The organism is Haloplanus salinarum (assembly GCF_009762275.1).
Lineage (GTDB): Archaea > Halobacteriota > Halobacteria > Halobacteriales > Haloferacaceae > Haloplanus > Haloplanus salinarum.
Map to the genome: position 1 here is coordinate 2,726,979 of NZ_CP034345.1, position 111,146 is coordinate 2,838,124.

Sequence of the window (111,146 nt, forward strand, 5' to 3'; positions counted from 1 at the left end):
CCGACGTCGTCCCGGATCCCCCGGTCCTCGAGCAACTGGAGCGTCAGGATGCGGGTTTTCGTCGCCGAGGGCGCGACCGTCCGTCCCCGGAGCTGTTCGGGTTCGGTGAAGGGTTCGCCGAAGGTGTCCCGGAGGCTGTATATCGTCGCGGGAGTCTTCTGGCTCACGGCGGCGACAGCTAGCGGATCGAGCCCCTGGCTTCGCACCGAGAGGACGGCGCTCCCGCCGGCGAGGCCCAGATCGCTCCGCCCCTTGGCGGTCTGTTCGGCGGCGAACGGCGAGCCGTGCCCCTCGACGAACTCCACGTCGAGCCCCTCGTCCGCGAAGAAGCCCTCACGGCGCGCGAGGAAGTACGGTGCCTGAAAGCCGTTCGGTTCCCAGTTCAGCTGGAAGGTGACTGTCTCGGTCATGGATCGGTCTCGAAGGTTCCTTCGGGGATCTCCTCGACGCCGAGCGCGTCCGCACCCGCGACGGCCTTGAGGTGGTCGAACAGCCGATACATCCCCTCGACGCTCTCCTCGTCCCAGTCGCGGACGACCATGTCGCGCCAGCCGTCACGCACCGCACGCATCACGTCGGGGTCGTCGTAGGTCATCAGCTTCGTGCTGATCTCCTCCCAGATCTCGTCGTCCTCGACGAGTTTGTCGACCGCGTCCCGGTAGGCGTCCGCGAACGCCCGTACGGTCCCGCGTTGCTCGTCGAGGTAGTCACCGCTCGTGAGGAAGGCGGCGATGGGAAGTTTGTTCTCCGTCTCCGAGAGGCGCTGGACCAGCTCCGAGACGGGCAGGACGTTCTCGAACGGTCCCGTTTCGGTGATCTCCGGGACGATCTGCCAGAACTGGAACCCGGCGTCGACCTCGCCCTCGCGGATCATCCGCGTCAGTTCGACCTTCGAGCCGGCCTCGACGGGCGTAGCCGTCTCGTCCGGGTCGAAGTCGTGGAACTCGCGGCAGGCCGCCCGCGTCAGGATCCAGTTCTTGTCGAGGCGACGAACGACGCCGATCCGGTGGCCCGACAGGTCCGTCAGCCCCTCGATGTCGGAGTCCTCGGGGGCGACCAGCCCCCCCACGGTCCGGCCGTAGGGGTGGAAGGCGACGATGTCGGCGCCCGCCGCCCGCTCCCGGGCGATCGAGATGTAGTCGATGTCGATGAGGTCGGCGTGCCCCTCCTGTAGCTGGGCCTCGACCGTCTCGATGCCGTCCTCCAAGGCGTCGGAGACGAGTTCGACGTCGAGGTGGAAGCCGTGGTCGCGGTCGAAGCCGAACCGCTTGATCGTATACAGCAGGTAGCGCGGACTGCCGTTGTGTTCGAACCGGGCGCGCATCGTCGGCAGATCCCCGGGGTCGTCGTGGTACTCGTCGAGGGCGGCCTGCTGTGTGTCGACGTGGCTCCGGGTCATCGTCGACCCGCGGGCGGTGCGGTCCGTGGCGACTCGTCGTCGGGACGTCCGACGCCGGGACGTGTCGGTTCACGGCGGCGTGGCACGCGCGTCTGGTGGATCGGCATACCCGCAAGTACGACCGTATCCTGATAAAATTTCCTCGGAAAGGTTTATGAGTTCTACCGACGGCCCGGGGCGGACCCACACCGTCTATTGTACGTCCGTACCGGTGGGTCGCCGGACCGTCCTGGCGACCCACCTACACAGTTACGATAATCCGTCTCAGGGGTCGGGCTCGAAGGTACCCGCGGGGATCGCCTCGACGCCGAGCGCCTCGGATCCCGCGACGGCCTCCAGGTGATCGAACAGCCGGCACATCCCCTCGACGGTCCCTTCGTCCCAGTCGCGGACGACCATCCCCCGCCAGCCGTCGCGGACCGCCCGGACGACCGCGGGATCGTCGTCGGCCATCAGTCGGTCGCCGATCTCGACCCAGAGGCCGTCGTCCGCGACGAGGCGGTCGACGGCGTCGCGGGAGGCCGCGGCGAACGCCCGTACCGTCTCCCGCCGTTCGTCCAGGTACGACTCGCCGGTGACGAAGGTCGCGACCGGGAGTTTCCGCTCGGTTCCGGAGAGCCGCTGGACTAGGGCCGACACGGACTGGACCTCGGTGTACGGTCCCGTGCGGGTGAGTTCGGGCACGAGCGGCCAGAACTGGAACCCGGCGTCGACCTCGCCCTCGCGGATCATCCGCGTCAGCCCGTCCCGCGATCCGGCCTCGACGAGCGTGGTCGTCTCGTCGGGGTCGAAGCCGTGGAACTCGCGGCAGGCCGCCCGCGTCAGGATCCAGTTCTTGTCCAGCCGCCGGGTGACGCCGATCCGGTGGCCCGACAGGTCCTCGATCCCCCCGAGGTCGGTGTCCTCGGGGGCGACCAGGCCGCCCACGGTCCGGCCGTAGGGGTGGACGGCGACGACGTTCGCGCCCGCCGCCCGCTCCCGTGCCACCGAGATGAAGTCGGTGTCGACCAGGTCGGTCCCGCCCCCGTCCAACCGCTCCCGGATCGTCTCCATCCCGCTTTCGAGGTCGTCCGAGACGAGTTCGACGTCGAGGTGGAAGCCGTAGTCACGGTCGAGGCCGAACCGCTTGATGGTATAGAGGAGATACCGAGGGCTGCCGTTGTGTTCGAACCGGGCACGCATCGTCGGCAGGTCCCCGGGGTCGTCGCCGTGTTCGTCGAACGCCGCCCGCTGGACGTCGATGTGACGGCGGCTCACCGTACCGGGGAGACGATGGCGTCGATGTCGGCGTCGTCGTCGATCAACTGCCGTTGCTTCATCCACGACAGGTGGTAGTCCAGATCCTCGCGGTCGGCGAGTTCCGGCACCTCGTACTCCGGCACCTCGATCGACTCGCGGACGGCCTCGGTATCCACGTCCTCGAAGAGGTCCGGGGCCACCTCGCTGTCCTTCCAGAGCATGTCGAGGTACCGGTCGCGGTAGGCCGACGGGTCGGCGTTGATGGTCTCGACCGCCCGCCGGTAGGCGGCCATGAAGGCGTCGAGGGTCTCGCCTTCCAGGCCGTCTGCGCCGACGACGCCCATGTGGTTCTCGAACTCCAGGACCTTCTCGAAGCCGAGGTGTTCGGCGAGGGTAATGTGGGGATCGAGCAGGGTGACGGCCTCGACGTCGCCGTCGCGGAGCGCGCGCAGGCGGTCGGTCGGCATCCCGTGGCCCTCGATCACCACCTCGTCCTCGTCCATGTGTTCCTCGAGCGCCCGGATCGCGGTGTACTCCTGCCCCGTCCGGCGATTGACGCCGACGGGCGTGTTCGCCAGGTCGGCGGGCGCTTCGATGTCGGAGTCGGGGCGCACGAACACGGCGTAGGGCTGGTCGGCGAAGGTCCCTTTGGCGACGATTCGTCCGTCGTCGAACTCCCAGGTCCGCTTGAGGCTCTCCCACTTACAGATGGGGTAGAGGTCGACGTCGTTGTCGCCGGTCAGCGTCTCCTCGGCCGGGATATACTTGTTCGTCACGCAGGTCCGGTCCCGTTCGATCAACTCGACGTCCAGTCCTTCCTCGGCGAAGTAGCCGCGGTCGGCCGCGACGCGCTGTGGCAGCATGAACGAGAACGGGAGGTGGAACACTCTGATCGTGTCGTCGCCTGGCATACCCGCACGGTACGACCGTATTCATATAAAAGTTCCTCAGGAACCTTTATTACTAACCGATCATATCCCCGTGATAGGAATCAATGAGGCGCATCAGCGACGAGACGGCCGACGGCGACGAGGTCGCCGACGGCGTGTACCTCGCGGACCTCGCGTCGGGGGAGCGCGCGTCGATGAAACACTGGCGGGTCGAACCGGGCGCGACGCTTCCCGTGCATCGACACGACAACGAACAGATCGGCTACATGATTCGGGGGACACTCACGGCCATCACCGAGGACGAGGAGGTGACGCTCCGCCCGGGCGACTCGTATCTCTTCACCAGCGACGAACTCCACGGCGCCGAAAACCGGGGCGACGAACCCGCGGTCGGTATCGGCGTCCTCTCGCCGCCCCGCTCGGAGCCCGACTGGAAGCAGTCCTGATCGGCCGTCAGGCCGTTCGGTCGATCCCGACCCGTCCGTCGCCCGCGTCGAGCGTGAACCCCGCCGCCCGGAGCCACGCCGCCGCCTCGCCGTCGCCGTGGAGCAACACCTCCACCAGGTCCGCCGGTTCGTCGACGTCCGTCGCCAGCCGCATCGAGTCGACGACCCGGGTCGTGGCGCCCACGTCCCGCGCGGCGGTCAGGTGATCGCGCACGGAGACGCCGTGGAAGTCGACCCGGAAGTCGGGGTGGGAGACGACGAGCCCGTTCGTTCCGCCGCCGCGCCCGGGAGCCACGGCCACGTCGGCGTCGCGGCCCGCGTCGACCAGCGACCTCACCGCCGCCGGCGTCACCAGACCGAGGTCGGCGACGAGGACCCCGACCGGCAGGCTCTCGCCGAGTCGGGCGTTCACCGCCGCCGAGAGCGGACGCTCGTCGACCGCGACCGGGACGTCGCCCTCGTCGAGCGCCCGCGTCGCGACGACCGTCGGGTCGTGGCCGGCGGTGCGGAGCGCGTCGAGGACGTCGCGGAGCATCGCCCGCGCGAAGGCCGCCCGTTCGTCGGCGTCGAGCACCGGGTCCAGTCGCGTCTTGGGCCGGGTCGCCTCGAACGGAACGAGAAACCGCATTCAGCCGAGCGGGTCCTCGGGACCCTGCTGGGAGCGCCAGTAGACGACGCCCCCGACCAGCAGACCGAGGACGAGCAGTCCCGCGACGGCGTAGATGATCAACTGCCGAGTCTGCCGGGACTGCTGGGCCTGGTTCGCCTGCTCTGTCGCCCGGTTGGCGAGGTTGGTCGCCACGTCGAAGCTGCCGTCCTCGTAGGCGGCGACGGCGTCCTCGTAGTTGGCCTGGGCGTCCGAGGGGGTGGCGCCGTTCGACCGCGCCGTTTCGATGGCGCCCCCCGCCTCGTCGATGGCCTCCCGGGCCGCGGCGCTCCGCTCGGTGTAGTGATGAGTCGTCCAGCTATCGACCGTGTTGCTGGCGCCGCCCTGCTGGCCGCGGGTCACCTCCATCAGCTGGAACTCCTGGGCCGGGTCGTAGCTGTACGAAGCCACCTCGGGGACCGTGCCGGTGACACGCACCTCGACTTCGGCCGTACCGGTCTCCGCGGCGATGTCGACCCCGGCGAACGACTGGCCGGTGGGTTCGACGAGGTCGACCTGCGAGCCGGTCTGATCGTAGAACACGACCGTCCACGAGACGTCGGTCAGTTCGGTCGACCCCGACAGCTGCCACCGTTCGCTCTCGGGGTTCTGGTACAGTTCGTCGAGCGTGACGGTCGCCGAGACCTGCGTACCGACCTGTGCCTCCTCGGGGACGTCCTCGCCAGTGACGGACACTGCCGCCGCCGGAACGGTCGCGGCGAGCAGAACGACGAGTGTGGCGAGGACGACCCTAGAAGAGCGATTCGAGTTCGTCCTCGTCATCTTCGACTAGATTCTGGAGATTGGCTTCGCTCTCTTCGCGGATTTCGCTGATGTTGTCCTGTGCCTCGATGGCGACCTGCTGGAGCTCCTTGATGCGGGGGACGTTCGTGACCCCGGACAGCAGGATGGCCGAGGCGACGAAGTCGCTGTCGTTGACGGGGTAGTCGCCGCCGCGGACCTCCATACTCCCGGTCTGCTCTTCGAGCCACTTCCGCCCGCGTTCGATGCCTTTCCGGTTGAGGTACGCCGATGGCCCGGCCATCACGAGGAGGGCACGCTCCGTCCCGTCGATCTCACAGGGGAGGGTCAGGCGGCCGAGCGCCGCCTTGCGGACGAGGCTCGTGATGCGGTTGGTTGTGTTCGCCGAGTCGAGTTGGTCCTCGATCGATTCGTCGTTGCCGGTGAGTTTCGAGAGGAGTCCGCCCGAGTTCCCCTTGCGCTCGACCGTCTCCGAGGCGTAGCCGACGGTCGAGACGCCGCCGCCCGAGAGGGTGTTGATGATCTCGGAACTGTCGACGACGGACTCCGCGACCTCCTGGCCTTGCTTGACCTCGCCCGCGCCGAACAGGATGCCGAACCGGCGGACGATCTCGTCGTTGATCTCGTCGTAGCCGCTCTGGACGGACTCGCCCGTCTTCCGCCAGGCGTCGTTGTCGAACACGAGCAGGTTGTCGACCTCGTTGACGAGCGTCTGGAAGGAGCGGGCGGCGTTGAGCGTGTAGATCCCCCCTTCGTCGCTCCCGGGGAGGATACCGAGACCGTAGACGGGTTCCGTGTAGATGCGCTTGAGGTGTTTCGCGAGGACCGGCGCGCCACCACTCCCGGTGCCGCCCCCGAGACCGGCGACGACGAGAAAGGCGTCGACCTCGTGGACCGGGATGCCGTCGATGGCCCCCTGTACCTCGCCGATGTCCTCCTCGGCGATCTCCGCGCCGAGTTCGTTGTCCGCGCCCACGCCGTGTCCCTTCACGCGGGACTGGCCGATGAGCACGCGCTGGTCCTGGGGAATGTGTTCGAGCCCCATCAGGTCGGCCTTGGCCGTGTTGACCGCGACCGCCGCCCGGACGATCTCGCTCCCCGTCCGCTGATCGTACTCGAGGAACTTATCGACGATCTTGCCGCCGGCCTGCCCGAAACCGATCATGGCCAGTTTCATCGTTTCAGACCCCTCTTCATTGGGAATAACGCAGGTGTATTGCGGACATAAACCTTGTGGGCGAGCGGTCCGTCACCCGACGGTTCGACGCGTCGGATCGCCAGACAGCGGCGGTGTCCTCGGCGACCGGCCGCCGTCCGACGTGCGTCTGCCGTCCGTCAGCGATCCGCGAGGTAGTCCCCGAGGGTCCGCAGGCCGCTCTCGCTCACGTCGAACGCCTCCACGTCGTTGTGATCGGTCGTGTTGTCGAACTGGAGCGAGCGGTACTGGTCGGCGCCCATCGGCGCGCCGGGGAGCGATCCGAGCACCGACAGGCCGATCTTGGCCAGGCCCATCGGGACGGGGATCACCGTCGCGGATCGGCCTTCGCTCCCGTGGACAGTCCGCGCGACCTCGGCGAGCGTGAGTCGCTCCGGACCGCCGATCTCGTAGATGCCGCCGTCGTAGGCTTCGTCCTCGAGCCCGTCCGCGAGGATGGGCGCGAGGTCACCGATCCAGACGGGCTGGAAACGCGTCTTCCCGCCGCCCGGCAGGGGGGTGAAATACGGCGGGGCGAGCTTCTTCGTGAAGGGGACGAACTCACCGCCGTCACCGAAGATCACCGACGGCCGGAAGATGACGTAGCGCAGCGACGACGACTTGACGATCTCCTCCGCGGCGCCCTTGGCACGGATGTACGCCGTCGCGCCGTTCGGGTCCGCGCCGAGCGCGCTCATCTGTAGGATCTTCTCGACGCCCGTCTCCTCGGCCGCGCGCACGACGTTCTCGGTCCCCTGGCGGTGGACGCGGTCGTGCATCTCGTCGCCCCCGGAGGGCTTGAACAGCGGCGAGAGCGCGACCAGATTGACGACCGCGTCCATCCCCTCCATGGGTTCGACCAGCGAATCGTACGCGGTGACGTCCCCCATCGCCTTCTCGACGCCGCCGGGCAACTCGCCCTCGCTCGGCCGTCGCGCGAGCGCCGTCACTGAGTGGCCCCGCGATTTCAACTCGCGACACAGGTGTCGGCCCACGAACCCGGTCCCGCCGGTTACAAGAATCTTCATAGCCGATACATATCCGCGAATCGACCTAAAGCTAACGCGCTGTGAACCGTTCGCACGGCGCACATCGCCACCGCGCCGCGATCTTCGGTCATATCAACGACGGAATACGATGGGCGACGGACGCCGCGACGGACCCCGACCGTTAACCACCCTCGCTCCGGTAGCACGGGTATGCTCATCACGCTGGAGGGACTCGACGGGAGCGGCAAGACGACGGCCTGGCGGGCGCTCCGCGACCGTCACCCCGAGGCCGTGTTCACGCGCGAACCGACCGACTCCTGGTACGGGGAGGCCGTCGCCCGCTCCATCGACGACGACGACGCCGATCCGCTGGCCGAACTCTTCCTCTATATGGCCGACCACGCCGACCACCTCGACCGGGTGATCCGCCCCGCGCTCGCCGACGGCTCGCTCGTCGTCTCCGATCGCTACTCGGATTCGCGGGTGGCCTACCAGGCGGCGACGCTCGCCGACTCGTCGATCCCCGACCCCTTCGCGTACGTGCGCTCGATCCACGACCCCGTCTCCCGTCGGCCGGACGCGACGCTCTACCTCGACGTCGACCCCGAGACGGCCGCCGAGCGCAGCGGCCGGACGAACAAGTTCGAACGGGTCGCCCACCTCCGAAAGGTCCGCGACGGCTACGAGCGACTGCTCGACGCGGACCCCGAGCGGTTCGTCCGCATCGATGCCGACCGGCCGCAGGCGGCCGTCCTGGACGACGTGACGGCCGCCGTCGACCGGCTGGTCGACTAGCCTGTCGTGTCGGGCAGTTCGTACTCGTCGGGCGCGGGCACGTACAGCACGTCGATGGTCGCACCGAGGATCGTCGGGAGGCCGACCATCAGGCCGATCACGGCCCCCGCGCTCCCGAGATCGACGCCGACGCCGAGGCTGAACGCGACGATGGTCGTGATCACGAGTGTGACCGGCACCAGCAGGGCCGTGTACACGACCGGCCCCCACCGGGTGCGAAGTTGGATGCGGAAAAAGCGGGTCATGACCGCCGCGACGAGGGTGTTACCCACGAAGACGGCGCCCATCAGGGCGAAATCCAGAAGCGTCGCCATGGCGGACGTGGGGTCTCGACCGGCTTTGCCCTGTCGCTTCTACTGTCCCCGCGCCCGGTCGATCAGTTGCGCCGCCGTACCCGTATACTCGTATCCCGGGATGATCCCTTGGACGTAGGTGCCCTCGACGTAGTTGACGACCGCGGCGGCGTCGTCGACACCCCGTCGCTCGTCGATGTCGGTGAACGTCAGCTCGACGATCACCGCCTCCTCGGTCAGCCGCACCGTCGGGTCGAAGTCGTGCTCCCCCCGAACGACGCCGTCGGCGTCGGCCACCCGCAACTCGAACGTCTCCAGCCACCCCTCCTCGACGACCGCCGCCACGTCCTCCTCGACGGCCGCCGAGAGCGACGGCGCCCGGACCGTCAGGTCGTACTCGATCCGCCCGTCGACCTCGCGTGCCTCCACCACCGCGTCGAAGGGTGTCGTCGTCGCCTCGAACCGCCCATCGTCGACGCGGTCGAAGTCCGCGTGGTCGCGAAACGCCCGCGTCGCCCGGGATGCCTCGGTCATGTCCCGAGGGAGGGCGTGAGCGGCAAAAAGTCCCCCGTGTCGCCCCGGCGGGCGCTTTCGGCTCCCCGCCCGCCCTGCCGCCGGCGGCACGCTTAAGTTTCTCCCCCCGTTTGGTTCAGGTGACGCTTCGTCTGGAGGGCCGAAGCGTCAGCGGGGACCAATTCAGGGCGGCAAGCGATCGTACGGACCCCTCTTTCCCCGTACGTCGCTTTTCGCTTTCGTACGACGCCACGGAGCTACTGCCACCTCGACGCCGAACCACGTCACCCTTTCCGTGTGAGGGAGGGGATTCGAACCACGGTCGTTTCACTCCCTGATTCGAATCCCCTGGACGCACGGCACGCTCCTCACGTTCGGTCGAAGACAGTGAGAGGGGATTCGAACCACGGTCGTTTCACTCCCTGATTCGAATCCCCTGGACGCACGGCACGCTCCTCACGTTCGTTCGGAGCGGCAGTGCGAGGGAGGGGATTCGAACCCCCGAACTCCTTCGAGAGCGGGTCTTAAGCCCGCCGCCTTTGGCCCGGCTCGGCCACCCTCGCCCGGATCCCCGTTCCCCGCACCGCCGCAAGTGGCTTTCGATACCCTACGCCTGCTCCTCGAACTCGACCGACGCACCGAGGATCTCCGCCAGCGACTCGACGGTGTCCTGGAGCTCCTCGATCCGTCGCTCCTGGCGGTCCATCCGGTCGACCATCCCCTCGACCGACCGTTCGAGCGTCGTCAGCTCCTCGTCGAGGTCCTCGGGAACGTCCGACGACAGCGCCTCGACCGCGTCGAGGATCTCCTCGCCCTCCGCGGCCGCCACCAGTCCGTGCTCGGACGGGTTCGTCAACATCCGCCGGTGCGAGAGGATCGCCTCCGAGACGCTCTCGCTCCCGTCGGGCAACGTGATCGTCAGCGGCTCCGCGTCGGCGGTGTCGTCCGCCGCCTCGTCGGCGTCCACCGACTCGCTCCCCGACTCGTCCGCGTCGACGACCGTCGCCGTCGCCTCCGCCTCGTCGGCGTCGAGCGTTCCGTCCGCCTCGGTTCGGCCCGCGTTCATGGGGTCCACGTCCATGGTTCCGATACGGAGCCCGCCGATCATAAACCATCGTCAGACAATAATAACGAAATTGTCACTTATGCCGCGGGAGCGACGTCGGTTCACTCAGCCGGGTAGTGGTCGCGTTCGACCCGGCGGTCGAACGCCGTCGCGAGGCGGTCGGTCACCGGGCCGCCGCCGACGGCCCGCCCGTCGACGGTCGCTACGGGTCGGACCTCCCACGTCGTGTTCGTCAGGAACGCCTCGTCGGCGTCCCTCACCGCGTCGACGCCGTACCGTCCCGTCTCGACGGGGACGTCCAGATCCGCCGCCAGGTCGAGGACGACACGCCGAGTCACCCCGGGCAGGATCGGTCCGGACAGGGACGGCGTCCGTAGGACACCGTCGTCGACGAAGAAGACGTTGCTCGTCGCCCCCTCGGCGACGAACCCGTCGACGTCGCGGACGAGGGCCTCGTCGGCGTCGGTCCCCCGTAGCTCCAGTCGGGCCAGTATCCCGTCGAGGTAGTTGTGGGTCTTGGCGGCCGCGGGCATCGACGCCTCCGGGATCCGCCGGCGTTCGACCGTCCGCACCGTGGCCGGACCGTCCCACACCGGTTCCCCGTCGACGCCGCCCCGGGGGAGCGGTTTGACGACCACGACCACCGTCGGATCCACCTCGGAATCGGGGGTGAGCTTCCCGGTCTGGACCCCCCGCGTTACCGAAACCCGAACGTAGGCGTCCGCGAGCTCGTTCGCGTCGAGCGTCGCCGCGACGCGCTCCCGGAGGTCCTCCGGGACGGCCCCGCCCATCCCGAGGGTCTCGCAGGTGTCGACGAGACGGTCGCGGTGGGCCGCCCACTCGAAGACCGTTCCGCCGTAGGCCCGGCAGGTCTCGAAGCCGGCGTCGCCGTAGCGGAACCCGCGGTCGTCGACCCGAACCGTCGCCTCCGTCGCGGGCACCAGCCGACCGTTCACGTGGTACTGCATCGATCCAGGAAGTTGCGGACGAGTTGCTTGCCGTCGTCGGTCAGGATGCTCTCCGGGTGGAACTGAACGCCGACGTGGGGTTTCGACCGATGGCGGACGCCCATCACGACGCCGTCCTCGTCGTCGGTGTGGGCCGTCGGCTCCAGGGCCGACGGGACGTCTCCGGTGTCGACCGAGAGCGAGTGGTACCGCCCCACCTCGATCCGGTCGGGGAGGCCGGCGAACACCCCTCTGCCGTCGTGGTGGACGGTCGAGCGCTTGCCGTGGACCACCGCCGGGGCGTGGCGGACCTCGGCGCCGTGGACCGCACACAGCGCCTGGTGGCCAAGACAGACGCCGAGCGTGGGGTACTCCAGGTCGGCGAAGATCGGCATCGACACGCCCGCCTCCGCCGGCGTTCCCGGCCCGGGCGAAACGACGACGGCGTCCGGGTCGATCGCCTGGATCCCCGCGAGGTCGACCGCGTCGTTCCGGCGGACGATCACCTCGTCGGCCGCCTCGCCGACGTACTGGACCAGGTTGTACGCGAAGGAGTCGTAGTTGTCGACGACCAGGACCCGCGTCACCGGGCACCCACCTCCACGTCCATCTCGGCGTCGTCACCGATGGCGGTGTCGACGGCGGTGATCAGCGCCCGCGCTTTCGCCAGCGTCTCGTCGTACTCGCGGTCGGGCACCGAGTCGTGGACGACGCCGCCGCCGACCCGCAGGTGGTACTCGTCGCCGTGCCGGACCAGCGTCCGGATGATGATGTTCAGCGTCGCCCGGCCGTCGAACCCCACCGCCGCCATACTCCCCGTGTACGGGCCGCGGCGGTGCCGTTCCACCTCGTCGATGATCTCCATCGTCCGCGGTTTGGGCGCGCCCGTGATCGTCCCGCCGGGGAACGCCGCGCCGATGGCGTCACCCAGGTCACAGTCGTCACGGAGTCGCCCCGACACCGTCGAGACCAGGTGGAACACCTCGGAGTAGCGGTCGATCCGGCGGTACTCGTCGACCGTGACCGATCCGTACTCGCTCACCTTCCCCAGGTCGTTGCGTTCGAGGTCGACCAACATCGCGTGTTCCGCCCGCTCTTTCTCGTCGTTCCGGAGGTCGGCCTGCAGGCGGCGGTCCGCCGCCGCGTCCTCGCCGCGCGGCCGCGTGCCGGCGATGGGTTCGGTCTCCAGGCGGTCGCCCGCCCGATCCAACAGGAGTTCCGGGCTCGCGCTCACCAGGTCGACGCCCGGGAACTCGATCAGTCCCGAGTACGGCGCCGGGTTCACCTCCCTGACCGCGGCGAAGGCCTCGACCGGGTGGACCGCCGCCGGCGCGGTCAGCCGGTGGGAGACGTTCGCCTGGAAGGTGTCGCCGTCGCGGATGTACTCCTTGACCCGCCGCACCCGGTCGCCGTACGCCCCCCGCTCGCAGGAGCTCTCGAACGTGACCGGTCCCGTGGTCGGCGGCGGGGCCACCGACGGGTCGCCCGTCCGCGCCGCCGCCGCGAGGTCGAGCGCGCGGTCCACCCCCGCCTCGTAGGCGGCGTCGGGGTCGTCGTCGACCCGCGGCGTCGCGACGAGCCGCAGCGTCGACTCGCCCGCCCGCCACGCCGCGAGGCAGGTGTACCGGGCGAGCTGGAGGCGTGGCAGCCCCCGGTCGTCGACGGTCGTCGCCGGCAGATCCTCGATCTCTCGGGCGACGTCGTAGGAGAGCCACCCGAAGAAGCCGCCGGGGTACGGCACCGCACAGTCCCCACGCGCCAGCGACTCCGACGCGACCAGGTCCGTGATCGCCGCCAGCGCCCCGTCGTCGCCGACCTCGTGGACGACGTCGGGATCGACGCCGAAGTATCCCCATCCCGGCTGTCCGCCGCCGGTCTCGAAGAACACCGAGGGCGCCTCCCCGCGTGCCCGGCGGTAGGCCATGAAGGGATCGACATCGAGGGTCACCTCGACGGGCACGCGCGTCCCCGCCGTCGCCCCCGCGGCCGCCGCGTGGAAGGCGTCGCGCGACGTCTCGACCGTCGGGCTCACGGGCCCGCCCTCCGGCGCCTCGGCTCGACCGGTCGATCGCTCGCCGTCGTCCCTGCCCGCTCAGTGCTCCACATCCACGGACGTCAGGCGCACGTCTTCGGTCGGCTGGTCGTTCGGATCCGTCCGCACGGCCCCGATCTCCTCGACGACGTCCATCCCGTCGACGACCTCGCCGAAGACGGCGTGGTCGCCGTCCAGGTGCGGTTGGGCGTCCAGCGTGATGAAGAACTGCGAGCCGTTGGTGTCGGGGCCACGGTTCGCCATCGAGAGGACACCCGGGCCGTCGTGACGGAGTTCGTCGTGGAACTCGTCGTCGAACGTGTAGCCGGGACCCCCGCGGCCGGTGCCGGTCGGATCGCCACACTGGAGCATGAACCCGGAGATGATCCGATGGAAGGGAACGTCGCTGTAGAGCGGATCGGTTCGCTTCTCGCCCGTCTCGGGGTCCTCCCAGGCGCCCGTCCCGGCTTCGATCGGCGCGTCCGGATCGTCGGTGCCTTCCGCCAGGCCGACGAAGTTCTCGACGGTTCGCGGCGCCCGATCGGCGAACAGTTCGACCGTGATGTCCCCGTGTGTCGTCCGCAGCGTCGCGGTGGGATCGCTCATACACGTCCCTGGCGGCCCGTCGGGATAACGTTGCTGACCGCGCGACCGGTCATACGGTTATTGTAAGTCATTACCGGTGGTTCGCCCAGCGTCCGGTGAACCACCGGTGAACAGTTACAATAATCCGTATCAGTCCCCGTCGCTCGGCGTGGGTGTCGGCGTCGCCGTCGGCGTGGGGGTCGACGCCGGCGTCTCGGTCGGCGTGGCTGTCGGCGTCGCCGTCGGCGTTCGCCCGGTGTCTCCTTCAGTCCCGCCTGCCGGTTGGTGATCGCCGTCGAGCATGAACTCCACGAGGTAGGCGATGAACGCCTCGTTGTCGGCGACGTTGAACCGATCCCCGCGCAGGAAGGTCTTGTCGCCGAGCAACACCGTGTTCTCCGTGCGCACCGCGACCGGATACTCGCCGGTCACCTCGTCGCTCCCGGACTTGTGGGTGTTCGGGGCGCTCCGCAGGAGGACCGTTCCCCGCTGGGTGGTGACCGACGCCGCCGTGTACATCGTCACCCGCTCGACGCCGTCCACTCCGCCCCCTCCCGTCGGCCGGGCGACGATGTGTTTGAACGTGCCGTCGGCGTGTTCCTGGTTGTAGAGGTACTGCGTGTCGACGCTCATCCCGTACGCGGAGGCGAGCGTCGTGAGGCGGCTCTCCTGGTTCTGGATCGAGGTGCCGAGGAGACTGCTGCTGATCGCGGTCCGGTCCGGTTCGCCGACCATCACCAAATGCCCGCCGTTGCCCGTGAACTGCCGCACGTCGTCGACGTCACCCGGGAGGTACTCCGACCCCGGATCGATCACGAGGAAGACGTCGGCGTCCTCGAGACGGCTCGCCAGGTCACCGTCGCTGTAGAACTCGACGGTGAACCCCTGTCGGATCAGCGCGTCCACGAGCGGTTCGATGTCCGCCCGGGAGAACCGGTTGGCGTGTCCCCGATCGATGAGGACCGTCCCGTTCGTCGTGGGGTCGGCCCCCGACACGTCGATGGTCCCCGTCGCGGGGAGCGGGTCGGGCGCGACGCTTTCGGGCGCGTACTCGGGGTTCTGGAGCGTCTCGTCGCCGCCGTCGTCGGACGAGAGGAGCGTCGGCCCGACGCTGGCGACGGCCACCACGACGGCCACCGTCAGGAGCAGTACGGCCAGCCGCTTGCCCACCTCACGCAACCACATGGGTCCCTCCCGGAGCCGCCGCGGCGGCCGGCCTTGTCCGGTTGTCGACGTCCCGCTCCGTGCCGTTCGTCCGCGGGGCCGGCGAGTCCGCGTCGTCGTTCGCCGTGTCGAGATACGTCGCGGGCACCATCAGGAAGACGGGGCCGCCGGGGTCCTCGCCGTAGAGGTACTCCGCCGAGACCATCTCCTTGTCCGGCGCGGTCGACGCGAGGTAGTTCGACCGCGAGAGGAACCGCGCGGTGCCGTCCGGTCGCATGACACGCACGTCGTAGTTGTCGAGCCCGGCTTCGTCGGCCGCGTGTTCGACCGCCGCCTGCCGCCCGCCGATGGAGTCGGCGAGGCCGTTGCGGACCGCCTGAGTGCCGCTGTAGATGCGGGCCTGTTCGACCTCGGTGCGGGTCAGCTCCAGCCGGTCGCCGCGCTGTTCGAACACGGCGCCGATGAAGGCATTACCCAGGGATTCCAGGATGTAGTTGAACTCGCGCTCGTCGCCGCCGGTCAGCTTGTTCGGCCCCGTGGTGGCGACGAGGTCCGTCGGTTCGAGCGGCTGTGGTGCCGTCGCCAACACCCCCACGCTCCCGACGGTCGAGGCCGGCTTGGTGTAGATGCGGTCGCTCGGCGCGATGGTGTAGTACGCGCCCGAGGCCGCCGCGGCGTCGACGCTGGTCACGAGCGGCATCTCCGCGGCCGTTCGCTTGGTCTGCAGGTACAACTCCTCGCTCGCGGCGGCGCCACCACCCCCGCTGTTTACGAGCAACACGACTGCCTTCACGTCGGGGTCGTTCCGGGCCTGCTGAAGCATCGCCGTGACCGACGCGGAGGTCGATCCGTCGATGGTGCCCGCGACCGGGACGACCGCGACCGTCCCCTCCGAGGACGTGGCGTTCCACGCGACGGGGGCCAGCGCGAGTCCCACGACGACGCCCACGGCCACGAACAGCACGTACGACCGTGCGATCCGTGACAGGAGGGCGCGGGTTCTGTTCGCCATGGGTGGGTGTTGGCTCACCACTACAAAAAACGTCGGCCGACCGGTCAGCGACCGGGAAGTTCGGACAACAGCTGGACGCCGCGGATCGCGCTCGCCTTGGCCGCCGCCCGCCCTCTGAGCGCGCCGACCTTCGCGTAGTAGCCGCTCTTTCGCGCCGTGCCCACCGCGTAGTGGTGTGCCGAGGCCGGGATCGGCTGTCGGCGGCCGCGCATCCGCATCGACCCCTCGCGGACCGCCTTCAGGACCGACTCCCCGTCGAGGTCCGCGCGGTCGACGCCCTCGATGACGAGTTCCGTGTACGCCCGGCCCACGTGGGGCACCGAGTGGGCGTCGCTGGCGGCGAGCGCCGGGTAACCGTTCTCCGTCGCGAACCGCCGCGCCCGTCGGTTCCGGAAGCCGGTGAACAGCCACGAGTTGAACACCTCGATCGCGTCACAGTCGACGAGGTGGCGCCGCGGGATCCCGTGTCGCGAGCGCTGGAACGGGTGGGGAACGACGGCTACGCCACCGTGGTCCCGGACCCAGTCGATCGTCTCGTCGAGCGGTGCGCGTCGGGGCGGCATCTCCGAGACGCCGATGGCCAGCAGGTGGCCCACCGACGTCGACACCTCCACGCCGGGGATACCGAACAGGCCGTACTCCGGGGCGAGTTCGGCCGCCCGGACCGACTCGTGGATCACGTCGTGATCGGTGACGACGATCCCATCCAGGCCGATTTCGGCCGCCTGCTCCAGTAGCAACTCGACGGGGTCGTGGCCGTCGTAGGAGGCCGACGAGTGGACGTGTGGGTCGATCCGGATCGTCGTCTGGCTCACACGCCACGTTCGGCGGGTGGAAGGATAAGCCTCGCGGCTCTACTCGGCGGCGACGCCGCGGGTGGCATCGAGGACGTCACGCACCGCCGCCTTCTGGTCGTCGTCCAGTTCGACCAGCGGCGGTCGCACCGCGTCGTCGTCGATGACGCCCCGTTCGACCAGGATCGTCTTCGTCGTCGGCGCGAAGCCGAACTCGAGGGAGGCGTTGAACAGGGGCGCGATGTGGTCCAACTGGAGGTCGCGCGCACGGTCGAGGTCGTTCGCCGCCGCGTCGATCGTCTCCGCCATCATGCCGGGGAAGTAGTTCGTCACCGCGTTGATCCCGCCGGTGGCGCCCATCGAGATGGCGGGAACGAGCTGGCTGTCCCAGCCCTGGAACAGGTGGAAGTCCTCGCCCGTCCGGCGGACGATCTCCAGAAGGTGTGTCAGGTCGCCGCTGGTGTCTTTCATCCCCGCGAGGTCCGGGTGGTCCGCGACCGCCTCGATCAGATCGGCGTCGATCGTCTGGCCGACACAGGAGGGAATGTTGTAGAGAATCAGGGGCAGTTCCGTCTCCGCGAGGACCGCGCGGACGAACCGTTCGTTGCCGCCCGCACCGTTCTCGCCGTGGAAGTACGGCAGGACGACGAGGACGGCGTCGGCACCGCAGTCGGCCGCGATGTCGATCCGTTCGAGCGTGCCGGCGACGCTGGTGTGACCGGCACCGGGGAGGACCGGCGCGCCGTCGGCGGCGTCGACACTCGCGGAGACGACCGTCTCGTACTCGTCGAGCGAGAGGCTGGCGAACTCGCCGGTCGTCCCACAGGGGATGAGGCCGTCGGCCCCGTTCGACAGGACGAACTCCGAGAGATCCGCCACCGCCTCGGCATCGACCGAGCCGTCCGAGAAGGGCGTGACCGTCGGGACCAGCGTCGTTCCGTACTCCGAATCCGCGGGTGCGGTAGGCATAGGTGTCGGTTCGACACCCGCCCAGTTAGGCGTTCCCCTGTGGCTCGGGATCGGTCCCGCGGCCGCCCAGCAGGGGCGAGAGCCGCTCCGCGAGGCCGTCGAGGACGATCAGCGTCGGCGGGAGCGTCGCCAGCGCGGCCACGAGCGTCAGGAAGATGACGCCGACGGTCAGGTAGCCGAAGTCGGCGAGGATGGGGAACGGCGACAGCGTCAGCGCCGAGAACCCGAACACGGTGGTCATCCCCGAGACGGAGATGGCCTTGCCGACGCGGGTGGCGGCCGTCTCGACGGCGTCGAGTTTGCTCACGCCCACCTGCGTTTTCTCCTCGTAGTACCGCTCCATCACGATGATGGTGTACTCGGCGCCGATCCCGACGGTCATGGCGCCGAGGGAGGCACCCAGCGGCGAGACGGGGATGTCCAGCGCCGCCATGTAGAGGTTCTGCCACCCGATGACGAAGAGCATCGGCACCAGCGGGGCGACCGCTTTCACGAGGTTCCGGTAGTACGCCAGCAGGAGGCCGAAGACGAACAGGACCCCGAGCCCCGTCGTCACGTTCCGGCTCTCGATCTGCTCGACGACCGACGGCGGCGTGATCGCCGCCGTCCCCGTGAGGGTCGCATCGACGCCCGGCGGCGGGTTGCTGAACCGGATCGCGTCCTGGACGTTCGAGATGAACGAGAGCGTCTGGTCGGTCGACATGTCCTGGGCACCGATGACCGTGATGTGGGCTACGCCGTCGTTGTAATACTGGGCCCGCTCGCGTTCGGGCACCGTCGACAGGACCCGCTCGACGCCCGCCTGCGTCTCGGGGATCTCCCCCCCGTTGTGCTCCGCGACGAGCGTCGCCGGCGAGTCGATACCCTCGATCAGTGGCGCGCCAACGGCCACCCGCTCGAAGCGTTGCATCCAGTGTAACACCTCCGGATGGGTGAGTTCGCCCCCCGTGACGAGCACGTCGTACTGCACGGCGGACCCCCCGCCGGTCTGGGAGCGAAACTGCTGGAGGTCGACGTACGCCGGCAGGTCCTGCGGGACGAACTCCTCGGTATCGGCGAGGGTGTCGAGCCCCTGGCCGGCCTGGAAGCCGGCGCCCATCAACAGCAGCGCGACGAGGAGGACGATACCCGGGTTGGCCGCGAGCGTCCGGGAGGTCCGCCCGAGCATCCGGCCGAAGGCACCGACCCGGTCGGAGTCGGTCGGGTCGGTCGTTCCCCCCTCCGGCCCGTCGCCGTCGCCGTCGCCGTCGCCGTCGAAGTCGTGGTGATCGAGTTCGCCGACGCCGCGCCGGCGGAACCGCGCGTACAGCGTCAGGATCGGGAGCAGGACCAGGATGCCCGCGAGGAACGTGAGCAGGACCCCGAACATCGAGGTCTGGGCGAACCAGACGAACGCGGGCGTTCCGACCGTCGAGATCCAGGTCGCCCCGAACCCGAGGGCGGCGGCGAGCATCGCGACGAACACCGGCGGGCCGATACCTGACAGCGCTTGCGGTAGCGCCTCGCGTGGCGGTGCCGACTCCAACTCCTCCTCGTAGCGTTCGTGGAACTGCACGGAGTAGTCGATGCCGAGGCCGATCAGGATGGGGAACACGGAACTCGTCAGCGTCGAGTTGGGGATGCCCGCGTACCCGATGGCGCCGAACGTGTAGAGCACGCCCGTGAACACCGCGACGATGGGGAGAAGCCGCAACCGCACGCCCCGGAAGAGGAAAAAGAGGGCGACGATCATCAGCCCCACCGCCAGGCCGAGCAACTGGTTCGTGCTCTGGCCGATGAGCTCCGATAGTTGGGCCGAGAAGGCCGCGGAACCGGTGATGATCACGTCGACGCCGGCGGGGAAGCGCGCCCACTCCTCGGCGGCCAGCGCCTCCGTGTAGATGGGGCGCTCCTCGGGCTGTGTGAGGCCGGGTTCGAACACCACCCGCACGAACGTGACGTCGGGGGAGCCGAGGACGCGTTCGATCTTCGCCTGCGAGTCGGGGATGCGCCCGTACTTCTCCCTGACGGGGTCCGCCGGACTGGTGACGTAGGCGACGTCCGCCACGCTCGACATCCGGTCGTCGAACCTGGCGACTGCTCTGAGCGTCGCCGGATCGGTCGTCTCACCCCGGAGCAACACCGAGATCGAGCCCCGGTCGAACGCGTCGTTGTACGTCTCCAGGGTGGGGTTGTCGCCGGTGAACGCCTGATCCCCGGTGACGCTCGTGATCTGTGCCGCACCGCCGAGCGCGGCGAACAGCAACACGGCCGCGATCAGGAGCGTGGCGACCGGATGGGCCTGAATCTCGTGACCGATCGTGCGGAACACCGATCGCAGCGCGTCCATCTCAGTCCACCTCCGACCGTCGACGGCCTTCGGTGCTCGCGGTCGCGACCGTCGACGTTCCGTTCATCGTCGGCGGTACCACACGCCGCCGCCGATCACGAGCAGCAGGACCACGCCCAGGGCGATGGGGACGACCGGCGGGCCGCCGGACGGTTCCTCGACGCCGACGCCGATGGCTATGCCGTCCGTGAACTCGGTGTCGCCGTCCGATTCGTCGTACCGGACCTCGATCGACGCGGCGTACTGCTTGGGGAGGGCGTCGCTCGTCGCGCTGATCCGGAACGTGGCCGTGGTGGTGTCGCCCGGCTGCATCGTCCCGAGGTAGGCCCCGTCGTCGGACGACGAGAGCGGGTCGCTCGTGAACAGTTTGGCGTTGACCGCCGAGATGGGGTCGTCACCGACGTAGCGCACGTCCGCGCTGAGGCGTGCCGTCCCGCCTGGGGTCACCGACGTCTCGACGTCCGTCACCTCGAACCGGTCGCGCTCGGCGCCGATGGCCAGCGTCTTGCGGAGCGGGTTCGCGGCCGTCCGCACGTCGCCGTCGGCGTTCTCGTACTCCACCTCGAAGGCAAAGGAGTTCGAGCCGGGTTCGGCTTCGCTGGGGATGGCCGCCGTGAAGTTCACCGGCGCGGACTCGCCGGGGTCGAGCGTCCCGACCGCCGTCTCGCCGTTCGTCGGCGCCACGATACCCTGACCGCTCATCCTGACGACCACGTTCCGCGCGACGGCGGGACCCGTGTTGACGATCCGTCCCGAGATCCGTGCCTCGGACTCGTCGACCCGGAAGTTCCGCGTCTTCAGCCCCTCCATCGAGAAGGTGCGCTCGGGACGGACCCGCACCCCGGCGGTCAGCGTATCCGACTCACGCCCGATGTCGCTCTCGTCACGGTAGGCGACGACGGCGTCGACCGGGTAGTTCCCCGGCGAGAGGTCGTCGGTCGCGCCCACCTGAACCGACACGCGCTCGGTCTCGCCCGGCGCCAGGCTCTCGACGAACACTCCGTTCTCCGCCGACGGAGCGGCGGGACTCCCGAAGTAGAGCCCCGAGGCCCGGGAAAAGAGTCGGATCGTCGCGTTCCGTGCCGTCTGGCTCCCGGTGTTTTCGATCGTGAACGCCATCGAGCCGGTGTCGCCGGCGAACAGCTCGTTCGATCCCTCCGAGACGATGTCGAACGTGGACGTCTCCTCGATCCGGATCGTCAGGTCGACCGTCCGCTCCTTGTCGAGCCAGACGTACTCGGTCTCGCTCGGGGCCGACGTCGGCCCCTCGTAGATCACCGCCCGGGCGTGGCGGTAGGTGACCTCGACCGGGACGGTGTAGCTCCCCGGTTCGGCGTCACCGATCTCCAGGTCGAAGCCGAACTCGGCGGCGCCGCCCGGCCCGATGCTCCCGGCCGTCACCGTCCCCGACTTCACCTCGATCGGCGCGTTTATCCGTCCCTCTTGCACGTCCATCTGGACGCTCCGTGCGGTCTGAACCTGGTCCTCGAAGCGGCCGACGCCGCCGTCCTCGATGTTCCCGTCGTTGGTGGCGACGACGGTGAGCCTGGCCTCCTCGTTCGGCCCGAACGTGTCGTCGGCGACGCTGTAACTCAACTCCGGGTTTCCCGTGACGACGCTCGACGCGGTGCCGGGGACTACCGGTGCGACCACCAGCAGGCCGACGACCGCCAGGATCGTGATCCGTCTCATGGTCGCACCTGCGGTCGGCCGATGATAACGATGACGATTACCAGAATAAAACGAAAACGTAGTTAAACGGAAGCAGGGTTTTTCAGCGTTTGAGACGACGGAGAGCGCCGCTCGTCGCAGTTCGCTCAGTAGGAGAATTTGACCACTCGGTCAGTGTCGCCATCGACGAGCCGCAGCGACTCGTGGTCGTTGTCGAGCACCGGGGTCGTGGCGTCCCAGTACAGGTGGCCCTCCCGGTTCCGTCCGGCGCCGACGTGGAGCACCAGCCGCTCGCCCGGGCGGAGTTCCCGGCCGTCGAAGAAGAAATACCGGTTGCCGTCGTCGTCGGCGAGGTGCCAGTCCGAGAGATCGACCGTCGTCCGACCGGCGTTCTCGACGACGACGTACTCCTCGGCCAGCGAGTCGGCGTCGTCGCCGGGCGGGTTCGGGCGCACCGCGGCGATCCGAACCCCCGTGGCGTTGGGTCCTCGGAGCGGGCGGTCGTTGGTGACGACGCCACACGACCAGAGACCCCGCTTCGCGCTCCGTGCGGCCTCCTCCGCGTCGGCGTACCGGTCGTCGGTCGCCCGTCCGTGACCGCGCTCGACGACCCGGCGGTTGATCGATCGCCCGTCCGCGTGTAGGACCGCGACGGGGCCGGCCGGCCGGTCCGTGACGGCCTCGACGGTCACCGACTCGCCCACGAGCGTCCGCAACGACACCAGCGCCCGCCGCCCGTGGTCGGCGAGACACGTCCGGCCCCGACTTCCGGTCACGACGCCGTCGAACCGCTCGGGAGCGTCGCCCCCGACCCCCGGTGCGTCGACGCCGGCGAGGCGAACCGTCCGGCGACTTCCGGACGCCGTGCGGTAGGTGATCCGGTCGCCCGACGCGGCGGCGACGACGGTGGCTGTCGCCGTCGCGTTCACGCTCCCCGTCGCCGTCAGCGGGTCCGCCGTCCGTCCCTCGACGGTCGTCAACGGATCCCCGCTCGCGTTCGCGCTCGCGTCCGTCCCGTCCGCGGTGCCGGCGCCGGCGCCGGGGGCGGCGGGCACCGCCACCGCGAGCGCACCGCCCACGGCCAGCAGGGCGACGCCGCCGACGAGCGCTCGCCGACCGTCGACGGCGTCGACCCTGGCCACGGCGTACGCGCCCGTGCCGAGGAGGAGTGCGATGCCGAACGCGACGCCGGCGAGAGGGAGCATGGATACGATGCCGGCTGGTGCCGGGATAGCGGGTGTCGGGAACCGATCGACTTAACGATTCGCCTCGGCGGTCGCCCGCCGCTCGCCCACGACCCGCCCGTCGTCGACGATTCGGATCGTGATCGGCCGTCCCTCGGCGGTCGGCGGTAACTCGAACGTCGCCGCGAGGCGTCGGTCGGGGCCGACGCGCGTGGGCCGCTGGAACAGGAACGCGTCCGGCCCCGTCCCGGCCACCTCGACGACCACCTCGGTGGTGGGTGCGAGCGTCGTCTCGGCGCGGACGACCGTCTCGCCGCCCGCGATGGGGGGGTCGTCGGCGCTCGGCGTCACGACCGTCGCCCGCCGTTCCGTGAGTTCGACGCTCGCCGCGGCCGCCCCCGTCTCCGTGGCCAGCGGACTCACACCCCACCGGATCAGGCCGACGCCGTACCGCTCGCCCACCGAGAGCGTCGACGTGTTCACGAGCGCGTACAGGCGACCGTCCGCGTAGTGGTAGTCGACGGCGGCGAGCGGATCGACGACCGTCCGGTCGCCCGCGGCGGTCAGGCCGAGGTCGACCCCGTATCCCAGCGTGCCGCGACCCGCGACACCGTACACCACCTGCCCCTCGCGCTCGACGGTCCCGTCGACCGAGGCGCGGACCTCGTGGGGCCCCGCCCCCGACGGGTTCGTCGCCCGGTACTGCACGAGCAGCGTCTCGTTCGCGGCGAGGGTGGCGTCGGTCGCCAGGTCGATCCGCAGGGCGTTGTCGGTCGTCTCGACCGCCGTGACGGCGGACTCGAGGTCCCTCTCGACGATGCCGTCGCCGTCCACGTCGATCCCGAGGTGACGGATGTGGTCGGTCCCGACGTGATCGAACCCCCGCGGTGCGCCGGTCGCGTACTCGACGGTGACCGTCTCCGGGTCGACCGACCGGTCGGCGTCGATCCCGACGGTGTGGGTCGTCGACGCGCCCGGCGTGCTGTCGGTCGGATAGACGAGGTTCCGCCCGGGTGGTCGGGTCGACGCCAGGACGCCACCGAGGCCGCTGGCGTTGATCGCGACGACGGCGTGATCGCCGACCGCGACACGCCCCGTCTCGACCCGTTCCGTCCCGGGAACGGTGGCGGCGTCGCCGTCGAGTCGGTCCCGCGGCACGGTCGCCGCCGTCGCCGATCCGACCCCGTTCGGCTCCACGACCAGCGTCGCGGACGTGCTGTCGGTCCCCGCGACCGCGACGAGGTTGTACCGGCCCGAGGGCAACGGCCCGTCGAGGCGGTCGGTGCGGCGTCTGACCGACGTGAGGCGGTCCTCGGAGCCGACGGCGTACGCGGCCGACTCGTCCGCCGTCCAGCCGGCCCGGAACGTGTTGAGCGACACCGTCACCCGCCCGTCGCCGTCCGCGTCGGTGGCGCGGACCCGCGTGTCGTACGCCCCGTCGGGGGCGCGCACCATCAGCGTCACCCGGTCGTGGTCACCGATCCGCATCGAGAGTCGAGCCACGTCGCCACGCGGTTCCGTCGTCACCGCGTCGGCGAAGACGGGGCCGTCGGCGCCCTGTGCGGCCGCGCCGCCGCTCCCGACGCCCGCGGTGAACAGGAGGCTACAGACGACGAGTCCGACGACTGCTCGCCGGATCGCCCGTCGTCGTCGTGACTCCCTCCCCATCGTGAAAAGGTATCACATTCCACAGTAAGTATCTTCTGGAGGTCACTCAGCGGTACCGAATCCGGCGGACCGCGAGTTCGAGGTCGTACCGCTCGGTGTCCATCCAGTCCTCGTCCCGCCCGTCGCGTTCGAACCGGACCGTCTCGCGGATCCGGCGGGTTTCGTCGACCTGGAGGCCGACGTCCCCCTCGTCGTCGGTCTCCGCCCGCGGATCGAACACGAACCGGTGGACGTCCGTGGCGACGATCCGGGAGACGTCCTCGTGTTCGTACCGGACGTCGACCCGGAACTCGACGTCCCTGATCGTTCGGCCGCCGACGTTCTCCACGTCGAACCGGTAGTCGACGAACGCGACCGTCTCCAGCGGACTCCGTCGGACGGCGAGCGTGTGGTTCCGCACCTCGATGATGTCGTTCGGCAGGGGGGCGGCGGTCGACGTGGCCCTCGCCGTCGACCCGGCCGTGTCGGCGGCCGTGGGCGTCGGCGTCGGCGTCCCCGTCCGGGTCCGTGTGCCGTCGGGCGTGGTCGTCGTCGTCGGCTCCGGTTCGATGAACAACCCCGAGCAGCCGGCGAGCGACGACAGGAGCCCGACGCCGACGCCGAGGAGCGTCCGCCGTCCGACGCGGTTGTCGACCATCGACGCGGACATCGTGGGCGAACGGATTAAACCCCGCGGCACGCCGCCGGTGAAACGTTTTTCGTCGCCGGCCCCTACGTCGTCGTATGGGTTACGAGGCGGTCCTGTTCGACAACGACGGCGTCCTCGTGGAACCGATCGGTCGTTCGGTCCTCCGGCGGGCCACGTGGGAGGCCTTCGACGCCCTCGGCGTCCCCGACCCCGACCCCGACGACGTCGACCGACTCGCGGTCGGCGTCACGCCCGACCTCCTCGCGACGGTGTGCGAGCAGTACGACCTCGACCCCGAGCGGTTCTGGCGCGCCCGCGACTACCACTCCTCGCACGCCCAGCGGGCGGCGCTCCGCGACGGCCGGGCGACGCTCTACGACGACTTCGATGCCGTCCGCGCCATCGACGCCCCCCGCGGTATCGTCAGCTCGAACCAGCAGGATACCGTCGAGTTCATGCACGACTTCTTCGCCACGCGCGACCTCTTCGAGACGGCCTACGGACGCGCCCCGACGGTCCGCAGTCTGGACCGCAAGAAGCCCGAACCCTACTACCTCCGTCGAGCGCTCGCCGACCTCGACGTCGAGACGGCCCTGTTCGTCGGCGACAGCGAGTCCGACGTGCTCGCGGCGCGGGCCGCCGGCCTCGACGCCGCCTTCGTCCGCCGCCCCCACCGCGAGTCGTACGATCTGTCGGCCGAGCCGACCTACGAACTCGGCGGGCTGACCGACCTGCTCGACGTCGAGGGCGTCCCGACCCGGGGCGGGGCCTGATCGCTACGTCCGGGGGCGCCGAGGCTATGTGTCTGGCTCCCCTAGCGGGTTCCATGACCGATGACGCGACCGATCTGTCCGACGAAGAGTGGCGCGAGCGCCTCGACGAGGACGAATACCACGTCCTGCGCGAGCGTGGAACCGAACCCAAGTTCAGCGGCGACCACCTCGACCGCAAGGCGGACGGCGTCTACGCCTGTGCGGGCTGTGGCGCCACCCTCTTCGATTCGGACACCAAGTTCGGCTCCGGCACCGGCTGGCCGAGCTTCTACGACGCCGTCGAACGCGATTCGACGGGCAACCAGACAACGTCTGGTGACGCCGTCGATCACGGCTCGACGGGCAACCAGACAACGTCTGGTGACGCCGTCGATCACGGCTCGACGGGCAACCAGACAACGTCTGGTGACGCCGCCGCCGGCGGCGTGGAGCTGGAGACGGACACCCGGCACGGGATGCGGCGGACCGAGGTGCTGTGTGCCACCTGTGGCGGCCACCTCGGCCACGTCTTCGAGGACGGCCCCGACCCCACCGGGAAGCGCTACTGCATCAACTCCGTCGCGCTCGACTTCGAGCCCGAGGACTAGGTCCGCTCGCCGATGTTGACGGTGAGCACCGGCACGTCGGACATCGTCACGACCTTCTGTGAGACGCTGCCGAGCATGTTCCGCTGGTAGTCGGCCCCGTGGGTCCCCATCACGACGAGGTCGATCCCCGCCTCGTCGGCGTAGGCGAGCACCTCGTCGGCGGGGTTGCCCTTCCTGATCTCCGTCCGGACCGCGAGGCCGTCGCGCTCCAGTCGGTCCGTGACCGACGTGGTCGCCGTCTCGCCCTCGGCCCGGAGTTCGTCCTCGACGTCCGACTTCATCCCGTCCTGTAGCGTCAGGAACGAGCGGTCGTCGATCACGTACAGCACGTGGACCGTCGCGTCTCGTCGTGCCGCGATGTCGGCGGCGTGTTCGACCACCGCGTCCATCGACTCGCTCCCGTCCGTCGGGACCAGAACATCCTCGTACATCGTTCGACCGATTCAGGCCGTACCCCTTCACGCTTTTCGGTTCCGTCCCGGCTAGTGAGTCAACAGCAACAGCTTCTCGGGCGTCCGCGCGAGACAGAACGGCGCGTCCGGCGGGTTGCCGAAGGTGACCCGGTCGTCCTCGGAGACGAACAGGCGGTCGAACGCGCGGCCACAGGCGGGACAGCCGAGCCCCTCCCGGTTTTCGAGGTACATCGACGATCCGTCCTGGGTGTGGAGTTTCAGCCGCGACCGGTAGTCGTGGACGTCGAACCCGTCCGATAGGTCGAGACGTTCGGCCATGTGCCTCCGGCGTCCCCGGCGGCGAAAGGCGTTACGGCCTACGCGACCGTGTTTCGCAGCGTCCCGACGCCCTCGTAGGTGATCTCGACCGTGTCGCCACGCTCGATCAGCCCCGGGTTGGCGGGACTGCCGAAGGAGATGACGTCGCCCGGGCGGAACGTGTACCGCTCCGAGAGGAAGGCGATGATCTCCGGCGGCGAGAAGAGCATCTCGTCGGTCGTCGCCGACTGCCGTCGCTCCCCCGAGATGACCGTCTCCATCGCCATCCCGTCGAGGTCGACGTCGGTCTCGATCCACGGCCCGAGCGGTGCCGACCCGTCGAACGCCTTCCGGGCCGTCCGCCGGTCCTGCTCGTAGGCGTCGAGGTCGTTCAGGATCGTATACCCCCGCAGGGCGTCGTCGACGTCGCCGACCGAGAGGTCGTGACACCGCTCGTCGATCACGGCCGCCAACTCGCCCGCGTAGGTGAACGAGTCCACCCAGTCGGGATACTCGATCGGCTGCTCCGGCGGGTGGAGCGCGTGGGGCGGCTTGACGAACCAGTCCGGGCGATCCGGCCGGTCGCCCTCGCCCATCTGGTCGATCTTCGCTCCGAAGTTCCGGCCGGTACAGAAGACGGCCGTCGGGTCACAGGGCGCCATCAGGTGTGCGTCCTCGCCGACGGCGTAGCTGTCGCCGTCGGCGTGGACGACGCCGTCCACGTACTCGCCGGTGAGCGTACCGTGCGGGGTGGAGATGCGTGCCAGTCGCATGGGCCGACGACGCCGGCCGCCGGGCTATGCGTTTCGATTCGTGTGAACGTCAGGCCAGCTGCGCGAACGCGAGCGTCCCGCTGATGTTGTCGATGTACGCCTCGACGACCTGTCCCTCCTGGGCGCCGGGGACGAAGATGGTGTACTTGCCGCGTTCGGCCACGCCGTCGCCCTTCCGGCCCGTGCCCGTGATCTGGAGCTGGTAGGTTTTCCCTTCCTCCAGGGTCGGCTGACCCGCGTCGGCGCTCTGTTTCGGCCGCTTGGCGACCGGTCGGAACGCCCCACAGGCCGTACAGCGGAGCATGTCGACGCCGTCCTCGCGGACGAGGTTGGTGTCCGGCAGGCCACACTCCGAGCAGGTGACGTACTCGGTGACGTAGGCGTCGACGGCGGCGTCGAAGTCGTCGACGGTGAAGGAGCCGTTGTACCGCGCCCGGTCGCCGTCGAACTGACCGTTGGTCCCGAGTTCGCGCTGGATCGAGCGGTGGAGGTGTTCCGGCTCGCGACCCAGCGCCGCCGCGATGTCGCCGAGGTTCGTCAGCCGGGTGAAGGCGCCGTCGGTCTGGCCCTCCGGATCCGGCACCTGTAGGCGGTCGCCCGCCTCGCGTGTCCGCTCCGGCAACGTGTCGTAGGCCCGGTCGAGGGCGGTATCGTAGTTCATGGACTCGAAAGGGTCCGGCGTCCTAAATCCGTTCCGTGAGCCGCGCTCACACGTCACGTCACGGATCGAACGCCTCCGCGACGAGCGTCGCGGCCGCGTCGGCGTTCATCGGCCCGCCGTCGGCCAGTAGGCCGAGCAGCCGCTCGACCCGCTCGTCGGTCGGATCGATCCCCGCCTCCGTTAAGAGCGCGCGGGCGCTCCCGCGGCCGCTCCCCGGGCCGAAGACGAGGCGACGCTCGCCGCCGAAGTCGGCGGGATCGAACGGCTCGAAGGTCCCCGGATCCCGCAGCATCGCCGCCGTGTGGATGCCCGACTCGTGGGTCGTCACGTCCGCGCCGAGGACGGGCGTCCGCGGGTCGACCGACTCGCCGAGCGCGTCGAGCACCGCCTCGCACGCGGGGACGAGTTCGGCCCCGTCGACGGCGGCCGCACAGTCGCCGGTGCCGTCCACCTCGTCGGCGATAACCACCTGTTCGAGCGCCGCGTTGCCCGCCCGCTCGCCCAGCGACGCGACGCTCACGTCGGCCGTCGTCGCGCCCGCGCCGATGGCCGCGAGCGTGTTCGCCGTCGCCACCCCGAGGTCGTCGTGGAAGTGGACGCCCAGACGGTCCCCGTCGACCCCGCGGTCCAGGAGGTCGGTCACCACCGCCCGCACCCGGTCCGGCGTCCGCGCGCCCACCGTGTCCGCGACGGTGACCGTCGGCACCGACGGGACGGCGTCGACGGTCGCCGCGAGGTGTTCGGGATCGGTCCGGAAGCCGTCGACGAGCGTGAGGTGGACCGCGGCCCCGCCCTCGCGGGCCCGGTCGAGCGCCTCGCTCGCCATCTCCATCGCCTCGGCGCGGGACGTCCCGAGGACGTGTTCGAGTTGACGTTCGGACGTGGGGACGAACACCTCGATCACGTCGGCCTCGGCGTCGAGGGCGGCCTCGACGTCGGCGACCCTCGCGCGGGCGATACCGACGACGTCGGCCGTCACGTCGCCCGCGGCGGCGAGTCGGCGGATCGCCGCCCGATCCGTCTCGCCGACGGCGGGGAAGCCGGCCTGGACGGCGTCGACGCCCAGCCGGTCGAGCGCCCGCCCGGCGGTCACCCGGTCGTCGACGGCGTACTCCCGGCCGGGCATCTGTGCGCCCTCCCTGATCGTCACGTCGCGGAGCGAGACCGGCATCAGATCACGCCCGCGTCGCGGAGGCGGTCGTACTCCGACTCGTCGAGCCCGAGTTCGGACAGGTACACCTCGTCGTTGTGCTGCCCGTGTCTCGGTCCGGCGTGTTCGACCGTGCCGGGCGTCCGGGTGAACCGCGGGACGGGTGCCGCGGTCTTCAGCGATCCCAGATCCTCGTCCTCGACCTCCACGATGTTCCCCCTAGCCCCGTACTGCTCGTCCTCGAAGATGTCGGCCATGTCGTAGACGGGCCCCACGATGGCGTCCGCGGCCTCCATCTCCGCGATGGCCGCCTCGGTCGAGCGCTCCCGGGTCCAGGACTCGATCACCTCGTCGAGTTCGTCCGCGTGCTCGACGCGGGCCTCGTTGTCGGCAAAGCGCGGGTCGTCGACGAGGTCCGGCCGGTCGATGGCCGCGGCAACGTTCTCGAAGATGGACTGCGCCGACGCCGAGAGGGTCATGTAGCCGTCGGCCGTCTCGTAGACGTTTCGCGGCGCCGCGCTCTCGTGGTGGTTCCCGATCCGTTCCCGGACCTCGCCCAGCCGGTCGTACGCCTCCACCTCCGAGAGGAAGAGCCTGAAGAGGGGCTCGTAGAGGCTCATGTCGATTACCTGCCCCTCGCCGCTACCCCCCGATCGACCCACGTCACGCTCGAAGACCGCGAACATGACGCCTTGGACGGCGCAGTTCGCGGCGGTGAGGTCCGCGAGACTGATCGGCGGCAAGAGTGGCTTGCTGTCCGGGAAGCCGTTGACGTGCGCCCAGTTCGAGATGCCCTCGGCGACGGTCCCGAACCCGGGCTTGTCCGACTTCGGTCCCGTCTGTCCGTACCCCGACTGCCGGACGACGATCAGTCCCGGGTTCTCCTCGTGCAGTCGCTCGGGACCGAGCCCCCACTTCTCCATCGTCCCCGGCCGGAAGTTCTCGAAGAGCACGTCGGCGTCGGCGAGCAAGTCGAGCAGGAGGGCGCTCCCCTCGGCGGTGCTCAGATCCAGCGTCACGCAGCGTTTGTTCCGGCCGATCGACTTCCACCAGAGCGACACGCCCTCGTCGTAAGGTGGCCACTCCCGAAGCGGATCGTTCCCTTCCGGATGTTCCACCTTGATGACGTCGGCGCCGAAGTCCGCGAGCTGTGTCGTGGCGAACCCGCCGGCGATCATGCCCGAGCAGTCGACCACCCGTAGCCCGTCGAGCGGCCCCTGCCGTTCCCGTGCGGTCGTCATGAACGGTCGGTGCTCGCCGGTCGGCATAAGCGGTGCGCTCCTCGTCACCGCTCACGACCACGGCCACCCGCCCCGTCGGACCCGTCGGCCGCCGAGTTCCAGGCCACAGAGGGCCGCGAGGCCCAAAAGCGCGCCCGGAACGACGGCGAGCGTCCAGAGCGCGAGCAGGAAGAAGGCCCCGGCCTCGCCCCCGACCCGCAGGAAGGTGTACGCACAGACCCAGCTCGCCCCGAACAGCCAGGCGACGGGCGTCCACAACCCCCGGCTCGCGTGGAGAAACAGGGGCAGGCCACCCTGGACCGCGAGCGCGAGCGTCGCGCCCCCGACGATCAGGACCGCGACGAGCGGCGAGTCGCGCGGGTCGACCGCGAACCGCCAGAACAGGAGGCGGACCCCCGCCCACAGGAGCAGGAACCCGACCCCGTACGCTACCCCGCCGCGGAGCGCGGCCGCCCGGGCGTCCGCCCGACGCGACCGGCAGGCCACGCCGGTGACGACGGTGGCCACCGCCGTCGCGACCGCTCCCGTCAGGAGCGGATCGCCGAGCGCGTGATGGGGGGTTCCGGCCACGCCCGGACGTCGTCGCCGCTGTCACGTAAAACGTCGCGGCCGGCAGTATATGTGGGTGTGGTACGTACGAGCGTATCATGTCCATCGCCCGACACGGTTCCGGCCCGCGAGCGGCCGTCGGCGCCGTCGCCTCGCAGGTCCACCCCGTGTTCATGGCCCCGCCGCTCGCCGCCTCCGGGTTCGGCGCCGTCTTCGGTGGATTCGAACTCCCCCGACTCGCCCTCCTCCACCTCGCCGTCGCCTTCACCGCGCTCTACACCGCCCACGTCAAGGACGGCCTCGTCGACTTCCACCGCCGCGGCGAGGACGACGACCACCCGCTGACCCGACGCGGCTGTCACCTCGCGATCCTCGGGTCGAGCGCCGCCTTCTTCGCCGGCGTCGCCGCCCTCGTCGTCCGCGTCGACCCCGTCGCCGCCGCCCTCGCCCTGCCCGGGTGGCTGGTCGCCGTCCTCCACGCGCCGCAACTCGACACCAGCCCCCTCGGTGCGACCCTCGGCTACCCGGTCGGCATCGGCTTCGCCCTCCTCGGCGGGTACTACGTCCAGACCCGCACCCTCTCGACGGCCGTCGTCGCCTTCGCCGCCGTCTTCGTCGTCGTCCTCGCCGGGATCAAGGTCGTCGACGACGCGACCGACTACGACTACGACCGCTCGGTCGACAAGCGAACCGTGGCGGTCGTCCTCGGCCGCGACGGGGCGCGGACCGTCGCCGGCACGCTCATGGGTGCGGGGATGGTCGCCGTCCTCGCGCTCTCGGCGACCGGCGTCGTCCCGCGTGGCTCCGCGTTCGCCGTCGTCCCCTTCGTCGCCGTCGCGCTGTTCGCCCGCCGGGCCGACCCCGAAACCGCGACCATGCTGCTCGTGCGGGCCTCCTACCTCTTTTTCGCCCTCCTCGTCGTCGCCGTCTGGCTCCGTCCCCTCGCCGGCCTCGCGGGGCCCGACGTCACGGCGCTCGGCCCCTACACCTACCTCGCGACGGAGGTGCTGTGGGGGGTCGTCGCCGTCGCGCTGGTGGTTCGCGCCGACGCGGTCCGTGCCGCCGCGCGGACCGTCGCCGTGCTCTACCCCGTCGCCTACGTCTGGGACTGGTACACCCTCACCGTCGGCGTCTTCGCCATCCCGATGCGGACGGGGATCGATCTGCTCGGCATCCCGCTGGAGGAACACCTGTTCATGCTGATCGTGCCGACGATGGTCGTCGGGGTCCACGAGACGCTCGCAGACGCGTTCGACGACTAACCCTCGCGAACGGCGACGGAACGCCGGGAGCCGCCGCCGACGCGCCGGAGCGGAGCCGCGAGGCGTCCCACCAGGGGGCTGGCACCACAACCTACAAATACGAGTGGGCCAACTATAGAATTAGACACATCTAATCAATGGATTCGATGATAACCTATGTCACTCGATACACGTAGCGAGCGAGCGGTGACGCGACGGGACGCGCTTCGTGCCGGCGGTGCGGCGGCGCTTGCGGGGATAGCCGGGTGTACGGCGCTGCCGAGCGCTCCGGACCCGTCGGGGGGAGACGGCGACGCCGGGAGCGACGGCCCGGTCGCGGTGGCCTCGTTTTTCACGTTCTTCGATTTCGGCCGGCAGGTCGCCGACGGGACCCCGCTGACGGTGGAGAACCTCGTCCCGACGGGACTGCACGGGCACGGCTGGGAGCCGAACGCCAGTATCACCCAGCGGATCATCGAAGCGGACGCGTTCGTCCACGTCGGGGCGGACTTCCAACCTTGGGCCGACCGAGCAATCGAAACGATCGAGGGCGACGACGTCGAGACGGCACTCATCAACGCCCGGGAGGGCGTCGAACTGGTCGACCTCGCCGCGACGCTCGACCGCGACGAGGAGGGCGTCGGTTCCCAGCGGGGGAAGGACCCGCACTTCTGGCTGGATCCCCAGCGCGCGAAGCGCTCCGTCGACAACATCGCCGAGGGGTTCGCCGAACTGGTGCCGGAGTACGCCGACACCTTCCGCGACAACGCCGGGGCGTACACCGCCGACGTCCTCGACCGCATCGACGCGGACTACGAGGCCATCTTCGACCGCGCCGACCGCGACATCGTCCAGCTGGCCGCGCACAACGCCTTCCAGTACGTCGGCGTGCGCTACGGGGTGCGGATGCGGCCGCTCGTGACGAACCTCGCGGCGAGCGGTGACGTCAAGCCCGCCGACATTCGCGAGGCGGCGCGCGTCATCCGCGAGAACGACATCCGCTACATCGCCAACGGCGTCTTCGAATCCCAGCGCCCGGCCCAGCAACTCGTCCGCGAGACGGCCGTGGAGTCGTACTTCCCCGTGACGCCGTACGCCGGCGTTCGCGAGGAGTGGGTCGCGGAGGACTGGGGATACGAGGAGATCGCGTACAACATCAACATGCCCACGTTCGACATCGTCCTCGGCAACGAGCGTCCCGAGGACGCGGCCCCGTCGGCGGGCTGGGTCGAACGGTGGCGGAACTTCGAGCCGGTATGACCCGGGACGCCGACGCCGTGCCGGTGATCGACCTCGCGGGCGTCACCTTCGGCTACACGGCGACGCCAGTCGTCGAGGCCGTGTCGCTGACCGTCGACCCGGGCGAGTACGTCGCCATCGTGGGGCCGAACGGCTCGGGGAAGTCGACGCTGATGCAGCTGATGGTCGGACTGCTCGAACCGGACACGGGCACGGCCCACCTGTTCGGCGAGCGCGCCGACCGTTTCGACGACGGCGAACGGATCGGCTACGTCGCCCAGCAGGCCAACGCCGCCGAGGGGATGCCGATCACCGTCCGCGAAGTGGTGAAGATGGGCCGCTTCCCGCACGTCGGGGTCGGCCGGCTGTCGAGCGAGGACTGGGCCATCGTCGACGACGCCCTCTCGACCGTCGGCATGAGCGCCTTCGCCGACCGACGCGTCACGCAGCTCTCGGGTGGACAGCGCCAGCGCGCGTTCATCGCACGGGCGCTGGCGGGCGAGGCCGACCTGCTCGTGCTCGACGAGCCGACCGTCGGCGTCGACGCCGAGTCGGTCGACGCCTTCTACGGCCTGCTGGCGGCGCTCAACGGGCGGGGCATCACCGTCCTCCTCATCGAGCACGACCTCGGGGCGGTCGTCGAGCACGCCGACCGCGTCGTCTGCCTGAACCGCGAAGTCTACTTCGACGGGCCGACCGACGAGTTCGTCGACAGCGACGCGCTGGCCCGGGCGTTCGGAACCGAAGCGCGGTTCCTCGCTGAGGTGGACGGATGAGCGCGGACGCGGCGGCCACGCTCGTCGCGAGCCCCCTCGTGACCCTGGATCCGTCGGCCGTGCTCGCGCTGGGGAGCGTGCTGGAGGCCGTCGGCGAGGCCGTCTTCGATGCCCCTCTGTGGGTCCTGGAGCAGTGGTACTGGCTCATGGACTGGGTGTACTACGCCACGGGGCTGGAGATGCTGAACCCCCGTTACCGGTTCATGCACCGGGCGATACTCGTCGGGCTCTGCGTGGGCGTGATGGCGCCGCTCATCGGCACCTTCCTCGTCCACCGACAGCTCGCGCTCATCGGCGACGCGCTGGCCCACACCGGCTTCGCCGGGGTGGCCGTCGGCCTGTTCCTGAACGCCGTCATCGACCTCGGCGTCTCGCCGTATCTCACCGCCGTCGTCGTGGCGATGATCGCCGCGCTGTGCATCGAACTCATCTCCGAAGTCACGGACGCCTACAACGACGTGTCGATGGCCATCGTCCTGTCGACTGGGTTCGCGCTGGGGACGACGCTCATCAGCCTCAATGCGGGCGGACTGGCGGTGGGGGTCAACCAGTTCCTCTTCGGCAACCTCTCGACCGTGTCGCCGGGGAGCGCGGCCATCCTCCTGGTGCTCTTTGCCGTCATCGTGAGCACGGTGGCCGTGACGCGCAACCAGCTGCTGTACGTCACCTTCGACGAGACGGCGGCCGCCGTCTCCGGCATCCCCGTCAACTGGTACAACCGGGTGATGGTGATGCTGACGGCGATGGTCGTCGTCGGTGCGATGCAGATCATGGGCGTCATCCTCGTCGCGGCGATGCTCGTCGTTCCGGTCGCGGGCGCGACGCAGGTGTCCCGGAGCTTCTCCGAGTCGCTCGTCGTCTCGGTCGTCCTCGCGGAACTCGCGGTGTTGCTCGGCATCGCCGCCGCCTACTACGGCGGCGTCACGGCCGGCGGGATCATCGTCCTCTTCGCCGTGGCCATCTACGTCTGTGCCGTCGTCCTCGGAAAACTCCAGTCCGCACGCGGCGAACGGGCGGCGCCCGAGACGGGACACATCGAGGCCGACGGCGTCGACGCCGGCACCGGCGACTGAGCGATTCCCCTCCTTTCGCGCCCGGATCCGTCACCGCGCCAGTTCCACCTTTTACGTCCTCGGGTCGCTCCCGCCGGTCGCGACCGCTCGTCGCAAAAGCTGGAGCAAAACGATCCGCCGGCCCCCGCTAGGCCGTCACTCGTCCTTCGCGCCCGGATCCGTCACCGCGCCAGTTCCACCTTTTACGTCCTCGGGTCGCTCCCGCCGGTCGCGACCGCTCGTCGCAAAAGCTGGAGCAAAACGAGCCGCCGGCCCCCGCTAGGCCGTCACTCGTCCTTCGCGCCCGGATCCGTCACCGCGCCAGTTCCACCTTTTACGTCCTCGGGTCGCTCCCGCCGGTCGCGACCGCTCGTCGCAAAAGCTGGAGCAAAACGAGCCGCCGGCCCCCGCTAGGCCGTCACTCGTCCTTCGCGCCCGGATCCGTCACCGCGCCGTTGGCCGCCGAGCCGAACATCCGGCCGTACTTCGCCAGCACGCCGGACGTGTAGTTCGGTTCGGGGTCGTAGCCGTCGAGCCGTTCCTCGATCTCCTCGTCGCTGAGGTCGACCGAGAGCTCGTGGCTGTCGATGTCGATGGTGATCACGTCGCCGTCCTCCAGGGCGGCGATGGGGCCGCCGACGAACGCCTCGGGGGCGACGTGGCCGATGGAGAAGCCACGGGTCGCGCCGGAGAAGCGGCCGTCGGTGAACAGCGCGACGTCCTCGGCGTGGCCCTGGCCGGCGACGGCGCTCGTGACGCCGAGCATCTCGCGCATCCCGGGGCCGCCGCGGGGCCCCTCGTTGCGGATGCCGATCACGTCGCCGGAGTCGACGTGGCCCTCCTGGACGTACTCCATGGCGTTCTCCTCGTCGTCGAAGATCCGGACGGGCCCCTCGTGGTGGAGGTGGTCCTCGCCGGTGATCTTGATGACCGCGCCTTCGGGGGCGAGGTTGCCCGAGAGGATGCGGATGGCGCCGCGCTCGTGGATCGGGTTGTCGACCGTGTGCAGGAAGTCGGCGTCGAGGTCCGCGACGGCTGGCGGGTCGTAGCGGTCGAGGGCCTCGGCCATCGTCTCGCCCGTGACCGTGAGCGCGTCGCCGTGGAGCAGGTCGGCGTCGAGGAGTTCGCGCAGGACGACCGGCACGCCCCCGACCTCGTGGAGGTCGTTCATCACCCGCTCGCCGCCGGGCTGGAGGTTGGCGATCTTCGGCGTCCGTTCGCTGATGCGGTTGAAGTCCCCGATGTCGAGTTCGATGCCGGCCTCGGCGGCCATCGCCAGCAGGTGGAGGACGGCGTTGGTCGACCCGCCGATGGCGACCTGGAGCGCGATGGCGTTCTCGAAGGACTCCCGCGAGAGGAAATCGGACGGTTTGCGCCGCGACTCGACGACGTCGACGACGAGTTCGCCGGTCTCGCGGGCCACCTCGTAGCGGGCCTCGTCCTCGGCGGGCGGCGAGGCCGATCCGAGCGGCGCGAAGCCGATGGCCTCGCTGATCGAGGCCATGGTGTTGGCCGTGAACATGCCGCCACAGGAGCCCGCGCCGGGACAGGCGTTCCGTTCGAGGTCGTCGAGTTCCTCGTCGGACATCTCGCCCTCGGCGACGGCGCCGACGCCCTCGAAGACGTTCTGGATGGTGACCTCGCGGCCGTCGTGCTCGCCGGGCATGATCGACCCGCCGTAGAGGAACACGGAGGGGAGGTCGGTCCGGATGGAGGCCATCATCATCCCGGGCATGTTCTTGTCACAGCCGCCGATGGTGACGAGGGCGTCCATGCGCTCGCCGAAGGAGACGAGTTCGACGGAGTCGGCGATGACCTCCCGTGAGATCAGCGACGACTTCATCCCCTCGGTCCCCATCGAGATGGCGTCGGAGATGGTGATCGTGCCGAACTCGATCGGCATCCCGCCCGCCTCGTCGATGCCCTCGATGGCCGATTCGGCCAGTTCGTCGAGGTGGACGTTACACGGCGTGATGTCCGCGGCGGGGTTGGGGACGCCGACCATCGGCGACGAGAGGTCCTCGTCGTCGAACCCCATCGCGCGGAACATCGACCGGTGGGGCGCGCGGTCACGGCCCTCGGTGACGTCGGTACTCCGGAGGTCCGGGTCCTTGCCTCCGGGGTAGGGCGCCGACTCGGACTCCGCTTCGGATTCTCGCTCTGGTTCCTGCTGGCTCATGTTCCGACCCTACTCGTCCGGGGGCTTAAAGCATGAGGCCTCGTCGCCCTCAGCTCTCGCGGCTCGCCAACCCCGAGAGGTGGCCGGCCTCGGGCACGATGATCTCCCCGGCCCCGAGCCGTGCCGCGTTCTCGCTCCCCGGCAGGCAGAAGACGGGCGTCCCCTCGACGACCCCCGCGACCGCCCGCGTCCCGACCACCTTCGTCCCGATCTCCTCGTACGAGAGCCGGCGAAAGAGTTCGCCGAATCCGGGCAGGGTCTTCTCGAACAACGGTTGGGCCGCCTCGACGGTCACGTCGTCGGGGGTCACGCCCGTTCCCCCGGTGCTTACGACGGCGTCCACGTCGTCCCGCCCGGCGAGGTTCTTCAGCGTCGCCTGCACGCGGTCGTAGTCGTCCGGGATCAACTCACGGGTGACGATCCCGTGGCCCGCGTCCGTGAACGCCGCCGCGATGGCGTCGCCCGCCGGATCGTCGTCCAGTCCCCGCGTGGAGGTCACCGTCACCACCGCGGCGCCGAGGGTCTCGACGTCGTGGTGGTGGTGGTCGTGTTCGTGATCGTCGCCGTGGCCGTGATCGTGTGCGTGGTCGTCGTCGTGTTCGTGGTCGCCGTCGTGTGCGTGGTCGCCGTCGTGTGCGTGGTCGCCGTCGTGTGCGTGGTCGTCGGTCATGGGCGTGGATTCGGGGGCCGCCACAAAAGCCGTGGCGGGAGCGCCGCGACCGCCCGTCGGACGAGAAACACCTTTGGCCTCTCCCCCCGTAACCGCGCGTATGGTCGACGAATCCACGACGACGGAGGTAACGTGTTTCAAGTGTGGATTCGAGGCGCCGGCCGGCAGCGACGACTGGGACACCGCGACTCACCCGTCGCTCGGGACGCTCCAGCGGTGTCCCGACTGCGGGAGCACGGATACGACGAGCGGCTAGCGGTCCGCGGCGACGGCCAGGCCCTCGCCCGTGCCGAACCACAGCGTTTTGTCCGTCGCGATGGTTCTCACGGGTATGCAACCCCGTTCTTTCGTGACTCACGACGACCCTGGCGAACCGCACGGCAGTCGGTCCGACGCCCGTCACCGACGGTGAGCGCCGACGACCCCCCCGTCGTCCGCCCCGGTGGGGACCCGCCGCGCGGCGGCGATCCGGCGCCCGACGACGACGCGGACCTCGGCTGGGTCGGGTGGGTGCTCGTCGCGGCCGTCGTCGTCGCCGTCCTCGTCATTCCCGGTGCCATCTACCTCTGGCCCGCCGGCGGGACCGTCCTCGGGGCCCACTACCGGACGGCCATGCTCGTCCTCCCGATGGTTCCGGCCGTCCTCCTCGGCGTCGTCGCCGTCTGGTCCATGAAGAACCGACGCTGAGGGCGGTTCGTGATAAATCCCCCCGACAAGACTTATATCGTGACGTATGGTAACGTGTACCGAATCGCATGTTCGAAGAGTTCTCCTCCGGCTACTACCTCGGACGGCTGTACGTCCAGCCCCGCGACGGCGACCACGCCGTCATCCACCGGACGGACCACGAACGGATGAACGAACGCCTCTACGCCACGGGCGAGGGGGTCGAACGCCTCGACGCGCCGCTCGTGATGAAACTCGACGGGCGTCACTTCCCGGTGCTCGGCGAGGAGGGCGTCCCGTCGGGGACGCTCGGACTCCCGCCGACGGTCACCGAGACCGACCTCCCCGACCGGTGTGAGGTGTTCCTCGCCAAACCCGACCGCGCCGCCGAACTCCTCCGGTATTCGGGGTACGACCCCGGCGGCGTCACGGACGAGGCCGTGTAGGCCGGGCGCGGCCGCAGGGTAGAAGGCCCCCGCGCTCGCCCCTCTATCCATGCTCGACTCGTTGCTCGGGCGGGCCGAACTGAAGGCACGCATCGAGGAACTCGAAGAGGAAAAGCGGCACCTCGAGCGTCGGCTCGACGCCGAGAGTGACCGCCGCGCCGAGGCCGTGACCGCCCGTCAGGAGGCCGAGGAGCGGGTCAACCGCCTCGAAGACCGGATCGCCGACCTGGAGGGTCGCCTCGACGCCGAACGCGACGACCGCGAGGTGTCGCTCGCCCCACGCGGCACCGACGACCTGCGGGGCGACCGACTCGACGAGGTGCTCGCCCGCCTCCGGAGCCTCTCGACCGAATCCGAAGGGGCGCTGACCGCGATGGTCGACCCGACCGAGCCCCGCGACGACGGTGGGAACGCGGCGCGACGATCGCCCGACAGCGCGGCGTCCTCCGATCACGATCCCGCTACCGACGCCGTCGCCGACGCCCTCGGCGACCGGGCGGCGATCCTCGACGACGTCGCACCCGCGCTCGTCTGCGTCGACGACGCCGGCCTCGTAAGCGTCGCCCTCGCCCCGCCGCTCGCGCCCGACCCCTTCGTCGAGTGGGGCGATAGCTTCCGTCTCGACCCCGACTGGTTCCGTCCGCCCGACGGGCTCTCCGTCGCGCTGGTGCGCTCGGATCTGTTCGCCGTCGGCCGCTACGACGGCGGGTCGCTCGTCGACGTCGAGACGGTCGAGACGGACGTCAAGGGTCGCCACTCGAAGGGCGGGTTCTCGCAGGCCCGGTTCGAGCGTCGCCGCGAGGAACAGGTCGCCGACCACCTCGACGACTGCCGGGCGGTCCTCGACGCGCGCGATCCGGATCGGCTCGTCCTCCTCGGGGAGCGAACCGTCCTCGACGACCTGGACCGCGAGGCCGTCGCCCGCGCCGCCGTGGACGCGAGCGGCGACCCCGAGGCGGCCCTCGCGGATGCCGCCGACTCCTTTTTCACGACCCGGTTGACGCTGCTGTGAGCGCGGGGTCGCGGTCGGCCGACACCGTGGCGTTCGTCGCTCGGAGGTCGTGTTCCACGACGACACCGTCGCGCGCCGTCTCGGGGACGTATGCCGCCTCGCCGCCACACCGCAGCGCCCGCCGGCAGACCTCGACGTAGGGCGTCAGGGCGCGGGTCCGGTCGCCCTCGGTCGCCGTCGGCAGTTCGAGTCGGTAGCTGAACCCGTTGCCCGCGCCGTAGTCGGCGAAGGCCGTCACCCGCAGTTCGTCGCGGTCGTCGACAGGGACCGTCGCGTTCCCGTCCACCGCCGTCACGCCGCGGAGGCGGGCGCGGCCGTCGCCGACGACCAGCGACGGGGTGGCGAGCGTCGGCGTGCCGTTCGTGACGTAGTAGGCCTGCCCCTCCTCCGATTCGAGGCGGATGGAGACGCGTTCGACGCCCGGCGGCACGCCGAGTCGCAGGTCGAGGACGACCCGCTCGCCGGCGACGTGGTCGACGGGCTGGATCCGCGGGCGCACCGTCTGGCCGGCGGTCGGCGCCCACGTCCCGCGGTAGGTGTAGCGGTACAGCGTCCGCCCGGGGTGGGCGTCGACGACGTCGAACTGTCGTTCCCGGAGCGCGTACACGACGTCGCCGTCGAAGTCGGGATCGTTGCGAAGCGCCTGGAACGGGTGGTTCATCCAGTCGCCGTACGGCGTCGGGAGGAAGACGAGCGATCCGTCCTCGATCCCGTCCACGGGGGCGTACGCGCTCCGGTACGTCTCGGTCACCTCGGCGTTGCGCTCGACGGGGTCGGCGAGCGCCGTCGCCGCCGGCACCGCGAACGCGAGGAGACAGAGCACTGCGACGGCGACCCCGATCCGGCGTCGCCGCGCGGCGCCGGGGACCCGCGCCGCGAGCGTCGCCCGGACCCGCTCGCCGCCGGTCACGGCGCCGTGGGCGGCGAAGGCCGCCGTCGGCACCAGCAGGTCGAAGTGGTAGTACGGCCCGAGGTTCGCCACCAGTCCGTCGTTCGCCTGCCCGAGGTCGCCGAGGACGTTCAGGTTCCCCCAGAAGTAGACGTTGCCGACGGCCACCGAGACGAACAGGCCGGCGAGGACGAGTCGCCGCGGGTCGGCCGACCGGTCGCGGTACAGGCGCCGGAGGAGGCCGGCGACGCCGACGGCCGCCAGAAGCGTTCCGACGGGGCCGGCGGCGACCCACTCGCCGAACAGGATCGCGAGCACCCGGCCGTTGACCCGGAGGGCCAGTTCGGGGGTGTACTGCCGCGAGTACGCGAGGATCTCGCGGTGGCCGAAGCCGAGGCCGTCCCGCGGGGCGAACGCCTCGTAGGGGAACACGAGCGGGTCGCCGGTCGTGAGGGCGTTGTACCCGAGCGCCACGCCGACCCCGACGAGGCCGAGCGCGGCCGTCGCGGCCTGCCGGGCGACGACCGCGCGATCCAGGCCGCGAAGCGTCCACAGCGCGTGGACGATGAAGGGCGTCGCGAAGAGGACGGCCGTGTAGGGGCGGGCGAAGAAGGCCATCCCCACCGCGAGGCCGGCGACGGCGGCGGCCCGGGGGCTCCCGGTCCGCCGGGCGTGGAAGTACGCCACCGCGAACGCGAGGTTGAGGAGCGTCGTCGGCGCGTACGGGAGGAAGACCGACGACTCGATCAGGAAAAGCGGAGAGGTAAGCAGGAAGACGGCCGCGAGCAGGCCTCGGCGCCGGTCGAACACCCCGGCGACGAGGGTGTAGGTGAGCGCGAGGTTGGCCGCCGCGATTCCCGCCAGCGCGAGGCGGTAGCCCCCGAGGAGTTCGCCGACGGCGAACATCACCGCCGGGACGGGGGCGTACTTCGAGTACAGCGCCCCGTCGGGCGTCTCGACGAAGAACCACGGCCGGTAGGCCTCCGCGACGGGCGGTCGCAGGAACACCCGGCCGTCGAGGAGCATCGCCGCCTGCTGGAGGTAGACGCCCTCGTCGTGGTTGAGCGAGTGATACGGAAACAGGCGCGTGGCCACCAGCAGGACGAGCAACCCCCCGCCGACGGCGAGGGCGGCGGCGAGCAGGCGGTAGGTTCGGGGGGTGAGCCGCCCCGATCCGTCGGTCACTCCGCGGGGTACCACGCCAGCGTGTGGTCGGCGACGAGGTCGACCGTGACCCGTTCGCCGAGTTCGTGGTCGGTCGAGTGGTTGTGCTCGCAGTGGACGACGTCGCCCGTGTCGAGTTCGACGGCGTACACGAACGAGGGGCCGGTGTACTGGCGACCGACGAGCGTGCCGTTGCCGGTCCGGCGGTCGCCGTCACACGGCGTCGCCCGCAGGTCGTCCGGGCGGACGAGCACGTCGATCCTGGCGCCGTCGTACTCGGAGCTCAACCCCTGGAGCAGGTCGGCCGAGAGCGTCCCGAGACCGGTGTCGATGTGGTTCTCGGCCAGCCGGCCGGTGAGGAAACTCGCCTGCCCGAGGAAGTCCGCGACGAACCGGGATTTCGGATGCTCGAACACGGACTCCGGTCGGCCCACCTGCTCGATCTGACCGTCGTTCATCACCGCCACCCGGTCGGAGATGGAGAGCGCCTCCTCCTGGTCGTGGGTGACGGAGACGGCGGTGACGTTCGTCTCCTTGATGATGCGGCGGACCTCCTCGCGCATGCGCTCGCGGAGTCGGATGTCGAGGTTGGCGAAGGGCTCGTCGAGCAGGAGGACCTCGGGTTCGGGCGCGAGCGACCGGGCGAGCGCGACGCGCTGTCGTTGTCCGCCCGAGAGGTTCTCGGGCGAGCGGTCCGCGAACTCCGAGAGGCCGACCAGATCGAGCAGGTCGGCCACCCGGCGTTCGCGCTCGTCGGCGTCCCAGTCGTCGAGGCCGAAGCCGACGTTCTCGGCCACGGTCAGGTGCGGGAACAGGGCGAACTCCTGGAACACCATGCCCACGTCCCGCTGTTCGGGGGGGACGCCGTCGCCGTCGGCGGCGACCGCCTCGCCGTCGACGCGGACCTGACCGCTCGTCGGCATCGCCAGGCCGGCGATCATGCGGAGCGTCGTCGTCTTGCCACACCCCGACGGCCCGAGGAGCGTGAGCAGTTCACCGTCGCGGACCGTCAGGTCGATGCCGTCGACCGCCGTCTCGGGACCGTAGCGTTTCGTCACGCCGTCGAGCGTCAGCATCGACGGTGCGTCCGCCGGATCCCCCGTCTCCGTCGTCGACCGACGGGTCATCCCCAGTGTATCTTCAGCCATCGTCTCCCTCCTGTCGCAAGAGCAGGATCATCGAGAGCGCGGAGACGGCGACCAGTACCAGCGCCGGGAGCGCGGCCCGTCCGTAGTAGCCCGCTTCTTGCACACGCCAGATGTAGGTCACTAGGGTTGTAAAGCCCGTCGGATGCAGGATGAGCGTCGCCGGGAGCTCCTTCATCGTCGTCAGGAAGACGAGCGCGGCGCCGGCGACGAGTCCAGGGGCGATCAGCGGCAGGGTCACGCGCCGGAACGCACCCCGGGGCGTCTCCCCGAGGGTGCGGGCCGCGCCGAGTAGTTTCGCGTCCACCTGCATCACCGACGACCGGGTGGACCCGACCGCCTGTGGCAGGAAGCGAACGACGTACGCGAACACCAGCAGGGGGAGCGTCTGGTAGAGCCAGGGGAGGTAGTTCGCCCCGAGGAACACCAGCGCGAGCGCGAGGACGATGCCCGGCACGGCGTAGCCGACGTACGTCGACCGTTCCAGGAGCCGTGCGAGCCGCGAATCCGACCGCGCCGAGACGTAGGCGATGGGGAGCGCCGCGAGCACCGTCCCCGCCGCGGCGAGGACGGACACGTAGACGGAGTTGATGGCGAAGTCCCACTGGAAGCCGATGCCGGCGGACGCGTAGCCGGGGCCGGTCCGCAACAGCCACATGCCGAAGATGGCGACGGGCACCACGAGCGTCAGCGCGGCGACGAGCGCACAGAACGCGAGCGCCGGGACCTTGGCCCACCCGAGCGAGGCGACGGGCGAGTCCGTGCCGACGACGCCGCCGCCGTACCCGTCACCGCCGGCGTCGCCGAGCCGGGATTCGAGAAACAGGACCAGCGCGGTCACCGCCAGCAGCTGGATCGAGAGCAGCGACGCGGTCCCGCGGCCGAAGTTGTTGTACTGGACGTAGATGACCCGCGTGAACGTGTCGAAATGCATGATCGCGGGCGTCCCGAAGTCCGACAGCGCGTAGAAGGCGACGAGGAGCGCGCCGGCGGTCATCCCCGGAGCGATCTGTGGGAGGACGACGCGACGGAACGCCGATCGGAAGCCGTGGTTGAGCGTCTGGGCCGCCTCCAACTGCTCGGTGTCGAACGAGAGCAGGGACGCCCGGGTCGTCAGGAAGACGTACGGATAGACGAACAGGCCGAGGACGAGGGTCGCGCCCTCGAAGCCGTAGACGGTCGGCACCGTGACCCCAAGCGGCGACAGGAGTTCGGCGAGTTCGCCCCGCGGGCCGAACGCCGAGACGAACGCGAACGCGCCGAGGTAGCTCGGCACCACCAGCGGGAGCGACAGCGCCACGGTCCAGAACCGGCGGAAGGGCAGGTCGCTCAACACCGTCAACACCGCCAACGGGACGCCGAGCGCGACCGAGAGGCCGGTGACCGACGCCACGAGCGCGACGCTGTTGACGAACACGTCGACCGTCGATGGTGTCACGAGGATCGACAGCGCCTCCCGTGGCCCGACCGCGGCCGCCCGGAGGAACAGCCAGAGGAGCGGCGAGATAACCGTCACCGCGACCAGGACGGCCACGCCCGCGACGAGCGGGTTGGAGCCCTCGCGCGTCGGCGAGACGGCGGCGTCACGGAGCCAGTCGACCGCCCGCCGAACGCCGGTATCCTCGCGACTCATCCCCTAGAGCACGCCCACGTCCCGCATGAGCTGGAGGGTCGGTTCGACGTTCGCGAGTTCCTGGAGGTCGATCGACGGCGGGTTCAGCTCGTCGATGGTGGGGAGGCCGCCGACCGGCGGCACGCCGGGGATCATCGGGTAGGCGAACGTCCGGGTGGCGAAGAACTCCTGGGCCTCGACCGTGAGGAGGTGTCGGACGAAGTTCTCGGCGAGGTCCGACTGCTCGGTGCCCTGGACGACCGCCGCGCCGGCGATGTTGATCAGCGCGCCCGCGTCGCCGCTGGTAAAGGCCAGATCGAGCGGCGCGTCCGAGCGTGCCGAACGCACCCGCAGCGCGTAGTAGTGGTTGGCGAAGCCGGCGCCGATCTCGCCGTCAGCGACGGCGTTGGAGGTCAGGAACTCGTCGGGGTACTCCGTGACGCCGCTGTCGAGCATGGCCTGGAGCCACTCGCGGGTCGCGGACTCGCCCTCGATGAGCCGCATCGCCGTGACGAACGCCTGGAACGCCCCGTAGGTCGGCGCCCACCCCATCGCCTCCGTCAGCGCCTCCGTCTCGGGGAAGTCCATCACCGTGTCCGGGATGTCGTCGGCCGAGAGCGCGTTCGTGTTGTACGGGACGCTCCGGGCGCGGCCCGCGGTCCCGACCCACCGGTCCGTGGGGTGGAACTCCTCGGGCACCGACTCGACGACGTCGCTCGAGAGGTCCGCCGCCATGTCCGCTTCGTCGACCGCGCCGAGCGAGCCGGCGTCGACCGCCCAGAACACGTCGGCGGGGGTGTTCTCGCCCTCTTCGATGATGGTGTTGGCGAGCTGTGCGGTCCCGCCCTCACGGGGACGGGCGGTGAAGTCGGGGTAGATCTGCGAGAACGTCGCCAGCAGGTCGCGGTACAGCCCTCCCTCGCCGCCGCCGAGGTAGATGGTGAGCTCCCCCGAGAGGTCGGGGAGGTCGGCGATCCGGGTCCCGCTCAGCGACGCCCGGTTCTCGATGAGCGGTCCGGATCCGCGGAACGAACTCAGGCTGACCGTTCCGTCGCCGCCGTCGCCGCCGTCGCCACCTCCGGGCAGTCCGTTACACCCAGCCAGCGCACCGACCGTCGCGGCCGCGCCAGTCGCGAGGAACCGACGCCGTCGGAGGGATCGCGAAGTATCGTCTTCCATAGTTCGTTTAGGCCGCCCTAAAACACTTATACTTGCCGATTCGGCGAGCGGTCAGTCGTCGGCCGGCACCGCGCGCTCGACGGACTGGAGTTCGTCGAGGCAGTCCAGCCAGTCGTGCATGTGTTCGCCGACGTGTGCGAGGAACTCGCCGTTGCGGTAGTCGGCCTCCGCCTCGATCAGCGCGTCGGCCATCGAGGCGAAGATGGTGGCGTACGCCTCGGCGCCCCGACTCTCGACGGCCGGGTCGACGTCGTCGACCAGTTCCCAGAGGTGTTCGTTCAGTTCCAGCCCCGCCACCTCGTTGTGCAGGTCGTCGAACGTCGACCGGGGCGCCTTGTCGTGGCGACAGAGCGGGTCGCCGCTGACGATCCGTTTGTCCAGCAGGTCCGCAGCGCGTTTGAGGAACACGCCGCTCCAGATGTCGTCGAACCGTCCCACCGACCACTCGTTGTCGTCCATGGGCAACTGGTAGAACGCGGGAACGACCTCGCGGCGGAAGGCGAGGTTCATCGAGCAGACGGTGAGATACTGACCGGGTTCGGCGACGAAGTCCGGGCCGAAGTCGTCGGCAGTGAGGCGCGTCTCGGCCTGCCCCTGCAGGTCGCCGTCCATCAGGATGCGCACCGCGTCGAGGTCGGGGACGTTCGTCCACAGGCCCTGCGAGGCGACGACGTCCGTGAGTTCGGCCTCGCCAGTCTCGACCGTCTCGTCCATCGCCGAGTAGGGGTAGCCACGGGGGTAGAGCCCGTGTTCGTCGGCTGCGTGGTACAGCACGTTCACCCAGTTCGTGTCCGACCGCACCGACTCGACGGTCCGCTCCTCGGTCAGGTTGTCGAGGTGGGTGCCGAAGAAATCGACGGTCTCGTGGGGCCGTGTGTCGTCGTCGATGAAGACGGCGTAGGGATGGTCGTTGGCCCACAGGTACAGCAGGCCGAAACTCGTCTGGGCGTGGCTCGCCGCCGGGATCAGGTGGCTGTACTCGCCGACGTCCTGGGCCTCGAACCACTCCTCGCGCCGGCTCCCGTCGAACACCTCGCCCGCGACCCCGAGGTCGTCGAGCATCGCCTCCATCTCCCCCGCCGGGCAGAAGTCCTCGGTCACCAGCACGAACTCCAGTCGGTCGGTGTCGAAGCCGTGACGCTCGGCGTTCGCGACGTAGGACCGCACGCATTCGTACTCCCTGATGGTCGGTACGATGACGCAGACGTCCGTTTCCATGCCCGCCACTCTTTAGGGCCACCTAAAATACCTGTCGATTAGGTCTCCCTAAACCGTCGCAGACGCGACACTCGTGATCGTCCGGCTAGTCGGTCGCCCCGGTCAGCGATTCGAGCAGGTGGACCGCGGGTGCCGGCGCCAGCGGCTCGTTGGCGTTCCCGCAGTGTGGCGACTGGACGCAGGCCGGGCAGCCGCCGGCGCAGTCACAGCCGTCGATCAGCCGTTCGGTCCGCGAGAGCAGGGGTTCGATCCGCTCGTAGCCGCCGCGGGCGAGGCCGACGCCGCCGGGGTAGCCGTCGTAGACGAAGACGGTGCTCGCGCCGGTGTGGGGGTGGTGTGGCGTCGAGAGGCCGCCCACGTCCGCCCGGTCACAGAGGAGATGGAGGGGAAACAGCGAGATGAGGCCGTGTTCGGCGGCGTGGATGCCGCCGGGGAAGTCGCCGAGCGCCCGCATCTCCGCCTCCACGTCGCCCGGAACGGTGAAATACAGCGCCGTCGTCCGCAGCGTCGTCTCCGGCAGGTCGAGCGTTTCGCGGCCGAGCGTCTCGCCCCGGCCCGCATCCCGGCGCTCGAACCCCGTCACCCGCTCGGTGACGGTCACGTCCGCGAGGTGGACCGCGGTGTCCGGGCGGGCCGACAGCGCCGTCGACTCGCGCTCGCGCTCGACCGCGACCGACTTCTCGGTCAGCACCCGAGTGTAGTAGTCCGCCCACGTCGCCTGGAGGGTCGCGACGTCCCGGTCCAGGTCGAGGTCCGTCACCTCGTAGGACTGTCCCTGGTGGTGGTAGATGGCGCCCGGATGGGCGTCCCGGAGGGCGTCGTCGAGTCCCAGGGTGGCGATCACGTCGCCGTCGGCCAGCAGGTCCACCTCGCGGTCGTCCACGCTCCGGAGACTCGTCGCCTGCTGTGGGCTTCCCCCGCCGGCGTGGGTCCAGCGGACGCCCGCGTCGGTCTCCCGGCGCTCCAGTCGCCCGGCGGCCTCCAGGTCCGCCACCACGTCGGGGAAGCCGTCGCCGAAGTGTGACTCGTCCGCCCGGGACAGCCAGTTCTCCGTCGCCGCGGCGGCGACGTGGTCCGGCAGCAGGTGGTCGTTCCCGGGATCGACCGTCGCCCGCTCCGGATCGCCGTCGAAGAGCGTGTCGGGGTGGTCCATCAGGTACTGATCGAGCTGGTCCTCGCCGGCGACGAGGGCGACGAGCGCGGGATCCGACCCCCGCCCCGCGCGCCCCGCCCGCTGGAACGTCGACATCCGCGTCCCGGGGTAGCCGTCGAGGAGGACGGCGTCCAGTCCGCCCACGTCGACGCCGAGTTCGAGCGCGCTGGTCGACCAGACGCCCGCCACTCGGCCGTCGTGGAGGCCGTCCTCGACCTCGCGGCGGCGCTCGTCGCGCAACGAGGCCTGGTAGGCCTCGATCCGTCCCGCGAGGCCGTGTTCGCCCCGGTCGCGCAGGGCGTCGGCGCTCTCGGTCGCGTAGCGTTCGGCGGTCTGTCGCGCGCGGGTGAAGGCGAGCGTCTGGTGGCCCGCCGCCACCAGGTCGGCGAACAGCCGCTTCGTCTCGACGTGACTCGACCGGCGGCGCCCCGAGCCGCCCGTGCCCTCGTACTCGGGGGGGTTCCAGAGCAGCCAGTGCCGTGGCCCCCGGCCGCTCGTGTCCTCGTCGACGAGGGCGAACGACGACGCCTCGCGGCCCGTCAGGCGCGCGGCGTGTTCGACGGGGTTGCCGATGGTGGCCGAACAGCAGACGAACTGGGGGTCGCTCCCGAACCGCTCACAGAGGCGGGCGAGCCGTCGGAGCACGAGCGAGACGTGGCTCCCGAACACGCCGCGGTAGCCGTGGATCTCGTCGATCACGACGAGCGAGAGCGACGAATACAGCCACTCCCACAGCCGGTGGCCGTGCGGGAGCAGGCCGTAGTGGAGCATGTCCGGGTTCGACAGCAGGACGGTCGGTCGGCGGTCCCGGACGTCGCGCTTCTCGGTCCGCGAGAGCCGACCGGTGTAGGTGGCGACCGACACCCGGCTCCCGAACCCCAGGTCCCTCGCGAGGCCCTCCAGACTCGCGGCCTGGTCCGCGATCAGGGCGTTCTGTGGGCCGAGATACAGCGTTCGCTCCCCGTCGGCCATCGCCCGCTCGAACGCCGGCACCGTGTACGCGAGGCTCTTCCCGCTCGCGGTCGGCGTCGCCAACACGACGTCGCGGCCGTCGCGGACGGCCTCGACGGCGTCGACCTGGTGGCGGTACAGGCGGTCGACCCCGCGCTCGTCGAGCGCCCCCGCGAGCCGCGACTCCAGATCGCAGTCGGCGTAGGTCGGGTCGCGTCCCGACACCACTCGGTAGTCCGCGACCGTGCCGTCCCGCTCCCGCAGTCGGTCGACGACATCGTCCACGCCCCCGCTCGGGCCGACGCGAACAAACCGGTTCCGGTCGACCTTTGCCCCTCGACCGCCCGGGTGTGACCATGACCGACGCGGACGGCGGCACCTACACCCTGCTTCTCGAACTGTCCCGTGACGCGGAGCTGGAGGTCGGCGCGCTGGGAACCCACCGCCTCCCCGCCGGCGCCTACGCCTACACCGGCAGCGCCCTCGGGAGCGGGGGGTTCGCCCGCGTGGACCGCCACCGCCGGCTGGCGGCCGGCGCGAGCGACACCCGCCACTGGCACGTGGATTACCTCACCGGCCACCCGGCGACGGATCTGATCACCGTCGTCACGTCGGCGGGCGCGGACGTCGAGTGTGCCGTCGCCGGGCGCTTGCCCGACGGGCCGATCGACGGCTTCGGCGCCTCGGACTGCGACTGCCGGTCCCACCTCGCGGCGGCCCCGTCGCTGTCGGCGTTGACCGAATCCGTCAGGTCGGCACATCGCGACGCGACGAGAGGGTGAATCCCGACCGCTGTCGGGCGACCGGGAGCACCCGACCGTCGACGGATCCGGGCGCATCCGTCGCGGTCCGGCGCCGGATCGAACGGCGGGCCGGGCAACCCGCCACGACCCCGCGTGTCAGAGGCACCCCGGCGTACCGATGTACACCGATCGACGACTTGATGTTGTCGTGCGGCGAACACGTCAACCGCTGAAACGTGATATATAAATGCTGTGCCGGTTGGGGACGGACCCGACGGTTCGGGCCGCAGCCGGGCGTGACGCGATGACCGATCCGTCCCCGGCCGCGGTCGTCGTTCGCCGGTCCGAGACGCTCCGCGCGCTCGACGAGGGGGCGGTTTCGAAGGCGACGCTCGTCGACCGGCTCGGAGTCTCCCGGTCGACGGTCGATCGGGCCGTCCGCGAGCTGTCGACGGTGGGGTTCGTGACGTCGACTCCGTCGGGCTACCGCACCACGGCGTCCGGACGGTTGGCCGCCGAGGTCCACGATCGGTACACCCGGCGGATCGAGACTCTCGGCGAGGCCGCCCCCCTGTTCGCCGGCGTCGAGGTGGTCTTCGACCTCGACCCGGCGGTCGTCGACGGGGCGACGCTGATCGAGACGGCGCCACACGCGCCGAGTCGTCCCGTCGCGGCGGTCGGGGACATCGTCGAGGCGGCGACGCACGTGTCGGTGTACACCGGGCGGTATCTCTCCCGCCACGCGCGACTCTATCACGACCGGGTCATGGAGGCGGGGATGACCGTCTCCTTCGTCACGACCGAGCGGGTGATCGAGCGGCAGGCGGCGACCCGTCCCGGTGACATGCGCGAGGCGGTCGCAAGCGGCCGCGTCGCGATCCGTCACGTCGACCGGGACGACCCCGTGACGCTCGTCCTCGCGGAGACGCCGTCGGGCCCCGAGATGGGGCTGGTCGTCTACGACGACGGGGCCCCACGCGGGTTCCTCGGCAACGACACGCCGGCGGCGACGCGGTGGGCACGGGCGCTCCACGAGCGCCTGTGGACGTCGGCGACGCCCTTCGATCCTACCTGAGCGCGGCGTCGAGTTTCTCCACCGGCGTCGGCGGCTCCGCGTCGTAGTGGTCGCCGAGTTGCGTCCGGCAGGAGGCCCCCGGGGCGACGAGTTCCTCGCCGGGACTGTCGTCCACCTGGTCGAAGAGGATGGACCCGATGGCCTTGCTCATCGAGAAGTGTTCGGCTTCGTAGCCGAAGGACCCGGCCATGCCACAGCACCCGGAGTCCAGCGGGTCGACCGCGTAGCCCGCCCGCCGCAACACGCCGACCGCGTGGTGGTCCTTCCGTGTCGACTTCTGATGACAGTGGCCGTGGTAGGTCAGCGAGCCGTCCGCGTCCGCCTCCAGCGCCTCGTCGAGGCGGAACGTGTCGAGATACTCCATGATCCCGTAGGCGTTGTCCGCGAGGATATCGACGTCCTCGCCGGCTAGTAGGTCGCGGTAGTCGGACTGGAACATCACGGCGTCGGAGGGTTCGACCAACACCACGTCCCAGCCGTCGCGGACGCGGGGCGCGAGGGCGTCGACGTTCGTCGCCGCCTGCTCGCGGGCCCGGTCGAGGAAGCCCTTCGAGAACGGCGGACGGCCGCTCCCGCTCACGTCCCGTGGGATACGGACGTGGACGTTCGCCGCCTCCAGAGTCCGGACGGCGGCCTTCCCCGACTCGGGGTGGTTGTACGTGGTGTACGCGTCGGGGAAGAGCAGGGCGCGCCGGTCGGCCTCGGCCGCCGAAACCCGGCAGCCGCCACGGTCGTCGAACCAGTCGACGAGCGACTCGCGGTGGAAGGTCGGCAGGGTGCGGTCCTTCGCGATGCCGAGGGTCTTCTCCATCACCGTGCGGGCGCCGGGCACCTTCGCCGCCCAGTTCGAGAGCGGCGCCAGCGCCGACCCGAGTTCGTTCAGGCGGTCGACGTTCGCGAACAGCTTATCGCGCAGGCTGGCACCGTGTCGCTGGTGGTGTTCGTGGGTCACCTCCGCTTTCAGCTTCGCGAGGTCCACCTCGCTCGGGCAGTCCTTCGAGCAGCCCTTGCAGCCGATACAGAGGTCGAGCACCTCGTGCATGAACTCCACGTCGGTCGCGTCGGCGTCCAGGTCGCCGCTCATCGCCTGCCGGAGCAGGTTCGCCCGTCCGCGCGTGGCGGTGATCTCCTCCTGGCTGGCGCGGTAGGTCGGACACATCACGCCGCCGGTGGTCTCCTGGGGGCCCCGACAGCCGCCACAGCCGTGACAGAGTTCGACCATGCCCTGCATGCCGTTCTCGTTGTCCCACTCGAGGGTCGACGAGAAGCCGGCGTCGAACTCGTAGTCGGGGTCGAAGCGGAGGTTCTCGGTCATGTCGGCGGCGGCCGCTCGGTCGGACAGCCCGTCGGGGATCGGCTCGTCGTCGGCGTAGCCACAGACCGTCCCTGGGTTCAGCAGCCAGTCGGGGTCGAAGGCACCCTTCAGGTCGCGGAAGACCCCCCAGAGCCGGTCGCCGTACAGCTTCCGGTTCCACTGGGTGCGGGCGCGGCCGTCGCCGTGTTCGCCCGAGACGGAGCCGTCGTATTTCACGACGAGGTCGGTCGCGGCGTCGGCGATGGCCTCCATCTCGTGGACGCCCTCGACGGTCTTGGTGTTGACCAGCGGCCGGATGTGGAGGACGCCCGGCCCCGCGTGGGCGTAGTAGGTGGTGAGGGTGTCGTGTTCGTCGAGTATCGCCTGGAAGTCGGCGACGTAGTCCGGCAGGTTCTCGGCCGGGATGGCCGTGTCCTCGATGAACGCGATGTGTTTCTCGTCGGTGGTCCGCCCCAGCAGGATCGGCAGCCCGGACTTGCGCATCTTCCAGAACTTCGCCCGCGTCTCCTCGTCGTGGGCCTCCATCGCCGCCCGCGCGACCCGTGGAGCGTCCGTGCGGTCGGCTGCCCCCTCGCCCGGGGTCGCCTCGGGGTCGGCGTCGGGGACGCGGTCGGCGACGAGGTCCGCGACCTTCCGGCGACCGTCGTCGTCGCCCGCGGCGTAGAACTCGACGAGCAGCACGGAGCTCGTCCCCTCGGGGAGCATCCCGACCACGTCCGCGAACTCCGCGGTGTCCCGCGCCAGGTCGAGCAACACGTCGTCCATCACCTCGACGGCCGCCGGGTCGTGTTCGAGGATGGGCGCCACGTCCGCCATCGCGTCGAGCAGGTCGTCGTAGGTCAGCAGGGCGACGGACTTCGTCTCCGGGACGGGTTCGAGCGAGACGGTCGCCTCGGTGATGATCGCGAGCGTCCCCTCGCTGCCGGCGAGCAGGCGGCCGAGGTTGATCGACCCCGATTCGGCCTCGTCGACCAGCATGTCCAGGTTGTACCCCGAGACGTTGCGCTTCATGTCGGGGTACCGCTCGCGCACCTCGTCGGCCTCCTCGTCGACGATCCGTTCGACCGCGGCGTAGATTCGTTCCTCGACGGTTCCCTCGGGATCGGCCCCGGCCCGGAGTTCCGCCAGCGACACCTCGCCGAAGGTGGTCACGGTCCCGTCGGACAGCACCACCTCCAGTTCCTCGACGTAGGCGTCGGTCTTGCCGTACTTCAGCGAGTGGGCGCCGGTGGAGTTGTTGCCGATGGCGCCTCCGAGGACGCTCTTGTCGCCCCACGCGGGGTCGGGGGCGAACTTGAGGCCGTGGGGCGCCAGTTCCGCGTTGAGTTCGCCGAGCGTGACGCCCGGCTGTGCGCGCACCCGCCGCTCGTCGGGCTCGGCCTCGACCACGTCGGTCATGTGCCGCGAGAAATCGAGGACGACCGCCTCGTTGACCGTCTGGCCGGCGAGGCTCGTCCCGCCGCCGCGGGGCAGGATCGGCACCTCGCGCTCGGCGCAGTACTCGACGACAGCGGCCACGTCCGCGGTCGACGTGGGGAAGACGACCCCCACGGGGGTCATCTCGTAGGCGCTCGCGTCCGTGGCGTAGAGCTGTCGGGAGTAGTCGTCGAACCGCACGTCGCCCTCGATCAGTTCCTCGAGGTCGTCGACCATCCCCGGGCGATCGACGTCGTCGCTCCGGTAGTCGTACTCCCCCGACGCCGCGGGATCGTCGGCGGAGTCGTCTGTCGTTGCCATCGGCGGCCACTTGGCGTACGGCCGCTTAAATTCCGGGTACTAGAACGTCCCGGGGAACAGCACGTACCCGAACAGCAGCGTCAGGACCCCCGTGGCCGTCGCGTAGTACGCGAGCGGGATGAGCTCGTAGCGGATGACGCGGCCCTCCTCGCCGACGAGGCCGACGACCGCGAGCGCCGCGACGACGTTGTGGACGGCGATGAGGTTGCCGATGGCCCCGCCGACGGCCTGCGCACCGAGGATGATGGTACGCGGGAAGCCGATCTGGTCGGCGACGCCGTACTGGAAGGTGCCAAAGAGGATGTCGGAGACGGTGTTCGACCCCGCGAGGAAGGCCCCGAGGGCACCGACGAGCGACGCGAAGAAGGGGTAGACCCCGCCGGCGAGGTTCGCCATCGCGTCCGAGAGGACGATCAACATCCCGTCGGTGCCGGTGGCGGTGCCGGACTGGAGCATGATCTGGACCGTCGCCACCGCGAACAGCAGGGCGACGACCGCGGGGGTCACCTTCTCGATCGTCTCGCTCCAGGCGCCGACGACCTCCGCCTTCGACATCCCGTGGATGGGGATCGTCAGCAGGTGGACGGCGACGAACACCGCCCCCGGCAGGTACAGCACCGCGAGCGACCCCGACAGCGAGGTGCCGAAGATCGACCCCCACTGCAGGACGAGCGTCGACTGGAGGAACGCCGTCACCGGGTCGACGACGCGCGTGACGACGAGCAGCGCCGCGACGAGGGCGTAGGGCGTCCACGCCTTCCAGAGGGACATCGTCCGGACGACGCCGCCGTCGGCGGCGACGCCCGCCTCGCGGTCGGCGGACTCGCCGGGCTGGATCTCGCCGACCCAGTGGTCGGGCCACGAGGACTGGTCGCCGAAGTCCCACTCGTCGTCGGGGTGGAAGAAGCCGGCCTTGAGCGCGCCGACCGTGACGAATAGGCCGACCATCGCACCCATCAGACCGGGGAACTCCGGTCCCAGGAAGTACGCCGTCGCCCAGTAGGGCACGGCGAAGGAGGCCCACGCGAAGAGGGTGAGCGGCAACACCTCCAGCGCGGGCTTGATCGAACGCTCCTCGCCGAAGAACCGGGTCATCATCGCCACACCGATGAAGGGCAGGACGGCGCCGACGACCACGTGGAACGAGGCCGCCCACACCGCGATGTCGGCCACCCAACCCTCGACGGTCATCCCCTGTGCGGCGACGGCCGAGGAGATGACCTCCACGTCGCCGAAGATGTCGATCATCCCGATGATGAGCGGCGTCCCGACGGCGCCGAAGGTGATGGCCATCAGGTTCCCGGTGAGGGCGACCACGACGGCCGCGAGCGGCGGGAAGCCGAGGCCGACGAGCAGGGGGCCCACGATGGCCGCGGGCGTCCCGAAGCCGGCCGCGCCCTCGATGAACGATCCCATCAGGAACACGAGCAGGACCACCTGGACGCGGCGGTCGTCGCTGATCGAGGCGAACCCCTGGTTGATGGCGTCGAACGCGCCGGTCCGTTTGAGCGTATAGAGCAACAGGATCGCCCCGAAGACGATCCAGAGGATACTCGCGGCGGTGATGAAGCCGTTGACGGTGGCGGCGCCGATCCAGGTCGGCGACATGTTCCACCCGGCGTAGCCGGCGACGATGGCAACGAGCCACGCGACCGGCATCGCCCGCGTCGCGGGCCAGAACCGCCCGACCATCAGGTAGGCGATGATCGCCAGCGGCGTGATGGCGACGGCGATGTCGGTCAGCGCCATCGCACACCTCCGCCGTCGACTCGCCGATCCGTTCCACAACCGTTCGCAGATCGTTCTGGCATCGTTCCCTGCCATCGTTCCCCCCGATATATATCCATCGTTCCTCGCTTTTCGTGATGGATGCGGCGTGGCTCGGGAGCGGTTCACACGCGCCAGTCCGTTCGACTGCACCGGAAAGAAGGCGGTTTCGGGGGGCTGTCGGCGGCGGTCCGCCGTCCCGCACCCGAGCCACGACACACGTGTGTACCCCCTGTTCATTCGTGTGTGCTGTCGTTCACACGAGTGCGAAGGCTTTTGTTTTCGTGTGCACAGGGTTCGACCATGGCCGGGGAGGAACGCCCGCGGAACGACGACGGCCAGTACGCCGACCGCATCCCGCCGGAGGCGGTCCTGGAGGTGTTCGACGAGCGCGACGACTTGGCGCGGCCGCTCACCGCCAGCGACGTGATGGAGGCGGTCGACTGCTCGCGACGGACGGCCCACAACAAACTCGAGGCGCTCGTCGACCGGGGGCGGCTGAAGACCCGGAAGGTCGGCGCGCGGAGTCGCGTGTGGTGGGTGCCGATGGCGCGGGAGTCGTCCCACCCGTCCGCCGACACCGACGACCGACCGCTCGCCGTCGCCAACGCCATTCGCGAGGCGAACCTGCCGGGGAGCGGGCCGACCCTGGAGGCCCGCCGCGAGGCGCTGTCGGCCGCCTACGACTACCTGGCGGCCCACCCCGAGGCGAAGAAGGCCGACTTCCTCCGGGACGTCTATCACGACCACCCCGCAGGCTACGAATCCCCGGAGTCGTGGTGGAACGCCATCCAGCCGGCGCTGAAGGGGTTGCCGGGGGTCGATCCGCCCGCGGAGCGGGGCCACCTCTGGCATTTCCTCGGCGGCGACTGATCGGTTCGTTTTTTTCGGGGGATTCCCGAGTCGCCACCGATGGGAACGCCGACGCCCAGCGACCGCCGGACGTCACGCGGCGGGGGTCGCCGTGGTTGACGACGACGCGGGGGCGACGGAGCCGAGCGACGACGACGCCGAGGCTCCGGTGTACGCCTCCGCGGTCGAGGGCCGCCAGTACCGGGGAACGTGGTACTGCCCGCTCCCCTACGACGACCTGGATCGAGCGCCCGAGACGGTCGACTACCCCGACCGCGGGACCGGCGGTGCCTTCCGCTTGGCCGAACTGCCCCGCGTGCCCCGCGTCCGCCACGTCGTCGGGCCGAGCGCCATCATGCTCGGCGCGTCGCTCGGGAGCGGCGAGACGCTGTTCTGGCCGGGGCTGATCGCTCGCCACGGCTGGGGGCTCTACTGGGCGTTCTGGGTTGGCGTCCTCACGCAGTTTTTCGTCAACACGGAGCTCCAGCGGTGGACGCTCGCCACCGGCGAGAGCGTCTTTCGGTCGTACGTACGCGTCCACCGCGCGTGGCCGTGGGTCTTCCTGGTCGCCGGTCTCCTCAGCCTCGGGTGGCCCGGCTGGGCCGCAGGGGCCGCACAGGTCGCTGCCACCGCGACCGGCCTTGCCGGGTCCACACTCCTCGGCCTCCCCGCCTGGAAGCCCCTGGCCGTCGCGCTCATGCTCCTCGTCTGGGGCTCCTACCAGGCGTCGTCGGTGATGTACAACGCCGTCGAGGCGTTCCAGATCGGACTCCTCGCGCTCGCCATCGCGACGGCGCTCGCCCTCGCCGCCGTCGGCGGCGCAGTCGGCGAACTCGTGGCCCTGCCCGCGTCGCTCGGGAGCGTGGGCACCCTCCCCCCGAACATGGACGTGGCCGTCTTCCTCGGCGGCCTCGCCTTCGCCGGCGCCGGCGGCTACCTCAACCTCTCACAGAGCCTCTGGGCCCGCGAGAAGGGGTACGCCATGGGCAACTACCAGGGCCGGGTCCACAACCCGTTCAGCGGCGACGACCCGGAAGCGATCCACCGGAACGGCTTCACCTTCCGCCCCACCGACCTGAACCTCCGTCGCTGGCGCGGCTGGTGGCGGGTGATCCAGGTCGAACACCTGCTCACGTTCGTCCTCGGCCTCCTGCTCGTGGCGACGGTCCTGATGGCCGTCGCCCACCGCCACGCCCCCGGCGCCGGGGCGAACGCCCTCGATATGTGGCTCGGGCGGATCGCCCCCGCCCTCGGCGGGGTCGGGGCCGCACTCGTCTTCGTCCTGCTCTTTCTCGCGCTCTTTACCACCGAGTACGCCATCGTCGAGTCGTTCGTCCGCAACTCCGCGGACGCCGTCTACGAGGCCTTCGCCCGCGAGGCGGGGTGGGACCTCTCCCGTCTGTTCTGGTGGCTGCTCACCGCCTTCACCGTGTGGGGGGTGGTCGTCATCCTCCTCTTCTCGGCGCCGCTCGGCGACCGCGGCCCCTTCTTCCTGCTCGTCGTCGGCGCCGCCCTCTCCGGGCTGATGATGTGGCCCTACACGCTCCTGACGCTTCTCGTCAACACCGGGCGACTGCCCGAACACCTCCAACCCGGTTGGGGACGGGTGGCCGTGCTCTGGTGGGCCTCGGGCTTTTACGGCTACTTCTCGGTCCTCCTGCTCGGCGAGACGGCGGTTACGGCCGGGGTCGACGCCTTCGGGACGACCGTCGGCGTCGTCGGGAGCGCCCCCGGCGGCTACGCCCTCTGGCTCGGCTACGCGCTCGTGCAGGCGTCCGCGGTGATCCGGTCGATCCGTGCGAAGCGTGCCGCGGCGGGCACCGTCGCGGCCCTCGACAGTCGGCGGGCGTTTCGGTGACGTCGGCGCCGGACCGAAGCTACAAAACGGCCGGACGCCAAACGCGTGCACATGGCTACCACGACCACCAACCCGCTATCGACGTTCGAGGACGCCCTCGACGAACTCGGGGTCGACCTCACCCGGACGACGGCCGATGCGTTCGCATCGACGCTCGCCGACATCGTCCGCGACCCCGCCGTCGGCGTCCCCCTCCCTTTCGACGTCGAGTACCCCGACGCCGTGACCGTCGACCCGACGCCGGCGGCCGTAGAGCGGGCGGCGACCGGCGTCACCCCCGCCTCGTTCGGCGTGGCCAACTACGGGAGCGTCTTCCTCCCCTCGACCGCCGACGGCGCCGAACCCGTCTCCCTCTATCCCGAACTCCACGTCCCCGTGGTCCGTGCGGACGAGGTCCTCCCCGACCTGCCCGAGGCGCTCGACCGCTTCGGCGACATGGCCCGCGAGGACGCCGCGAGCGCCGTCGTCGCCACCGGTCCGAGCGCCACCGCCGACATGGGCAAACTCGTCCTCGGCGCGCACGGCCCCGAGGCCGTCCACGTGGTGATGCTCGATGAGTAAGGGTAGCGGCGACAAGGCCGCCGAGATCAGGCGGCTGATGGCGACCGAGGGCCCCGCCATCGAGGAGAACACCAAGGGGTTCAACCGGAAGCGCCAGGAGGCGGTCGCCGGGTTGGAGAACTACGAGGAACTCCGGACCCGCGCCCGCGAGATCAAGGAGGACGCCATCGAGCGCCTCCCCGAACTGATCGAGGAGTTGCGGGAGTCCGTCGAGGACAACGGGGGTCACCTCTACGTCGCCGACGACGCCGCGGACGCCAACCGCTACATCCGCGACGTGGCCGCCGACGCGGACGCCGAGCGCGTCGTCAAGAGCAAGTCGATGACCACCGAGGAACTCGACGTCAACGACGCCCTGGGGGCCGACGGCGTCGAGGTGGTGGAGACGGACCTCGGCGAGTGGGTCGTCCAGGTCGCCGACGAGACGCCCTCCCACCTCATCGCCCCCGCCATCCACCGCTCCCAGGAGAGCATCGCCGACCTGTTCCGGGAGGTGTTCGACCCCGAGGACCCGCCGGAGACGGCCGACGAACTCACCAGCTTCGCCCGGGAGCGCCTGGGTGAACTCATCCGCGACGCCGACGTGGGCATGACCGGCGCCAACTTCGTCGCCGCCGACTCCGGGACGATGGCCATCGTCACCAGCGAGGGCAACGCCCGGAAGTGTGCCGTCGCGCCCGACACACACGTCGCCGTCACCGGCATCGAGAAAATCGTCCCCTCCACGGACGACCTCTCGCCGTTTCTCGAACTCCTCGCCCGCTCGGGTACGGGCCAGGACCTCACCGCCTACGTCTCGCTTTTCACCCCACCGGTCGACTCGCCGACCCTCGATTTCGACGACGACGAGACGCCCCTCTCCGAGCGGGATTCGAACCGCGACTTCCACCTCGTCCTCATCGATAACGACCGGATGGCGATGCGCGAGGACGAGCAGCTCCGCGAGACGCTGTACTGCATCCGCTGTGGCCAGTGTTCGAACTCCTGTGCCAACTTCCAGCACGTCGGCGGCCACGCCTTCGGCGGCGAGACGTACTCCGGCGGCATCGGTACCGGCTGGGAGGCGGGCATCGAGGGACTGGACACCGCCGCCGAGTTCAACGACTTCTGTACCGGTTGTTCGCGGTGTGTCAACGGCTGTCCCACCAAAATCGATATCCCGTGGATCAACACGGTCGTCCGCGACCGAATCAACCGCGGCGAGGAGCCCGAGGGTGCCGACTTCCTCGTCGAGGGGCTCACCCCCGACGAGGAGCCCGGCGGGCTGGAACTCGATAAGCGCCTCTTCGGCAACTTCGAGACGCTCGCGAAACTCGGGAGCGCGACCGCCCCCGTCTCGAACTGGCTCGCCGACACCGCACCCGCCCGGTGGGCGCTCGAACGTGTCGCGGGCGTCGACGCCCGCCGTGACCTCCCCGAGTTCCAGCGGGAGACCCTCGTCGACTGGTTCGAGCGACGCTCCTCGACGGTGCCCGATCCCTCCCGGGAGGTCGTGCTCTACCCCGACGTCTACACCAACCACGTCCAGGTCGAACGCGGCAAGGCCGCGGTCCGGGCCCTGGAGGCCCTCGGCGTCTCCGTCCGGGTGCCCTCGATGCGCTCCAGCGGCCGCGCGCCCCTCTCCCAGGGGATGATCGCCACCGCCGAGAACCACGCCCACGACGTCTACGGCGCCCTCGCCGAACACCTCGACGCCGGGCGCGACGTGGTCGTCATCGAACCCTCGGACCTCGCGATGTTCGAGCGGGAGTACGAGCGGTTCCTCCCCGAGGCGTCCGCCGAACGGCTCCAGGAGCACAGCTACGAGATCATGGAGTACGTCTATGGCCTGCTGGAGAACGGGGCCGACGCCGGGGGGCTCCGCCCGGGCGACGGCCACGACGTCGCGTACCACGCCCACTGTCAGCAGCGCACGCTGGGCCTCGAAGCCCACACGACGACCGTCCTCGAGGACTTGGGCTACGACGTCGCCACCTCGGACGTGGAGTGCTGTGGCATGGCCGGCTCCTTCGGGTACAAGGACACCTACTACGAGCTGAGCATGGACGTGGGCGAGGACCTGGCCGAGCAGTTCTCGACCCCCGAGACGCGCGACCGGACGGTCGTCGCGAGTGGCACCTCCTGTCTGGAGCAACTCGACGCCCTGCTCTCCCGGCCCTCGCGGCATCCGGTCGAACTGATCGCGCCACGGTAGACCCTCACTCCCGGCCGCGGCGCCACGCGCGCACCGCCGCCGCCCCGACGGCCACCCAGATTCCGATTTCGACGAAAAACGAGGGCGTCCAGAGGTAGTAGACGAAGAAGTCCCCGGGCGGCAGTTTCAGCGGCGTCGCCGGGGTCACGAGCGGCCAGACGAGAAAGACGGCGTCCTCGGGGCGGCCGTTGATCGCGACGTGGAACGCGTCGAGCGCCAGGTGTGATGCCCACCCGACCGCGACAGCCAGCCCCCGTCGCCCGGCGACCGCAGCGGGCACCGCGAGGACGACGAGCAGCGCGGAGTGGCCGACGGTGTGATAGAGGTCGACGAGTCCGACCATCGCCAAGGGTTTGTCGACGACGTCCGGGAGCGCCGCGCCGGCGACGAGCCACGCCGGGGACAGCGTCCACCGTCGGCCGAGGAGGACGGCCGCGACGAGATGGGTCGCGAAGAGCATCACCGCCCTCCCGGTGCGGGGTGGATCGGCGCGACGGGAGTCATTCGTCCGCCAGCACCCCGCCGAGGGGTCGCCCGTCCCGGCGGTCGATCACCCGCCGACCAAGCACCACCGCGGCGCCGCCGATGGCCACCCCGACCACCGTATCGCTCAGGAAGTGGGTCCCGAGGTAGATCCGCGAGAACGCGACGAGGGCGGCGACGGCCGTCACGACCCCGAACGGGAGCGCCTCGGAGCGTCGCGACACCAGCGCGTAGACGGTCACGGCCGCCGCGTGTCCGGACGGGAACGAGTGTGGCACCCCCGATCCGTCGGTCACGCACACCGGCTGTGGCGGGAACGGCCGCTGGACCAGCGCCATCAGCGCGGCGACGACGACGCCGGCGACCGCAAGCGAGACGGTGGCGACCGCGACGTCCCGTCGCCACCCCGCCAGATAGCAGAGGCCGAGCAACACGACCGCGGCCGACGCCGACCCGAGCCCCGTCACCGACGCCATGAGCTTCGTCAGCAGCGGGTGTCTGAGTTCGAGGATCACCCCCACCGCCCACGCGTCGATACCGACGATCCAGTCCAGTAGCCGCCGCGCGCCAGGCCCGGTCCGTGCCGCCGTTCCGGCGGCCGACTCGACCGAGAGCCGGACGGCCTGGCCGACCCACGCCGACTGCGTCGGGACGCCCGGCGTCATCGACCCCCTCCCGTCGACCCCTGGATCCGGCCCTGTGGCCCACGCACCCGTCCGTCCTGACTGCGTTCCGCCATTCACCTCACCCTGGGACCGCTACGGTTTACCTCTTCGCGCCGCCGCGGCGAGGACGCGGTGCAGTCGCCCCCCCACCACGGGCAGAGCGAGCGCTAGGGCGGCGACGAGGCCGACGACCGCCGCCGCCCGCCCCGTCGCCGACAGCCATAGGGGGGAGACGAAGGCCACCGTGTTGCTGACCCGGGTGGGGATGACCGTCCGTCCCGGGCGGGTCGTCGACGGCGAGCCGGCCGCCGGGCTCCGGTTCGCGAGGCCCAGCCGTTCGGCCGAGCGGCCGCCCGCGCTCTCGTCGCCCGTCCCCAGTCGCTCCACGTCGTAACTCGGGAGCCCGTCGACCCGCCAGACCACCGTCCCCGTCTCGTCGATTTCGAGGACACGGCCGCTGTTCGTATCGCCGATCAGGGTGTGGCCGTTCGGCAACCGGTCGGCGTCGCGTGGCCAGGCCATCCCCTCGTCGCGCCACGACCAGGTCCGCACCCACGACCCGTTCTCGCGTCGGTACTCGACGATCCGCCGGTTCTGCGAGTCGGCGACGAGTACCGACGGCTCCGCTCCCGGAAGGTAATCCGGGTTGTGTTGCTCGTACAGGATCCCGTGGGCGTCGTCGCGCCCGAGCGTCCACGACGCGTCGACGCCCCGACCCGGCTCGACGAACACCACGGCGTCCTGGTTGCGGAGGCTCGCCATGTATCGTCCGTCCGGGAGCCGTTCGACGTCGTTGAGATGCGTCCAGTCCCGCGGGAACTGGCCCCCGGATTCCGTGTCGAAGTGGGCCTGTGCCGGCCACTCGTAGGTCCGCTCCCCCGTCGTCGTGTTCACGACGAAGACGGCGTCGTCACGGATGTCCGCCACCAGGAGCCGGTGGGCGTCGAGTCGGTCGACGTCGTGCCACCGGTGTGGGCGGTCGGTGCGGGGGACGGCGTGGCGGTAGACGTCCCGCGTGGCGCCCGTCGTGAGGTTCACCCGCCGGACGAGCAGGTGGGTCGTATCCCCGTCGTATTCGGCACCGACGAACTCGACGGTGTGGGTCCCCTCCGGAACCGGGTCGACGTCGTGGTATCGATCCAGCGAGTTATCGAAGTAGCGGACCCGGCCGTCGGGGGCGAACGCGACGACGAAGTTCCGTCGGAACTTCTGGACCGTGATCACCGTCGTCCCGTTCGCCGGTGGGGCGACGGCTCGCCGCTCCGCGTAGGGCTGTCGGGCCTGCGACGCCGCGGCGTCGCCGGCCGCCGGGTCGCGTGCGTGTGCGACGAACTCCACCGCGACCACGCCGGCCGACAGCACCAGCACCGCGACGAGGGCACGGACGACCCACTGCCGGGTTCCGTCGGCCATGCCCGTTCGGGGGGCTGGAGACGCATAATCCCTCGTACCCACGGGAGCCAGCACGTGATTTTATGCGCGAGCCGCCCCGAGACGTGGTATGAGCACGGCGACGGACACCGGATTCGTCGACTCGGGCGAGTTGGGACCGCTACACTACGCCGGCGTGTTGCTGGCGGTCGTCACCGGACTGATCCACCTGCGACTCGGCGTCGGGTTCGCCCCGAGTCCGCTCGGCCTCTCCTTTCTGTTCGCCGGAGTCGTGTTCCTGGCCGCGGGCGCCGCCGTCGTCGCGAACTACCGCCGTGGGCTCCTCTATCGCCTCGGAATCCCCTTCACCGCCGGACAGATCGTCCTGTGGTACTACGTCAACTTCGCCGCCGGCACGAAGGCCTTCCCCGCCGACGTCGGGACGCTCGGCGCCGTCGACAAGGTCGCACAGGTGGTCTTGCTCGTCGTTCTCGCGCTCCTCCTTCGGGAGTGACTCGCGTCGCCGTCCGGCCGTCGCGGGCGGTCCGCGAACTATTAAGACCCGCCACGAACAGGAAGTGCATATGGACGGCACGCCACAGGAGATCACGACACTCGTCGGGCGCGAGGTGTACTCGAACAACGGAGTCTTCGTCGGGGAGGTCGAGGACGTCCGCCTCGACTTGGGACAGGAGTCGGTCACGGGGCTCGCGCTCGGTGAGTTGAGCCAGGAACTGTTCGCCGGGCGGATCGAGGCCGGCAAGGGCGTGATGATCCCCTACCGCTGGGTCCGTGCGGTCGGCGACGTGATCCTGATCAACGACGTGGTCGAACGCCTCGACGAGGAAGACGAGGACGAGGAAGTCGTCGCTTAACTGCCGTTCGTCGCCTCGCCCGCGGTGCTCTCGACGCCCATCGCGTCGAACAGTTTCTTGCGGACCGCCTCCTCGGCGAGCGACAGGAGCGTGTCGCGGTTGTCCTCGCTGGCCTCGATGCCCGTAAACAGGCCGAGCGGGATTTCGACGCTCCCCTGTGTCGAGTGGCCCCCCGCCTCCCCGACGTTGCCGTAGGCGTCGTCGAGGACGTTCCCGATGTTGATGCGGATGTCCTTCGAGCGGGCGGCGAGGTAGATGGTGTCGTCCGCGATGCCGAAGACAGCCGTCGTCGTGATCCCCTCCAAGTTGAGGAGGTGCTGGGCGGCCTGCGAGAGGGCGTCCCGGTCGCGGATGAACCCCGCGTTCGAGACGAGGTGACTCCCCTGGACCTGCCGGTTCTGGATGGCCTCCGCCAGCACGTCGAGCGTCTCGGGCGACATCGACGGCGATTCGACCTGTTCGAGCGTGTCGTGGTTGGCGAAGGGATAGAGATACGCCGCAGCCGTCAGGTCCGCGGGTGTGGTGTCGCGTTTGAAATCCAGCGTCTCCGCGCGAATGCCGTACAGGAGCGCCGTCGCCACCGCCTCGCTCGGCGAGAGGTCGAACTCCTGGATATACTTCGTGAGGATGGTCGACGTCGAGGAGACGTTCGGCCGTACGTCCATGAACTCGGCGCCGTACTCCGATTCGGGCTCGTAGTGGTCGATGAAGATATCGACGCCGGTGTCGAGGCCGATGTCACCCGACTTCATGTGGTCGACGAGCGCGACCAGGTCGTAGTCGTCGAGCGACTCCGCCTCCGAGAGCGGCAGGAGTTCGATCCCGAGCAGGTTGACGAAGGCCCGGTTCTCCTGGTGGCCGATGTCGCCGTGATAGAGGATGTCGGCCTCGACGTCGTGGGCGTCGGCGATGGCCTGGAGCGCCACGGCGCTGGCGATGGAGTCCGGATCGGGGTTGTCGTGGGTGAGGATGGCGAGGTCGCCCGCCCCCGAGCGGAGGATGTCCGCCAACTGTTTGGCCTTGTACTCCAGTTCGCCCGTCTCCAGCGCCCGCAGCGCCGATTCGGCGATCACCTGCGAGGGGTTGATCACCACGTCCGCGCCCGCCTCGGTGAGTTCGTCCTCCGAGATCGGATCGGAGGCTCGCACGATGATGAACTGGTCGCCGCCACGGTCGCGGATCGTCGACACCGCGGCCTTGTTCGCCTCGACGTCCGAGGCGAGGATCAGGAGGATGTCGCGGTCGGCGACCAACTCCGCCACCTCTTCGTCACGGATGTCGGTCTGCCGTGCGTTGAGGTCCTGGTCGCGAAGCGCTTCGACGCGGCTCTCGTCCCGGTCGAGGATCAGCACGCTCTTGCCCTCCTCCGCGAGGTCTTCCGCGACCGCGTGACCGACGCTCCCACAGCCGAGGATCGCGTACGAAGACATCGTCGACACCGGGGCCGCGTTGCTCATGTGACCGACGTATCCCGGCGTTTCACTTAACCTCGTCCCTTCTTCCCACCGTCTCGAAGGGAAACGCCTTTTAGTGGCCCACGGATAGCGGTTGGCGTAGGGCCGGTAGCTCAGTCAGGTAGAGCGACGGACTCTTAATCCGTCGGTCGGGGGTTCAACTCCCTCCCGGCCCGTGCACCGAACCGCCGAGCGACGGCGAGGCGGTGAGGGAACCGGCAGGAAGGAGTTGAACTGGAGAACGCCGAGCGGTAGCGAGGCGTTCGCGTGGTTCAACTCCCTCCCGGCCCGCTTCCGCTCCGAACGAAAGTGAGGAGCGAAGCGGCTACGGAGGCCCGCCCCGTCGCCGATGGCTCGGTCGTGACCCGGTTCTCTCGCCGGCAGTGTTCGACGTCGACCCGGACACACGACGATACCGCAGCGCCCGTTCGGTCGGGGCGAGGTCGTGCCGACGGACCGACGAAGTGGCGGCGGCCGCGAACGTCCCCCGCGTCGAAAAACGAGGCAGTCGTCGACCGTGGACGCCTGATAATCGTCGCCGCCAGCCTCTTCGCGGATCCGGTCGGGTCGATGGCCAGCGTCTATCCTCGTGATGGCCCGCGGGTTCCTCATGGCGCCGATCGGGTAGGCGGACGGCGTCCCGCCGTCGGCCGACGCCTATCGGGACTCGACCGGCGCCTCAGACCACGTACTCCCCGCTCTCGTCCCGTTCGACGCCGGCCGCGTCCAAGTACGACTCCACCGTCGATCCGTCCTCCATGCACCCGGCGCCGTCGCCGGCGACCGACTGGCAGATCCGATCCCGCTCCGGGAGGACGACGACGCCGAGGACGTCGTCACTCGACGGATCGACCGTCGCCGGGGCGAGTTCGATCGTATGCAGCGTCTCGCCGTCGACGGTCTCGTGTTCGTAGATCCGAACCGGACTCGTGCTGTCGGCCGAATGGTTCGGGGCCACGTCGTCGCCGCCGACCGCCGCACCCGCACCGGCGGCCGTCAACACCAACAGTCCGACCGCCACGACCGTCGCCCCGATCCGTACCGCCATCGTCCCGCGTCTCGATCGTTCGAACATACATCCAGGTTCGACGACAGAAACATAAGAATCTGGCGTAAATATACATATTAGTACTAGTACGCCTAATATATTCACGATATATGTAAACAAACGAATCTCGACGGTGGGTGGGACGTCGGTCACTCGCGCCCGTTCGGCTCGGTACCGGCCGACGACGTCGCACGTCCCCGATGCGAGGTGACAGCGGGTGTCGCGGGAGATTTAAGCTCGTATCGCCCCGATTCGACGTATGACGACGGGCGATCCGGATTCGGGACTCTCGATCCTCCACGTCGACGACGACGCCGCGCTCGGCGAGTTGGTCAAACTCTATCTCGAACGCGAGGAGTCGGTCGACTGTCGGGTTACGACGGTCACGTCGCCGGAAGCGGCGCTGGAGCGACTCCGTGACGGCGACGGCGACGACGACTTCGACTGTATCGTCAGCGACTACCGGATGCCCGGCACGAACGGTATCGACTTCCTCGGGGCGGTTCGGGAGACCCATCCCGAGATCCCCTTCCTCCTCTTCTCGGGCGAGGAGACGGGCGACGTGGCCGCCGAAGTCGTCCGTGCCGGCGTGACCGACTACCTCCGAAAGGGCGTCGGCACCGACCAGTACACGCTGTTGATCCGGCGCGTGGAACACGCGGCCGGGGCGGACGGCCGGTTCGCCCCCGAGGCGGAGACGGCGGTCGACGCGGTCGGTATCGTCGGCCCGGACGAACGGTTCGACCGCGTCGACCCCGGCTACGCCGACGTCTACGACTACGAGCCGGCGGAGGTGACGGGCAAACACTGGACGGAACTCCACCCCGAGGCGGAAGTCGAGCACATCCGAACGCACGTGTTGCCGGTCGTCGAGGAGGGCGGCGAGTGGACCGGTCGCAGCACCGGACTCCGGGCCGACGGCAGCACGTTCACCGAGTCGAAACTGGTCACCGCCCTCGACGACGGCCGTCTCCTCATCGCCGTCTCCGAGATATCGCCACGCGAATCGGACTGAAGCCGTCGGCCGCCGAGCGGTACGATGGACGAACAGGAACTTTTATGAAGGATCGGGAACTCGTTCGGATCGATGCCCCCGCACGTCGTACCCGTACGCAACTGAGTTCTCCACCGACGGGTATCGACGTTCGACCGCCGCCGCCGCCTCGCAGACACGGAATGAGCACACACCAGCAGTCAACGACCGACCGACGCACCGATCCCACACTCACCGACGGCCGATGGACGGCCGGAACGCCCGCGGCGTCGACGCCGCCACGGGCCCGGACCGCACAGCGCCAGTTCGACACCGGCGCCCGCTATCGACTCCCGAACCTCGTCGACGACGAGAACCGGGCGATGTTTTAGTCCAGGAAGTCCGGTCCGATCCGCTTCTCGTCCCGTTCCGCCCGGAGGTGGGCGGCGAAGGCCTCGCGGTCGACGTCCTTGCGCTCCCGTTCCTTTCGGTCCCGGACCGAGACGGTTCCCGCGGACTCCTCGTCGTCGCCGACGATGAGCATGTAGGGGACACGGTCGCTGTGGGCCTGCTGGATCTTGCGGCCGACCGTCCACGACCGGTCCTCGATCTCGACCCGGAAGTCGTCGAGTTCGTTCGCGAGTCGGTGGGCGTAGCCGAGGTTGTCGTCGCTGACGGGGAGGATGCGGACCTGCTCGGGTGCCAGCCACAGGGGGAACTTCCCGTCGAAATGTTCGATGAGCACCATCAGGAACCGCTCGTAACTGCCGTAGAGCGCGCGGTGGATCATCACCGGGCGGTGATCCTCGTTGTCCTCGCCGGTGTAGGTGAGATCGAAGCGCTCGGGCATGTTGAAGTCGAGTTGGACGGTCGGCCCGTCCCAGTCGCGACCGAGGGCGTCCTCGAACGCGAAGTCGATCTTCGGGCCGTAGAACGCCCCGTCGCCCGCCTCGACGTCGTACTCGATGTCGCGGGATTCGAGCACCGCACGGAGCTGTGACTCGGCGCGTTCCCAGATCTCGTCGCTCCCGACGGACTTCTCCGGGCGGGTGGCAAGCGCCACCTCGGCGTCGAGGCCGAACGTCTCGAAGACGCGGACGATGTTGTCCATCACCAGCGTCACCTCGTCCTCGATCTGGTCCGGGCGGACGAACTCGTGGCCGTCGTCGATGGTGAACGCCCACACGCGGGAGAGCCCCGAGAGTTCGCCGCGCTGTTCCTTGCGATACACCTTTCCGTCCTCGAAGTAGCGGACGGGGAGGTCCCGGTAGCTCCAGGACTGCTGGTCGAAGATGGTGGCGTGGCCCGGACAGTTCATCGGCTTCAGGCCGTACTCCTCGTCGTTCACGTCCAGCAGGAACATGTCGTCGACGTAGTTCTCGTAGTGGCCCGACTTCTTCCAGAGCTCCGTCCGGAAGAGGTGCGGCGTCTCGACGGGCTCGTACCCTGCATCGAGGTTCAGGTCGCGGGCGAAGGCCGCGAGTTCGTCGAGGATGCGTTTGCCGTTGGGATGATAGAGCGGCAGTCCCGGTCCCGTCGTCTCGTCGATGGAGAAGATGTCGAGCTCCCGGCCGAGCTTTCGGTGGTCGCGCTCCTCGGCCTCTCGGCGGCGTTCGAGGTAGGCCTCCATCTCCTCGTCGTCTGCGAAGGCCGTCCCGTACACCCGCGTCAGCGTGTCGTTGTCCTCCTCACCCCGCCAGTACGCCGAGGAGATGTTCAGGAGTTTGAACGCGCCGATCTCGCCGGTCGACTCGACGTGTGGCCCCTGACAGAGGTCCGCGAACTCGCCCTGTCGGTAGACGCTCACGGGATCCTCGCCGGCGGCCTCGGTCTCCAGGATATCCCGCTTGTACGGATTGTCGTCGTACGTTTCGAGGACGTCCGCCCGCGGCCGCTCCTCCCGTTCGATCGGCAGGTCCTCGGCGATGATCTCCTCGGCCTCCGCCTCGATGGCCTCCAGGTCCTCGCTGTCGAGGTCGACGTTCGTCACGTCGTAGTAGAAGCCGTCGTCGGTCGGCGGCCCGATGGCGAGTTTGGCCTCGGGGTGGAGCCGTTGCAGGGCCTGTGCGAAGACGTGCGCCGCCGAGTGGCGCAACACTCGGAGATACTCGTCGCTGTCCTCGGTGACGATGACGAGCTCGGCGCCGTCCTCGAGTGGGGTGGCCTTGTCGACGAGGTCCCCGTCGACGACGCCCGCGACCGTGTCGCGTCCGAGGCCCGGCCCGATCTCGTAGGCGACGTCCTCCACCGTCGACCCCTCCGCGACGGAGAGCTCCGACCCGTCGGGAAGCGTCACTACGATTTCGCTCATACCGGTCGAAGTCGGACGAGCGGAATAATACTGTCGAACACGCGGCTCCGGGCGGCCACGCAAGTTATTTTTCGCTTCCCTCAGCACCGAGAACGTGTCCGCGACCCGCCCGCTCGCGCCCTCGCGCTCCCGCTGGGCGCGGGCGTGTTCGCCCTCCCGAGCGGCGTCGAGAACCTCGGCGGCCCGGCCACGCCGCTCGCCGCCCTCGTCCGCGACCCGCTGTCGACGGTGCACCCAGCCGTGGTGGTGGGAATCCCTCGGGGTCGCCGTCCTCGCCGTCGCCGCCGACTACCGCGCCGACCGCGGGATCGAGGCCCCGCCGCTCGATGCGGTCTACGAGGAGTAGAAACGAAACCGGGAAACGGCGGCGGCCCGACCCGCTCGCATGGAACGCGGCACCATCCCGCTCGATTCCCTCGACGGTCCCTTCGACCTGCAGGCGACCGTCGAGAGCGGCCAGAGCTACCTCTGGACCCGCCCGGACGGGGGAATGTACGAGCGGGACGACGCCCACGGCGGCGACGCGTGGTACGAGACGGTCGTCCCGCGGCTCGACGCCGTCGGCAACGAGCCGGCGGTCGTCCGGGTCCGCCAGACAGACGGGCGACTGGAGTGGGAGTCGACGACCGACGCCGTCCCGATCCTCACCCACCTGCTCCGCCTGGACGACGACCTCGACGCCATCCTCGGGGCCACTCCGGACGATCCACTGCTCGCCCGCGCGTACGAGAGGTATCGGGGAATGCGGCTGGTTCGCGACCCGCCCTTTCCCTGTCTGATCTCCTTCATCTGCTCGGCACAGATGCGGGTCTCGCGCATCCACGGTATGCAGCGGGCGCTCGCCCGCGAGTACGGCGACACGCTTGCCGTCGACGGCCGCACGTACCACGCCTTCCCGACGCCGGCCCAGCTGGCCGCCCGTACCGAGGAGGAACTTCGGGAGCTCAAACTCGGCTACCGAGCGCCCTACGTCCGGCGGACGGCGGCGATGGTCGACGACGGCGAGGCCGCGCCGGCGGAGGCCCGCGGTCGCCCCTACGAGGAGGCCCGCGAGTACCTCACGCGCTTCGTCGGCGTCGGCGAGAAGGTGGCCGACTGCGTGTTACTGTTCTCGCTGGGCTATCTGGAGGCGGTGCCGCTCGATACGTGGATCCGCTCGGCCATCGCCGATCACTACCCCGACTGCGACCGCGGCTCCTACGCCGGGACCTCCCGGGCGATCCGCGAGCGCCTCGGCGGCGAGTACGCCGGCTACGCCCAGACGTACCTGTTTTACTACCTCCGGGCCGGCGGGGAGTAATCGGCCGCTACTCGACCTCGTCGAACAGCGCGGCGACGCGGCCCTCGATCTCGTCACGGATCTCGCGCACCCGGTCGAGGTCGGCTCCGCCGGGGTCGGCGAGCGCCCAATCGCGGACGTCGACGTCGTCGCGGATCGCGTCCACGTCGAGCGTCGAACAGCCCATCGTGGCGGCGTAGTCGCAGGTCCGGAGTTCGGCCGTGCCGATCTCGCGCGGTGTCCGGTCCGTGAGGTCGAGCCCCACCTCGGCCATGGCCTCGATCACTCCCTCGTGGACCGATTCGGCGGGACGGGTCCCGCCGCTCAGTATCTCGACGTTCAGGTCCCGTCGGTCGCGCTCCCGTTCGGCGAACGCGGCGGACATCTGCGAGCGGCCGGCGTTCCGGACACAGACGAAGGCGATGCGGGTCGGCTCGGCGGCGTTGGTGTCGGTCATGGTTAATCGTCGGGCGTGGGGTCCGCCGTCGTCATTCCGTCGACGTCCCCGCCCCAGTCGAACCGCCGCTGGAAGTACAGTGCGACGTTCACCAGCGCGAGGAGGACGGGCACCTCGATGAGCGGCCCGACGACGGTGGTGAAGGCGACGCCGGAGCCGACGCCGAAGACGGCGACGGCGACGGCGATGGCGAGTTCGAAGTTGTTGGAGGCGGCGGTGAAGCCGATGGCGGTCGTCGTCGAGTAGTCCGCGCCGATGCCCCGACCCATCCCGAAGCTCACGAGGAACATCACGACGAAGTAGACCGTCAGCGGAACGGCGATCAACAGGACGTCGCCCGGCGCGGCGACGATGTTTCCACCCTGGGTGGCGAACATCACGACGACGGTAAAGAGGAGCGCGACGAGCGTCAGCGGATCGATCCGCGGGACGAACTCCTCGTCGTACCACTCGTCGCCCTTCCGACGGGTGCCGACGTAGCGCGTCAGGACGCCGGCGGCGAAGGGGATGCCGAGGAAGACGGCGATGGCCTCGAACACCTGGGCCGGCGAGACGTCGAAGGCCGTGATTCCCGCGACGAGCGACTCCATGCCCAGTAACGGGGGAACCACGAGGCCGAAAAACCAGACGTAGACGCCGTAGGTGACGATCTGAAACAGGCTGTTGAACGCCACCAGGCCGGTGACGTACTCGGTCGATCCCTCGGCGAGTTCGTTCCAGACCAGTACCATCGCGATACACCGGGCCATCCCGATGAACACGAGGCCGAGGAAATACTCCGGTCGGGCCGGGAGGCCGGGAACGACCCCGCCGAAGAACACCACCGCCAGTCCGAACATCAGGGTCGGGCCGATCAGCCAGTTCTGGACGAGGCTCAAGCCGAGAACGCGCCAGTTGGCGAAGACGGTCCGGAGCTGCGAGTAATCGGCCTTCGCCAGCGGCGGGTACATCATCACGATGAGCCCGATCTCGACGAGGTGGAGGTCCCGAATCGGTCCCGTCACCGACGGCGCGACGAAACCCAGGCCGACGCCGACGGCCATCGCGCCGAAGATCCAGACGGTGAGGTATTTGTCGAGGAAATCCATCGAACGCGGATCGCCACAGCTCTCACAGCCGCAGTTCGGCCCGTGTTCGTGTGCGTTACTCATCGTCGACGCTCCCGTCGAGCAGCGTCACCAGCGCCACGGCGCGGTTGGTCGCCCGGTATTTCTTCCAGCGGCCGTCCTTTCGACCCTCGACCAGGCCGGCGTCGACCAGCGTCGAGAGGGCGTGGCTGAGCCCGCTCTCGCTCACGTCGACGACGGCGTGTAACTCACAGACACAGAGCTCCTCGCCCGCGGCGACGAGCACCCGGACGAGCGTGTAGCGCGTCCCGTTGGCGAGCGCCGAGAGCACGTCGAGTTCGGCGTCGACCCGCGCCGTCCCGAGCGTCGCCTCGAGCGTTCCCAGTTCGTCGAGCCGTCGCTCCACGTCCTCGTCGCGACACTCCCCGAGTTCGTCCGCCAGATATCGTCGGAGCCGTTCCGTCCCGTGGGGCATCGTGTCGACGATCGACTCCGCCGAAGTTAATTGTACTGGTGTTCAACCAAACCAGATCGAAAAGAGTATAGAGCGGTATATAGGGCGATTGGATCGATACCGGAGAAAACATAGTTGAACGCCTATCGAATCGAGTCCCGCCCGGACGGCGGTCCTCCCGTCGGTAGGGGGACGGTCGATGAAGCCGTGCGGCCGAAGCTTCATGACGGTGGGAATACAACTTTGGTGTGGTATGGACTGTCGAGTCGTCGTCGAGGCAGCGGTCCCGGTGTACGACGTAGAGACCCCGGACGAGGCGATCCGGATCGCCATCGCCAAGACCGGCGAGATGCTGAACCCGGACCTCAACTACGTGGAGATCGAGATGGGGTCGCGGACCTCGCCGTCGGGCGAGGAACTCCCCCCGGCGTTCATCGCCGCCGACGAGGCACTCGTCGCCCTCGAACTCGAGATGATGGTGTTCAACGTCGAACAGGAGGAACACGCCTCGCGCATCGCACGCAAGGAGATCGGCCAGCGACTGGAGAACGTCCCGCTGTCGGTCCTGTCGGTCGAGCCGACGGCGGACGACGAGGACGAAAGCGAGAGCGGCGGGGACGAAAGCGAGAGCGAGGCGTCGACCGACGAGGACGACGAGGACCTCATCCCCGAGTTCGAGGAACTCGTCGACGAGTGACCGCCGGCGGCGTCAGCGCCGCCGCTGGTCGGTTCGGGTACACCGGGGACTGCGCCGTACGTGTTCAGTCCGCGTGCGGAGCGACGCGCTCCTCGGACGTGTCCAGGGACGAAGTGATGCCGTTGGCCAGCTTGAAAACGGCCGCCTTGTGGTCGGTCTTCGACTTGTGGATGGATGTGGGTCGTACCCCCATCTCCTCGTACGCCGTCAGGTCGATTTCGCCGTCATGCCACGCCGCACACTGTTTCTCTACCTCGGCCAGAAGGCCGTGCAGGTGAATGAGCTCCTGCTTTTTCATAACAACCATCCATAGCGAGTGGAAGGTTATATTATTATCTTGAGTGGAGTTAACATGCGTCTCGGCGGGGTTCTCCGGTCTGCGGCGCTCGGCGGCCGCCGCCGTCACCCACGGTCGGGGGTACACGCCACACCATGCGCTCGAAGACACGACGACACGGACGCGGAGTCGGGGCGACGACCCGTCTCGATCGATCGAATCCTGCACGTCCTCCGAAACCAGCGGCGGCGACGGGTCCTCGTCTATCTGTCGTCGAACTCGGCGACGACGCGGAGTGACCTCGCCGAACACGTCGCTGCCTTGGAGAACGGCGTGTCGGTCGCGGACCTGACGACCACACAGCGCAAGCGTGTGTACGTCTCCCTCCACCGGTCGCACCACCCGACCTTCGACGAGGCCGGCGCGCTCGTCTACGACTCGGATCGGGGGGCCGTCGAGTCGACGCCACAGACCGCGGTGTTTCTCACCTATCTCGACCGCGTCCGGGCCCCGCTCGACGCGCCGTCCCGTCGCCGCCACCACGTTCCGACCTCCCGCGTGGGTCCTGAAACGTTTTAGTCGTCGGCCCCGCCACATCGAACCATGGACTACGACGACAGTCTCGATCGGGCGCTGACCGAGACGCCGGAAATAACCGACTCAGTCGACCGGTTTCAGGTTCCCGACCCGGAGGTTCGTCCGGAGGGGAACGTGACCATCTACGAGAACTTCGCCGAGACGCACGACCGGCTGAACCGGGAGCGGGACCACCTGCTCAAGTTCTTCCAGTCGGAGCTGGGGACGAGCGCCAGCATCGACGACCGGGGTCGCGCCCGGTTCACCGGCGATTTCAAGCAGTCCCGCGTGAGCGACGCCCTCGACGAGTACGTCGAGACGTTCGTGACCTGTTCCGAGTGTGGCTCGCCCGACACGCGACTGGTCGAGGAACGCGGTGCGACGGTGCTGAAGTGTGACGCCTGCGGTGCGCTCTCCGCCGTCTCGGAGATCTGATCACTCGAACTGTTTGACGAGTTCCAGGTCGCGTTCGGTCCGCATGAACTCCGCGAGCCGACGCGTCGCGTGACACGTCGGACAGCTGAAGTTCTTCCGATGGCCGGGCAGGTCGGTCGGGCCGTCCTCCCAGTCCTTGCCGCACTCCGGACAGAGCAGTCTCACGAACGCTTCGACCATGCCCGCCCCTGTGTCACGGAGTCACATTAAACGTTCGGCGATCACCGTTCCGCGGTCGGATTTCAAAACCCTTAACGCCGGCTCGCCGGTAGGGTTCGGTAGCGGGATGGGATAGCCAGGAGATTCCGCCGGGCTCATAACCCGGAGATCGGTAGTTCAAATCTACCTCCCGCTATTTTCGGCCGGCAACTGCGACCGAGAAACGGAGTGACGAGGGAGCCAGCCGGCCGGAAATTTCCCAGTCGATTTGAACCAGGGAGCGAAGCGACCGTGGTTCAGATCCCTCTCGTGTTCGACGACGACCCGACCGGGGAGAAACGTCCGTCCGGTCACGGCGTCAGGGGCCCCGCCCCACTGGCCGTGATCGACACGCCGACCCGAGGGTATCAGGACGACCCTTGCTCGGTGCGCCCGAGATACGCATAACAGTTCGGGCACTGGAACGGCCGCGCGCCGTGTGGGTCCGGTTCGCCGAGAAACCGGGTGCGCGAGTACCCCCGACCACACTCCTGGCAGGTCACGATGATGACCACACACGGGGGAGTCGCCGCGCGCCCTTGGAGGTGTCCATTTTCGACGCGTCCCCGGTCAGGTCCCGTCGTCGGGGACCGTCGGCCGGACGAGGTTCGCGAGCGTCACCAGGAGGCCGAGGGCCCATCCCACCGGCACTGCGAGCGCACCCCACATGCCGACGTACGCGACCCCGACGAGTTCGAACCGCCGGCGGATCAGGGTGTTCAGCCCGCGGTAATCGAGGAGCGTATCGAGCACCCACACCGCGAGCGTCTCGCTCCGGGGGAAGACGGCCGCGGCGAGCGCCGGCGAGTAGAGCGCCGCCACCACCGGCGGGAGAAAGACCGCGACCACCGCGAACGGGTAGGCCAGCACGACCGTCGTCGTGCGTCCCCCGAAACGCCGGAAGAGCAGCGCCAGGATCGTCGAGACGACGGCGACGGAGCCCGCGGCGGCGACGGCGAGGAACCCCTCCGCCGAGAACCGAACGCGAGCGAGCGCGGTCAACCCACCCCAGACGAGCGTCGCGAGGAGGACGGTCCCGACGGCGCCCAGGCGGGCGGTCGTCCGGTCGACCTGTCCGACGTGAAATCGGACCAGCAACCCCAGGACCGCGAGCGGGTAGCCCACGAGCAGCCCGACGGCGCCAAGAAGCGCCCAGACCCGGTAGCTCACGCGCTCCCGGGTCGTCTCCGGACTCCAGCGGCTGACGACTGGATGGGAATCGCGAAGCTGTGGGAAGGCAAGCGCCATCCAGAGTCCGTGCAGACGACGGAGGTCGTAGGCCACGTCGGCAACGACGTCCGTCAGTAGCGTCCCCATGGTCAGGTCGGTTCGCACCGCCCGAGTTAACGGTTCGGGGTTCGTTCCGACGTGCCGGAGGAACGGCTGTGATGTGAACGGAGCCGACCGTGAAAACGGAGGCGGGCTACGTGATCACCGCTCGATGCTCGGGTGGCATGCCGCTGGGGGGAGTGATCGGATAGACTGTACCATCACCTCGCTATGTCCGTGGTATGTCGTACCATGACATGAATTTTGTGGCCAACGCCCCCGGCCGGGGCGCGAACGCTCGGGGATCGACCGTTCCTCAGTAGAGACGTTCGGTCGCGATTTCGGCGCCCTCGACGAGTGCCTCCAGTTTCGCCCACGCGATTTCGGGATCGACCATGCCGAGGCCGGCCTGCGTGCCGAACCCGCAGTCCGGCGCGGCGACCAGCGGCGTCGAATCGTCGACCGCTTCGGCGACCCGCTCCAAGCGGTCGGCGACGGTCCGTGGGTGATCGACGATGTTCGTCTTCACGTCGACGACGCCCGGCAGGAGCGTCCAGCCGTCCGGCAGCGGGTGTTCGGCGAACGCGCGGTACTCGTGTTGGTGACGCGGGTTGGCCTGTTCGACGCTGAGCCCCGAGATGTCGGCCTCGTAGAGCTCCGGCAGCATCTCGGCCAGATCCGTATCGAGGTGGTGGGGTCCCTCGTAACTCCCCCAGCAGGTGTGGAGCCGAACCTGGTCGCTCGGGACGTTCGACAGCGCCTCGTTGAGCGCCTCGACGTGGAGACGCGTCGCCTCCTTGACCGTCTCGAGGGGTTCGTCGGCGTAGGCTGCGGTGTGGCCGACGGTGAGGAGTTCCGGGGCGTCGATCTGGAGTGTCATGCCGCTCTCGGCGACGAGTTCGTACTCCTCGGCCATCGCGTCCGCGACGGCGAAGAGGAACTCGTCGTAGGAGTCGTAGTACTCGTCGACGTGCGTGGCCGTGACGACGCTGGGTGACGCCGCGGTCATGAACGTCCCCTCGACGTCGGCATCGACGGCCGACAGCGCGTCGCGGAACGCCGCGAGTTCGGCCTCGGCTTCCTCGCGCCCGGTGTACTCGACTGCCCCCGTCACGACCGGATGCATCGACAGGTCGATGACGTCGGTCTCGAACGTCTCCTCGGCGTAGTCCGGGAACTCCTGGAGGTCCGCCCAGAGTTCCTGTTCGCGTTCGCCCTCGATGCCGCTGAGCCGGTCCGCGACGTACCAGTTGAACGAGACGCGGGGCTGTTCGCCGTTGTTGACGACGTCGAGGCCGGCCGCGACCTGGCGCTCGACGACGTCGCGCGTGGCCGACTCGACGGTCGCCGCCCACTCGTCGGAGTCGACCGCCGCGCCGTCCTGGCGCTTCTCGAGCAGGTCGAGCAGTTCCGGCGGACGGGGCAGGCTTCCGATGTGTGTCGTGCGGATTCGCTCGTCGCTCGCCATCGTTGGGTGTTCCCTCGTCGCCGATGCAAATATGCGTCCCGATGCTCCTCCTCCGGGTGTGGCGGAACCTTGGCGTGCGCGTGCGGAGAGGGGTCTGGGTGGTGGGTGAATCGAGATGAAATGGCTGGGGAGTTACGGCCCCAGTTCCCGGCCGGTCGAGGACCGGCCGGGAAGGAGGTGGGCCAACACGGATTTGAACCGCGGACCTCCCGGTTATCAGCCGAGCGCTCAACCTGACTGAGCTATTGGCCCAGGTGAGCGCATCAGTCCCTTGCGCGGTCTTTCGTTTAAGCGTTTCCGTTCGGGGCAGTCACTCGTCGTCGACGCGGTAGGACCCGCGGTCGACGTCGTACACGTCCTCGTCGTCGGGGAAGCCGCCGGTGTAGACGCCGCCGGTGACGAACCCGCCGCTCTTGCGCTCCAGATACGGCCGTACCACGCCCCGTTCGAGGAGGGCACGGATCGGCGCCCGCGTCAGCGGCACGCCGAGCAGGAAGCCGATGGCGTCGGTGACGAGTCCCGGCGTGAGCAGGAACGCGCCCGCGGCGATCAGCAGGCCGCCGTCCATGAGTTCCGTGGTCGGCACCTCGCCGGTAGCGACCCGCTCTTGGAGGCGGCGGACGGTGTGCCGCCCTTCGGCGCGCACCAGCAACATCCCGACGAGACCGGTGAGAACGACCAGCGCGACGGTCGTCGGCGCGCCGACGGCGTCGGCGACGACGACGAGCAACAGGGCGTCGGTGAGGGGGACGAGCAACAGGAGCACGAACACCCAGCGCAGGCGCATACGTCCACTACCGGGCGCCCGCCCATAGCCCTTTTGACGCCGTCGCGTCGGCGGCCGTGAGGAAGTGTACGGATCATCGTGACTGGTCACCGATGGTTCGCCTGACTGTCCTGGCGAACCACCGGTATGACTCACAATGAACAGTATTAGGCCCGCCCGCCACGGAGTGTCGGTATGACCGACGGGACACGCGTCGAGTGGCGCGAGTGGGACGAGGCCGCCTTCGACGAAGCTCGCCGCCGCGGTGCGCCCGTGTTGCTCGCGCTGACGGCGACCTGGTGTGGGGAGTGTCACGAGATGGACGCCCGGACGTACGCCGAACCGCGCATCGCGGCCAACCTGAACGACGGGTTCGTGCCCGTCCGCGTCGACGTGGACCGCCAGCCCCGGGTCCGCGAGCGCTACAACGTCGGCGGCTTCCCGTCGACGGTGTTCTGTACGCCCGACGGCGAGCGGATCGCGAGCGCCGGCTTCCTCGGCCCGGACGGGATGCGCGACGTCCTCGACCGGGTGCGCGAGCGCTGGGACACGAGCGGTGCCGACGCGGGGCGCATCCCCCGGAGCCTGCGCGACGACCGGCCACCGCGGGGGCCCGTGACCGACCGCATCGAGGAACACCTCGCCGGCCAGGTCGACGGCGCCTTCGACGAAGAGTTCGGCGGCTGGGGCGACGCCCCGAAGTTCCCCCTGCCCCGGACCGTCGAGTTCGCCCTCAAGCGTGACCGGGCGAAGGCCCGCCAGACCCTCGACGCCATCACCCGCGGGCTCTTCGACGAGGATGCGGGCGGCTTCTTCCGCTACGCCCGGACCCGGGACTGGGGGGATCCCGACCGGGCGAAACTCCTCGCCGACAACGCCGCGCTGGTGCGGGCGTTCGCCCACGCGTACTGTTACACGGGCGAGGACGCGTACCGACGGCCCGCGGACCGGACCGTCGAGTACCTGATCGACGCTCTGTGGAACGGGTCGGCGTTCGGCGGGAGTCAGGCCCCGACCGAGGCGGGCGACGACACCGGCCCGCGAACGGATCTGACCGCCTTCGCCGACTCGAACGCCCTCGCGGTCGACGCCCTGCTCACCCTCGCCGCGTACACCGACGCCGAGCGTCCCCGGGAGTACGCGCGGCGGACGTTCTCGACGCTCCGGTCGGAGCTGGTCGACGACGGCGTCGTGCGACATTACGCGGCCCCCGACGCGCCGACGCTCGTCCTCGCGGATCAGGCGTGGACCGTCGCCGCGGCTACCCGCGCGGTTCAGGTGCTCGGGGACGAGGGCGCCCTCGATCTGGCCCGCCGGGTCGCCGACCGGGCCATCGAGTCGCTGTTCGACGACGGCGTGTTCCGCGACGGGCCGGCCGAGGGGCCGGGACTGCTCGACCGGGCCTTCCACCCCCTCGACGGCAACGTCGAGATGGCCGACGCGCTCCTGGACCTGGCGACCCTGACCGGCGAGGAGCGATACCGCGAGGTGGCACGCGACGCCGTCGGCGCCTTCGCGGGCGCCTGGGACCGACTGGGCGTCCAGGTCGCCGGCTACGGCGCCGTCGCCGCCCGCCTCGGGCGCGAGGGGCTGTCGATCCGCGTGGCGACCGACCCGGGCAGCGACCTCCACCGGGCGGCCCTGCGGGTCGCCGACCACGAGGCGGTCGTCCGCCCGCGGGCGCCCGATCCGGACCCCGGCACGGCACGCGTGACCGTCGGCGACCGCTCCCGGACGGTCCGAGCCCCGGCCGACCTCGCCGCGGCCGTTGCCGACCTCGCCGCGGAGTAAACGAACGGTTCGTTTTTACTTCTCGCCACGCACGCGGACGTATGGCGACGCTCCGAGATCTCGGCCTCTCCGAGTACGAATCGCGGACCTATCGCGAACTCCTCGATCAGGGGCCGACAACGGCAAAAGAGTTGTCGGCTTCCAGCGACGTGCCGATGGGCCGGATCTACGACGTGTTGAACGATCTGGAGGGTAACGGCCTCGTCCGCAGTCAGGCGGCCAGTCGGCCCAAGAAGTACGTCGCCGTCGAACCCGACGCCGCACTGGACCGCCTGGTCGAGGCCCGGAAGCGGGAACTCGACCAGCAGGCCGAGCGATACGAGGCCGTGGCCGACGACCTGATCGACGACCTCGACGCGGCCGACTCCGTCCAGGGGCAGTTCTGGACCGCGGCGGTCGGCGCCGACGAGACGGTCGAACTGTTCCTCGAACGCCTCTCGGCGGCCGACGAGCAGATCCACTACGTCGTCGGTCTCCCCTCCCCACAGATCGACCTCGGAACGGTCGGCCAGCAGGTCCTCGAGGCGTTCGAGGCGGCGCTCGACCGCGGGGTCACCGTGCAGGTGCTCGTCCACCCGGAGTTGATCGAGACCGTCCCCGAGGAACTCAACGAGCGCTTCGAGACCCGACTCGGCGACTACGACCGCTACGAGATCCGGGGGTCGCCGAGCATCGACGGGACGTTCACGCTGATCGACGGCGAGGAGGTGTGCATCGAGGTGCCGAACCCGCTCGATTCGAGCGAGGTGTTCGCCATGATCGACTTCAAAGACGCCACCTTCGCGGACGACGTGCGGACCGTCTTCGAGGAACAGTGGGCGGAGTCGACCCCGGTGCAGCGGCCGTGATCAGGCGGCGTCGCCGTCGACTTCCGCGCGGAGTGCCTCCAGCGTGAGTTCCCGCTCCGCGTGGGCGTTGTGCTGGTGGATCGACTCGTCGTTCGACTGTTTCATGTGGATCACCGCGTCGTCGGCGAGGTGACCGAACTCCTCGACGACGGATTCGGCCAGCGAGCGCACGCAATCCTCGACGAACTTGGCGTCCGCGTGGGCGTGGTAGGTCATGTGATCCTCGTCCGGCCGCTTCGCGAGGTTGTAGATCCGCGCGCTCATCGCGTCCCGGGCGACGTCGATCACGTCCCGCAGGTCGACGTCGGGCGAGCCGTCGCTCGTGATCGTGAGCGTCGCGTGGCCGCGCTGTGAGTGACCCGGCTGTGGGACCCGATCGAGGAACGTCTCGACCGTTCCCTCGTCGACGCCGAGATCACGCAAGGTGTCGCGGGCCCGCGACTCGGACATTCCCTGCGAGCAGGGACACACCGTCATCCCGGTGACCCGGGCACCGATCTCCTCTCGGGTCCCCTCCTCGGTCGCGACGGCGCCCGCGATGATCGTCGCGGTGTTCTGTGTCGCTAAGTCGGAGGCCGGCGTCCGCTCCCGGGTGACGTAGTCGGCCTCCATCCGGACCTCGGCCGTCGAGGTGTAGTCGTGTTTCTCGAGGAGTCGCTCGGCGACGTCGCCACACACCTCCTCGACGCGGTAGGAGGGCTCCGAGACGGCCGCCTCCAGGATCTCGTCGATCACCTGCATGTTTCGGCTCATGTCGATCCCCTTGCGGCCGCTGGGCAGATCCACGAACACTTCGAACTCCGCCATCAAGACGATCGGTCGCTTGCCGTTCCGGTCGATCGTGACGAGCTTCTCGACCCCGGTGACGCCGACCTGACTGAGCCCGACGGTCACGTCGGGCTTGCTTGCCTGTACGTCAGGCAACTGGTGACTCATCGACTATCGGCAAGGACCCGCCGTGATTATGGCTTTCGATCCACTCGGTCCCGTGTGACGTCCGTCGACCGTTACGCCGCGACTACGGCCAATCGTCCCGGCTTTCCCCCTCGAAGGGGTCCTCCTCGTCCGTCTCGCCGAGCTCCCAGTCGGCGAACTCCGCGGCCTCCTCGACGGAGAGGTACTCCCAGTCGTGGTCCTCGGCGGCGGCGCGGTCCTCGTCGGTCGTGCCGATGAAGACGTGACGGTCGGTGTCGAACTGGTCGGCCACGTTGTCGAGGCTCTCGCGGACGCCCCGCGGCCCCGAGAAGAAGTCCTGACGGATGCGTCGCTTGCGCGTGAAGTTGGTGACGACGTACGTCGGCTGGTCGCTGAGGACGCCCACGTATTCGGTCCACTGTCGAGCGTCGTCGAAGACCGCGTTCGGATCGGCGAGCGCTTCGAGCGCCCCGAGTTCGAACGCGAGCGTCATCGTCCCGCCGCTGTCCATGGACGAGTTACCACACCACCGGGCAAAACGGCTTCGATCCCGCTACTGAACGTGGTAGTAGTCGGTGAACACGACCACGTCGCCCTCGTTCAGCTCCGAGAGGTTGGTCGGGTCCCGGGAAGAGACGCCCTCCGCGACGTGAACGAGATACTGCTGTGCCGAGTCGTCGAGTTCGTCGAAGTGACGCACTCGTGCGCTCTCCGGCACGGTGTCGGTTCGGTTCACGTCGTAGTCGGCGTCGACGGGGCGTGACATGTGACAACAATACACATTTAGGACGATAAAGGTTTCGTCGGGGGGCGTCCCCCGTCGGTCGCTCAGCGGTTCTCCTTGTAGACGTTCACCAGTTCCTGCATCGACGCCTTGGCGTCGCCGAAGAGCATACTCGTGTTGTCCTCGGCGAACAGCGGGTTGGGGATGCCGGAGAACCCGGGGCTGAGGCTCCGCTTGTTGACGACCACCGAGCGGGCCTCGCCCACTTCCAGGACCGGCATGCCCGCGATGGGGCTGGAGTCGTCGGTGTTCGCCATCGGGTTGACCACGTCGTTGGCGCCGGTGACGATCACCACGTCCGTCTGCGAGAACGTCGGGTTCACCTCCTCCAGTTCCCGCATCTTGTCGTAGGGCACGTCGGCCTCGGCCAGCAGCGCGTTCATGTGGCCCGGCATCCGGCCCGCGACCGGGTGGATGCCGAACTCGACGTCGACGCCGTCTTCCTCCAGCAGTTCGGCCAGTTCGGCCACGGCGTGTTGGGCCTGTGCGACGGCCATCCCGTACCCCGGAACGATGACGACGCGGTCGGCCACGTCCAGCAACATCTCGACTTCCTCGGCGGACGTCTCGCTGATCGATCCCTCGTAGATGTCCGGCATGTCCTCCATCTCGTCGTCGCCGCCGAGGCCGCCGAAGAGGACGTTGACCAGCGAGCGGTTCATCGACTCACACATGATGACCGTCAGGATCAGTCCCGACGCCCCGACCAGCGTCCCCGCGACGATGAGGACGGTGTTGCCGAGGACGAACCCCGTGGTGGCGGCGGCCAGCCCGGAGTAGGAGTTCAACAGCGCGATCACCACGGGCATGTCCGCCCCGCCGATGGGGACGACCAGGAAGATTCCGAGGACGGACGCGGCGGCGACCAGGACCCAGTAGGACGACACCGGTGCGCCGCCGACGAAGCCGGGCTGTGCGACGAGCACGACGCCGCTCGCGACGGCGGCCGCCAGGGTCACGACCTTGATCCCGTGGCCGACGGTGCTGCTCACGGGCGAGTCGCCGACCACCCCGTGGAGCTTGCCGGCGGCGACGAGGCTCCCCCAGAACGTCACCGCGCCGATGATACCGGCGATGGCCGCCGTCGCGGTCACGCCGACCGGCAGGCCGCTCCCGGTGACGACGCGGTCGACCAGTTCCGCCCCGGCGACGAGCGCGGAGGCGCCGCCGCCGAAGCCGTTGAACAGACCGACGAGCTGTGGCATCTCGGTCGTCTCGACCGTCACCGCCAGCCACGCGCCGACCGCTCCGCCGACCAGGAGCGCCGCGCCGAGGACCAGCGGGGAGGCGATTTCGAACCAGAGCACCGTCACGACCACCGCGAGGAGCATCCCGAGCGAGGAGATGCCGTTGCCCCGGGTCGCCGTCCGCGGATGCGTCATGTCGCGCAACCCCTGGATGAAGAGGACGCTGGCGATCAGGTATACGAACTGGAGCACCGAGTTCGGGAGCCCGCCGAGTACGCCCGCCATCTCACTTCCCCCGCTGGCTGAACTGGTCGAGCATGAAGTGACTCACGAGATACCCGCCGACGACGTTGATCGTCGCCATGACGACGGCGACGAAGCCGAGCGCCGTCGCGAGCAGGTCGGAGCCGGAGCCGGCGACGACGACCGATCCCAGGAGCGTGATCCCCGAGATGGCGTTGGCCCCCGACATCAGCGGCGTGTGGAGGTTCGTCGGAATCTTCGTGATGATCTCGTAGCCGACGAAGGCCGCCAGCACGAACAGCGTCAGGTTCTGGACGAACGTCATGGCTCACTCCTCATCCGTCCCCGCCTCCTCGTCGGCCGGTTCGTCGTTCTCCTCGTGGGGTCGTCGTATCGTGCCATCGTGTGTCAGTAGCGTCGAGTCGATGATCTCGTCCTCGGTGTCGATGACCAGCTCGCCGTCCGCGAGCAGGTGATCCAGGAAGTTGTACAGGTTGTTGGCGAACAGTTGGCTCGCCGTCTTCGGCACCGTCGCCGGGAGGTTCGTCGGCCCGAACACCGTCACGCCCTCGTAGGTGATCGTCTCGTCGGCGACCGTGGGGTCGCAGTTGCCGCCATCCGCCGCCGCGAGGTCGACGACCACCGACCCGTCGTCCATGTCCGCGATCATCCCCTCGCTCACGAGTTCCGGCGCGGGCGCGCCGGGGATGGCCGCCGTCGTGATGACGACGTCCGACTCGGGGACCACCCGTCCCAGCTCCTTGCGCTGTTGTTCGTAGAACTCCTCGCCCATCTCGACGGCGTACCCCTCGTCGTCGCCCGATCCCTCCGTCTCTAGGTCGAGTTCGACGAAGTCCGCACCCAGGCTCTCGACCTCCTGTTTCACCTCCAGCCGGATGTCGTACCCGCGGACCGACGCGCCGAGACGCTCCGCCGTGGAGATGGCCTTCAGTCCCGCGACGCCCGCGCCGATCACGAACACCTCCGCCGGCTGGACGGTACCGGCGGCGGTCATCTCCAGCGGAAAGAGCTTCGGGAGCCGCTCGGCCGCCACCAGGGTCGCCTTGTACCCCCCGACGCTCGCCATCGACGACAGCACGTCCATGCTCTGTGCCCGGCTGATCCGGGGCATGAACTCCAGGGCGAACGAGCTCAGCCGGCGGTCGCCCAGTTCCTGCCACGTCCCCTCTTCGAGGTCGTAGGGGCCGAGCGTCCCGATCACCACCTGGCCCTCGCGGTACGGGTCCATCGGTTCACTCTCGTTGGCCGCGAGCCCTCTGACCTGACAGAGCACGTCGGCCCGCTCGAACACCGTCTCCCGGTCGTCGACGACCGTACACCCTGCCTCGCGGTACGCCGCGTCCGACCACTCGGACCCGACGCCCGCGCCGCTCTCGACGCAGACGTCCACGTCCCGGTCGACCAGTTTCTCCGTCACCGGGGGGATGAGCGCGACCCGCGTCTCGTCCTCGGCCGTCTCCGACGGCACCCCGACGATCATGACGCGACGCTCCGGTCCACCCGCCCGTCCCGGTGTCGATCCCTTCGCCACACGTTTACACGCTCCGTGAGTTTCGTTGCCACACTACGTACGAATTTCGGACCCCTCACATAAATTCTCGGGACGTTTCGTCTCGGATTCAGGTTCGGCGAGGACGGGCGGCGACGGAGAGGGCGGGGTGGGGTCGTTACTGCTCCTGGGTCGGGGCGAGGTTCTCCAGGTCCACGGACTTCTCGAGGAGGACCTCCTTCTGGTCCGCGACGACGCGTTCCTCCTCCATCAGTTGCTTGTAGGCGCTCTGTGGCGAGAGGTCGCCGATCAGGACGCCGCCGACGATCTTGCCGTCCTTGAACGCCAGGCGACGCCACTCCGTGTCGGAGTACTTGCGTTCGGCCTCGTCGTCGCCGATGGTCGGGTGGCCAAAGGAGAGGAAGGGGAAGTCGAAGTGGGTGATCGAGTACGACGAGACGAAGCGGAACGGTTCCGACTCGGGGTCGAGCATGTTCTTCGCGGCGACCGTCCCCTGCGATTTGGCGCTGTCCCACGACCCGTTCTGGGCGCGTTCGCCGAGGATCGTATCGTGATAGCGCGTGATGTCGCCCGCGGCGTAGATGTCGTCGACGTTCGTCCGCATGTACTCGTCGACGAGGATCCCGTCGTCGCACTCGACGCCCGTCCCCTGCAGGATCTCGGTGTTGAAGTCCAGGCCGATGGCGATGCCGACGAAGTCACCCTCGTAGCGGTCGCCGTTGGGGTCGATCGCGGCCGTGACGTGGCCGTCGTCGTCGGTCTCGAAGCGGTCGACGCTGCTCCCAAAGACCGGCTCGACGCCGCGTTCGCGCATCGCCTCGTGGAGGATCTCCGCGCCCTCCGTCGAGAGCGCGTAGCGCCACCAGCAGTCGCCACGCATGAGGTAGTGGGCGTCGACGTCCTGCTCGCCGCAGATGGCCGCGAGGTCGATGCCGAGCAGCCCCGCGCCGACGACGATGCCCGTCTCCGCTCGCTCGACGTGTTCGCGGATCGCCCGCGCGTCCTGGAACGTCCAGAAGTGGTGGACGCCCTCGGCGTCGCTGTTCTCGACCGGAAGCTGGGCCGGCGTCCCGCCCGTGGCCACCAGGAGCTTGTCGTACTCGATGCGCTCCCCCTCGTGTGTCCGCAGTCGGTGCCCCTCCGGGTCCACGTTCGTGACCAGCGTGTTGAGCCGGAGGTCGATGTCGCGCTCCTCGTACCACGAGGGCTCGTGGATCGAGACGGGCATCTCCGGCAGTTTGCCCTTGGCGAACTCCTTGATGAGAATACGATTGTAGAGAGCCTCACCCTCGTCGGTGATGACGGTGATCTCGGCGTCCGGCGCCCCCTCGCGCAACGTTTCCGCCGCGGAGCTCCCCGCGATCCCGTCGCCGATGATCACATACGACTGGGTCATACCCCGACGTTTGGAGGTACGGGTTAATGTCGATTGCTATCCGCGAAATTCGCCTCGAACCCGGACGGGGCACCGTTGGCTTGAAGGGCGAACGATCCCAACCGACGGCGATGAAGATCAGCCAGAACGTCCGCCATTTCGCGTCCCGGAAGGCGCTCACCCTCCCGGTGGTGGGGTCGATCGTCAACGACAAACTGGTCGACCTGCACACGCGCGTTTTCCTGGAGAAGGCCGACGAAGACGTCCGCGAGGCGCGTCGTGCCCACCTCGACGACTTCTTCGACGCGACCATGGACACCTACCTCGCGGCGCTCAACGAGGGGTACACCGAGGCCGAGGCCCGTGAGATCACCCACATTCAGGCGAACTTCGACTTCTACAACCACGGCTGGGTGGAGATGATGGAGTTCCCCACTGACGAACTGGAGGACCACTACGAGCGCTACGTCGACTTCTTCGAGCGCCACGGGATCACCATCGACGACCCGCTCGGCGACTTCCGGCCCGCCGGCGGGGTCGCCAGTGCCCCCTCGACACCCGAGCAACTCGACGATCCGGAACATCCCCACGCCGAGGGCGGGTTCGCCGACGACGTGTACGTCGACACCGGCGAGGACGTCGTCGCGGGCGGAATCGAGGAACCCGAGGACGTCGACCCGACCGAGGCCCCCGGCGTCACCCCCGACGACGTCCGGGAGTCCGAAGGCGCCTAGTCGGCGATCCGATCAGCACACGTAAAGCCAGCGACGACGCCGCCGTTCAGGCTCCGTTCCGGATACTGCGCCCGGCTCGCCATTCCCGCGTAGTAGACCCCTTCCGCCACCGCGTCGCCGAGGTCGTAGGGGACGACCAGATCGAGATATCCCCGCTCGTAGACCGGCGCCGCCCGCGGGTTGCGCGCCACCCGGAACTCCCGGACCGTCGACCGGTCGAACGTCGGGAACATCTCCCCGACGTGATCCAGCCACGTCGCCTCCAGTTCGTCGTCGTCCATCCGCCAGACGTCCTCCTCCCGGTCCTGGACGTAGCTGGCGATGTAGCACAGGTGGTCGCCGCCGTACCGCGCCGGCGGGACGAAGTTCGTGTGTTCGATCAACGCCCCGAAGGGGGCGTCGTGGGCGACGTTCAGCCAGTACGTCTCCGTGAGTGGTTCGTCCATCGTCATCACGGCGCACACGGCGCCCTGGAAGTCGATCTCGCAGGTGTACCCCGTCAGCGATTCGAGGACGTTCGGCATCGTCGCGACGACCACCCCGTCGGTCGACCGGGTCTCCGTGCCCGACTCGGTCTCGACGGTGATCGACTCGACGGCGCCCCCGGCCGTCGACAGGTCGACCGCTCGCGTCCCCGTCTCGACGTGGTCCCGACCCACCGCGTCGACGAGCGCGTCGATCAGGACGGCGAAGCCACCCTCGAAGTAGCCGAGGATCTCCCCCCGGCGCAGGTCGCGTTCGCCGCGGAACTTGATCCGGCCGAGCAGCCACGCGGCGCTCACGTCCTCCTTCCGGTCGCCGAACTTCGCGTCGAGCAGGGGTTCGAAGAAGTTCTCGTAGACCCCACGGGTGGTGTGTTCGAGCAGGAACTCCTTGATCGGCACGTCCTCGAAGGCCTCCAGGTCGTCGTACGTGTCGAACCGGGGACGCCCGCCGCGCACGTCGATTTCGAGGGTCAGGAGGCCGAGGCGGAACGTATCGTAGAGGCTCAGATGGGGGTAGGCGGCGATCTGTGGCAGGGTGTCGAGCGGGTGGACCACGCCGTCGACGTAGTAGGCGTTCTTCCCGACCAGCCACTCGACCCGGTCGCCGAGCCCCAGCTCCTCGGCCAACTCGACGATGGTCTCCTCGGACTTCGAGAGGTGGTGGTAGAACTTCTCGACGTCGTCGCCGGCGGTCGAGTACGTGGCCGCCAGGCCCCCGAGGTCGTCGCTCGCCTCCAGCACCGTCGCCTCGTGGCCGTGCTGCTGGAGCCGGTAGGCGGCGGACAGTCCGGCGATGCCGCCGCCGACCACGTGGATCATACCCACCTTCCGCCGGGGAGCGATAAGTGGATTGTGGATCGGTTCGGCGGTCGGTGGCCCGTTCGACCGGGATCAAATTCTCAATTGTGAATAGCTAGCGGTGATACATTTATACAAGACTCTCGCAGCTAGCGGTATGGCGACACAGGAGTCCGGTGCCACGAGCGGTGTCGACTTTTCACAGGAGATCACCGGCGGAAAGACCCTCGACCACGACGAACTCCACGATGTCCTCTCGAACAGCATACGCGAGATAATGAACTCGACGGGGGCAGCAATGCGTATTCTGGACACGGAGTTCAATGTCGTCGTCGAAAATGATCTGATGACGGAGCTGGGCGGAGTCGAAGCGGAGGGAAGCGAACTCCTCAACTGCTACGACCAGTTCTGTCACCCGGATGTCTGCGGGACGGACAGTTGCACCCTCAAACAGATCGTCGACAACGGAAAAGAGGAAATCCGCGTCGAAGTCGAGAAGGAAAGCTACGACGGCCGTGTCATCCCGACGGAACTCGTGGTTCGTCCGATCCGCAACGACGACGGCGACGTCGTCGCGATCAGCGAGACGTTCCACGACATCAGCGACCGCAAAGAGGCGACCGGTAGCATCAAAACCGCGATCGACGAGGTGAAAGCGACTGCACGCGAGGTCGCTGACGCCTCCCAAGGGATCAGTACCGACACCTCCGAGCAGCTCCGTTCGATCACCGAGGTCGACAGCGAGGTGTCGAACCTGTCGGCGACCGTGGAGGAGATCGCCGCCACGGCGGACGAGGTGAACGCCATTAGCGATCGAGCCCGGGACAAGGCTCGCGCGGGCGAGGCCGACGCCGAGGCGACAATCGAGATGATGGAGACGATCGAGACGGAAGCACAGACCGCCACCCGCGAGATACAGGACCTCCACGAAAGCATTCAAAAGATCGACGAACTGGTCGACGTCATCAACGACATCGCCGACCAGACGAATCTGCTCGCGCTGAACGCCTCGATCGAGGCCGCCCGCGCCGGCCAAGCCGGCGAGGGCTTCGCTGTCGTCGCCGACGAAGTCAAGTCACTAGCGGAGGAGTCGAAGCGCCGTGCCGGCGAAATCGAGGGGATCGTCGCCGAGGTGCGCACCAATACCGAGGAGACGGTCGAAAGCCTCGAAGAGACTAACGAGGTCGTACAGGACGGGGCGCAGAAGGTTCGAGACTCGGGGGAGAACTTCCAGGAGATCGCGGAAGTCGTCGAGGAGGTGTCCGACGGTATCACCGAAGTCGCGGAGGCTACCGACGACCAAGCCGTCAGCACGGAGGAGATCGCGAGTATGGTCGACGAGACGACGGACGGCTTCGAGAACGTTGCCGACCGGGCGGAAACCATCGCCGCCGCCAACGAAGAACAGACGAGTCGGATCGAGGCGATCAGTACCGAAGTCGATCAGCTGAACGCACTCGACGTCCAGACGGAGCTGTAAGCCAGCGCCGATTTGTCCCGGCGTAGCACTCGTCGCCCGTTCGGGTCGGGGCAGCCACTCAACGCCACGGCGTCGACCGCGGCTGGAGTTCGCCCGCGAGCGACTCCCGCATCGCTGCGGCCGGCTCCGACCGGTTTTCCAGCACCCACATCAGCTTCGCCGTCGCCGTCTCGGGGAGCGTGTCGCCGGCCTCGACGACCCCCGCGTCGAGCAGGTCGCGGCCGGTGTCGTACACCCGGTCACAGACCCGCCCTTCGAGACACTGGCTGGTCATGGCGACGATCGTGCCCCCGTCGACCAGTTCCTCGATCCGGTCGATCCAGTCCGTGGCGACGTGTCCCAGTCCAGTCCCCTCGATGACGACGCCGTCGGCGTCGTCGAGGTGGTCGAGGGCCGCGGGGTTCATCCCCGGCGTGAACTTGACGAGTTCGACGCTCGTCTCCAGGTCGGGGGCGATGGCGAGGTCGGTCTCGCCCCGTTCCGGGCCGTCCCGGCGGAACTCGACGGTCTCCGTGTCGTAGTCGACGCGGCCGATGGGCTCCGCGCCGACCGTCTCGAAGGCGTCGCGCCGCGAGGTGTGGTTCTTGCGGACCCGGGTCGCCCGGTGGAGGGCACAGGCGTCGTCGCTCGACGATCCGTGCATACAGACCAGCACTTCGGCGCGGTCGCTCGTGGCCGCCTCCACGGCACAGACCGCGTTCATCACGTTGTCGCTGGAGGGACGATCCGCGGAGCGCTGGCTCCCGGTGAAGACGACGGGGACCGGCGTCTCCAGCATGAAGGACAGCGCGGACGCGGTGTACTGCATCGTGTCGGTGCCGTGCATGACGACGACCCCGTCGGCGCCCGCCTCGATCTCCTCGTGGACGGCCCGGGCGAGCTCCCGCCACACGTCGGGTGTCATGTTCTCCGAGAGGATGTTGGCGACGACCCGGCCGCGGTAGTTGGCCCGCCCCGCTAGGTCCGGCACCGCCCGGAGGACGTCCTCGGCGTCGAACTGGGCGGTCACCGCGCCCGTCCGGTAGTCGACCGTCGACGCGATGGTGCCGCCGGTCGAGATGAGCGAGACGGTCGGCAGGTCGTCGTCGAACTCGACGGTCGACGCACCCGCACCCTCGCCCGCGCCATCGACGTCGTAGACGTCGCGTTCGAGCACCTCGACCGCCGCCGCCTCGCGGTCGATGCCGACGTTGTACCCGCCCGGCAGTTTCACGACGAGGTGGTCGGCCGTCGTCGAGGGCATGAGGACGCCCTCGTTTGCGACGCTTCCGCGTTCGACGCGGACGCGATCCCCTGGGTTCATACAGCGCGGTACCGCCCGGGCGGACTTGAATCCATTCGTTGGGCGCAAGTCACTTGCCGCTCGACCCCCGAGTCGGCGTATGCGTCGCCCCGAGTTCCGCCGCACCGACGACGCCGAGGCCTCGACCGGCCGCCTCGCCGGCCTCCGCCGTCGACTGGCCAGGATCTTCGCCCTCCGTCCGTTCCTCCTCGCGGTCGTCCTCTCGCTCGTCGGCCTCGTCGCCGGTGGGAGCGTCCCGCTGATCGGCTCGGTCGGGCGTTTCCTCGGCATCGCGCTCGCCGGGTTCGTCCTCGCGTTCGTCGTCTCCGACCACCGATACGTCGAAGCCGGCCTCGCGGGCGCGCTCACGGCCGGAATCGGGTTTGTCGTGTCGGCGTTCGACACCGCCCTCCTGCCCGTCGTCGCGGACTACGGGCTCCAGGTCGCGGGTGTCGGCACGACCGCCGGGCTGATCGCGGCCCTCTTGGGGCACTACTTCGGCCGCGACCTCCGGGCGGGCCTGACCCGGGAGCTATAGGCGGCGGGCGGTGCCCGACGGGGAGACGGCGGGGGCGTCCCACCGCCCGGCTACCGGTCGAGCTGTGGGTCGAAGATGTCCTCTATCCGGCAGTCGAAATGGGCCGCGAGTTCGAACGCGAGTTCCAACGACGGATCGTACCGGTCGCGTTCGATGGCGTTTATCGTCTGGCGGGTGACTGCGATCGCGTCCGCGAGCTCCGCCTGACTGATCCCTGCCTCCTCGCGTCGCCTGGGGAGATCGTTCCGCATGCGCTATGGTCGCCGCTTGACGATTCCAAAGCAGACGCCGTACAGGAGAAAGAGCGCCGACGCGACCAGTATCCCCCCACCGATCGCCCCCGTGAGATCGACGTACCCGCCCGCTTCGAGAACGTACAGGGCCGGAACGATGCCGATGCCGAGTGCCATCGTGATTCCCATTGCCAGACCGCTCGCACGGTTGTGTAACGCATCGTCCCGTTCGTCCTGCAACTGTTGGTCGCTCCATCTCGGAGCCACGACGGCGATCACACCCCCGATCCACGAGCCGAGCAGATAGAGGACCGTTCCGACGAGATGCCGATCGGTCGCCAGCCCGACGAGGAGTCCGAGAATACCGATCCCGACCACGCCGTACACCAGTCCTCTGTACGTTCGACGGGTGATCCCTGCCGTGGTGTGTGTCGCTGCTAGCATGTAAAGCACCCTTTACTGTAAAGGAAACTTTACACTCGATGGTAACTCTTTCGCCTCAGTCGGCGCTGCACGATGTCGCGTGAGGGCCGGATGACCGCCGAGCTACGAGCGCGCGACCTGCCACTCGTCGCTCCGTCGGGCCAGGACCCCCCGGTCGGCGAGCGTGTTGAGCGCGCCCCGGACGGCGTCCGTCGGGGCGTCGACGGCGTCGACGACCTCGTCGGTGGTCCGGGCACCCGTCGCCACGGCCGCCAGCACCTCGGCGTGAAAGCGGTTGTCGGCGTCGACGCCCAGGTGGTCGTCCAGCCGCTCCAACACCTCCGTGATCCGGCCGTACACCCACCGCTGGGCCAGCGAGAGTTCGTTCTCTAGGGTCTGTAACCGCTCGAAGGCGGTCGCGAGTTCCTGCACGTCGTCCTCGGCCTCGCCCGGCGCGTCCAGCGAGACGTGCCGACAGTGGCCGTCCATATCGAGGCTCGGGCTCGCGGGGTACGCGCTCTTGGCGCCGAACCCGTACGGCGAGACGCTCACCTCCAGGCGGAGGTTCCGGGAGATGTGGAAGTATTTCCGCCGCTTGTCGTCGGTGTGGCTCTCGATCAGGCCCGCCTCCTCCAGTTTCCGGAGGTGATCGATGACGGCCTTCGGGCTCACCCCGAGGTATTCGCTGATCTCGGTGACATAGCAGGGCTTCCGCGACAGCAGTCGCAGGATCCGCCGGCGGTTCTCGTTGCCGAGGAGATCGAGTAGTACCGCCGAGTCCATGACGTGAGGTAAACGTCGACAGGTGATAAGGGCTGTGTGTGCGACGCCGGCCGCCGGCCCGTCGTGGCGGCGTCCGATCACGGGCCTGCGTCGGGGTCGCCCCCCTCGACTCGGGGGTGCCGCCCGGTCGGAGGGCTTCCCCGAATATCGGCCGGTTGCGTCGTTCTCTCCGATGATACTCGGGGCCTACATGTTATACTGTCCGATGCGGTAGTCGGCTCATATGACCGAGGAAATATCATCGGGGAAACAAAAAACCGAGGTCGACGTCGACCGATCGTTGGATGGCTTACTGGCGTACATACCGACCGGGAGTACGATCCCGGACGACGTGTGGGCACGTCGCCACAAGTACTTCATCGTCACCGTCTTGGTGCACGTTCCGGTGCTGTTTGGGCTCGGGATGCTCGAAGGGACCGAGCCGGTGACGGGGGCCACGCTCCCGGCGATTCCGCTCGAAACCCTCCTGCTGGAGACCGGGATCATCGTCGCCTTCGCCGGCGCGGCGGCGGTGCCGCAGCTCGGCCGCCGGCTGCGGACGGTGCTCGCGGTGACCGGGCTCGCGTTCTGTTCGGGGACGCTGGTGCACGTGAGCGGCGGCTACATCGAGGCACACTTCCATTTCTTCGTCGCCATCGGGATCGCGGCCATCTACGAGGACTGGCTGCCGTTCGGGGTCGGGATCACGTACGTCGTCGTCACGCACGGTCTCTTCGGCATGATCGACCCGTCGCGGGTCTACAACCACACCGCGGCACAGCTGAACCCGTGGGTGTGGGGCGTGATCCACGGCGGGTTCGTCGCCGTCCTCGCGGGCGCGCTGACGATCCATCTCAGTTCGATCGAGCGGTCCCGGAAGAAGGCACAACGGGAACTGCAACGGGCACGGGAACGGGCGACGCGGATCGACGACCTCGAGGAGCGGCAGGCGGAGATCGAACGCGAGAAAGCCGAGGCGGAGCAACTGAAAACCGAGGCCGAACGGCAACGCGAGGAGGTGGAGGAGCTGAACGCACACCTACAGGAGAAAGCCGAGGAGTACCGCGACGCGATGTCGCGGGCCGCCGACGGTGACCTCACGGTCCGGGTCGACCCCGAGAGCCAGAGCGAGGCGATGGCCGAGATCGGCCACGCGCTCAACGACATGACGGGGGAGATCGAGGGGACGGTCACCCGGATCCAGTCGTTCGCCGCCGCGGTCGAAACCCAGACGTCCGAGGCTGACTCGGCGACCCGGCAGGTCGCGGAGGCCAGCCAGGAGGTGAGCGACTCGATCCAGGAGATCGCGACCGGGACGGACGACCAACGGCGGATGCTCGACGAGGCCTCCGGCGAGGTGTCCGACTTCTCGGCCGCCATCGAGGAGGTCGCCGCGTCGGCACAGGAGGTCGCGCAGGTGTCCGACGAGACGACGACCATCGCCGCCGACGGGCGGGAGCTGGCCGACGAGATGCTCGAGGACGCACGGAGCGTGCAGGCCTCCATCGACACGACGGTCGAGACCGTCGACGAGTTGGAAACCCAGATGGACGCCATCGCCGAGATCACCGACGTCATCTCCGACATCGCCGAGCAGACGAACCTGCTCGCACTGAACGCCAACATCGAGGCCGCGCGCGCCGGCGCCGGCGACGGCGGCAACGGCGGTAGCGGTTCGGCCGAGGGGTTCGACGTCGTCGCCAACGAGGTGAAGCAGCTGGCCGAAGAGACCCAGGACTCCGCGGGCGACATTCGGGATCGCATCGCGGCGACGCAGTCGCGGACGGACGACGTCGTCTCCCAAGTCGAGCGGGCCAGCGACCTGATGGAGCGGGAGATCGAGGCCGTCACCGACGTCGTCGAGGTGTTCGAGCGGGTCGCGTCGAACGCGGAACGCACCGACGACGGGGTTCGGGAGATCAGCGAGACGACCGACAGCCAGGCCGCGAGCATCGAGGAAGTCGTATCGATGATCGACGAGGTCACGGAGATCAGCGACGGATCCGCCGCCGAGGCCGAGAGCGTCTCCGCCGCGGTCGAGGAACAGACCGCGTCGATGGACGAGATCAGCGAGAGCGTGTCCTCGGTCGCCACGCAGGCCGGCGAACTCGAGGACCTCCTCACGACCTTCGTGGTCGACGGCACCGGGACGGACGGCCGTCCCGACGCGTCGGCGACGCCCACCGGCGCCGACCCGTAGTCCGGGGACGTCCCACCCCCGCTCTTGGGCCCGGTCGCCCATCGTCGACGCCCTTGGCCGGCGGTACTTTTGTATCCCTCCCGCGTAGGTCGGGATATGCCATCGCACGTCCTCGTCCCCTTCGACGGGACGCCCCAGTCCGAGGCGACGCTCCGGTTCGTGCTGGACGAGTGGCCCGACGCGGACTACACCCTCCTCTACGTCATCGACCCGGTGACCGCCGGGTTCGGGGGACGGTTCCCCGGGAGTTCGGAGACGTGGTACGAACGGGCGCGCGAACACGCACAGGAACAGCTCGACGCGGCCCGTGAACGCGCCGACGGTCCGCTCGCCACCCGAATCGAGGTCGGCGGTCCCGCCCGCGTCATCGTCGACGTGGCCGGGGAGGACGCCTTCGATCACGTGGCCCTCGGGAGCCACGGCCGCGAGGGCATCTCACGGGTCCTCCTCGGGAGCGTCGCCGAGGCGGTCGTCCGACGGTCGCCGACGCCCGTGACCGTGGTCCGGTAGTGCGGATGTGACCACCCCACACCCGGCGAGTACGGCCGCCTTCCGCCGGTTCATGTCCGTTCGGCCCCTTCGCTCGGTGATGGAGTTCGACGACCTCATTCACACCCGCCGGTCCGTTCACCAGTACGCCGACACGGATATCGACGACGACACGCTCGTCGATCTCTTCGAGGACGTACGGTTCGCCCCCTCCTCGTTCAACCTCCAGCCGTGGGAGTTCCTCGTCGTCCAGGGCGAGGACCTCGAACGCCTGCAGTCGGTCGCCTACGGCCAGGAACACGTCACCGACGCGGCGGCCGCGGTGGTCGTCCTCGGCACCCTCGATCCGAGCGACCACGCCGAGCGCGTCACGGCGGACCTGCTGGAGAAAGGCTACCTCCCGAACGAGGACGCCGCCGAGGCCCGTCTCGACACCGTCGACGGCCTCGCCGACGCCGACGCGGAGACGCGTCGCGTCTGGACCGTCCAGAGCTGTACCCTCGCGGCCATGGCCCTCATGCACGCCGCGTGGGACCGCGGTATCGCGTCCTGTCCGATGGGCGGCTACGACGCCGCGGCCCTCCACGACGAGTTCGACGTCCCCGCCGACTACGAACCCGTCATGCTCGTCACCCTCGGCCACCCCGCCGAGGAGGCCGCCGACCTCGAACGGCCCCGGAAGTTCCGCCGCTCGACCGAGGAGTTCGTCCACTTCGACGGCTTCGACCCCGTCGCCCGCGAGGCGCCCGCGTCCGCCGACGACTAGAAGATGTTCGCCTGCCGGTAGACGCTGAGCCCCTCGTTGGTGATCTCGTAGGGTTTGGTCTCCCGGGAGTGGTTCGCGTCCCGGATCTTCTGGATCTCGACGGCCAGTCGCGTCTCCTGGAAGTCGGACGGGCGGACGTACTGCAGGACGAACACCGCGTCCGCGAGATATTCGATGATCCCGTAGCGGGAGCTGTACGGGTTGTCGCCGCTGGCCTCGCTGGTCACGAGCGTCGTTACCCCCGCCTCCTTGAGCGAGCGGGTGAACTGGTACACCTCGCTCCGGCGGTCGGAGGGGTGGTCGTACATCATCTCCAGCAGCGACACCGAGTCGAGGACGAGGCGGTCCGCGCCGAACGCCTTGACCAGGTCGGGCAGGTCGTTCCGGATGCTCGACAGGCTGTTCGCCATCTCGACCGGGTCGAGGTGAACGATCGCGAGTCGCTCCTCGTCGGCGTACTCGACGAACGACCAGCCCTTCTCCTCGGCGGTGTCGTAGATGCGGTCGGTGCTCTCCTCTAGGGTCACGTAGACCCCGCGCTTCCCGTCGGCCAGTGCCCGGTTGAGAAACTGGAGCCCGAAGGTCGTCTTCCCGGTCCCGGCCGATCCGATGACCGAAATCAGGGACCGCTTCGGCACGCCTCCGAGGATCATGTCGTCGAGCCCGTCGATGCCGAGGTCGATCCGCTCGATGGCCGACTCGAACTCGTTCTCGTCGAAGTCCTCGGCGGAGGCGCCGTCGGGGGCGCCGGGGCCCCCCGAACCACCGCCGAAGTCCGCCTCCGGCCCGGCCTCGCCCGGACCGCCACCCGGCCCCGGACCGCCGCCACCGAACCCACCCTCCGGGTCCGGGGCGTTCTGGAAGGCGCTCGCGAAGTCCTCCTCGAAGGGCGATCCGTCGTCGTCCCCGCTATCGGGGTCGACCGCGGCGCCGGACCCTCCCGACTCGTCCCCGAACCCCTCGAACGCGTCCGGGTCGGGGGTGTCGGGTTCGGCGTCCGGCCGCTCCGAGTCGTCGTCCGACGGGTCGACATCCGGCTCGGTCGTCTCGCGTTCCTCGTCTCCCTCCGCGTCGTCGTCGGCCTCGCCGACGGCCCGTTCGAACCAGTCGTCGTCTCCACTCATGGACGCTCACGTCCACGGCGTCGGCGGTGACGACCCGTCCGCCGGTCCCCGCGGCCGGGCCCGACGGTCGTCGGCACGTACTGCGCCATCGGGATGCACTCCGAACGGAGGTATCATGAATGTTGTCTCCGGTGGGCTTTTTTCTCCCGGGGGCGAGGCCGGGGTATGCACGTCGGTCTCGTCGCACAGAAGGACAACGGCCGGGCGGCCTTTCTCGCCGCCGAATTGCGCCGGCGACTCCGCGAGGCGGACGTGACGGTGGCCGTCGACACTACCACCGCCGAGACGCTCGACGTCGAGGGGACGCCCATCGAGGCGTTCGACGACTGCGACCTCGTGGTCAGCATCGGCGGCGACGGTACCTTCCTCTTTGCCGCCCGCGGGGCCGACGGCACGCCGATCCTCGGCGTCAACCTCGGGGAGGTCGGCTTCCTCAACGCCGTCGGCCCCGAGGAGGCGGTCGACGTCGTCCTCGACGAGGTGGCCGCGTTCCGCGCCGGCGAGTTGACCGTCCACGAGGCGCCGCGACTGGCCGCCAGCGGCGACGGCTGGACCGCGCCCCCCACGACCAACGAGGTGGTCGTCCAGGGGTCGATCCGGGGCCCCGGTGGCGGGGTCGACATCGAGGTCAGCGTCGACGGGAAGCGGTACTCCGACGGGCACGCCGACGGACTCCTCGTCGCCACGCCGACGGGGAGTACCGCCTACAACCTCAGCGAGTCCGGGCCGCTGGTCCACCCCGGCGTCGACGCCATCGTGGTCAACGAGATGTGTGCGAGCGATGGGATGCCGCCCCTGGTGGTCGGCCCGGACAGTACGGTCAGCGTGACCGTCTCCGGGGCCGACCGGGCGGTCGTCGTCGGCGACGGGCGGGTGTTACAGGAGCTCGCGCCGCCCGCGGAGGTCAGCGTCGCGCGGGCCGACTCGCCGATGCGGGTCGCCGGCCCCGCCGCCGATTTCTTCGAGGCGCTCGGGAAACTGGACTGATCGGGTCGGCGCAGGCCGCTACTCGCCGCCCCACTCCGTCCGCCGCTTCGGACGGTCCGAGATTGCCTGCACGTCCATCGGGTCGTCGTGGTGGCGAAGCCCCTCCAGTACGGCCTTCGCGGAGGCGTGCGTCGAGAAGTAGGTCACGTCCTCTTCGACGGCGACTTCGAGGGCCTCGCGGTTCCGCGAGACGATCACGTCCACCTCGCCCGTGCGGATGGCCTTGCGGAGGTCGTCGAACTCCCGCACGTCGAAGAAGTCGCCGAAGCCATCGAGCAGGGCCTGACCGGCCTCGCTGTCGGGGGCGGGGAACTCCTCGGCCGAGAGGTCGACCACGGCGGTCCCCTCGGTCGGGATGGCCTTCCCCGTCGCCGACTGGGCCTTCTCGTAGGCCTTGCCGAAGTGCTGGGCCGTGCCCATGACCTCGCCGGTCGATTTCATCTCCGGCCCCAGGCGGGGGTCGCTCCCCTCCAGGCGGTCGAACGGCAGGACGACCTCCTTGACGCTCACCTGCTCGGGGATCCGTTCCTCGACGTCGAGGTCGGCGAGGTCGTCGCCGGCCATCACCTTCGCCGCGAGCTTGGCGATGGGGACGCCCGTCGCCTTCGAGACGAAGGGGACCGTCCGCGAGGACCGCGGGTTCGCCTCGAGGACGTACACCGTGCCGTCCTTGACCGCGAGCTGGACGTTCAACAGCCCCACGGTGTCGAGTTCGCGGGCGATTTCGAGGGTTACCTCGCGGACCCGATCCATCACGTCGCGGACCTCGTCGGCCTGCGGCGGGATCATACACGCCGAGTCGCCGGAGTGGACGCCCGCCGACTCGACGTGTTCCATCACGCCGCCGATCAACACGTCCTCGCCGTCGGCGACGGCGTCGACGTCGAGTTCGACCGCGTCCTCGAGGAAGTCGTCGATGAGGATCGGCTTGTCGGGCGAGACCCGAACCGCCTCCTCGATGTACTCCTTCAGTTCGTCGTCGCCGTAGACCACGTCCATCGCGCGCCCGCCCAGGACGTAGGAGGGGCGCACCAGCACGGGGTAGCCGATGTCGTTGGCGAGTTCGATCGCCTCGCTCTCGCTGGTGGCGGAGCCCCCCTCCGGCTGGGCGATACCGCGCTCGTCCATCAGGCGGTTGAACCGGTCGCGGTCCTCCGCGAGGTCCATGGCGTCGACGCTCGTCCCGAGGATCTCACAGTCGAGGCTGCGGCGCTCCAGCTCCGCCTCCAGCGGGTGGCCGATGTTGACCGAGGTCTGTCCGCCGAACTGTACCATCACGCCGTCGGCGTCGGCGGCCTCGACCACGTCCGCGACCTCCTCGGCGGTGATGGGTTCGAAGAAGAGGCCGTCGGAGGTGTCGTAGTCCGTCGACACCGTCTCGGGGTTGTTGTTGACGACGTGGGCGTCGATTCCCTCCTCGCGAAGCGCCTGGATGGCGTGGACCGAACAGTAGTCGAACTCCACGCCCTGGCCGATGCGGATGGGGCCCCCACCGACGACGACGACGCTCTCGACGTCGCGGTCGACGCGCAGTTCGCCGGCCGCGGCGTCGCCCTCGAACGGCCCGGTGACGAACTCCGGCTTGCGCGAGGAGTAGTAGTACGGCGTCTGGGCCGCGAACTCGCCGGCGCAGGTGTCGACCTGCTTGTAGGTGCGCCCGGGGACCGACGTCTCGACGCTCCCGACGTCGGTGCCGGCCGTCGAGGCGATTTCGGCGTTGGTGACGCCCTTGACGGCGGCCTCGGTGAAGTCGCCCTCGGCGGCGGCCGCCACCGAGTCGGCGACGCGCTTGAACCGCTCGACGTACCACTCCTTGATGTCGGTCAGGCCGACGACGTCCTCGACGGTGTAGCCGCGGTCGAACGCCTCGAAGATGGCGTAGGGCCGGTCCGGGCTCGGGCGCTCCAGATACTCGCGTTCGAGGGTCTCGTCGTCCACGTCGATCCAGTCGACCGCCGGGTCGTACTCCGAGGAGCGAAGCGCCTTCAACAGCGACTCCTCGAAGGTGCGGCCGATGGACATCGCCTCGCCCGTCGACTTCATCGCCGGGCCGAGCGTAAAGTCCACGTCGTCGAACTTGTCGATCGGCCACCGCGGGACCTTCGTCACCACGTAGTCGATGGCGGGTTCGAACGCCGCCGTCGTCTCGCCGGTGATCTCGTTTTCGATCTCGTGGAGGCGCTTGCCGAGCGCGACCTTCGCGGTGACGCGGGCGATGGGGTAGCCCGTCGCCTTCGAGGCCAGCGCCGAGGAGCGGGAGACGCGGGGGTTCACCTCGACGACGCGGTACTCGCCGCTCGGCGTGCCGTCGTCGTGCCACGCGAACTGGATGTTACAGCCGCCCTGGATGCCGAGTTCGCGGATGACTTCGAGCGCGGCGTCGCGCATCTCCTGGTGGCCCTCGTCGGGGATCACCTGCGAGGGTGTGACGACGACCGACTCGCCCGTGTGGATGCCCATCGGATCGATGTTCTCCATGTTGCAGATGATGATCGTCGAGTCGTCGGCGTCGCGCATCACCTCGTACTCCAGTTCGACCCAGCCCGCGATGGACTCCGTGATGAGCACCTCGTCGTTCCGCGAGAGGCGAAGCCCCTTCCGGACCCGCTCGACGAGCTTGTCCATGTCGTCGACGACGCCCGATCCGGACCCGCCGAGCGTGTAGGTCGTCCGGGCGATGACGGGGAGGCCGCCGACCTCCTCGACGGCGGCCGCGACCCGGTCACGGAGGGCGTCCTCGCTCATCGCCTCGGCCGACTCGTCGTCGTCGAGGACGATGGTCGTCGAGGCCGGCACCGGCTGGCCGATCTTCTCCATGCGCTTGCGGAAGAGGTCGCGGTCCTCGGTCGCGTAGATGGTGTCGAGGGGGGTCCCCATGATATCGACGTCGTGTTCGTCGAGGACGCCCTCCTCGGCGAGTTCGGCGGTGACGTTCAGCCCCGTCTGCCCGCCGAGGCCGGCGATCACGCCGTCCGGCTGCTCCTGCCGGATGATCTCCGCGATGGCCTCGGTCGTGATGGGTTCGATGTAGACCCGGTCGGCCATCTCCGGGTCCGTCATGATCGTCGCGGGGTTCGAGTTGACGAGGACGACCCGAGCGCCCTCCTCCTGCAGGGCTCGGCAGGCCTGCGCGCCGGAGTAGTCGAACTCGGCGGCCTGTCCGATCTGGATCGGACCGCTTCCGATCAACAGTATCGTCCGGTTCTCGGATTCGGTGGCGGAGGTGTCCGCCACGGTGGCCTCGTCGGTCATCATCCGATCGGAGTCCGCACATCGTAATAAGCCCGACGGAACAGTACGAGATACGCAACTGGATTACGGATTTCGAAACTGACGGTCGCGCGGTCCGCCGTCCCACGGTGTCGGTGTGAGCGGCGGTGTGTCCGCCGAACTCGGCCGTCGTCGCGTCGCCCGAGCGGTCGCTCCCGAGGGTCGGTCGCTCGTCAGGTGGGACCCGTTACGTGTTCAGTCGGTACCGATACGGACTGCCCTGGAGGACCTCTACGTCGCCCTCCTCGGCCCACCGGCCGAGAACCGTCGCGACGCGGTGGGCGCTCTCGAACTCCTCGTGCTCCTCCAGGAGCGACAGGATCTCACGGGCGGTCAACGGCTCGTCGGCCTCGGAGAGCACGCCCCGGAGTTTCTCGTACTGCGTCGACTGGGGGCGCATACGTCCTACAACGGCCGGGAACGCCTTAGTGTTCAGTGAGACGACCGTCCGACGACTGTCAGACGGCGTAACTCACACGTATACGTCGTCGGCGTCCAGGTCCCGCTCCGATCGGTACTGCTCGACGAACGTCGAGACGTCGAAATCGAGCATCCGTCGCTCGAACTCCTCGATCGTGGCGTCGTCCTCGGCATGACTGACCGCGTGTTCCATCAGTTCCACCACGAGTTCGACGATGATCTCGTGGAGGCGACGCGCGTCGAAGTCCGTCACCCACAGGAGGGCATAGCCCACGTCGCCCTCCTCGCTCAGGTCCGCCGTCGCCACGCGGGCGGGGAACTCCTCGAGGACGACACCGAGCAGGTGGGGGGTGTCGAACTCCGGCATCTCCTCGCTGGTCGTCTCGACCGTCTCCCGCAACACCTCGACCAGGAACTCCGGCAGGAACCGCTCCGGCGGGTGGACGTCCACCACGACGGCGTGGGCGTCGCCGCAGGCACACTCGAACTCCCGCATCCCGAGGTCGAACTCCGTGACCGGCACGGTCTCCCCACAGGGGAGGTCGATCGTACGTGTGTCGCCGGGGACACCCGGTTTCGTCATACCTCGGGTTGCATCCTCGCCCGGTTAAACGTCGCGCTCCTCACCGCTCGGCCGTCACCCACAGCACCGGCCCGACGACCAGCAGGACGATGCCGAGGAACAGGTAGTGGATCGGCGCCAGCGACTGTGGCGTCATGATGAACACCAGACCGAAGACGGTCACGTTGATGGCCATGATCCGCCTCGATTTCAGCGGCAGCGCCCCGACCGTGGCGAGGATGAAAAACAGCAACAGCGCCTGCCCGACGTTGTAGTTGAGCAGGAAACTGTCGATGACCTGTAACGGGAGCATTCCTACTCACAACTCGCCCGGAATCGGGCATTAAAGTTCCGTTTACCGACGGCCGTCGCCCCCCTACTCCCGTCGGTCGCTCGGCCCGGTGATGTCGAGCGGCCTGAGCCACCCCCACCACAGCAGCGCGACCATCGTCCCGTAGCCGAGCACGAACACGGCCGACCCGAGGACGTCGTACCCCCGTTCGGCGAGCAGTCCGCGGGCGATCCCCGACCCGCCGATGCCGACGACGAGGAGGGCGATCACGAGCAGGGTGTCCCGCGTCAGCAACGTGTCGGTGTCCATACGGGGCGTAGGGTCCCGTCGGTACTGATACTGGCGGTTCCGATCCGTCGCGAAAAAACGGTAGCCGATCGGCGCGTTACTGCGGTGCGGTCGAGCGCGCGATGGTGTTCGTGCTGCCGCCGGAGGGGTTGGTCCAGACGACGCGGATCGTCTCGCCGGAATCGACGTTTTCGTACGTGGCGGTGGTGCTCGCGTTGATGACACCGCTGAATGCGGGGTCTCCAGTCAGAGTGTTCGTTCCATCTCCTTGGACACTGATCTCGCCGGCGTCCAACGTCTCACCGCCCTCGTGGGTGATGTTCACCAGATCGTCGCTGCCTCCGGTGAAATCCCCGTCGGCCCCGCCGTCGAAGTCGAAGCTGAAGCTGGCTTGCGGTGCGTTCTCGCTGACCTGGTCGCCCAGTCCGAGGACGAAGGTGCCGATGACAGCGGCGAGGATGACGGTGATCGCGACCATCAGGATGACGCCGATGACCGGGCTGACCGCCCGATCCTCCGTCAGTAGTTCTTTGAAGTTCATGGGTGTCTTGACACGCCGGGCCGGAGCCGGGGGGATGAAGCTCCCGCGCGGGCACGCCTCGACGTGTGTGAGGCCACAGAGAGGCCGGAGCGTAATAAGCTCGCCCATAAATTATCCCTGATGATATCCAGAGGCAAAACCGTCGGGAACGAGGGTCATGCCGTCGCATCGATACGGGGGGTATCACGGAGATCTACCGCCGACTGGTCGGGTGCGTCGATAAAAACCGAAAAGTCGGGACGGCGTCGATTACTGCGGTGCGGTGGCGCGGGCGATGGTGTTCGTCGAGCCACCGGCGGGGTTGGTCCAGACGACGCGGATCGTCTCGCCGGCATCGATGCTGCCGTACACCGAGGAGTCGCCCGCCGTAATCGTATCACCGGTGAAGTTGTTGGCACCGTTCGGGGCTCCGTTGTCGCCGCTGACGCCGATGTTGCTGTTCTCCAGCGTTTCGCCACCCTCGTGGGTGATCGTGACGCTGCTGTTGTCCGTGACGTTGAAGTCGAAGCTGAAGCTGGCTTGCGGTGCGCTCTCGCTGACCTGGTCGCCCAGTCCGAGGACGAAGGTACCGATGACGGCGGCGAGGATGACGGTGATGGCCACCATCAGGATGACGCCGATGACCGGGCTGACCGCCCGATCCTCCGTCAGTAGTTCTTTGAAGTTCATGGTTGTCTTGACACGCCGGGCCGGAGCCGGGGGGAGAAGCTCCCGCGCGGGCACGCCTCGACGTGTGTCGGTGAAAGAGATGCGGCCGTGAGGGATAAATCAACCGGCCAATTATCGTCTCATGTAATTAGGGAGTTGACACGACGTGGCGGTCCACCGGTCGGACCGACGTCGGGCCGTTCTCAGTAGCTCCGCTCTTTCGGCTCGTAGGCGCCCGCCTCGCCCTCCAGGACGACCGGCTTGTACCAGAGTTCGGGCGAGCCGTCCGACCACGAGACCATCGTGTGTTTGAGCCACTCGTCGTCGCGGCGCTCCTGGTACTGCTTGCGCCAGTGAGCACCACGGAACTCCTCGCGGGCGAGCGCGCCCACGGTGATCATCTCGGCGATATCGAGCAGGTTGCGCGTCTCGATAGTCTGGATCAGGTCCGTGTTGTAGGTGCTCGACGGATCCGCGACGTAGACGTCGCGGTAGCGCTGGCGCGCGGCGTGGATGTCGACCAGCGCCTCCTTCAGCGCGCTCTCCTCGCGGAAGACGTTGACGTTCTCGGTCATCGTCCGCTGGACCGCCGCGCGGATGTCCGCGTGTTGGGTCCCCTCGTCGCGTTCGAGGAGGCGGTCGATCCGCTCGCGCTCGCGTTCGAGCGTCCGTTCGACGACGGCCTCGGCCGCCTCGGCGGCCGCGCCGCCGTCGGCGACGGCGGCCGCGCCCCAGGGCTCGCCGAGTTCGACCGGCGTCTCGACGTCACCCGGTTCGACCTCGCCGGTCCGACCGACGGGGATGCGTGGGTCGCCCAGGTCCTCGCCGCCGGCGTGTCGTCCCGCCCGCTTGCCGAAGACGATCAACTCCGGCAGGGCGTTCCCGCCCAGACGGTTCGACCCGTGGACGCTCGCACAGGCACACTCGCCGACGGCGTAGAGCCCGTCGACGCAGGTCCGCCCGAACTCGTCCGTCTCGATACCGCCCATGGCGTAGTGTTGCCCGGGCTTGACCGGCATCGGTTCCTCCAGCCCGTCGACGCCCTCGAAGTCCTCCGCGAGGTGGAGGATGTTCTCCAGGCGGTCGAGGATGCGCTCCTCGCCGAGGTGGCGCATGTCGAGGTGGACGTACTCGTCCTCGATGCCGCGACCCTCGTTGACCTCGGTCAGCTCGGCGCGGGAGACGACGTCCCGGGAGGCGAGTTCGCCGTCGTTTTTGGCGTACCCGTGTTCGAACATGAACCGCTCGCCCTCGTCGTTGTAGAGGATACCGCCCTCGCCGCGGACGCCCTCCGAAATCAGGACGCCCGTCGAGGGGAGCGTCGTCGGGTGGAACTGGATCATCTCCATGTCCTCGGCAGGGACGCCGGCGCGGTAGGCCATCGCCACTCCGTCGCCGGTGTTGGCCACCGCGTTCGTGGTGTGGTCGTACACCTGGCCCAGGCCGCCGGTGGCGAGGATCACGCCGTCCCGGGCGGTGAAGGCCTCCACGTTCCCCGTCGCCGTCTCGTAGGCCACGACGCCGTGGCAGGTCCGGTCCTCGGGGCGCTCCTCGTCCGAGACGGCGAGGTTCAGCACGTACCACTCGTCGAAGACGTCGATGCCGCGTTTCACCACCTGCTCGTACAGCGTATGCAGGAGGTGATGGCCCGTCTCCGCGCCCGCGTAGGTCGTCCGCGGGAACGACAGGCCGCCGAAGGGACGCTGGGAGACGCGCCCGTCGTCGTCACGGGAGAACGCCATCCCCCAGTGTTCGAGTTGGATGACCTCCTCGGGGCTCTCTTGGGTCAGCGCCTCCGCCGCCGGCGCGTCGGCCAGGTAGTCCGCGCCCTTCATCGTGTCGTAGGCGTGGAGCTCCCAGTCGTCGCCCTCGCGGAGCGCGGCGTTGATCCCGCCTTCCGCTGCGCCCGTGTGACTCCGGACGGGGTGGAGTTTCGTGACCATCGCCACGTCCGCGCCCGCTTCCTGTGCCGCGATGGCCGCGCGCAGGCCCGCCCCGCCCGCGCCGACCACGATGACGTCGTATTCGTACATGGTTACCAAAACTTCAGGTTGCTCTTGACTGCCTCGCGTTTCAGCTCCTGGATGTGTTCGGTCAGGGGGATATCCTTCGGACACACCTCGGTACAGGAGAACTGCGTCTGACACCGCCAGACGCCGTGTTCCTCCTCGACGATCTCCAGCCGACGCTGTTTCATCTCCTCGCCCTCCCGCTCGTCCATGGCAAAGCGGTAGGCCTTGTTGATCGCCGCCGGGCCGAGATACTCGTTGTCGCCCGCCGCGATGTTACAGGAGGACATGCAGGCCCCACACCAGATACACCGGGTCGAGGTCTTGATCTTCTCGCGGTTCTCCCGGCTCTGGCGTTGTTCCTCCAGTTCGCCGTCCGGTCGGTCGGTCGTCTGGAAGTACGGCTCGACCGACTCCATCTGGTCGTAGAAATGTTCCATGTCCACGACCAGATCCTTCACCACCTCTTGGTGGGGGAGCGGTTCGATCCGCACCGGCTGATCGAGATCAGAGAGCTGGGTCTGACAGCCGAGGCGCTGGCGGCCGTTGATGAACAGCGCGTCCGAGCCACAGATCGCCTGGCGACAGGAGTGTCGGAAGGTGAGACTGGCGTCGAACTCGTCGCGGGCGTAGATGAGCGCGTCCAGCACCGTCATTCCCGTCTCGTAGGGGACGTGGAAGTCGTCGAAGCGTGGCTCCTGTTTGCCCGCCACCTCCGGATCGTAGCGGAACACCTTCAGGTGGTATCGCTCCGCGTCGGCCGCGACGCGTTCGGCCTCCTCGACTCGCTTTCGCTCGCGTTCCTCGGCGCGGCGGCGCTTCTCGTCGAGGCGCCGCTCCTTCGGCGTCCCCTCGGCCGCCTCGGCGTCGGTTTCCGCGCTCTCCGTCTCGGTCTCGGTCTCGGGTCGTTGCGTGCTCATAGTATCGGGAGGAGGTCGATGCCCGCCCAGGCGTTCGCGGTTCGGAAGCCCTGTACGAGGAGGAGGAGGCTCGCGACGACGAGGACCCCCTTGACGACCTGCCGTTTGGTCCCCGACAGCCCCACGTTGATCAGGGCGTTGTAGACCCCGTTGACGCCGTGGAACGTCGCGGTCACCAGAAAGAGGACCATCAGCGAGTAGTAGCTCCACGTCTCCATCCGGTTGGCGCTCATCAGGAAGGTCACCTCGTCGGCGTGGTGGACGAAATGGAGGAGGAAGAAATGGAAGGCGAGGACCACGATGAGGAAGGCGGCGGTGATGCGCTGCCAGAGCCACAGGCGGCCGCCCTTCCGGAACGACGAGTAGCGCTCGGCCATCAGAGCGACACCCCCGCGAGGAACGTGGGGACGCTCGCGACGACGATGGCGCCGGTCAGGATCAGCGACGCGTAGAAGCTCCGATCCTGGGACTCCAGACCGATCCCGAGGTCGACCAGGAGGAGGCGCGTCCCGTTCAGGATGTGGAACACCGCCACCGCCAGCAGTCCGACCTCGAGAACGCGGACCACCAGCAGGCTCTCCAGCGTCCGGATCGTCTGCGTGTAGAGGTCCTGGTTCGCCGCGACCGTCGCGGGATCGGCGCTCGCCGACGTAAGGGCCGTACTCAGCACGGCGACGTGGGTGAACAGATACCCGACCAGCACCCACCCGGTGAACTTGTGGAAGATCCAGGCCCACATTCCCG

General features: G+C 69.0%; 115 protein-coding genes and 4 tRNA genes (2 of these 119 cut by a window edge). 38 read left to right on the top strand and 81 right to left on the bottom strand.

What is annotated here, in order from left to right:
* The 4 genes from EI982_RS15430 to EI982_RS15445 form a co-directional block, all read right to left on the bottom strand.
* Positions 1–410: the 5' end (the start) of an ABC transporter substrate-binding protein gene (locus tag EI982_RS15430; protein ID WP_157690533.1), read on the bottom strand. It extends 559 nt beyond the left edge of the window; 410 of the gene's 969 nt are visible here — the first part of the coding sequence; it begins with the start codon at positions 408–410; the stop codon falls past the left edge of the window.
* Positions 407–1,399, bottom strand: a complete 993-nt coding sequence (locus EI982_RS15435; protein WP_157690534.1) for an ABC transporter substrate-binding protein — start codon at positions 1,397–1,399, stop codon at positions 407–409. The genes EI982_RS15430 and EI982_RS15435 overlap by 4 nt, the downstream gene beginning before the upstream one ends.
* Before the next feature lie 264 nt (positions 1,400–1,663).
* Positions 1,664–2,656 (bottom strand): ABC transporter substrate-binding protein, encoded by a 993-nt coding sequence (locus tag EI982_RS15440; RefSeq protein WP_199243662.1) that lies wholly within the window; start codon positions 2,654–2,656, stop codon positions 1,664–1,666.
* Positions 2,653–3,549 carry an ABC transporter substrate-binding protein gene (locus tag EI982_RS15445; protein ID WP_157690535.1) on the bottom strand — a complete coding sequence of 299 codons (897 nt, stop codon included), beginning with the start codon at positions 3,547–3,549 and terminating at the stop codon, positions 2,653–2,655. The genes EI982_RS15440 and EI982_RS15445 overlap by 4 nt, the downstream gene beginning before the upstream one ends.
* Positions 3,550–3,632: 83 nt before the next feature.
* On the opposite strand from EI982_RS15445, the gene EI982_RS15450 reads away from it, so the two are divergent.
* Entirely contained in the window at positions 3,633–3,974 is a 342-nt protein-coding gene (locus tag EI982_RS15450) for a cupin domain-containing protein (protein ID WP_157690536.1), read from the top strand.
* A 7-nt stretch (positions 3,975–3,981) separates the two neighbouring features.
* Here EI982_RS15450 and cofC read toward each other — a convergent pair whose 3' ends face one another.
* The 4 genes from cofC to EI982_RS15470 form a co-directional block, all read right to left on the bottom strand.
* Positions 3,982–4,602 (bottom strand): 2-phospho-L-lactate guanylyltransferase, encoded by a 621-nt coding sequence (gene cofC, locus EI982_RS15455; RefSeq protein ID WP_157690537.1) that lies wholly within the window; start codon positions 4,600–4,602, stop codon positions 3,982–3,984.
* Positions 4,603–5,403: a hypothetical protein gene (locus EI982_RS15460; protein WP_157690538.1), complete on the bottom strand. Its 801-nt coding sequence runs from the start codon at positions 5,401–5,403 to the stop codon at positions 4,603–4,605.
* Positions 5,372–6,559 (bottom strand): tubulin/FtsZ family protein, encoded by a 1,188-nt coding sequence (locus EI982_RS15465; RefSeq protein WP_199243663.1) that lies wholly within the window; start codon positions 6,557–6,559, stop codon positions 5,372–5,374. The genes EI982_RS15460 and EI982_RS15465 overlap by 32 nt, the downstream gene beginning before the upstream one ends.
* 158 nt (positions 6,560–6,717) lie before the next feature.
* Complete coding sequence (locus tag EI982_RS15470; protein WP_157690539.1) at positions 6,718–7,605, bottom strand: complex I NDUFA9 subunit family protein; 888 nt, start codon at positions 7,603–7,605, stop codon at positions 6,718–6,720.
* Positions 7,606–7,776: 171 nt separating this feature from the next.
* Here EI982_RS15470 and tmk point away from each other — a divergent pair, with 171 nt between their 5' ends.
* Positions 7,777–8,361: a dTMP kinase gene (tmk, locus tag EI982_RS15475; RefSeq protein ID WP_157690540.1), complete on the top strand. Its 585-nt coding sequence runs from the start codon at positions 7,777–7,779 to the stop codon at positions 8,359–8,361.
* Here the strand turns inward: tmk and EI982_RS15480 are convergent.
* The 17 genes from EI982_RS15480 to EI982_RS15560 all read right to left on the bottom strand — a co-directional run bounded on the left by EI982_RS15480 (position 8,358) and on the right by EI982_RS15560 (position 25,225).
* Positions 8,358–8,675, bottom strand: a complete 318-nt coding sequence (locus EI982_RS15480) for a DUF7991 family protein (RefSeq protein ID WP_157690541.1) — start codon at positions 8,673–8,675, stop codon at positions 8,358–8,360. The genes tmk and EI982_RS15480 overlap by 4 nt on opposite strands.
* A 39-nt stretch (positions 8,676–8,714) precedes the next feature.
* Positions 8,715–9,188, bottom strand: coding sequence for a DUF5813 family protein (locus tag EI982_RS15485; protein WP_157690542.1), 474 nt, complete (start codon positions 9,186–9,188; stop codon positions 8,715–8,717).
* 457 nt (positions 9,189–9,645) lie between these two features.
* Positions 9,646–9,730 (bottom strand) — tRNA-Leu (locus EI982_RS15490).
* Between the two features lie 44 nt (positions 9,731–9,774).
* Positions 9,775–10,248: a hypothetical protein gene (locus tag EI982_RS15495; protein WP_157690543.1), complete on the bottom strand. Its 474-nt coding sequence runs from the start codon at positions 10,246–10,248 to the stop codon at positions 9,775–9,777.
* An 86-nt stretch (positions 10,249–10,334) separates the two neighbouring features.
* Complete coding sequence (locus EI982_RS15500) at positions 10,335–11,201, bottom strand: aminotransferase class IV (protein WP_157690544.1); 867 nt, start codon at positions 11,199–11,201, stop codon at positions 10,335–10,337.
* The gene (locus EI982_RS15505) at positions 11,186–11,767 is read right to left on the bottom strand and encodes an anthranilate synthase component II (protein WP_157690545.1); all 582 of its coding nucleotides are present in this window, start codon (positions 11,765–11,767) and stop codon (positions 11,186–11,188) included. Before EI982_RS15505 ends, EI982_RS15500 begins: the two co-directional genes overlap by 16 nt.
* Positions 11,764–13,212 (bottom strand): aminodeoxychorismate synthase, component I, encoded by a 1,449-nt coding sequence (pabB, locus tag EI982_RS15510; protein ID WP_157690546.1) that lies wholly within the window; start codon positions 13,210–13,212, stop codon positions 11,764–11,766. The genes EI982_RS15505 and pabB overlap by 4 nt, the downstream gene beginning before the upstream one ends.
* A 60-nt stretch (positions 13,213–13,272) precedes the next feature.
* Positions 13,273–13,818, bottom strand: a complete 546-nt coding sequence (locus EI982_RS15515) for a peptidylprolyl isomerase (protein ID WP_157690547.1) — start codon at positions 13,816–13,818, stop codon at positions 13,273–13,275.
* A 129-nt stretch (positions 13,819–13,947) separates the two neighbouring features.
* Positions 13,948–14,982, bottom strand: coding sequence for a DUF4350 domain-containing protein (locus EI982_RS15520; protein WP_157690548.1), 1,035 nt, complete (start codon positions 14,980–14,982; stop codon positions 13,948–13,950).
* Positions 14,969–15,973, bottom strand: a complete 1,005-nt coding sequence (locus EI982_RS15525) for a S49 family peptidase (protein WP_157690549.1) — start codon at positions 15,971–15,973, stop codon at positions 14,969–14,971. The genes EI982_RS15520 and EI982_RS15525 overlap by 14 nt, the downstream gene beginning before the upstream one ends.
* A gap of 44 nt (positions 15,974–16,017) precedes the next feature.
* Complete coding sequence (locus tag EI982_RS15530; protein ID WP_157690550.1) at positions 16,018–16,788, bottom strand: CehA/McbA family metallohydrolase; 771 nt, start codon at positions 16,786–16,788, stop codon at positions 16,018–16,020.
* A gap of 39 nt (positions 16,789–16,827) precedes the next feature.
* Positions 16,828–17,736, bottom strand: a complete 909-nt coding sequence (locus EI982_RS15535) for a dihydrodipicolinate synthase family protein (RefSeq protein ID WP_157690551.1) — start codon at positions 17,734–17,736, stop codon at positions 16,828–16,830.
* A 25-nt stretch (positions 17,737–17,761) separates the two neighbouring features.
* Complete coding sequence (locus EI982_RS15540; RefSeq protein ID WP_157690552.1) at positions 17,762–20,065, bottom strand: efflux RND transporter permease subunit; 2,304 nt, start codon at positions 20,063–20,065, stop codon at positions 17,762–17,764.
* Positions 20,066–20,128: 63 nt separating this feature from the next.
* Positions 20,129–21,757, bottom strand: a complete 1,629-nt coding sequence (locus tag EI982_RS15545; RefSeq protein ID WP_157690553.1) for a COG1361 S-layer family protein — start codon at positions 21,755–21,757, stop codon at positions 20,129–20,131.
* Between the two features lie 125 nt (positions 21,758–21,882).
* Positions 21,883–22,941 (bottom strand): lamin tail domain-containing protein, encoded by a 1,059-nt coding sequence (locus tag EI982_RS15550; RefSeq protein ID WP_157690554.1) that lies wholly within the window; start codon positions 22,939–22,941, stop codon positions 21,883–21,885.
* Between the two features lie 51 nt (positions 22,942–22,992).
* Positions 22,993–24,588, bottom strand: a complete 1,596-nt coding sequence (locus EI982_RS15555; RefSeq protein WP_157690555.1) for a DUF7827 domain-containing protein — start codon at positions 24,586–24,588, stop codon at positions 22,993–22,995.
* A gap of 46 nt (positions 24,589–24,634) precedes the next feature.
* A complete protein-coding gene (locus EI982_RS15560) occupies positions 24,635–25,225 on the bottom strand; it encodes a hypothetical protein (protein WP_157690556.1) in 591 nt (196 codons plus the stop codon).
* 86 nt (positions 25,226–25,311) lie between these two features.
* On the opposite strand from EI982_RS15560, the gene EI982_RS15565 reads away from it, so the two are divergent.
* Positions 25,312–25,989, top strand: coding sequence for an HAD family hydrolase (locus EI982_RS15565; protein ID WP_157690557.1), 678 nt, complete (start codon positions 25,312–25,314; stop codon positions 25,987–25,989).
* 53 nt (positions 25,990–26,042) lie between these two features.
* Positions 26,043–26,576 (top strand): peptide-methionine (R)-S-oxide reductase, encoded by a 534-nt coding sequence (msrB, locus tag EI982_RS18815; RefSeq protein WP_157690558.1) that lies wholly within the window; start codon positions 26,043–26,045, stop codon positions 26,574–26,576.
* Here the strand turns inward: msrB and EI982_RS15575 are convergent.
* The 7 genes from EI982_RS15575 to EI982_RS15605 are packed head-to-tail and all read right to left on the bottom strand — an operon-like array spanning position 26,573 to position 31,681.
* Positions 26,573–27,007, bottom strand: coding sequence for a universal stress protein (locus EI982_RS15575; RefSeq protein WP_157690559.1), 435 nt, complete (start codon positions 27,005–27,007; stop codon positions 26,573–26,575). The genes msrB and EI982_RS15575 overlap by 4 nt on opposite strands.
* A 51-nt stretch (positions 27,008–27,058) precedes the next feature.
* Positions 27,059–27,307 carry a DUF7385 family protein gene (locus EI982_RS15580; RefSeq protein WP_157690560.1) on the bottom strand — a complete coding sequence of 83 codons (249 nt, stop codon included), beginning with the start codon at positions 27,305–27,307 and terminating at the stop codon, positions 27,059–27,061.
* Between the two features lie 38 nt (positions 27,308–27,345).
* Positions 27,346–28,059, bottom strand: a complete 714-nt coding sequence (locus EI982_RS15585) for a fumarylacetoacetate hydrolase family protein (RefSeq protein WP_157690561.1) — start codon at positions 28,057–28,059, stop codon at positions 27,346–27,348.
* 49 nt (positions 28,060–28,108) lie between these two features.
* Entirely contained in the window at positions 28,109–28,720 is a 612-nt protein-coding gene (locus EI982_RS15590; protein ID WP_157690562.1) for a translation initiation factor IF-2 subunit beta, read from the bottom strand.
* 58 nt (positions 28,721–28,778) lie between these two features.
* Positions 28,779–29,891 carry a LeuA family protein gene (locus EI982_RS15595; protein ID WP_157690563.1) on the bottom strand — a complete coding sequence of 371 codons (1,113 nt, stop codon included), beginning with the start codon at positions 29,889–29,891 and terminating at the stop codon, positions 28,779–28,781.
* Positions 29,891–31,111, bottom strand: a complete 1,221-nt coding sequence (locus EI982_RS15600; protein WP_157690564.1) for a CaiB/BaiF CoA transferase family protein — start codon at positions 31,109–31,111, stop codon at positions 29,891–29,893. Before EI982_RS15600 ends, EI982_RS15595 begins: the two co-directional genes overlap by 1 nt.
* A 51-nt stretch (positions 31,112–31,162) precedes the next feature.
* On the bottom strand, positions 31,163–31,681 hold the full coding sequence (locus EI982_RS15605) for a hypothetical protein (RefSeq protein ID WP_157690565.1): 519 nt from the start codon (positions 31,679–31,681) through the stop codon (positions 31,163–31,165).
* Between the two features lie 77 nt (positions 31,682–31,758).
* On the opposite strand from EI982_RS15605, the gene EI982_RS15610 reads away from it, so the two are divergent.
* From EI982_RS15610 to EI982_RS15625, 4 genes are all read left to right on the top strand, one after another.
* Positions 31,759–32,922 carry a lycopene cyclase domain-containing protein gene (locus EI982_RS15610; protein WP_157690566.1) on the top strand — a complete coding sequence of 388 codons (1,164 nt, stop codon included), beginning with the start codon at positions 31,759–31,761 and terminating at the stop codon, positions 32,920–32,922.
* Positions 32,923–33,108: 186 nt separating this feature from the next.
* On the top strand, positions 33,109–34,161 hold the full coding sequence (locus EI982_RS15615; protein WP_157691257.1) for a metal ABC transporter substrate-binding protein: 1,053 nt from the start codon (positions 33,109–33,111) through the stop codon (positions 34,159–34,161).
* Entirely contained in the window at positions 34,158–34,916 is a 759-nt protein-coding gene (locus EI982_RS15620) for a metal ABC transporter ATP-binding protein (protein WP_157690567.1), read from the top strand. Before EI982_RS15615 ends, EI982_RS15620 begins: the two co-directional genes overlap by 4 nt.
* A complete protein-coding gene (locus EI982_RS15625) occupies positions 34,913–35,989 on the top strand; it encodes a metal ABC transporter permease (protein ID WP_157690568.1) in 1,077 nt (358 codons plus the stop codon). The genes EI982_RS15620 and EI982_RS15625 overlap by 4 nt, the downstream gene beginning before the upstream one ends.
* 397 nt (positions 35,990–36,386) lie before the next feature.
* Here EI982_RS15625 and ilvD read toward each other — a convergent pair whose 3' ends face one another.
* Both ilvD and EI982_RS15635 read right to left on the bottom strand, forming a co-directional pair.
* Positions 36,387–38,147: a dihydroxy-acid dehydratase gene (ilvD, locus tag EI982_RS15630; protein ID WP_157690569.1), complete on the bottom strand. Its 1,761-nt coding sequence runs from the start codon at positions 38,145–38,147 to the stop codon at positions 36,387–36,389.
* 49 nt (positions 38,148–38,196) lie between these two features.
* Positions 38,197–38,817 carry a MogA/MoaB family molybdenum cofactor biosynthesis protein gene (locus EI982_RS15635; protein WP_157690570.1) on the bottom strand — a complete coding sequence of 207 codons (621 nt, stop codon included), beginning with the start codon at positions 38,815–38,817 and terminating at the stop codon, positions 38,197–38,199.
* Positions 38,818–38,917: 100 nt separating this feature from the next.
* Here EI982_RS15635 and EI982_RS18520 point away from each other — a divergent pair, with 100 nt between their 5' ends.
* From EI982_RS18520 to EI982_RS15650, 4 genes are all read left to right on the top strand, one after another.
* Positions 38,918–39,073 (top strand): hypothetical protein, encoded by a 156-nt coding sequence (locus tag EI982_RS18520; protein WP_199243665.1) that lies wholly within the window; start codon positions 38,918–38,920, stop codon positions 39,071–39,073.
* 152 nt (positions 39,074–39,225) lie between these two features.
* Positions 39,226–39,504 (top strand): DUF7977 family protein, encoded by a 279-nt coding sequence (locus tag EI982_RS15640; protein WP_157690571.1) that lies wholly within the window; start codon positions 39,226–39,228, stop codon positions 39,502–39,504.
* A 68-nt stretch (positions 39,505–39,572) separates the two neighbouring features.
* Positions 39,573–39,929, top strand: coding sequence for a DUF5802 family protein (locus tag EI982_RS15645; protein ID WP_157690572.1), 357 nt, complete (start codon positions 39,573–39,575; stop codon positions 39,927–39,929).
* Between the two features lie 49 nt (positions 39,930–39,978).
* Entirely contained in the window at positions 39,979–40,941 is a 963-nt protein-coding gene (locus tag EI982_RS15650) for a Vms1/Ankzf1 family peptidyl-tRNA hydrolase (RefSeq protein WP_157690573.1), read from the top strand.
* On the opposite strand, the gene EI982_RS15655 is transcribed toward EI982_RS15650, so the two are convergent.
* The 6 genes from EI982_RS15655 to EI982_RS15680 all read right to left on the bottom strand — a co-directional run bounded on the left by EI982_RS15655 (position 40,916) and on the right by EI982_RS15680 (position 50,537).
* Positions 40,916–43,030: an ArnT family glycosyltransferase gene (locus tag EI982_RS15655; RefSeq protein WP_199243666.1), complete on the bottom strand. Its 2,115-nt coding sequence runs from the start codon at positions 43,028–43,030 to the stop codon at positions 40,916–40,918. The two genes, EI982_RS15650 and EI982_RS15655, sit on opposite strands and share 26 nt — an antisense overlap.
* On the bottom strand, positions 43,012–44,142 hold the full coding sequence (locus EI982_RS19190; protein WP_157690574.1) for an ABC transporter ATP-binding protein: 1,131 nt from the start codon (positions 44,140–44,142) through the stop codon (positions 43,012–43,014). The genes EI982_RS15655 and EI982_RS19190 overlap by 19 nt, the downstream gene beginning before the upstream one ends.
* Positions 44,135–45,772 carry an ABC transporter permease gene (locus tag EI982_RS15665; RefSeq protein ID WP_157690575.1) on the bottom strand — a complete coding sequence of 546 codons (1,638 nt, stop codon included), beginning with the start codon at positions 45,770–45,772 and terminating at the stop codon, positions 44,135–44,137. Before EI982_RS15665 ends, EI982_RS19190 begins: the two co-directional genes overlap by 8 nt.
* Positions 45,773–45,775: 3 nt before the next feature.
* Positions 45,776–46,930, bottom strand: coding sequence for an extracellular solute-binding protein (locus EI982_RS15670; protein WP_157690576.1), 1,155 nt, complete (start codon positions 46,928–46,930; stop codon positions 45,776–45,778).
* A 51-nt stretch (positions 46,931–46,981) separates the two neighbouring features.
* Positions 46,982–48,148 (bottom strand): alpha-1 4-glucan-protein synthase, encoded by a 1,167-nt coding sequence (locus EI982_RS15675; RefSeq protein WP_157690577.1) that lies wholly within the window; start codon positions 48,146–48,148, stop codon positions 46,982–46,984.
* Positions 48,149–48,233: 85 nt separating this feature from the next.
* Positions 48,234–50,537 (bottom strand): DEAD/DEAH box helicase, encoded by a 2,304-nt coding sequence (locus EI982_RS15680; protein WP_157690578.1) that lies wholly within the window; start codon positions 50,535–50,537, stop codon positions 48,234–48,236.
* A 71-nt stretch (positions 50,538–50,608) separates the two neighbouring features.
* Between EI982_RS15680 and EI982_RS15685 the strand changes: the two genes are divergently transcribed.
* Positions 50,609–51,034, top strand: coding sequence for a GIY-YIG nuclease family protein (locus EI982_RS15685; protein WP_157690579.1), 426 nt, complete (start codon positions 50,609–50,611; stop codon positions 51,032–51,034).
* Between the two features lie 265 nt (positions 51,035–51,299).
* Complete coding sequence (locus EI982_RS15690; RefSeq protein WP_199243667.1) at positions 51,300–52,070, top strand: helix-turn-helix transcriptional regulator; 771 nt, start codon at positions 51,300–51,302, stop codon at positions 52,068–52,070.
* On the opposite strand, the gene EI982_RS15695 is transcribed toward EI982_RS15690, so the two are convergent.
* On the bottom strand, positions 52,063–55,122 hold the full coding sequence (locus tag EI982_RS15695) for an FAD-binding and (Fe-S)-binding domain-containing protein (RefSeq protein WP_157690581.1): 3,060 nt from the start codon (positions 55,120–55,122) through the stop codon (positions 52,063–52,065). The genes EI982_RS15690 and EI982_RS15695 overlap by 8 nt on opposite strands.
* Positions 55,123–55,161: 39 nt before the next feature.
* Positions 55,162–56,871, bottom strand: a complete 1,710-nt coding sequence (locus EI982_RS15700; protein ID WP_157690582.1) for an L-lactate permease — start codon at positions 56,869–56,871, stop codon at positions 55,162–55,164.
* Between the two features lie 321 nt (positions 56,872–57,192).
* Between EI982_RS15700 and EI982_RS15705 the strand changes: the two genes are divergently transcribed.
* From EI982_RS15705 to EI982_RS15720, 4 genes are all read left to right on the top strand, one after another.
* Entirely contained in the window at positions 57,193–57,762 is a 570-nt protein-coding gene (locus tag EI982_RS15705) for an ArsR family transcriptional regulator (RefSeq protein WP_157690583.1), read from the top strand.
* Positions 57,763–57,853: 91 nt separating this feature from the next.
* On the top strand, positions 57,854–59,599 hold the full coding sequence (locus tag EI982_RS15710) for an Nramp family divalent metal transporter (RefSeq protein ID WP_199243668.1): 1,746 nt from the start codon (positions 57,854–57,856) through the stop codon (positions 59,597–59,599).
* Between the two features lie 51 nt (positions 59,600–59,650).
* The gene (locus EI982_RS15715; RefSeq protein ID WP_157690584.1) at positions 59,651–60,160 is read left to right on the top strand and encodes an LUD domain-containing protein; all 510 of its coding nucleotides are present in this window, start codon (positions 59,651–59,653) and stop codon (positions 60,158–60,160) included.
* Complete coding sequence (locus EI982_RS15720; RefSeq protein ID WP_157690585.1) at positions 60,153–62,354, top strand: LUD domain-containing protein; 2,202 nt, start codon at positions 60,153–60,155, stop codon at positions 62,352–62,354. The genes EI982_RS15715 and EI982_RS15720 overlap by 8 nt, the downstream gene beginning before the upstream one ends.
* Positions 62,355–62,358: 4 nt before the next feature.
* On the opposite strand, the gene EI982_RS15725 is transcribed toward EI982_RS15720, so the two are convergent.
* From EI982_RS15725 to EI982_RS15735, 3 genes are all read right to left on the bottom strand, one after another.
* Positions 62,359–62,814, bottom strand: a complete 456-nt coding sequence (locus EI982_RS15725; RefSeq protein WP_157690586.1) for a metal-dependent hydrolase — start codon at positions 62,812–62,814, stop codon at positions 62,359–62,361.
* A 40-nt stretch (positions 62,815–62,854) separates the two neighbouring features.
* On the bottom strand, positions 62,855–63,502 hold the full coding sequence (locus EI982_RS15730) for a phosphatase PAP2 family protein (RefSeq protein WP_157690587.1): 648 nt from the start codon (positions 63,500–63,502) through the stop codon (positions 62,855–62,857).
* Positions 63,503–63,595: 93 nt separating this feature from the next.
* Positions 63,596–64,915 carry an arylsulfotransferase family protein gene (locus EI982_RS15735; protein WP_157690588.1) on the bottom strand — a complete coding sequence of 440 codons (1,320 nt, stop codon included), beginning with the start codon at positions 64,913–64,915 and terminating at the stop codon, positions 63,596–63,598.
* Between the two features lie 88 nt (positions 64,916–65,003).
* Between EI982_RS15735 and EI982_RS15740 the strand changes: the two genes are divergently transcribed.
* On the top strand, positions 65,004–65,387 hold the full coding sequence (locus EI982_RS15740; RefSeq protein WP_157690589.1) for a hypothetical protein: 384 nt from the start codon (positions 65,004–65,006) through the stop codon (positions 65,385–65,387).
* Between the two features lie 70 nt (positions 65,388–65,457).
* On the top strand, positions 65,458–65,748 hold the full coding sequence (locus tag EI982_RS15745) for a PRC-barrel domain-containing protein (RefSeq protein ID WP_157690590.1): 291 nt from the start codon (positions 65,458–65,460) through the stop codon (positions 65,746–65,748).
* Here EI982_RS15745 and EI982_RS15750 read toward each other — a convergent pair.
* Positions 65,745–67,205, bottom strand: a complete 1,461-nt coding sequence (locus EI982_RS15750; protein ID WP_157690591.1) for a DHH family phosphoesterase — start codon at positions 67,203–67,205, stop codon at positions 65,745–65,747. The two genes, EI982_RS15745 and EI982_RS15750, sit on opposite strands and share 4 nt — an antisense overlap.
* 99 nt (positions 67,206–67,304) lie before the next feature.
* Between EI982_RS15750 and EI982_RS15755 the strand changes: the two genes are divergently transcribed.
* Positions 67,305–67,378, top strand: a tRNA-Lys gene (locus tag EI982_RS15755).
* 503 nt (positions 67,379–67,881) lie between these two features.
* Here the strand turns inward: EI982_RS15755 and EI982_RS15760 are convergent.
* On the bottom strand, positions 67,882–68,277 hold the full coding sequence (locus tag EI982_RS15760; protein ID WP_157690592.1) for a hypothetical protein: 396 nt from the start codon (positions 68,275–68,277) through the stop codon (positions 67,882–67,884).
* A gap of 232 nt (positions 68,278–68,509) precedes the next feature.
* On the opposite strand from EI982_RS15760, the gene EI982_RS15765 reads away from it, so the two are divergent.
* Positions 68,510–69,265 carry a response regulator gene (locus tag EI982_RS15765; RefSeq protein ID WP_157690593.1) on the top strand — a complete coding sequence of 252 codons (756 nt, stop codon included), beginning with the start codon at positions 68,510–68,512 and terminating at the stop codon, positions 69,263–69,265.
* Between the two features lie 161 nt (positions 69,266–69,426).
* On the top strand, positions 69,427–69,615 hold the full coding sequence (locus EI982_RS15770) for a hypothetical protein (RefSeq protein WP_157690594.1): 189 nt from the start codon (positions 69,427–69,429) through the stop codon (positions 69,613–69,615).
* On the opposite strand, the gene thrS is transcribed toward EI982_RS15770, so the two are convergent.
* Complete coding sequence (thrS, locus tag EI982_RS15775; protein WP_157690595.1) at positions 69,612–71,534, bottom strand: threonine--tRNA ligase; 1,923 nt, start codon at positions 71,532–71,534, stop codon at positions 69,612–69,614. The genes EI982_RS15770 and thrS overlap by 4 nt on opposite strands.
* Positions 71,535–71,628: 94 nt before the next feature.
* Here thrS and EI982_RS15780 point away from each other — a divergent pair, with 94 nt between their 5' ends.
* Both EI982_RS15780 and EI982_RS15785 read left to right on the top strand, forming a co-directional pair.
* Complete coding sequence (locus EI982_RS15780; RefSeq protein WP_157690596.1) at positions 71,629–71,880, top strand: hypothetical protein; 252 nt, start codon at positions 71,629–71,631, stop codon at positions 71,878–71,880.
* Positions 71,881–71,919: 39 nt separating this feature from the next.
* Complete coding sequence (locus tag EI982_RS15785; protein ID WP_157690597.1) at positions 71,920–72,834, top strand: DNA-3-methyladenine glycosylase family protein; 915 nt, start codon at positions 71,920–71,922, stop codon at positions 72,832–72,834.
* A 7-nt stretch (positions 72,835–72,841) separates the two neighbouring features.
* On the opposite strand, the gene EI982_RS15790 is transcribed toward EI982_RS15785, so the two are convergent.
* The 3 genes from EI982_RS15790 to EI982_RS15800 are packed head-to-tail and all read right to left on the bottom strand — an operon-like array spanning position 72,842 to position 74,812.
* Positions 72,842–73,270, bottom strand: a complete 429-nt coding sequence (locus tag EI982_RS15790; RefSeq protein ID WP_157690598.1) for an arsenate-mycothiol transferase ArsC — start codon at positions 73,268–73,270, stop codon at positions 72,842–72,844.
* A gap of 2 nt (positions 73,271–73,272) precedes the next feature.
* Entirely contained in the window at positions 73,273–74,421 is a 1,149-nt protein-coding gene (gene arsB, locus EI982_RS15795) for an ACR3 family arsenite efflux transporter (RefSeq protein WP_157690599.1), read from the bottom strand.
* Positions 74,414–74,812, bottom strand: coding sequence for an ArsR/SmtB family transcription factor (locus tag EI982_RS15800; RefSeq protein WP_157690600.1), 399 nt, complete (start codon positions 74,810–74,812; stop codon positions 74,414–74,416). The genes arsB and EI982_RS15800 overlap by 8 nt, the downstream gene beginning before the upstream one ends.
* A 232-nt stretch (positions 74,813–75,044) precedes the next feature.
* On the opposite strand from EI982_RS15800, the gene EI982_RS15805 reads away from it, so the two are divergent.
* Entirely contained in the window at positions 75,045–75,488 is a 444-nt protein-coding gene (locus EI982_RS15805; protein ID WP_157690601.1) for a DUF555 domain-containing protein, read from the top strand.
* Between the two features lie 64 nt (positions 75,489–75,552).
* Here the strand turns inward: EI982_RS15805 and EI982_RS15810 are convergent, their stop codons facing one another.
* Positions 75,553–75,786, bottom strand: a complete 234-nt coding sequence (locus EI982_RS15810) for a UPF0058 family protein (protein WP_157690602.1) — start codon at positions 75,784–75,786, stop codon at positions 75,553–75,555.
* Positions 75,787–75,840: 54 nt separating this feature from the next.
* Between EI982_RS15810 and EI982_RS15815 the strand changes: the two genes are divergently transcribed.
* Positions 75,841–76,344, top strand: a complete 504-nt coding sequence (locus tag EI982_RS15815) for a DUF7344 domain-containing protein (protein WP_157690603.1) — start codon at positions 75,841–75,843, stop codon at positions 76,342–76,344.
* A 24-nt stretch (positions 76,345–76,368) separates the two neighbouring features.
* Positions 76,369–76,776: a translation initiation factor IF-2 subunit beta gene (locus EI982_RS15820; protein WP_157690604.1), complete on the top strand. Its 408-nt coding sequence runs from the start codon at positions 76,369–76,371 to the stop codon at positions 76,774–76,776.
* Here the strand turns inward: EI982_RS15820 and EI982_RS15825 are convergent, their stop codons facing one another.
* On the bottom strand, positions 76,777–76,956 hold the full coding sequence (locus EI982_RS15825; RefSeq protein WP_157690605.1) for a DUF7836 family putative zinc-binding protein: 180 nt from the start codon (positions 76,954–76,956) through the stop codon (positions 76,777–76,779).
* 100 nt (positions 76,957–77,056) lie between these two features.
* Here EI982_RS15825 and EI982_RS15830 point away from each other — a divergent pair.
* Positions 77,057–77,131, top strand: a tRNA-Met gene (locus tag EI982_RS15830).
* A gap of 413 nt (positions 77,132–77,544) precedes the next feature.
* Here the strand turns inward: EI982_RS15830 and EI982_RS15835 are convergent.
* The 4 genes from EI982_RS15835 to EI982_RS15850 all read right to left on the bottom strand — a co-directional run bounded on the left by EI982_RS15835 (position 77,545) and on the right by EI982_RS15850 (position 80,498).
* Entirely contained in the window at positions 77,545–78,291 is a 747-nt protein-coding gene (locus EI982_RS15835; RefSeq protein ID WP_157690606.1) for a hypothetical protein, read from the bottom strand.
* A gap of 268 nt (positions 78,292–78,559) precedes the next feature.
* Positions 78,560–79,711: a cobalamin-independent methionine synthase II family protein gene (locus EI982_RS15840; RefSeq protein WP_157690607.1), complete on the bottom strand. Its 1,152-nt coding sequence runs from the start codon at positions 79,709–79,711 to the stop codon at positions 78,560–78,562.
* 178 nt (positions 79,712–79,889) lie between these two features.
* Positions 79,890–79,963, bottom strand: a tRNA-Ile gene (locus EI982_RS15845).
* Positions 79,964–80,021: 58 nt separating this feature from the next.
* Positions 80,022–80,498 carry an FxsA family protein gene (locus EI982_RS15850; RefSeq protein ID WP_157690608.1) on the bottom strand — a complete coding sequence of 159 codons (477 nt, stop codon included), beginning with the start codon at positions 80,496–80,498 and terminating at the stop codon, positions 80,022–80,024.
* A gap of 174 nt (positions 80,499–80,672) precedes the next feature.
* Between EI982_RS15850 and EI982_RS15855 the strand changes: the two genes are divergently transcribed.
* Positions 80,673–82,268 carry a DUF255 domain-containing protein gene (locus tag EI982_RS15855; protein WP_157690609.1) on the top strand — a complete coding sequence of 532 codons (1,596 nt, stop codon included), beginning with the start codon at positions 80,673–80,675 and terminating at the stop codon, positions 82,266–82,268.
* 41 nt (positions 82,269–82,309) lie between these two features.
* Entirely contained in the window at positions 82,310–83,116 is an 807-nt protein-coding gene (locus EI982_RS15860) for a TrmB family transcriptional regulator (protein WP_157690610.1), read from the top strand.
* On the opposite strand, the gene mptA is transcribed toward EI982_RS15860, so the two are convergent.
* The 7 genes from mptA to EI982_RS15895 form a co-directional block, all read right to left on the bottom strand.
* The gene (mptA, locus tag EI982_RS15865; RefSeq protein ID WP_157690611.1) at positions 83,117–84,052 is read right to left on the bottom strand and encodes a GTP cyclohydrolase MptA; all 936 of its coding nucleotides are present in this window, start codon (positions 84,050–84,052) and stop codon (positions 83,117–83,119) included.
* Positions 84,053–84,134: 82 nt separating this feature from the next.
* The gene (locus tag EI982_RS15870) at positions 84,135–84,524 is read right to left on the bottom strand and encodes a DUF7124 domain-containing protein (RefSeq protein WP_394352065.1); all 390 of its coding nucleotides are present in this window, start codon (positions 84,522–84,524) and stop codon (positions 84,135–84,137) included.
* A gap of 60 nt (positions 84,525–84,584) precedes the next feature.
* Positions 84,585–84,797 (bottom strand): DUF7979 domain-containing protein, encoded by a 213-nt coding sequence (locus tag EI982_RS15875; protein WP_233255245.1) that lies wholly within the window; start codon positions 84,795–84,797, stop codon positions 84,585–84,587.
* A gap of 62 nt (positions 84,798–84,859) precedes the next feature.
* Positions 84,860–86,287, bottom strand: a complete 1,428-nt coding sequence (locus EI982_RS15880) for an NAD(P)(+) transhydrogenase (Re/Si-specific) subunit beta (protein ID WP_157690613.1) — start codon at positions 86,285–86,287, stop codon at positions 84,860–84,862.
* 1 nt (position 86,288) lies between these two features.
* Positions 86,289–86,570: an NAD(P) transhydrogenase subunit alpha part 2 gene (locus tag EI982_RS15885; RefSeq protein WP_157690614.1), complete on the bottom strand. Its 282-nt coding sequence runs from the start codon at positions 86,568–86,570 to the stop codon at positions 86,289–86,291.
* Between the two features lie 3 nt (positions 86,571–86,573).
* The gene (locus EI982_RS15890; protein WP_199243669.1) at positions 86,574–87,797 is read right to left on the bottom strand and encodes an NAD(P) transhydrogenase subunit alpha; all 1,224 of its coding nucleotides are present in this window, start codon (positions 87,795–87,797) and stop codon (positions 86,574–86,576) included.
* A 136-nt stretch (positions 87,798–87,933) separates the two neighbouring features.
* A complete protein-coding gene (locus EI982_RS15895; RefSeq protein ID WP_157690616.1) occupies positions 87,934–89,172 on the bottom strand; it encodes an NAD(P)/FAD-dependent oxidoreductase in 1,239 nt (412 codons plus the stop codon).
* A 110-nt stretch (positions 89,173–89,282) separates the two neighbouring features.
* Here EI982_RS15895 and EI982_RS15900 point away from each other — a divergent pair, with 110 nt between their 5' ends.
* Positions 89,283–89,885 (top strand): DUF6149 family protein, encoded by a 603-nt coding sequence (locus EI982_RS15900; RefSeq protein WP_157691260.1) that lies wholly within the window; start codon positions 89,283–89,285, stop codon positions 89,883–89,885.
* Here EI982_RS15900 and EI982_RS15905 read toward each other — a convergent pair.
* Positions 89,882–91,189 carry an NAD(P)/FAD-dependent oxidoreductase gene (locus tag EI982_RS15905; protein ID WP_157690617.1) on the bottom strand — a complete coding sequence of 436 codons (1,308 nt, stop codon included), beginning with the start codon at positions 91,187–91,189 and terminating at the stop codon, positions 89,882–89,884. The two genes, EI982_RS15900 and EI982_RS15905, sit on opposite strands and share 4 nt — an antisense overlap.
* Positions 91,190–91,325: 136 nt before the next feature.
* Here EI982_RS15905 and EI982_RS15910 point away from each other — a divergent pair, with 136 nt between their 5' ends.
* A complete protein-coding gene (locus tag EI982_RS15910) occupies positions 91,326–92,648 on the top strand; it encodes a methyl-accepting chemotaxis protein (protein ID WP_157690618.1) in 1,323 nt (440 codons plus the stop codon).
* Positions 92,649–92,706: 58 nt separating this feature from the next.
* Here EI982_RS15910 and gatD read toward each other — a convergent pair whose 3' ends face one another.
* Entirely contained in the window at positions 92,707–93,951 is a 1,245-nt protein-coding gene (gene gatD, locus EI982_RS15915; protein WP_157690619.1) for a Glu-tRNA(Gln) amidotransferase subunit GatD, read from the bottom strand.
* A 79-nt stretch (positions 93,952–94,030) separates the two neighbouring features.
* On the opposite strand from gatD, the gene EI982_RS15920 reads away from it, so the two are divergent.
* Entirely contained in the window at positions 94,031–94,468 is a 438-nt protein-coding gene (locus tag EI982_RS15920; RefSeq protein ID WP_157690620.1) for a DUF8526 domain-containing protein, read from the top strand.
* A gap of 50 nt (positions 94,469–94,518) precedes the next feature.
* Here EI982_RS15920 and EI982_RS15925 read toward each other — a convergent pair whose 3' ends face one another.
* From EI982_RS15925 to EI982_RS15935, 3 genes are all read right to left on the bottom strand, one after another.
* Positions 94,519–94,719: a helix-turn-helix transcriptional regulator gene (locus EI982_RS15925; RefSeq protein ID WP_157690621.1), complete on the bottom strand. Its 201-nt coding sequence runs from the start codon at positions 94,717–94,719 to the stop codon at positions 94,519–94,521.
* Positions 94,720–94,722: 3 nt separating this feature from the next.
* Positions 94,723–95,088: a DUF2178 domain-containing protein gene (locus EI982_RS15930; RefSeq protein ID WP_233255246.1), complete on the bottom strand. Its 366-nt coding sequence runs from the start codon at positions 95,086–95,088 to the stop codon at positions 94,723–94,725.
* A 159-nt stretch (positions 95,089–95,247) separates the two neighbouring features.
* Entirely contained in the window at positions 95,248–95,907 is a 660-nt protein-coding gene (locus EI982_RS15935) for an ArsR/SmtB family transcription factor (protein WP_157690623.1), read from the bottom strand.
* Positions 95,908–96,130: 223 nt separating this feature from the next.
* Between EI982_RS15935 and EI982_RS15940 the strand changes: the two genes are divergently transcribed.
* From EI982_RS15940 to EI982_RS15950, 3 genes are all read left to right on the top strand, one after another.
* Positions 96,131–98,086 (top strand): methyl-accepting chemotaxis protein, encoded by a 1,956-nt coding sequence (locus tag EI982_RS15940; protein ID WP_157690624.1) that lies wholly within the window; start codon positions 96,131–96,133, stop codon positions 98,084–98,086.
* Positions 98,087–98,182: 96 nt separating this feature from the next.
* On the top strand, positions 98,183–98,596 hold the full coding sequence (locus tag EI982_RS15945) for a universal stress protein (protein ID WP_157690625.1): 414 nt from the start codon (positions 98,183–98,185) through the stop codon (positions 98,594–98,596).
* Positions 98,597–98,675: 79 nt separating this feature from the next.
* A complete protein-coding gene (locus EI982_RS15950) occupies positions 98,676–99,341 on the top strand; it encodes a nitroreductase family protein (protein WP_157690626.1) in 666 nt (221 codons plus the stop codon).
* On the opposite strand, the gene EI982_RS15955 is transcribed toward EI982_RS15950, so the two are convergent.
* Positions 99,338–100,465, bottom strand: a complete 1,128-nt coding sequence (locus EI982_RS15955) for a KaiC domain-containing protein (RefSeq protein ID WP_157690627.1) — start codon at positions 100,463–100,465, stop codon at positions 99,338–99,340. The two genes, EI982_RS15950 and EI982_RS15955, sit on opposite strands and share 4 nt — an antisense overlap.
* A 165-nt stretch (positions 100,466–100,630) precedes the next feature.
* Between EI982_RS15955 and EI982_RS15960 the strand changes: the two genes are divergently transcribed.
* A complete protein-coding gene (locus EI982_RS15960; RefSeq protein WP_157690628.1) occupies positions 100,631–101,452 on the top strand; it encodes an NAD(+)/NADH kinase in 822 nt (273 codons plus the stop codon).
* An 18-nt stretch (positions 101,453–101,470) separates the two neighbouring features.
* Here the strand turns inward: EI982_RS15960 and carB are convergent, their stop codons facing one another.
* From carB to sdhC, 11 genes are all read right to left on the bottom strand, one after another.
* Positions 101,471–104,704: a carbamoyl-phosphate synthase large subunit gene (gene carB / locus EI982_RS15965; RefSeq protein ID WP_157690629.1), complete on the bottom strand. Its 3,234-nt coding sequence runs from the start codon at positions 104,702–104,704 to the stop codon at positions 101,471–101,473.
* Between the two features lie 205 nt (positions 104,705–104,909).
* Complete coding sequence (locus EI982_RS15970) at positions 104,910–105,122, bottom strand: hypothetical protein (RefSeq protein ID WP_157690630.1); 213 nt, start codon at positions 105,120–105,122, stop codon at positions 104,910–104,912.
* Positions 105,123–105,194: 72 nt separating this feature from the next.
* Positions 105,195–105,725 carry a DUF5815 family protein gene (locus EI982_RS15975; protein ID WP_157690631.1) on the bottom strand — a complete coding sequence of 177 codons (531 nt, stop codon included), beginning with the start codon at positions 105,723–105,725 and terminating at the stop codon, positions 105,195–105,197.
* A gap of 40 nt (positions 105,726–105,765) precedes the next feature.
* Complete coding sequence (locus tag EI982_RS15980) at positions 105,766–106,017, bottom strand: DUF8006 family protein (RefSeq protein ID WP_157690632.1); 252 nt, start codon at positions 106,015–106,017, stop codon at positions 105,766–105,768.
* A 63-nt stretch (positions 106,018–106,080) separates the two neighbouring features.
* Positions 106,081–106,305 (bottom strand): DUF7996 family protein, encoded by a 225-nt coding sequence (locus EI982_RS15985; protein WP_157690633.1) that lies wholly within the window; start codon positions 106,303–106,305, stop codon positions 106,081–106,083.
* A 76-nt stretch (positions 106,306–106,381) separates the two neighbouring features.
* Positions 106,382–106,825, bottom strand: a complete 444-nt coding sequence (locus EI982_RS15990) for a type IV pilin domain-containing protein (RefSeq protein ID WP_157690634.1) — start codon at positions 106,823–106,825, stop codon at positions 106,382–106,384.
* A gap of 249 nt (positions 106,826–107,074) precedes the next feature.
* Positions 107,075–107,494, bottom strand: coding sequence for a type IV pilin domain-containing protein (locus EI982_RS15995; protein ID WP_157690635.1), 420 nt, complete (start codon positions 107,492–107,494; stop codon positions 107,075–107,077).
* A 182-nt stretch (positions 107,495–107,676) separates the two neighbouring features.
* Positions 107,677–109,506 (bottom strand): FAD-binding protein, encoded by a 1,830-nt coding sequence (locus tag EI982_RS16000; protein ID WP_157690636.1) that lies wholly within the window; start codon positions 109,504–109,506, stop codon positions 107,677–107,679.
* Positions 109,507–109,508: 2 nt separating this feature from the next.
* Complete coding sequence (locus tag EI982_RS16005; RefSeq protein ID WP_157690637.1) at positions 109,509–110,402, bottom strand: succinate dehydrogenase/fumarate reductase iron-sulfur subunit; 894 nt, start codon at positions 110,400–110,402, stop codon at positions 109,509–109,511.
* Positions 110,399–110,779 (bottom strand): succinate dehydrogenase/fumarate reductase transmembrane subunit, encoded by a 381-nt coding sequence (locus EI982_RS16010; RefSeq protein ID WP_157690638.1) that lies wholly within the window; start codon positions 110,777–110,779, stop codon positions 110,399–110,401. Before EI982_RS16010 ends, EI982_RS16005 begins: the two co-directional genes overlap by 4 nt.
* A protein-coding gene (gene sdhC, locus EI982_RS16015) for a succinate dehydrogenase, cytochrome b556 subunit (RefSeq protein WP_157690639.1) crosses the window boundary here: on the bottom strand, positions 110,779–111,146 show its 3' portion. 61 nt of this gene lie beyond the right edge of the window; only the last 368 of its 429 coding nucleotides appear in the window; its start codon lies beyond the right edge, outside the window; it ends in the stop codon at positions 110,779–110,781. The genes EI982_RS16010 and sdhC overlap by 1 nt, the downstream gene beginning before the upstream one ends.

Coding starts and splice junctions, on each gene's coding strand:
- EI982_RS15590 (WP_157690562.1), bottom strand. CDS start 28,720: ATGAACTACGATACCGCCCTCGACCGGGCCTACGACACGTTGCCGGAG.
- EI982_RS15970 (WP_157690630.1), bottom strand. CDS start 105,122: ATGCGCCCCCAGTCGACGCAGTACGAGAAACTCCGGGGCGTGCTCTCC.
- EI982_RS15625 (WP_157690568.1), top strand. CDS start 34,913: ATGAGCGCGGACGCGGCGGCCACGCTCGTCGCGAGCCCCCTCGTGACC.
- EI982_RS15690 (WP_199243667.1), top strand. CDS start 51,300: ATGACCGATCCGTCCCCGGCCGCGGTCGTCGTTCGCCGGTCCGAGACG.
- EI982_RS15645 (WP_157690572.1), top strand. CDS start 39,573: ATGTTCGAAGAGTTCTCCTCCGGCTACTACCTCGGACGGCTGTACGTC.
- EI982_RS15945 (WP_157690625.1), top strand. CDS start 98,183: ATGCCATCGCACGTCCTCGTCCCCTTCGACGGGACGCCCCAGTCCGAG.
- EI982_RS15580 (WP_157690560.1), bottom strand. CDS start 27,307: ATGGCCGAACGTCTCGACCTATCGGACGGGTTCGACGTCCACGACTAC.
- EI982_RS15875 (WP_233255245.1), bottom strand. CDS start 84,797: ATGTCACGCCCCGTCGACGCCGACTACGACGTGAACCGAACCGACACC.
- EI982_RS15745 (WP_157690590.1), top strand. CDS start 65,458: ATGGACGGCACGCCACAGGAGATCACGACACTCGTCGGGCGCGAGGTG.
- gatD (WP_157690619.1), bottom strand. CDS start 93,951: ATGAACCCAGGGGATCGCGTCCGCGTCGAACGCGGAAGCGTCGCAAAC.
- thrS (WP_157690595.1), bottom strand. CDS start 71,534: ATGAGCGAAATCGTAGTGACGCTTCCCGACGGGTCGGAGCTCTCCGTC.
- EI982_RS15925 (WP_157690621.1), bottom strand. CDS start 94,719: ATGCGGAACGATCTCCCCAGGCGACGCGAGGAGGCAGGGATCAGTCAG.
- EI982_RS15675 (WP_157690577.1), bottom strand. CDS start 48,148: ATGGAAACGGACGTCTGCGTCATCGTACCGACCATCAGGGAGTACGAA.
- EI982_RS15500 (WP_157690544.1), bottom strand. CDS start 11,201: ATGCAGTACCACGTGAACGGTCGGCTGGTGCCCGCGACGGAGGCGACG.
- EI982_RS15595 (WP_157690563.1), bottom strand. CDS start 29,891: ATGCCGGTCTCGCTCCGCGACGTGACGATCAGGGAGGGCGCACAGATG.
- EI982_RS15960 (WP_157690628.1), top strand. CDS start 100,631: ATGCACGTCGGTCTCGTCGCACAGAAGGACAACGGCCGGGCGGCCTTT.
- EI982_RS15695 (WP_157690581.1), bottom strand. CDS start 55,122: ATGGCAACGACAGACGACTCCGCCGACGATCCCGCGGCGTCGGGGGAG.
- EI982_RS15735 (WP_157690588.1), bottom strand. CDS start 64,915: ATGGCCGACGGAACCCGGCAGTGGGTCGTCCGTGCCCTCGTCGCGGTG.
- EI982_RS15985 (WP_157690633.1), bottom strand. CDS start 106,305: ATGGACACCGACACGTTGCTGACGCGGGACACCCTGCTCGTGATCGCC.
- EI982_RS15575 (WP_157690559.1), bottom strand. CDS start 27,007: ATGTACGAGGATGTTCTGGTCCCGACGGACGGGAGCGAGTCGATGGAC.
- EI982_RS15610 (WP_157690566.1), top strand. CDS start 31,759: ATGTCCATCGCCCGACACGGTTCCGGCCCGCGAGCGGCCGTCGGCGCC.
- EI982_RS15555 (WP_157690555.1), bottom strand. CDS start 24,588: ATGGGGAGGGAGTCACGACGACGACGGGCGATCCGGCGAGCAGTCGTC.
- EI982_RS15740 (WP_157690589.1), top strand. CDS start 65,004: ATGAGCACGGCGACGGACACCGGATTCGTCGACTCGGGCGAGTTGGGA.
- EI982_RS15885 (WP_157690614.1), bottom strand. CDS start 86,570: ATGACGTTCGTCCAGAACCTGACGCTGTTCGTGCTGGCGGCCTTCGTC.
- EI982_RS15910 (WP_157690618.1), top strand. CDS start 91,326: ATGGCGACACAGGAGTCCGGTGCCACGAGCGGTGTCGACTTTTCACAG.
- EI982_RS15720 (WP_157690585.1), top strand. CDS start 60,153: ATGAGTAAGGGTAGCGGCGACAAGGCCGCCGAGATCAGGCGGCTGATG.
- EI982_RS15550 (WP_157690554.1), bottom strand. CDS start 22,941: ATGCTCCCTCTCGCCGGCGTCGCGTTCGGCATCGCACTCCTCCTCGGC.
- cofC (WP_157690537.1), bottom strand. CDS start 4,602: ATGCGGTTTCTCGTTCCGTTCGAGGCGACCCGGCCCAAGACGCGACTG.
- EI982_RS15520 (WP_157690548.1), bottom strand. CDS start 14,982: ATGTGGTTGCGTGAGGTGGGCAAGCGGCTGGCCGTACTGCTCCTGACG.
- mptA (WP_157690611.1), bottom strand. CDS start 84,052: ATGAGTCACCAGTTGCCTGACGTACAGGCAAGCAAGCCCGACGTGACC.
- EI982_RS15805 (WP_157690601.1), top strand. CDS start 75,045: ATGGACTGTCGAGTCGTCGTCGAGGCAGCGGTCCCGGTGTACGACGTA.
- EI982_RS15790 (WP_157690598.1), bottom strand. CDS start 73,270: ATGACCGACACCAACGCCGCCGAGCCGACCCGCATCGCCTTCGTCTGT.
- EI982_RS15725 (WP_157690586.1), bottom strand. CDS start 62,814: ATGCTCTTCGCGACCCATCTCGTCGCGGCCGTCCTCCTCGGCCGACGG.
- EI982_RS15715 (WP_157690584.1), top strand. CDS start 59,651: ATGGCTACCACGACCACCAACCCGCTATCGACGTTCGAGGACGCCCTC.
- EI982_RS15730 (WP_157690587.1), bottom strand. CDS start 63,502: ATGACGCCGGGCGTCCCGACGCAGTCGGCGTGGGTCGGCCAGGCCGTC.
- EI982_RS15895 (WP_157690616.1), bottom strand. CDS start 89,172: ATGACCCAGTCGTATGTGATCATCGGCGACGGGATCGCGGGGAGCTCC.
- EI982_RS15565 (WP_157690557.1), top strand. CDS start 25,312: ATGGGTTACGAGGCGGTCCTGTTCGACAACGACGGCGTCCTCGTGGAA.
- EI982_RS15480 (WP_157690541.1), bottom strand. CDS start 8,675: ATGGCGACGCTTCTGGATTTCGCCCTGATGGGCGCCGTCTTCGTGGGT.
- EI982_RS15700 (WP_157690582.1), bottom strand. CDS start 56,871: ATGGCGCTGACCGACATCGCCGTCGCCATCACGCCGCTGGCGATCATC.
- EI982_RS15855 (WP_157690609.1), top strand. CDS start 80,673: ATGACCGACGGGACACGCGTCGAGTGGCGCGAGTGGGACGAGGCCGCC.
- EI982_RS15810 (WP_157690602.1), bottom strand. CDS start 75,786: ATGAAAAAGCAGGAGCTCATTCACCTGCACGGCCTTCTGGCCGAGGTA.
- EI982_RS15685 (WP_157690579.1), top strand. CDS start 50,609: ATGACCGACGCGGACGGCGGCACCTACACCCTGCTTCTCGAACTGTCC.
- EI982_RS15435 (WP_157690534.1), bottom strand. CDS start 1,399: ATGACCCGGAGCCACGTCGACACACAGCAGGCCGCCCTCGACGAGTAC.
- EI982_RS15770 (WP_157690594.1), top strand. CDS start 69,427: ATGAGCACACACCAGCAGTCAACGACCGACCGACGCACCGATCCCACA.
- EI982_RS15860 (WP_157690610.1), top strand. CDS start 82,310: ATGGCGACGCTCCGAGATCTCGGCCTCTCCGAGTACGAATCGCGGACC.
- msrB (WP_157690558.1), top strand. CDS start 26,043: ATGACCGATGACGCGACCGATCTGTCCGACGAAGAGTGGCGCGAGCGC.
- carB (WP_157690629.1), bottom strand. CDS start 104,704: ATGACCGACGAGGCCACCGTGGCGGACACCTCCGCCACCGAATCCGAG.
- EI982_RS15980 (WP_157690632.1), bottom strand. CDS start 106,017: ATGCTCCCGTTACAGGTCATCGACAGTTTCCTGCTCAACTACAACGTC.
- EI982_RS15635 (WP_157690570.1), bottom strand. CDS start 38,817: ATGACCGACGACCACGCACACGACGGCGACCACGCACACGACGGCGAC.
- EI982_RS15620 (WP_157690567.1), top strand. CDS start 34,158: ATGACCCGGGACGCCGACGCCGTGCCGGTGATCGACCTCGCGGGCGTC.
- EI982_RS15785 (WP_157690597.1), top strand. CDS start 71,920: ATGGAACGCGGCACCATCCCGCTCGATTCCCTCGACGGTCCCTTCGAC.
- EI982_RS15940 (WP_157690624.1), top strand. CDS start 96,131: ATGACCGAGGAAATATCATCGGGGAAACAAAAAACCGAGGTCGACGTC.
- EI982_RS15850 (WP_157690608.1), bottom strand. CDS start 80,498: ATGCGCCTGCGCTGGGTGTTCGTGCTCCTGTTGCTCGTCCCCCTCACC.
- EI982_RS15485 (WP_157690542.1), bottom strand. CDS start 9,188: ATGACCGAGGCATCCCGGGCGACGCGGGCGTTTCGCGACCACGCGGAC.
- EI982_RS16005 (WP_157690637.1), bottom strand. CDS start 110,402: ATGAGCACGCAACGACCCGAGACCGAGACCGAGACGGAGAGCGCGGAA.
- EI982_RS15835 (WP_157690606.1), bottom strand. CDS start 78,291: ATGGGGACGCTACTGACGGACGTCGTTGCCGACGTGGCCTACGACCTC.
- EI982_RS15470 (WP_157690539.1), bottom strand. CDS start 7,605: ATGAAGATTCTTGTAACCGGCGGGACCGGGTTCGTGGGCCGACACCTG.
- EI982_RS15920 (WP_157690620.1), top strand. CDS start 94,031: ATGCGTCGCCCCGAGTTCCGCCGCACCGACGACGCCGAGGCCTCGACC.
- EI982_RS15900 (WP_157691260.1), top strand. CDS start 89,283: ATGAAGATCAGCCAGAACGTCCGCCATTTCGCGTCCCGGAAGGCGCTC.
- EI982_RS15995 (WP_157690635.1), bottom strand. CDS start 107,494: ATGAACTTCAAAGAACTACTGACGGAGGATCGGGCGGTCAGCCCGGTC.
- EI982_RS15800 (WP_157690600.1), bottom strand. CDS start 74,812: ATGCCCCACGGGACGGAACGGCTCCGACGATATCTGGCGGACGAACTC.
- EI982_RS15975 (WP_157690631.1), bottom strand. CDS start 105,725: ATGACGAAACCGGGTGTCCCCGGCGACACACGTACGATCGACCTCCCC.
- ilvD (WP_157690569.1), bottom strand. CDS start 38,147: ATGAGCCAGCAGGAACCAGAGCGAGAATCCGAAGCGGAGTCCGAGTCG.
- EI982_RS15495 (WP_157690543.1), bottom strand. CDS start 10,248: ATGGACGTGGACCCCATGAACGCGGGCCGAACCGAGGCGGACGGAACG.
- EI982_RS15820 (WP_157690604.1), top strand. CDS start 76,369: ATGGACTACGACGACAGTCTCGATCGGGCGCTGACCGAGACGCCGGAA.
- EI982_RS15670 (WP_157690576.1), bottom strand. CDS start 46,930: ATGGAAGACGATACTTCGCGATCCCTCCGACGGCGTCGGTTCCTCGCG.
- EI982_RS15560 (WP_157690556.1), bottom strand. CDS start 25,225: ATGGTCGACAACCGCGTCGGACGGCGGACGCTCCTCGGCGTCGGCGTC.
- EI982_RS16000 (WP_157690636.1), bottom strand. CDS start 109,506: ATGTACGAATACGACGTCATCGTGGTCGGCGCGGGCGGGGCGGGCCTG.
- EI982_RS15465 (WP_199243663.1), bottom strand. CDS start 6,559: ATGAAACTGGCCATGATCGGTTTCGGGCAGGCCGGCGGCAAGATCGTC.
- EI982_RS15665 (WP_157690575.1), bottom strand. CDS start 45,772: ATGAGTCGCGAGGATACCGGCGTTCGGCGGGCGGTCGACTGGCTCCGT.
- EI982_RS15535 (WP_157690551.1), bottom strand. CDS start 17,736: ATGCCTACCGCACCCGCGGATTCGGAGTACGGAACGACGCTGGTCCCG.
- EI982_RS15825 (WP_157690605.1), bottom strand. CDS start 76,956: ATGGTCGAAGCGTTCGTGAGACTGCTCTGTCCGGAGTGCGGCAAGGAC.
- EI982_RS15870 (WP_394352065.1), bottom strand. CDS start 84,524: ATGACGCTCGCGTTCGAACTCGGGGCGCTCGAAGCGCTCGCCGATCCG.
- arsB (WP_157690599.1), bottom strand. CDS start 74,421: ATGAGTAACGCACACGAACACGGGCCGAACTGCGGCTGTGAGAGCTGT.
- EI982_RS15760 (WP_157690592.1), bottom strand. CDS start 68,277: ATGTTCGAACGATCGAGACGCGGGACGATGGCGGTACGGATCGGGGCG.
- EI982_RS15525 (WP_157690549.1), bottom strand. CDS start 15,973: ATGGCGAACAGAACCCGCGCCCTCCTGTCACGGATCGCACGGTCGTAC.
- EI982_RS15765 (WP_157690593.1), top strand. CDS start 68,510: ATGACGACGGGCGATCCGGATTCGGGACTCTCGATCCTCCACGTCGAC.
- EI982_RS15650 (WP_157690573.1), top strand. CDS start 39,979: ATGCTCGACTCGTTGCTCGGGCGGGCCGAACTGAAGGCACGCATCGAG.
- EI982_RS15450 (WP_157690536.1), top strand. CDS start 3,633: ATGAGGCGCATCAGCGACGAGACGGCCGACGGCGACGAGGTCGCCGAC.
- EI982_RS15955 (WP_157690627.1), bottom strand. CDS start 100,465: ATGAGTGGAGACGACGACTGGTTCGAACGGGCCGTCGGCGAGGCCGAC.
- EI982_RS18520 (WP_199243665.1), top strand. CDS start 38,918: ATGGTCGACGAATCCACGACGACGGAGGTAACGTGTTTCAAGTGTGGA.
- EI982_RS15515 (WP_157690547.1), bottom strand. CDS start 13,818: ATGAGCGATCCCACCGCGACGCTGCGGACGACACACGGGGACATCACG.
- EI982_RS15750 (WP_157690591.1), bottom strand. CDS start 67,205: ATGAGCAACGCGGCCCCGGTGTCGACGATGTCTTCGTACGCGATCCTC.
- EI982_RS15840 (WP_157690607.1), bottom strand. CDS start 79,711: ATGGCGAGCGACGAGCGAATCCGCACGACACACATCGGAAGCCTGCCC.
- EI982_RS15545 (WP_157690553.1), bottom strand. CDS start 21,757: ATGAGACGGATCACGATCCTGGCGGTCGTCGGCCTGCTGGTGGTCGCA.
- EI982_RS15585 (WP_157690561.1), bottom strand. CDS start 28,059: ATGCGACTGGCACGCATCTCCACCCCGCACGGTACGCTCACCGGCGAG.
- EI982_RS15460 (WP_157690538.1), bottom strand. CDS start 5,403: ATGACGAGGACGAACTCGAATCGCTCTTCTAGGGTCGTCCTCGCCACA.
- EI982_RS15705 (WP_157690583.1), top strand. CDS start 57,193: ATGGCCGGGGAGGAACGCCCGCGGAACGACGACGGCCAGTACGCCGAC.
- EI982_RS15815 (WP_157690603.1), top strand. CDS start 75,841: ATGCGTCTCGGCGGGGTTCTCCGGTCTGCGGCGCTCGGCGGCCGCCGC.
- EI982_RS15935 (WP_157690623.1), bottom strand. CDS start 95,907: ATGGACTCGGCGGTACTACTCGATCTCCTCGGCAACGAGAACCGCCGG.
- EI982_RS15600 (WP_157690564.1), bottom strand. CDS start 31,111: ATGACGACCGCACGGGAACGGCAGGGGCCGCTCGACGGGCTACGGGTG.
- EI982_RS15880 (WP_157690613.1), bottom strand. CDS start 86,287: ATGGCGGGCGTACTCGGCGGGCTCCCGAACTCGGTGCTCCAGTTCGTA.
- EI982_RS19190 (WP_157690574.1), bottom strand. CDS start 44,142: ATGGCTGAAGATACACTGGGGATGACCCGTCGGTCGACGACGGAGACG.
- EI982_RS15540 (WP_157690552.1), bottom strand. CDS start 20,065: ATGGACGCGCTGCGATCGGTGTTCCGCACGATCGGTCACGAGATTCAG.
- EI982_RS15990 (WP_157690634.1), bottom strand. CDS start 106,825: ATGAACTTCAAAGAACTACTGACGGAGGATCGGGCGGTCAGCCCGGTC.
- EI982_RS16010 (WP_157690638.1), bottom strand. CDS start 110,779: ATGGCCGAGCGCTACTCGTCGTTCCGGAAGGGCGGCCGCCTGTGGCTC.
- EI982_RS15905 (WP_157690617.1), bottom strand. CDS start 91,189: ATGATCCACGTGGTCGGCGGCGGCATCGCCGGACTGTCCGCCGCCTAC.
- tmk (WP_157690540.1), top strand. CDS start 7,777: ATGCTCATCACGCTGGAGGGACTCGACGGGAGCGGCAAGACGACGGCC.
- EI982_RS15445 (WP_157690535.1), bottom strand. CDS start 3,549: ATGCCAGGCGACGACACGATCAGAGTGTTCCACCTCCCGTTCTCGTTC.
- EI982_RS15950 (WP_157690626.1), top strand. CDS start 98,676: ATGGAGTTCGACGACCTCATTCACACCCGCCGGTCCGTTCACCAGTAC.